The sequence below is a fragment of the Marinifilum sp. genome, from assembly GCF_965230805.1.
Taxonomy (GTDB): domain Bacteria; phylum Bacteroidota; class Bacteroidia; order Bacteroidales; family Marinifilaceae; genus Marinifilum.
In genome coordinates, this window is record NZ_OZ246019.1 from 1,095,758 (window position 1) to 1,211,100 (window position 115,343).

The window sequence follows — 115,343 nt, forward strand, 5'->3', positions numbered from 1 at the left end:
AAATATTTTATTTGAAGTTAATATTAAATCATATTAATATCAAATATATTATTTCGTATTAATATGATATCATATTTCTGTCAAATATTTTATTTGATACTAATATGATATTGGGGAAGCCTTCCTAAATATGAGGCAAGCTTTCCCAAGCTGGGGATGGCTCATTACAAATCGATTTTACTTTCCCCAATTTGGGAACGCAAGAATTGAACGAGAATTAACGAGATAATTGAATTTTTGGAGCTCAACGCAATCGCGTAAAGCGTAATATGGCATTTGGGAATGCCTCCTGGTGTAGCTGGAGTGTTTATTAAGTCGTATGCCAACATTTGCGACTTGCTTAGAGTCGGGGCATAATTGAAAGTCATACCCTGACATTTGCAGCTTGCTTAGAGTCAGAGCATGACATGTATTAAGTCGTACTCTGAAATTTGCGGCTTGCTTGGAGTCGGGGCATATTTGAAAGTCATACCCTGACATTTGCAGCTTGCTTAGAGTCAGAGCATGACATGTATCAAGTCGTACTCTGAAATTTGCGGCTTGCTTGGAGCCGGGGTATGACAAGTTCTTGTTTGAGCCTTTACAAGCTCTGCCCTCTTAAAATAACAGCATCAATCAGGTTGCTGCCGTAGGCATATGGCATAAACTCAAGCGATGGAATTTCTTTGGTGATAAATACATTGGCTATTTTACCGCGTGCAATACTTCCCAACTCTTCCTGAACGCCCATGGCGTAAGCCGAATTAATGGTTGTGGCATTAACCGCCTCTTGTGGCAACATTTTGTAGTTGATACATGCCAAGGACATGATAAATTTCATATTTCCTGATGGAGATGAACCCGGGTTAAAGTCAGATGCCAAAGCAACAGGTAATCCTGCATTCATCATATCGCGAACAGGCGAACAAACCATGTTTAAGAAGAAAGCTGCTCCAGGCAATACGGTTGGCATGGTTTCAGAACCCTTTAAACATTTAATTTCTTCCTCGCCCACAAACTCAAGATGATCAACCGAAAGTGCATTGTATTTTACACCCACCTGTATACCGCCCGAGTAATCCAGCTCATTGGCATGGATTTTAGGACGCATACCATACTTCATTCCCGCATTTAGGATCCGATCAGTCTCTTCAACGGTAAAGAATCCCTCATCGCAAAATACATCAATATAATCGGCTAAATCCTCAGCCGCAACCAAAGGAATCATTTCGTTAATTACCAAATCAACATACTCTCCCTGGCGCCCTTTGTATTCGGCAGGTACCGCATGAGCACCCAAAAAGCTCGATTTAATGGTAAGCGGGGTAGTATCTTTAATTCGCTTGATTACCCGAAGCATCTTCAACTCATCTTCAACTGTCAAACCATATCCACTTTTAATCTCAACTGCACCGGTTCCCATGCTGATAATTTCGTGAATGCGCTCCATGGCAGCTTCGTAAAGCTCATCTTCGGTGGCATTGTGCATGCGCTTTGCCGAATTTAAAATTCCCCCCCCGCGCTTGGCAATCTCTTCGTACGAAAGGCCTTTAATCTTGTCGGTATACTCAATTTCGCGACTACCTGCATATACCAAATGCGTATGCGAATCGCAAAAGGATGGAAACACCATGCGACCGGTAGCATCAATCTCTTCAACATGATCGAATCCTTCTATTTCATCGAAATTTGGCAGATCTTCCATCTTACCAAAATCAGATATCTTTTCACCCTCAATTAGCAGGTATGCATTATCAATGCAGTTCAAATTTGCCATATCGGTTCCAGCCACCCACTTTCGTGGATTTTCCTCAACCTGAACTAAAGTTTTTATGTTACTTATTAACAGTTTCATGCTAAATACAATTAGTAATAATCAACGAAAAATGAGCAATTAAATTGAAACACTTCATTCATCACTCATTCAATTTATCATGCAAATATTAGGTAAAAATGATCAATTTGCAAACCTTTTCAACTTGCTCTTTAAATTTAATATCCATCACATTTTCTTTACAGATTTTCCTATTTTTACGCTTCTATTTTTACAAGAAAACACAATCTAAATCAACTCATATGTTTAAAAAGATACCCCATACCTATGTAATTGTATTTGCAATCGTTGTATTATCTGCCATATTAACCTGGATTATTCCTGGGGGAGAATTCGAACGCACCACAGTAAATGTGAATGGTACCGACCGCGAGGTAATTATTCAGGGTTCATATCATCAAACCGAAAGTCAGGGACAAAGCTGGGAAATTTTCTCATCATTCTTTAAAGGTTTTGTTGACAAGGCCGATATTATCATGTTTATTTTGGTGATTGGAGGTGCCTTTTGGATTATGAATGCCAGTAAATCAATTGATGTAGGGATCTACTCATTTTTAAAGTTTACACAAAAACTCGAAAAGAATAGAACCATTCGGAAAATCGGGGTCAACAACATCATCCTCACCCTAATCATGTTGGTGTTTAGTGCCTTTGGTGCCACATTCGGGATGAGCGAGGAAACCATTGCATTCGTAATTATTTTTGTGCCAATGTCCATTAAAATGGGATACGATTCTATTGTAGGTGTTTGCATTTGCTTTGTGGCAGCCGGACTTGGTTTTGCAGGGGCTCTTCTAAATCCTTTTACCATTGGAATCGCTCAAGGATTATCGAACCTACCACTGTTCTCAGGAATTGAGTACCGTTTGTTTTGCTGGCTGGTAATTAATGCAATTGGTTTTGCATTTATATTACGATATGCGGCTAAAATTCGCAAAAACCCGCAAGCATCATTGGTTTATACCAATGACGAATACTGGAGAAAACAAAGCGATATAGATATGGAGGAATTGGAGTATTATACCCCTAAGGCAGCTTGGGCTACGTATTTTATTCTTCTGATTACAATGTTGGTATTTTCTTTTCATTATCCACAAAGCACCTTAAAAGTAGGTAATTCGGAAATGACAACTTATGTACTGCCTATTGTTACAGGATTATTCGCAGTTCTAGGTCTGATATCTCTTCGTAAGTCGGTTCACTTCTATATTCTTAACCTATTACTATTCACAATTATTTACCTGATTGTTGGTGTAATGGGCTATGGTTGGTACATCATGGAAATAGCAACGCTATTCTTTGCCATGGGTATTTTCTCGGGTATTGCCTTTAACAACACTGCCAACGAAATCACCAACTTGTTTCTTGAAGGATCGAGAGATATTCTTTCTGCTGCAATGATTGTTGGTTTAGCGGGCGGTATTCTAATTGTATTGGAAGAGGGTAATATTATCGATTCCATTTTGTACTACATCTCCCAATCGATGAATGATTTTGGTAAGATGGCATCGGTCTCTATCATGTACCTAATCCAAAATATTATTAATGTAATTATCCCATCAGGATCAGCGAAAGCTGCATTAACAATGCCAATGATGTCGCAGTTTTCTGATTTGATTGGAGTATCGCGCCAAGCTACTGTTATGGCTTTCCAATTTGGTGATGGATTTACCAATATGATCACACCAACATCAGGAGTTTTAATCGGTGTATTAGGTGTAGCCAAAATTCCTTACGACAAGTGGGTAAAATGGATTGGTGGATTTATGGTAATTCTGATACTGCTGGGATTATTACTCCTGATCCCAACTGTAACTATGGAGTTGAATGGGTTTTAAGCAATATTACTCGAAGAAATAGCAAAAATAAGGGCAAACTCTTTAGGAGAGCTTGCCCTTATTTTCATTTTATCTTATCTCGATTTATTTTAATTATTAGGTTCCATCTTAAACTTAACGGTCATACCAGCAAGACCACAACAACTTGCATCGGTCATAAATACATCAAAGTTCATTACACCTGTAGCTGGGTCTAACTCAACATCTCCAGCAAATAAAACTGCTGTTGGAAATGCCTCAGAACCTGCATTTAAGGCAAATTTGTTATCTCCAATATAAAATAAACGGTAATTCAAATCACCAATACCAAATGCAGCATTAAGAATTCCACAAGAAATATCCTGAACAAGGTATTGCGAACGTGCTGTCCCAGGAACTGTAGAAATAGTCTGATTTTCAAGCACTGAAGTTACCAAGTTAGGTACATTGGTTTCCAGAACAGTTTGCGTATAACTATCCGCAAATTCAAAGTCAAGTGGTGAAGCAAAAAATGATGTAAAATTAGGAAAACTATTAGCCGCTTCGTCAGCATAATTTCCATTTGTACCATCAGCAAATTCCACCAAAAATATCCAATCAATAAAGTCTCCACCCTTTACATTATCAATTGTAACTCCTTCAAATCCAGTAATTGCATCAGCAGCAGTTATACTTAATACAAAAGGAATATCAGCAGCTGCAATTTGATCATGCTGAATAGTATCGCCACCATTAAAGCTTTTATTGACAATAATACTCTTATACGTCAATCCTTCACCGACTGCTCCTACATTAAGCTCAAATTCCATTTTATAGTTACCTAAATCCGTAACATCGAAAATTTTAGGAGTCTGGAATTTAGTAAACGGAATGGCACTTCCTAAATCAGCTCCATCCATTACATCTGAAAACTTATCTTCGTTATCATCACAACTTGTAAACAAACAACTAAAAACAGTTGCCACAATTACAAATAAATAAATATATCTTTTCATAATCTCTAAATTAAATTATAAGCTAAACCATTTTTATTGCATCCAGAAAACCTTCACATTATTTTCAGGCTGCTCAGGTGCATTTGGATTAGAACTCAATTCAGTATCCGGATATGGGAATCTGTTTGGAAATACGTTATTAGTTTGAACCGGAGCCGGCAAGTCAGGATAACCTGTTCTGCGCAAATCGCTATAAGATTCCAAACCATTTCCAAACTGAGAAATCCATCTCTCCTCAATAACCAATTCTATTTTTTCCTCATTAGTTGTTGTAGCATCATATGTTGCCAAACGTGCAGCTACGTACGTGTCAATGTCAGCAGCAGCAATACTCGGTGCACTTAATGCATTAACTTCCGCAAACGAAAGACGAATCGCATTTTCAAACAGAGTTCTTGCATCAGAAGAGACTGTTGCGTTAATACTTAAAGCAGCTTCTGCTTGCATGAATAAGTTCATAAAACTGGTTAGCATACGAAATTCTCCGTCTCCATCAGCAGAAGAACCACTAACAGATCCTCCAGACCCATCATCATACTTACCACCACAAGGATAAATTCCTTGTACACTTCGTGTTCCGGCATCATTTCCTGTAGGTGCAGGATCTCCCTCAACACGTCCTTCAAAATCATCACCCTGCAAGAAAAAATAGTAAGGAACGCGTGGGTCATTATTGTCTGTCATAAATGTATAGAAGAAAGTGTTTACATAAGCTTCCCCTTTAGTTACATAATCTGCTTTAAATCCAGGATTTCTATTTTCAGGAGCAGTACTTGTTCCGTAATAAAAATTAAAATCCTGACTGGCAGAAGTAATTAATACTGTACCTGGAGCGCTTTGTTCTGCTGCAACCAATTGTTCAATACCTGCTTTGGCTCTAGCTGTATCAACATGGCGCAATTGAAGATACATCTTTAATTTTAAGGTATTTCCCATTCGAATCCAAGCTGCAACGTTACCTCCATAAATGAAATCAACTTCACTCAAACTTATTGTATTTGTCTTGCCTAAATCAAGAATAGCTTCATCAATCAAGGTAAAAAGATTGTCATAAATAGCAGCTCCATCATCAAAAACAGGAGATTCAATATCATCATTCAAAGCTTCAGTGTAAGGTATATCATCCCATAGATCAACCATATGATTAAAGCAATAAGCTTTCAAAAGCTTTGCAATACCAACAAAATGATAATCTTCCGATTCTGTACCTTTCTCAATTATAGTTTCTAAATCCTTTAATGCACCGGCATATAAGGTAAACCTCCAAGTATTACTTGCTGTAGCTGGAGTAACAGTCCAGGCATCATGACGTCCAACAAAGTATTGCACAACATCAGAACCTACTCGATTAAAATCTTGAGAAATTGCAAATGCTGATGAAGCTTGTGCAACAGGCATTATATCAAGAATGGTGGCCTCTTCAGGATTATCTGGATCCTGATTAATATCAAGATAATCACTACAGGAAATAACTCCTGCATATACAATAATAAAGGCAAATATTTTATATAATATCTTTTTCATTGTCATAAGTTTTAATAATTACAATGTCACTTTTAAACTAAGGGCAAACCTTCTGGCATTAGGCAAATAGTAATACTCTATACCTTGCCTGTTACCTGCTCCATAACCATTGGTTTCAGGATCAATATGAGGAATATTAGGAGCATAAAACCATAAGTTTCTACCCAATGCAGATACCGTAACCGAACCAAAAGGAGTGCCTTGTAAGAGTTTTTTCGGTAAGGTATAAGCAATTGTTAGTTCTCTTAGTCGGAAAGTAGTTGCATCGTATATTGATGCTTCTCCCGCAGGGAAGCCTCTAAAATAGTAATCGTTAGTTGTAATAATTCTGTCATTTACAACCTTATTACCATTAACTAATAATGGTTTTGAAGGATCTGTAGGATCAGCAACAACTCCTCTAATTATGCGACCTGCTTCGCGATTAACCGCAGTCTCTTCAGCCACACCTCTGGCTCGTAAGTCATTTACAGTATTAGAATAAAGATCGCCACCTTTTTTATATTCCAACAAGAAAGAAAGTGTTACTCCTTTGTAAGAAAACATATTAGAAAGGGATGCGACAAAATCAGGATTAGGGTCACCGATAACTCCTTGTTCTGTATCGGTCATAGCATAACCAGTATCTTGATTAATTAACAGGTTACCTTCGTCATCACGTCTGTGTTTGGTACCTTTGATTACACCATAAGCTTCTCCAACCTTTTGAACAAAGCCCAAGCTTGTAAAGCCGGTTCCTACACTAATTTCATCTATCTCACCAAACAATTCTTTTACTTCAGATTTGTTCTGACTGTAATTTAAATTGACATCCCAACGTAATCCATTTGGATTAAAAATAGGAACACCTCTTATCGCCAATTCGCCTCTACACCTTTATTTGTAATTTCCCCGGCATTTAGCACTTTAGAAATGTAACCTGTTGATGCAGGAACAGCCACGCTAAAAATCTGATCCGTAGTTACTTTATCATAGTATGTAAAATCAAATCCAATACGGTTGTCAAAAAACTGAACATCCGTTCCAATCTCATATTCAGTTGTGAATTCAGGTGAAAGATCATTATTCCCCAAACTGTTGCCAAAAGCTAATCCAGCCACACCATTAAAAGGAAACTGTAAGTTCGCAATGTTAGCTCCAAATTCAGGACTGGTGGTAAAAGTAGTTTGTGTTAAATAAGCTCCTGCGTCATTCCCAATTTTGGAAACACCTCCGTATACTTTCCAATAACTAAGCGTATTGGATCTGAAGTCAAGAGCATCGGTTAATACTACCGAACCTGTAGCTGAAGAATAAAAATAACTATTTTTGGATGTTGGCAATGTAGATGACCAGTCGTTACGGCCTGTTAGGTTTAAGAATGCATACCCTTTATAACCCAGAGTTACATCAGCAAAAGCTCCAACCAACCTTCTTTTAGACGAACCACTGTCATCAACAGGTACTACATTTTTCGTGTTGTTAATATTTCTTATACCATGCACAATGATATCATTACCAAATACAACCATACGATCAGTTTTTCTTTCATTAATACTTATACCGGCAATGGCTGTCAAGTTAAACGATTCGTTCAAATCTTTGTTGAAAGTCAGTAATCCTGTTTGCTCAATTTCAGTAAATCTGAAATTATCAAATAAAATAGCTCCTTTACCATCATTGAACTGAGTTGATCTTGCATAGGTTTGATCCCTATCATCGGTATACGTATTAAATCCGTACTTATACGATAAACTTAACCAGTCTGTAAAATCATATTGTGCATCAAAATACCCATTAACACGATTCACAACACTATTGTACGTATTCTGTTCTGCCAAATAGTACGGATTATCGAAATCTGTCCTATAATGAATGTTTTCTTGTGTTACAGGATCAATATATGGAAAGTCGGTTAAATTATAACTACGCGGTAATATCCATAACTGACCAAATACATTGGTATTGGTTACACCAAATCCACCAATAGGAACACCTTTTTGAGTTGTATTTGTATAAGATAAAGAGGCACCTACCCTAAACTTTTCATCAAACCTATGATTACCTTTCACCTTCAAAGAATACTTATCCAAACCGGTATGAGGAATAAATCCATCGTTATTACTACTGGTACCAGCAATTAAAAAGTCAGATGTTTTGTCTCCTCCTGATATGGTTACAGAGTTCTCAAATACTATTCCTGTCTCAAAAAAGTCTTTTACATTATCCTTAAAAGCTTTGTAAGGAACAACATCTCCAAGATGATTTACATAGGAAATCGTACCATTATTGTCAAACAGCAAACCACTTCCTCCAACACCATCACCATTACCATCTAAATCCGGAGCATCAAACCTTGGTCCCCAGGTTCCAAAGTATCCAGAGTTAAACTGGAAGTTTGCTCCTTGTCCATACTCATTTTGATAATCCGGTAATTTAGCCGCATTCTCAAAAGCAATAGTAGTAGTATAACTTACATTAACTTTTCCTTTAGTGTCTTTACCTGATTTGGTTGTTATAATGATTACACCATTAGAAGCTCGAGAGCCATACAAAGCAGCAGCTGCGCCTCCTTTTAGTACAGACATTGATTCAATGTCATTAGGATTTATATCCAATGCTCTGTTCGAATAGGTAGAACCATGAATAGTCAAATTCTGACTAGAATTGTTAGAGTTATCAAATGGCACTCCATCTACCACAAACAAAGGCTGATTATTTCCCAATGCCGATGAGTTCCCGCGGATCACAATATTCGTTGATGCCCCTGCTGCTCCACCAGAACCAGATACATTCACTCCTGCTACTCTTCCACTAAGCGCACGCACAACATCTGTTTCTATTTTGTTCTCCAAATCATCACCATCAACCTTTTGAACAGAATATGATAGACTTCTTGCATTTCTTTTTATACCAACCGCAGTTACTACAACCTCATCCACATTAAAAGATTCAGTCTTTAAAGTAACATTGATCATAGTTTGTTTCCCAACAGGTATTTCCTGCGTAATCATACCGACAAAACTAAATACTATTATATCGGAAGCTTGAACCTCAAGCGTATACTTTCCGTCCAAATCAGTACTGGTACCTGAAGTAGTTCCTTTAATTATTACCGAAACACCCGGCACACCCAGGCCATCGTCGGCACTTGTAACCGTACCTGAAATCTGTTTTGTTTGGGCATTTATCAGTTGAATAGATATGATAATAACACAAACAATAAATATCAGTCTTTTCATAAATTTAATTTTTAGCTAGAATTTCATTTGTGAAGTTCGGGAATTTCCCGAAAAAATATCCTCGATACATCCGTATTTGTATAGAGTCAACGAGAACAATACACACAGTTCTACACCTATCCTTATTACAGCTTAATTCAAATAAACTGTATTACTGTTTTACACATAAATGCACTGCCTTTGTATTAAGATAAATTTACTAGTGGATGATCTCAAGGCTAGAGAGATAAAGGTCAGTATTTTGAATCCTTATCGTCGATTAAATAAGGACTTTGTTAAAAATCAAATCAAAATTGATCAATTTGATTTAAACTCAATAATTTTGTGGATTTTAAAAATAGTAATTTCATTTAAAGGTTTTTTTAGTTAGTAGAATCAAAACAAACCAATATTCCCTATGAATTGGCTTAGTTTATAGTTATTATTTTAGGTCCCTAATAATTTGCTGATTAGAATATTAAATTCCGTATTCAATTTATCACTTTTTTTAATTAGGACAAAATAAAAGAGGAACCCCCTAAAGGTTCCTCCCAAATAATCAATCTATTAACTCATTCTAATCTCCCTCTGAAATTGCATCAACCGGACAAACATCTGCACATGCCGCACAGTCGATACAGGTATCAGCATCTATAACATAAATATCACCTTCTGATATTGCTTCTACCGGACACTCATTTATACATGAACCACAGGCGGTACAATCATCTGAAATAATATAAGCCATAACAAATTGTTTTAAAGTTTATAATTAACTTGTAATGAATTAAATTTACGACATGCTTTCAATCAAAACAAGATGTTAATATTCTTGTTTATAATTATTCCAACTAATTATTTATATTTACTCGAATCAAAAACTATAACCAGACTTAAAAATATTAGATGGAAATTGAATATTCTACTTCAACACTTATAATAGCTTTTGGAATGACTTTGTTTGCAGGCTTGGCAACTGGTATTGGAAGTGCAATTGCTTTCTTCGCAAAACGCACAAACACAAAATTTTTATCCTTATCGCTTGGTTTTTCTGCTGGTGTAATGATATATGTATCTCTTGTTGAAATTTTTCAGAAAGCCAAAGAGGCACTGGTGGCAGATCATGGAGAAGCAACAGGAACTTGGTACACTGTAATTTCGTTTTTTGGAGGAATACTATTTATTGCAATCATCGATAAGTTGATTCCATCCTTTGAAAATCCCCATGAGGTAAAAAAGATAGAAGATATTGACGAGGCAAAGATCAAAAACAAAAAGCTAATGAGAATGGGGATATTCTCTGCATTGGCCATTGCCATTCACAACTTTCCGGAAGGTTTAGCGACTTTTGCTGCTGCATTGGCCGATCCTACCATTGCAATTCCAATTGCGGTGGCCATTGCCATCCATAATGTTCCTGAGGGAATTGCAGTTTCTGTTCCGATTTATTACGCCACGGGAAGTAAAAAGAAAGCCTTCTTGCTTTCATTCCTTTCCGGATTAGCCGAGCCTATTGGTGCTCTAATCGGATTCATCCTAATCTATTCGGTGCTTGGACTAAGCAACACGATATTTGGGGTGTTATTTGGAGGTGTGGCTGGAATTATGGTCTTTATCTCACTGGATGAGCTCTTGCCTACAGCCGAGGAGTACGGTGAACACCACAATGCAATTTACGGTTTAATTGCCGGAATGGCAGTAATGGCAGTTAGCCTTCTCCTGTTCTTATAAAATATTAAAGCCTCAAAAACGAGGCTTTCTATTTCTTTTCTTTCTTCTTTTCTTCTCTTTGGAAGTATCTGCAATAATCTTTCAATCCACAAGCTTTACATTTGGGTTTCCGAGCCAGGCAAACATACCTGCCATGCAAAATCAACCAATGATGAGCTGTTGCAATCAATTCTTCGGGAAAATAACTTACCAAAACCTTTTCGGTCTCTAATGGAGTTTTTGAGTTGGTCGTTAATCCCAACCGTTCCGAAACTCTAAAAACATGAGTATCCACAGCCATGGCAGGTTTATCATATACCACCGAAGCAATAACATTTGCAGTTTTTCGTCCAACCCCTGGCAGTTTTTGCAATTCTTTTACATCATCAGGTACTACTTCTTTGAAATCTTCCACCAACATCTTAGCCATCCCTAATAAATGTTTGGCTTTATTGTTTGGATAAGAACATGATCGAATCAGATCGAAAATGTTTTCCTGACTTGCATGTGACAGATCAAAGGCTGTTGGATATTTATCAAACAATGGTGGTGTGATTTGATTCACTCTTTTATCGGTACACTGTGCTGATAAAATTACAGCTACCAATAATTCATATGGATTGGTATAATGCAATTCGGTTTCGGCAATTGGCATATTCTCCTGAAACCAGGCAATTACTTTTTCAAACCTTTCTTTCTTGCGCATATTAATTCTGTTTATTCTTTTGCGAACGAACGAAAATAATAAACTCTATCGAAAAATCTTATTTACATGCAGAAAAGTAAGTATTGAGATTCTTATTCTTAAATTTGCATTCTTAATTATAGCAAAGAACAATATGATATCATATTTACAGGTTGAAAACCTTAGCAAAAGTTACGGAGATCTTACCTTATTTGAAGGAATTGGATTTGGAGTTGGGCAAGGTCAAAAGATTGCTCTTATCGCAAAAAATGGCACTGGCAAAACTTCTCTTCTAAATATTATTGCCGGCTTAGATTCTCAGGATTCCGGTGATGTTATTTTTCGTAACGATATCAAATTGGCTTATTTACAACAAAATCCGGATCTGGACAAGGGCAATACAGTTCTTAACGAAGTTTTTAATTCTGATGATCCAGTTCTTTCTGTAATCCGTGAATACGAAAAAGTAATTGGAGAAAATGATCAAGAGAAAATGTCTGAGATCCTAGAAAAAATGGATCAATACAAGGCATGGGATTACGAAAACAAAGTCAAGCAAATTCTATCGAAATTGAAAATCACCAACTTCAATCAAGTAATTGGCCAGCTTTCGGGTGGACAAAAAAAGAGAGTTGGACTGGCCAAGGTATTGATTACCGACCCGGATTTTCTGATTCTTGATGAGCCAACCAACCATTTGGATCTGGAAATGATTGAGTGGTTAGAAGAGTACCTGAACAAATCGAAAGGAACTCTTCTTATGGTAACTCACGATAGATACTTCCTTGACAGAGTATGCAATGAAATCATCGAAATGGATACCAATTCCATTTATACTTATAAAGGGAATTATTCCTATTACCTTGATAAAAGAGCCGAAAGAATTGAAAACATGAATGCCGAGGTAGGCAAAGCACAAAAGCTTTTGAAAACCGAACAGGAGTGGATGCGCAGAATGCCACAAGCCAGAGGTACAAAGGCGAAATATCGTATTGATGCTTTTCATGAGCTGAAGAAAAAGGCAGCCTCTGGTTTTAAAGAGGAAAGTATGGATTTGGATATCAAATCAGCTCGACTGGGAAAGAAAATATTAGAACTGGAAGGTTTGTACAAAAGTTTTGGTGATTTAAAAATTCTGGAAGATTTCAGCTATAAGTTTCAACGTGGCGAGAAAATTGGTATTGTTGGTAAAAACGGGACAGGTAAATCAACATTCCTAAACATTATTACCCAAAATATTGAACCAGATGCCGGAACAATAGAAATAGGAGAAACGGTAATTTACGGTTATTACAAGCAGGATGGAATCACCATCAACGAAAATGAAAGAATTATTGATGTAATCAAGGACATTGCTGAATCCATCGATCTTGGTAATGGAAAGGTAATGTCGGCCTCACAATTCCTTGAATACTTCCTGTTCCCTCCAAAGACACAGTACAACTATGTATCGAAATTAAGTGGTGGGGAAAAGCGTCGTTTGTATTTAATGACAGTTTTGATGAAAAATCCAAATTTCCTGATCTTGGATGAGCCTACCAACGATTTGGACATCATGACCCTGAATGTACTGGAAGAGTACCTGATGAACTTTAAAGGTTGTTTAATCATTGTTTCTCATGACCGTTACTTTATGGATAAAGTAGTTGATCAGATGTTTGCATTCGAAGGAATGGGTAAAATCAGGAATTTCCCAGGCAACTACACAATATACCGAAATACAATTAGCGAGGAGGAAAAAGAGCTCAAGAAAATCGAGAAACCTGCTAAACCTAAGAAGGAAAAACCCAAATCGAACAATACCGCAAAAAAACTATCATTCAACGAAAAGCGAGAGTTTGAGAAGCTAGAAGTTGATTTGGAGGCATTAAGTTCGGAGAAAGAAGAATTGGAATCTGCAATGAGCTCAGGTTCTTTATCAACCGATGAGCTGATGCAAAAAGCAAGTAGAATTGAAGAGGTAATCAACTTGATTGATGAGAAAGAGTTAAGGTGGTTAGAATTAAGCGAGCGTGCTTAACGATAAACCTCTTTTAAATATTTGTTTTGAGAATGAATATAAAATTGAGAGCTTTATAGTTCTACAAAAAAGCTGAATGAAAGATTTTACAAGCGGAAATGTAAGCAAACTTATTTTCAATTTTACCTTACCCATGTTATTGGGTAATGTGTTTCAACAACTGTATAATGTTGTTGACAGCATTGTTGTTGGTAAAGTTTTGGGTAAGGAAGCTCTGGCATCGGTGGGTGCATCATTTCCCATTATTTTTACCCTAATTGCATTGTTAATTGGCATTGGCTCGGGATTCTCGATTGTAATTTCTCAGTTTTACGGAGCCAAAGATATTGGAAGCGTTAAGCGTTCGATTGATACCATGTACATCTTTCTGTTTTTTGCAGGATTGGTCGTTTCCATTCTTGGTATTTATTACAGCAAAGAGCTATTTCTTTTGTTGCAATTACCAATTGAATTAATACCACAAGCAACAACATATCTGAATGTATACATGGCAGGTATGATTTTGTTCTTTGGCTTTAGTGGTACAAGTTCGGTTCTTCGTGGATTGGGAGATTCTAAAACACCACTCTACTTTCTAATCATCGCATCAGTATTCAATATATTGTTCGATGTTCTTTTTGTAATGATATTTAAATGGGGAATTGCCGGGGCGGCTTGGGCTACGGTAATTGCACAAGGAGGTGCTTTTATTTCAGGAATCATTTATTTGAATCGCACCCATAAAATCATGAAGTTCTCGTTGATGAAATTGGTTTTCGACAAAGAGCTGTTCATAAAAAGTTTGAAAATTGGATTGCCATCCGGAGTTCAACATACATTTGTTGCATTGGGTATGATGGCTTTACTCGGAATTGTGAACACCTTTGGCACAGATGTAATTGCAGCCTATACAGCAGCCGGCCGAATTGATTCTTTGGCCATGATGCCTGCCATGAACTTTTCTCAGGCTGTTGCGGCTTTTGTAGGACAAAACCTTGGAGCAAATAAAATAGACAGGGTTCGAAAAGGATTCAAGGCTACATTTTTCATGTCAAATCTGTTTTGCCTGCTAATGACTGCAATTATTGTGATATTCGGTAGTCAACTCATGAAAATGTTTACAACAGATCCAAATGTTATTGCCATAGGTGAAAAATACTTGATCATTGTAAGTTCGTTTTATTTGCTGTTCTCTACCTTATTCACCACTAACGGAGTTTTACGTGGTGCCGGAGATACTCTCATTCCCATGTTTATTACCTTGTTTTCTTTATGGATAATTCGAATTCCCGGGGCATACTTTCTTTCTGCAGAAATTGGAGAAACCGGGATTTGGTGGTCGATTCCATTCGGATGGTCGATGGGAGCGCTTCTATCCTATTTGTATTATCTTACCGGAAAATGGAAAAGCAAATCAATCATTCAACATCCAACAAGCTAAAAGTACATAATCGAAGTAGCATGATCAAACTCTTCGGTTTGCAAATCCATTTCATTCTCTTACCTTTGCGGAAATAAATATTTCGAATATGTTAATATCGATGACTGGCTTTGGTAAAGCCACTTTAGAGTTGGAAAACAAAAAGGTTTCCATCGAAATTAAATCTCTAAACAGCAAACAACTGGATATAAATACCAGAATTCCGAATCTTTACAAAGAAAAAGATTTAGTTCTTCGAAACGAAATCAAGAATCAACTTGAACGTGGCAAAGTTGAACTTTCTATTTTTATTGAAAGTGTGGGTGCTGACAAAGAAACCAAAATCAACAAACCTATTGTTGAAGCCTACTACCAGCAACTTCAGGAACTTTCGACAGAACTGGACATTCCATTAAATCAGGAACCTATTCTCCAGACCATTGTAAAACTGCCTGATGCTTTAAAAACAGAACATCAAGAGTTAGACGAAGAAGAATGGAATCAGATTTTTACAGGATTTAAATCCGCAATTTCTGACCTGAATGCTTTCAGAAAACAAGAAGGTGAAGCCTTACAGGAAGATATTTTTGAGAGAATCGCCAATATCGAAAAACTATTGGAAGAAGTTCCTCAATACGAAGAAAATCGAATTGAAACTGTAAAAACAAGAATCAACGATAACTTAAATGATTTTATTGAAAAGCAAAATGTTGATAAGAATCGATTCGAACAGGAAATCATCTATTATCTTGAGAAATTAGATATTACCGAGGAAAAGGTTCGATTGGCAAATCATTGCAAGTACTTTATCGAAACTGCTAAAAATGGCAATTCTATCGGTAAAAAACTTGGTTTTATAGGTCAGGAAATTGGTCGAGAAATCAACACTTTGGGTTCTAAAGCCAACGATTCTGATATCCAGAAAATCGTAATTCAGATGAAAGACGAGCTAGAAAAAATCAAAGAACAACTTCTTAACGTCTTGTAAGATAAATCCAAAATTCAACAGTAGCGTAGGGTAATAAACTCTGCGCTTTTTTATAAATTTAAAAACAACACACAACTTAATATGTCGGGTAAATTATTCATCTTTTCTGCCCCAAGTGGTTCTGGTAAAACCACAATCGTTCGCCATTTGCTAAAACAAGATTTTAATCTTGAATTTTCTGTATCGGCTACAAGTCGTGCCAGCAGAGGATCTGAAATAAATGGTAAGGACTACTATTTCCTAAGCATTGAAGAGTTCAAACAAAAAATAGCAAATGAGGAGTTCCTTGAGTGGGAAGAAGTGTATGATGATTGTTACTATGGAACCCTAAAAAGTGAAATTGATCGCATCAGGAATCGAGGCAACAATGTTGTTTTTGATGTAGATGTTGTTGGTGGAGTAAACATCAAAAAATATTATAAGGATGATGCTTTGGCTGTATTCATACAACCTCCTTCAATCGAAGAACTTGAGAAGCGTTTGAGAGGTCGTAAAACAGATTCTGAAGAAGTAATTGCTGAAAGAATCAAAAAGTTTAAATTTGAATTGAGCTTTGCCGATCAGTTTGATAAAGTGATTATAAACGACAATCTTGAGAGTGCTTTGAAAGAAGCGGAGAATACTTTAAGTGAATTCATTAAGCAATAGGCATGAAGTTAAAAATTGGATTATACTTCGGATCATTCAATCCAATTCATATTGGACATTTGGCCATTGCAAATTATATGGCCGAATACTCCGATTTAGATCAGATCTGGTTTGTGGTAAGTCCTCAGAATCCTTTTAAGCAAAAAGGGAGTTTGCTAAACGATTATCATCGTCTGGAACTGGTAAATCGTTCTATAGAAAGATATCCCAAACTAAAAGTGTCAAATATAGAGTTTGGTTTGCCAAAACCATCCTATACAATAGATACATTAACCTACTTAAAAGAGAAACATAGCGATTACCATCTTTCCTTGATTATGGGTTCCGACAATCTAAAAAGCTTTGAAAAGTGGAAAAACTATGAACAAATTCTGAAAGAACATGATTTATACGTGTATCCGAGACCTGGCTTCAAAGATGATGATGTAACATTAAACGGCACAATTCATTTGATTAAAGCTCCTCTGATGGAGATCTCATCTAGCTTCATTCGTAAGGCAATCAAGGAAAAGAAAGAGATTCCTTTTTTCATGCCCGAAGCAGCTTACAAGTATCTAAAAGAGATGCATTTCTACGAAAAGTAATCATGTCAGTATCAACATAAAATTACAGTCTCATTCTTTTGTTCTTAGAGACACCCCAATTGGGTACCTCTACAAGGTTCGTATATAATTGGGGCTTTGCAACAGCCACCCTGCAATACTTTTAATAAAGGTCTTTACAGTGTTCTTAATCCTGCTAAAGATGCATCCTTCCTTATAAAAACTCGCCCAGACAAAGTCTATGGTTCTATTTTTTGACTTGACTAAACTCTAAATCCAATTTAGACTCATTATATACTAAAGCTGATAGAAAAACAAAAAGGCAGGTCCCCACCTGCCTTTTCCTAACCCAAAATGATTTCCAATACGAAACTTTTTTAACCCTAAAACCTTATACAATTCATATTGAAATGCCGATTCGATCAACGTGCCTAACCACTACACTCCCGAATCGGAGTGCAAAGGTAGATATTTTTTTTAAACCGCAAAGGAAATTGAAAAATATTTTGATTTTTTTTAATCTCAAATCACATATTATACCATTTCTAAGCCAAAAGTTTCTATTCGATCACCATCATATACCACTATTCCCATGAAATCAATCTCATGTTTTGTCTGTAGTGACACCCAAATTGGGCGTTTCTATATCTTTCTTATATAATTGGGGTAGTTTTGCAAGACCCCATCCGGCAATACCATTAATAAAGGTTTTCACAGTGTTCGAAACCCTGTTAGTGATGTGTTCTGTTATTCTATTAAAATTATCGCTGTAACTATGGCTATACCTGTGTTTTTTCCCCTTAATTAAAAATCACTCATCTGTTTATAATTTTCCCCATTAGCCAGATGGGAGCCACCAGATCCAAATAATTATTTTAATCATGCTCGTTTCATAATAGAACTGGCATAAAAAATAATTTGGCGAATACATCTACCGATAAATCATGTAAAAAACAAAAGAGACTATCCAAGTGGGACAATCTCTTTTCTATTGAAATAAATAGTTAGGTCTGTTTTAATTACAAACTTAATATGGTCTCAACACTATCAATTCCTTTTTGAATGGCTTCAATATTTAATGGAATTAATTTGTGATGACGTTCTGGTAATGATTTCTCCAAACCTTTCTTAACATTATCGATTTTAACAATAGGTTTCACATTTAAAAAACCTCCTAAAATAATCATGTTAAAAGTCTTAGGATTTCCCATTTCTGCAGCCAGTGCAGCTCCAGGGATCTTATAAATGTTTATATCTTCTCTTTCAGGATGACGGGTAATACCGTTTGGATCATATATCAATGTTCCTCCTGGTTTAATATCGTTTTCAAATTTATCCATTGACTGTTGATTCAGGATGATAGCGGTATCAAACTTTTTCAAAACAGGTGAACTAATTCTGTCATCACTCAAGATTACTGTTACATTAGCAGTACCTCCACGCATCTCAGGACCATACGATGGCATCCATGATACTTCCTGATCTTGCATAATCCCCGAGTAAGCTAAAATTTTACCCATTGAAAGTACACCCTGACCACCAAATCCTGCAATGATAATTTCTTCTGTCATTTTTTTACAGTTTTTATTGATTTAAAATGGAGTTCTATTCATCTTTTAATGTACCCAATGGATAATACGGGAACATATTTTCTTTCATCCACTCGTTAGATTGAGTTGGAGATAATTTCCAACCAGAACTACAAGTACCTACAATTTCGATGAAAGAAAGACCTTTTTTCTCTCTAGAATTTTCAAATCCTTTACGGATCGCTTTCTTCAACTTCCTAACCGCACCTGCAGTTTCGGCTGACTGACGAGTAACAAAACGTGTACCTGGAAGCAAGCTAACCATTTCACTAATCTTCATTGGGTGGCCAGTAGAAGCACAATCACGTCCGTATGGAGAAGTTGCCGTTACCTGATCCTCCAAAGTAGTTGGTGCCATCTGACCACCTGTCATACCGTAAATTGCATTGTTTACAAATACAACTACAATGTTTTCGCCACGGTTACAAGCATGAATAATTTCAGCACATCCAATTGATGCTAGATCGCCATCACCTTGATAGGTGAAAACATATTTATCAGGCATTAAACGAGCTGTAGCTGTAGCCAAAGCCGGAGCACGTCCGTGAGCTGCCTGTTGCCAGTCGATATCTATATAATTATAGGCTAATACAGAACAACCCACAGGCGAAACACCAATTGTTTTATCCTGAATATCCATTTCTTCGATAACTTCGGCAATTACCTTGTGGATTACACCATGTGTGCAACCAGGGCAATAGTGCATTTCGTTATCTAAAAGAACGTCAGTCTTCTTATAAACCAAGTTCTCTTCGCTAATAATATTATTGATTTCAGTTGTTGCTGTCATAACTTATTCTCCCAAAATTTTTTCTTCCAATGCTTCCACAACTTCTTCTGGTGTTGGAATAATTCCACCATAACGTCCAAAGTGTTCTACCGCAACTTTACCTTCAACTGCCAACCTTACATCTTCAACCATTTGACCAGCACTCATTTCCACCGATAGTATACCCTTAACTTGTCCCAACATTTCTTGAATTTGTTTAGTTGGATAAGGGAATAGAGTTATAGGACGAATCAAACCAACTTTAATGCCTTTTTCTCTTGCAAGCTCTACAGATTTTTGGCAGATTCTTGCACTTGAACCATAAGCAACAAATAAATATTCAGCATCGTCGCACTCAAACTTCTCATAACGAACTTCGTTCTCTTCCATAGCGCGATATTTCGCCTGAAGTTTGTGGTTAAACACCTCTTGTTTAGCCGAATCTAAATCAAGAGAAGTAGATATATTTCGTTCGCTTCCAGCTTTTTTACCATTGGTTGCCCACGACCCAGAAATTTTCTCAATCTCTTCGTCAGTCCAACGAGGCTTATAATCAGCCAATTCAACTTTTTCCATCATCTGACCAATAACACCATCAGATAATATCATTGCCGGATTTAAATATTTAAATGAAAGCTCAAACCCTAAGTCAACAAAATCATTCATTTCCTGAACAGAAGCTGGTGCTAATACGATTAGTTTGTAATCACCGTGGCCACCACCTTTTACAGCTTGGAAATAATCTGACTGAGCAGGCTGAATTGTTCCCAAACCTGGGCCTCCTCTTACAATATTAACAATTAATGCAGGAAGTTCAGCACCTGCCAAATAAGTAATACCTTCTGCTTTCAAACTGATACCAGGACTTGAAGATGATGTCATTACTTTCTTTCCGCAAGAAGCTCCTCCATACACCATATTAATAGCAGCAACTTCACTTTCAGCTTGCAGAACCACCATACCAGTTTCATCTTCTGGCTTGCGGATCATTAGGGTCTCCATAATTTCGGATTGAGGAGTAATTGGATATCCGAAGTATCCATCGCAACCACAGCGAACTGCTGCTTCTGCAATTACCTCATTTCCTTTCATTAAACGAACGTCTCCCATTACGAATATTTTTATATTTTTTTTTGATTTCAGTAATACGTACTCATTGTACTAGCTAGCCTTAGCTCTGTAAACTGTAATTACAGTATCAGGACAAACCAAACCACAGCTTGAACATCCAATACAAGCATCAGGATTGGCCATATGAGCATAATGATACCCCTTACCATTAACTCCTCTTGCCAGTTCGATAACCGCTGTTGGACAAGACACTACACAAAGACCGCATCCTTTACATTTTTCGGTATCAACAACAATAGCACCTTTAAATTTTGCCATATTATTTATAATTAATAATTAAATATTTTCACTCTTCAAAGGTAACAAATAAAAAGCGCTTAAATGCTTTCACTTACAATCTACCACCTCTTTAAGTCGACTGGATTTCAGCTATTTACAACCAAACACAGGAATTTACATCCAGTCTAAATAATATAATCTATTAAGGATTAAACCATTACACTCTTCGTTAGTTTAAGTTACCTTCTAACTGATGGTGTTTTTCAAATTCTTTCAACCTTAACTCAAGATCTTTGAGTTGACCCCGAGAAATTTGCGATACACATGCCCTCAATCCTTCCTTTAAGCTCCCTGTTTCATTTAAACAGATTGCTGAAATGCCATAATACAACAATTCTTTATTCAAATCAGCTCCCGACATTCCAGGGTAGGAAACCGTAAAATAGAATCCATCTGCCAATGGAACATTTACATCGGTATCGTAAACCAGTTCGAAACCATTCTCAAGGAACATCTTTTTCATGATTTGGGCTCTCTCGCCATACTCTTTCACATCATTGATAAAATCAAAGCTTCCTTCGTTGGCAGCTTTCAACATGGCGCAAAGCGCAAATTGTGCCGAATGAGCTGTTCCTGATGATAATGTATAGATGATTCTGTAGACAATGGTATATCCAAACTCACCAGTTCCTCCAAATCTTTTCTCCAGATTCTGGTATTTTTGCTGATACAGCCTATCCGAAATACAAAGCAAACCAATTCGTTGCCCTGCATAACTAAAAGCTTTTGAGCTCGAAATCATCAACACATAGTTATCGGTGTATTTTGCCACACTTGGTTGATAAGGTGCCACGCCTGGCTTACCCAAGTCGGAACGAAAATCCATAGCAAAATATGCCAGATCTTCCATTACTATGGTATCGTACTTATTAGCTAATTCACCAATAATTTTAAGCTCCTCTTCGTTAAAACAAATCCATGCCGGATTGTTTGGATTAGAATAAATCATTCCGGCTATATTTCCTTTGCTAAGAAATTCGTCTAATTTTTCTCTTAATTTCTCTCCTCGATAGTTGTACACATCAAACGATTCGTACTTCTGTCCCATCACTTCAAGTTGAGTTTTCTGAACAGGAAATCCTGGATCGATAAATAAAACAGTATCTTTTTTAGGATCACAATTTCCGATAGCCATAAATGCGGCATAACCACCTTGCATCGAACCAACTGTTGGAACCACACCCTCAGGCTTAAGGTCGATATTCATAAAGTTTTTTACGAAACGAGATCCTTCTTCCTTAAGTGCTTTCACACCTTCAAGCATTGGATAAGCAGAGGCAGCTCCTTCTTCCAAAGCTTTCTTTTCTGCCTCGATACCTACTTTTGCAGGTTTTAATCCAGGAACTCCCATTTCCATTCTAACAAACTTCTCTCCGCTTTCCTCCTGAATTAGATTAACAACTCGAACAATATCTCTAATGGTTGCATCAGCCAAATTACTTATTCCGCAAAACTCCAACTGCTTGTTAACAATTTCTTTATTTATAGGTGTGTTTTTCATCTGTTTATAATTTTTTCCCATTTGTTATATGGTAGTTGCAAGATCAAAATAATCATTACCATGGTACTTAATAATTATTTAAATCATGCTAGTTTCATCTTTTATTTTTTTCGGTACTAAGTTTAAAAGTTTACGATTTCCCCCTTTAACCACTGATTTTCTTTCAAATTTTAAGCATTTCTTATCACTTAGCTTACTAATTCTATGCAATTTTACGAATTTTAATAACAAATTAAAACACAAACACCTTATTTGATTGTAATCTAAACAAAGTAATCGTTTTAGAGATTTCAATTCATTACGTCATTTCCTATTTTGCTTACAAATTGATAAAGGCTGACCGGAAATCCGTCAGCCTTTATCTTATCAATTGAAATTTCATCTGTTTATAATATTTATCTCATTTGTCAGATGTAAGCCTCAAGATCAAAATAATCATTAGCGTGTGGGTTAATAATTATTTTAATCATGTTCGTTTCATTATTCAAATTCTGGAAGAATAATCTCCAACCAGTTTTCTACCCTTTCCTCGGTAAGATCTGACTCAAAATCTTCATCTAATGGTAAGCCAACAAATCTACCATCGATAAAAGCACGTGATTCATTAAATTCATATCCTTCATCGCTAATTTGTCCAATTAGTTCAGCACCTGTTGGTTTAATGGTTTCCGCTAAATCTCCCATCGAATCAACAAAGAAATCAGCGTAAGCGATATGATCTCCCAAACCAAAAAGAGCTACCTTCTTTCCTTTCAGGTCTAACTTATTTAACTTTGGCAAAAACTCATCCCAATCGTTTACCGTATTCTCTGATGACCATGTGTGTTTGCCCAAGGTTGAAATTCCCAAAATAATATTAGAGTACTCCTTTAACTTATCAGCGTCGGTTTCTTTTACTAAAAATACTTCAACCTTTTTTGATATTATCTTTTCGGCAATAGTTTTAGCCACTTTATCTACATTCCCACCTTCAGGTCCGTAAAACAATCCAATTTTACTCATAGGACAACATTTTATATTAGTGTGTTTTTTGTTTCGTCCTACAAAGTTAAAACTATTTGACACTTTTCAAACTCGCAATGGCAAGTAATACGCCTAATACAATGCCCAACACTGCGGCAAACAAAACCTGATAATCAGGAGGCAGTAAAAAAGTAATTGTATGTGCAGGAATCCAGAAAAATGGAATGGTTTTTTTAAAAACGAAGTTCCATTGAACATTCCAATTTAAATTCACAAAAATTTCTGTAAAATTTATAGGCCGTAAAAAACCTACCAGTGTTCCTCCATTGTTTATAATATGCGTATCAGTAATTTTATGGAAGGTCATCATAACTGGTGCATAAATCAAGTTCATAAAGGTACTAATACAGAATGCTACCAATAATTTATTTAACGTAAATGACTGTTTCATTGCTTCCGTAGCACTTTCGAGTCCAAGGTATGATAAGAAAACCGGTGTTCCTGTAGAGAAAACTATGAATGACAGTTTTATGGTAAGACCTAAAAAACCCCAAACAATGGCACGCGGAAGAATTCCAAATCCTTTTTGAATGTAATTTCCGGTTCTAATTCTTAAACCGATAATTTCTCCTATTGTTGCCAAAATTGCAAACTTAATAAAGCTGGTAATCATACCATGCTCTTTATTAAAATCGATATAAAAATCGAATACTGTTTGAGATACAAAAAATGGCAAGAACAACAATATGAAGCCCAGCCAAAAAATGAAATCTTGTTTTTTCATTGCTTGATAATAAAATGTTTTTGAATGCAAAGAGGCTGTCCAAAAGTCAAGTTTCAATGTAATTCTGAGAAAAATGAAGAATCTCTGCATTTGAGAATCAGATGTTTCACATTTTACAACATAACGTTGCATGATTTAAACTTGCTTTTTGGACAGCCTCTTTTATTTATTTTTCTGATTGCTCTGTATAGTTTTCGAGACCCTTAAAGAAACCTATTTTTACATCCTTCCATTTTATAACTATCCCAATTAAAAGGACAATCACAAAACTGATTAACATTTTCTCGTTCTTATTTAAATCTTTCCACTTCCTCACAATCAGTATTTTTAAATCGGCTACTAATTAAGGGTATACTCCTCAATCTACAGCCATCAATTACTAATGTATTATTCTTTTTCGATTCTGATACGAGCATCAACAGCTGTAACAGCATCCTTATTACCCAACAATGGGTTTAAGTCCATTTCGAAAATTTCAGGAGCAACTTTCATTAAAGCTGCCACACGAGTTACTGCTTCAGCGAAACGATCTTCGTTAACCGGTTCCTGACCTCTAACTCCCTTGATGATTCCGTAAGAATTCAATCCCCGAATCATTTCATGAGCTTCATGGTTTGCAATTGGAGCCAACGAAGCTTTTACATCCTTCAATACCTCGATAAAGATACCTCCTAAACCACACAATACCATGTGACCAAATTTGTCCTCGCGTTTCGCACCAATAAATACCTCTGTTCCACTAAGCATTTGTGCCAACATTACAGCATAAGTATCTTTAATCTGCATCATTCGTTTGAACTCAGAACGCACCGTTTCCTCATCTTTTACATTAAGAGTTACACCACCCACATCTGATTTGTGAACTGGCCCCACAACTTTCATTACCAAAGGGAAACCAATTTCCTTTGCCAAAGCTACGATCTCCTGTTCGGTGTCGGCAACGCCTTCTTTAGCGCGAGCAATACCAGCAGCATCTAACAAGTAGTGAATTTGCTCAGGACTTAAATATCCGTTATCAGCTTCGTCAACAATCTTACGAATTCCTGCAACATCAACATCAGGTAATGCAATTTCCTCTGGTTGTGGTTTTGGCGTATTATATACTTTTGCTAAAGCATCACCAAAAATTACTTCATCAGGGAAACTGGTTCTTCCTTTAGCCATGAAATGTGCAATTTCATCTTTCACATTCACCACTGACGGAAGAATAGGATAAATTGGCTTTTTGCATTCCTTCATTTTTTCGTGAAGAAGATCGTATACATCGTAAACTGGGAACAATCCCGGACTACCAAAAATTACAGCCATAGCATCGATATTATCAAAGTCATTTTCACAAGCATCAATGATATCGCCCAATTGCTGTGCTGTACCTGTTGCCAAAAAATCGATAGGATTTGAAACTGAAGAACCGGGATATAGTTTCTCTAACAAATCATCCGCTTTGGAACCATCAATATGAGGCACATCCAATCCATTATTCGATAACGCATCGGTCAACATTACAGCCGGGCCGCCAGCGTGAGTGATTACAGCAATATTTTTACCTTTCAATTCAGGGTGCATAAAAATCGAAGCAACAGTTGCCAACTCCTCGCGTCCGCTACAACGAACAATACCTGCTTTTTTAAATAATGCATCCACCGCAACATCAGAACTAGCCAAAGCACCAGTATGCGATGATGCGGCACGGCTACCTGCTTCGGAACTACCTGATTTTACCGCTGCAATTTTACATCCTTTGCGAATGAGTGATGAAGCATGCTTTAACAACATTTCAGGCTTATCGATATTCTCAATATATAGAAGTTTCACCTTAGAGCTTGTTTCAGAATCGAAACTTTCATCCATGTATTTTAATATCTCCTCAACACCCATTTGTGCAGAGTTACCTACGGAATAAACGCTAGAGAACGATAATCCCTTTGGAACGCCCGACTCCATAATAAATACGGCAGTAGCACCAGAACCAGAAATAAAATCACATCCTTTAGGATCTAAAGAAGGAATTGGAGTGGTAAAAACACCATTGTAATTAGGGTTTAATACGCCCACACAGTTGGGGCCAATTAGTGATCCTCCTACTGAATTTACTGTTTTTACAATTTCTTTTTCCAGTTTTGCTCCCTCCTCATTCTCTTCGCTAAATCCAGCAGAAAGAATAATAAAAGCACGAGTGTTTCTTTCTTCAGCTAAAAATTTAATTGTTGAAGGACAAAACTTAGCTGCAATGGCTAGAATTGCCAAGTCAACATTTGGTAGATCTTTAGGATCTTTAAACGACCTAATTCCTTGTACCTTATCCAATTTTGGATTTGCCACATAAAGTTCGCCTTTAAAATTTCCATCAATCAAATTCTTTAAAACCTTTCCACCAGGCTTTTGCACATCGTCGGAACCACCAACTACAACTATACTTTGGGGGTTAAGTAATTGTTCGTTTATCATTTTTTGTTGTTTATAATTTTGCGAATTTTCGACAAATATAGTAATAATCCGCTCCTATAATATTGATTTACCAAACAATCCATAAGTAAAAAACATTTTATTGCTTATTAATGATATTATTTAGCCTCTGTAGGAAAAGTACTGATTTTCAGAAGTGATTGATATGAAAGCTTCAAAGAACAGGGATTGGGATTTTTAATAATCCGGGAGTTGGCTTGCAAACACCAATTTAGAAATACAGCTGCCTTGATTTGCTTCAACCAATTTCGAGGATCATCCAAAACAGGTTAATATTTATTAAGGAAGAATAAACTCTTAAGGACAAATGAAGGAGATTGAATTAATGGCAATATCAGTATTAAGTGTGTTTTATCCCAAAATATACCGCATGGCACAAAAAGCTAGAATTTTATAAGTATTTTTGCCAGCGAAACAACAGATATAAAATGAAATGTCAAAAGGTACTCAAGAAATTCTGAAACAAGATTCTTTAACAAGAGATAATATAATTCAACTCTTAAAATCTACTGGCGAAGATGAAAAAGCTTTGTTTGCTAAATCTTCGGAAGTAAAACTTAAATACATTGGAAAAAATGTGTATTTCCGTGGATTGGTCGAATTCTCGAATATCTGTAAAAAAGATTGTTTATACTGTGGAATCAGAGCAAGCAACAAAAATGTTGATCGATACGATATTGCTGATAAAGAAATACTAAAAGCAGCCAAATTTGCCTACGAGAACAATTATGGATCACTGGTTCTGCAATCGGGAGAAAGACATGACAAGGAATTTGTTGACAGAATTGAAAACCTTTTGAAAGAAATTAAAAATCTCAGCAATAAGGAGTTGGGAATTACGATTTCACTTGGAGAACAAACAAAAGAAACCTATCAACGCTGGTTCGATGCAGGAGCGCACCGCTACTTGTTAAGAATTGAATCGAGCAATCGTGAATTGTACGAAAAAATACATCCAAATAATAATAAACACTCCCACGAAACAAGACTTAAATGCCTGAAAAGTCTTCAGGAAATAGGGTACCAAACCGGTACGGGTGTTATGATTGGTATTCCTTTTCAAAGCTATGAGGATTTGGCAAACGATCTATTGTTTATGAAGGAGTTTGACATCGATATGGTTGGTATGGGACCTTTTATAGAGCACGATGAAACACCAATGTATAAATATCGCGATCAACTGATGAGTTTAAATAATAGGTTCAGACTCACCCTAAAAATGATTGCTGTGCTAAGAATCATGATGAAGGATATTAACATTGCTTCAGCTACAGCTTTACAAGCAATCGATCCATTGGGAAGAGAGAAAGCATTGCGAATTGGTGCCAACATCATCATGCCAAATATTACACCTACAAAGGAAAGAGCCAATTATCTATTATACCAAAACAAACCTTGTATCGACGAAGGCGCAGATGACTGCACCAACTGCATGGAAGCCAGAATCAACATGGCAGATGGGGAGATTGGCTATGGTGAATGGGGAGATTCAAAGCATTATGTCAATAGAAGAAACAATTCTTAATCATCTTTATGCATGTCGACTGTCTTTGAATACAGGTGTACAAAGTTTCCAAGTATATTTTTCAAAAGCTAATGCCCTATTTACCTGATTTCGATTATAATTATTCTCCACAGAAAGTCAGATTTATTCAAGATTTGCATTAAAGAATATCGGGATATTTTGAAGAATTTCTAAAGTAAAGATTGGGCGAAAATGACTTTTCAACCGGACATGACCTATTTAACGTGAGTTCGACCTAAGCAATATTATTAAGTCCAATATCATAAACTATATCTATGTTAATATTGGGCTTTTTAGGTAAAAAATGATATGCTATTAGACCTGAGATTAAATTGGCAAGAAAATTTTCAAAGCTCCTGTATCGTGTATGTTCTATTTGACAGATTTTTTTAATTCATCGTTAACAGACTCAACCAAAGCTCTTTTTCGTAATAAGATTTTATCATTAATATGCATTAAAGAATTCTTCATATTCTTTCGAATTTTGGTAATCATGTGTATTCCATCGACGAAAAATTGCTCAAATAGCATTTTACTGATATAGCCTTTGTCAGCTATTAATTTACCAAATAGTTTGTCATGGAAATCTTTATTTTTTAGTGGTAACCTATCGTCTACATTTCCTTGTGTGAACAGAAAATCAATAATTTCTCCCTTGTCGTTTATTACAATATGAAGCTTAAAACCGAAAAACCATCCCATGGAGCATTGTCCCTTGGTTGCTATCCCTTGAAATACCTTATTCTTTTTTATTAATTCTATGGTTTCTTACATCGAACTCACGTTACATAATAAACAATTAATAATCTGTGGGTTTTAATCACCCACCAATGATAGAATAAGAATAAAAACCCAAAGTACATTTGGGGCATACACAACCAAGGGAATAAAAGAAACGACAAGTAAGTTTTCATTGACCATTAGTTAAAGAAACTGCCTACTGAATGTTTTAGTGCATACACTTTGAGTGTCAAAGTGTATGCAGTTGTCGTCTCAAAGTGTATGCAGTTGTCGTCTCAAAGTACTGGCAGCTATGAAAAGAAAGTAATTCCTCACTTTAATTGAAGTGGGGATTTTTGTATTTGTATGTTTCACTGGTATATAACGTGAGTTCGACGTAAAATTCTATCCACAGAAAGTTATATTTGCGATAGATTTGCATTAAAAATTTGGAAAGAATAGCGGGATATTTTGAAGAATTTCTAAAGTAAGGATTGGGCGAAAATGACTTTTCAACCGGACATGACCTATTTAAACTTACCGGAAGATTGCCTCTCGAACAATAGTTCTAAGAATTTTAAATCCACATTCTCACTCGAACAATCATTATAGAGATTTCAACTCAACATTGCCACTCGAAAAAAGTACGATTCTAATTTAAAAAAGCACGTTTCCTATCGAAAAACGTGGCTTATAAAATTGAACAGGGAATTAACTTTCGAAAAAAGGCTCTAGAAATTTCCAAAACTACATTGCCACTCAGTAAACGCATCTATTTGTATTTAAAACGACGTTTTCCTCTAGAGCAATGGATCTAATCCCAGTATTACTGTACGTTGCATTCTACCGAATAATTAGAAATACAAATCGCGTTCTCCTTTTTTGATTAATTCTAACCGTTCCTCCAGTTGATCAACTTTCTGAACATTTTCAAGCTCCCTCTTCTTTAATTCAATAAGTTTATATCCTTTTTCTTTAATTTCGGCCGTACCATAATCTTCAAGATATTCTGCCAGAGTTAAAATGGCATTTTGTGCACAATATCGTTTAATAAATCCAGGAACCGAAAATTCCATAAAGTGCTCCCCAGTCCTGCCTTTACGATAACATGCCGTACAAAATGAAGGTAGATATTCTTTATCCAACAACTCATCAATCACTTCGCCAAGGCTTCTTGTATCTCCAATCTCGAACTGTTCGTGATCCAACTTCTGTTGTTCACGGGATTTTTCGGTGTAACCTCCAAGTTGAATATTAGTTCCCGCATCTATTTGGGAAACTCCCAAACGAATAACCTCTTCTCTAATTTCCTGACTTTCGCGAGCAGTTAAAATCATACCTGTATAAGGCACTGCCAGTCTTAGAATCGCAACTAATCGTATAAATTCTTCATCCTTAACCTCGTATTTTGGATCTATTGTAGAATCGGAAGCCGCTTTAATTCTTGGAAATGAAATAGTATGTGGTCCCACATTGTAACATGCCTCAAAATGGTTTACATGACGAACCAAACCCATTACATCAAACTTCCAATCATACAATCCAAATAGTGCACCAATTCCCACATCATCAATTAATGCCTCCTGGGCTCTGTCCAAACCTGTTAATCGCCAATCGAAGTCGGCTTTTTTACCACTTAAATGATATTTTGAATAAGCTTCACGATGATAAGTTTCCTGAAAAATCTGATAAGTTCCAATTCCAGCTTCTTTCACCTTTTTATAGCCTTCAATATCTAGCGGTGCGGCATTAATATTTACACGACGAATCTCTCCGTGTCCGGATTTTACTTCATACACAGTTCTTACCGAGTCTGCAATAAAATCCGCATCGTACATTGGGTGTTCACCATATACCAATATCAATCTTTTCTGTCCATTATCCTCAAGAGCCTTAACATCACTCTTAATTTGTTTGTGAGTAAGTGTTGTTCTAATTTGCTTTTTATTAGATGCTCTAAACCCACAATAAGTACAATTATTGGTACACTTATTTCCAATATATAGTGGTGCAAAAATCACGATTCTATCACCATATACTTTTTCTTTTAACGTGCGCGCCCCTTCTTTAATTTCCTCAATTAATTCAGGATCCTCCGTCTGCAGCAATACAGCAGTTTCCGGTAAACTCAGTCTATTCTTATCTAATGACTTCTGAATAATTCGACGAACGTTTTCCTTTGACGTGTCTGCTTCGTTAAGCATATCCCAAATTTCATCTTCATCAATAAAAGGTTTCATCCTTTCATCTTTGATGCGATACTCTTGAGGTTTGTAAATCATTTTCATGTTATACGCTGTATATTTCGGGCCAAATTGTTACAACAACCATCCAGCTCAATTGTATTTTGTTAGTTTTCAGCACAAAATTAATCAATATTTACTAGCATATACCATCAATTGAAGTTTAATAGCGAATGATTGAAATAGAAAATTCATTTTTTCTTTATGAGCTAATATCATACAAAAAGCCCTTAGTCAAAAACTAAGGGCTTATGTGCAATTATATAATTCTTTTTAATGATACTTTCTCTTGAAAAACCAAGTCTCGAATAGGTTTACTTCCACACTAATTCTTCCAAAATCTTCTCGTACAATATTATTATCGGTCGTCCCCATCTGGCCAAACTCAAATGACAAATTAATCATCCCATTCCCTCGAGCCAATGGCAATCCTAGTCCAAAACTAATTCCCTTGGTTTTAATTCGTTCATCTCTTACCTCGATATACCCGGTATCGTAAAAAGCCCCAAATCGGTAAGATAGTTTCTTTAAGAATTTAGTAGCATAGCCATCATTTGCATTGTAAATGGTTGCAATTGAGAATTTGTTTCGATCCACCAGAAGATTATCTTTCTCAAATTTCTTGGTATCACTCCATTTTTCTAATAAATAGTCAGCCCCCATCCAAAACTGTTTCCCTTTATTAAAACCAAGCGAAACTCCATACAATTCAGGTACATCATAACGCCCTCTATCTGTATCTTCATATCTTAAAATCCCCAGGTTTGTAACTTCTGTAACTCTTTTTGCACTAACCCCAATTTTCGGTTGATATTTTAATCCCAGCATAATGGAGTTTTTTGGAAAATCAATCTTGTATTGTGCTCCCACATTAAAATGCAATCCTTGTGATATTAATTTATTACTGTTTTGGTAAGTTAGAGAAGCACCTCCTTGAGGAATAATAAATTCGTCTCTTGTGTTGTTTCCAAATACATATATTCCATTAAAGCCTAATGATAAATCATCTGTGACTTTAAATCCATTTGAAAGTACAAGTTGATTTAAGCCTCCGGTTCCAACTTGTGACCGAATGATATAATTTGTTCCTCCCTCAACAAGCTCCCTGCTTGTAATATCATACCCCAAACTGGTATAGGGAGATAAAGACACTGCAACACCGTATCTTGGTGATGCCTTAAATCCGAATCCTATTTTAGATAGATTTAAATCGTTGAAAGAATCGCTATCGTCACCTTGTGAAAGATTGGTAAATTTAGCAACCATCCCAATCTGGAAAATAAATTTAAGACTGTCTAATTCAGTTAATGCGGCTGGATTATTAACATTTAATGCACTTCCATCTCTATACGACAAACTGGCCATACCGGTGGAATTTAAAATATCTTGAGTCATCAACTCACCTAATCCATAATATGAATACGGAGAACTTGTATTATTTTGGGCGTTCAAATCCAAAGATATAGCTGAAAGACCAATTAAAGCTAATAAACAAATTCGAACAATAGATTTTAAGCTCTTCATTAAACTTACCATATATAGTATAACAATATTTTTCACACTCATTTTCTTAACGTTGAATCACGTAGGTAACTCTCAATCTGATTCTAAAATCAGAAGCCAAATCATTTTCCACTATCAATCGATCATACGTATAACCAATATTTTCAAAAGGAAAGCCAATTAAAAGAGCATCATCGTACTCTTTTCCATTTACTAGAATCGAGTTCACATATGAAGTTAGATCTGCAACGTAGACCGATTCATCTTCATTATTAAAGTTAGGAACAAATGTAAATGACAATCCAGCACTTTGTCCTCCAGCTAATTGTGAGCCGATAACATTATTCTCATTTGTATTGTATAGGTTGAGGCTTGACATTGGTAATGGAAAAACCTCATCATCATAGCTATTATCCGTTGGATATAACAACAGATCTGCTCTTATTACTCCACCAGTTAATCCGAGTGTTATTAAATTTTCTATGTGAGGAATTTTGATCTTTGTATACATTCCAAGACCTCCCTGAATAAAAGTCAAATCATCCGTTAGCTCAGAATCAAGTTCAACCTCCTGTTCAACCAAACGATCCAATTGTTGTGGTGTATTGCTTCTATCCGCAGAGTAATTTAGGAAACTATAGTTTTGATTACCCAAAGAAGACACAACAGGAAAATCATGAAATTTCACCCTTCCTTTATCGCTATAGTCAGTATCACTATAATACAATCTCAATTTTAACTTATTATCGGCCAGTGGTACATGAAAAAGGGTGCTATTCTCATCACCAGGTCTAATTACAATTCCTTTCATGAATTTGCGCCACTGTATACTTTCCGTTACCGAATCACTTTCTGCATTTACCTTTTCCACAATGTCTTCACCCAAGGCTAAGGCTTGCTCGTTATCAAGTTTTAAATAAATTCCTTCACCAAAATATTTACCATAATAGCTAACCGCACCACTTTGCGCATGTAAATCAATCGCCTCATCATACCTTGATTGCTTAATTGGATTTAGGTAAAACTCCCTATCTAAAAGAGGTAAATCATCATATTCAAAACTATTGTGTCCATAAAATGCAAATTCATTATCTGGCAATTCCATATCCTCTGCTACCCTATTGATAATTATTCTTTGAGCTTGTAGTGTATCTCCAAAATATCTTCCGTCAGGATAAGCTATAAAGACTAAGGAATCGAATTGGATTGGAACCTTCTCAACTGAACCATCAATTGAACTTCTTTGAAAAGATCCATTCAAGCTTAGCAAACCATAATATTCTGCTTTTATATCGCCAAGATACTCATCCTTATAACTTCCCAATATTGCAGTTCGAGAACCAGAAGTGATTAATGAGTCTAAAATAATTGTTGAACTTTCTATCGAAAAAGTATCTATCAAAACAACTTCCGTTGTTTGATCAATTAAATTATCACCTATTTCATGTTCCTCGTAGCTGTCTGAATTACAACTAACAAAAAAGCTTATTATAGAAAAAAATAAAAGTCGATTGATTGTTCTCATTCTCACCATTTAAAGTACTAATCATATTAAACACAGAGCAAAAACTCTATTATGATTACAATAGAAACCTTGTCAAAAATTCGTTTAACGCACAAATATAAATAAAATATCCAGACTAACTAATTAAATCTTTATTTGATAAAAATTGTTAAATGGAGCTTATTTTTACCATCTAAAAATGAACTTATGGATTTTTATTTTATATTTGTCGTCTACTTAAAATAGGATCGCTTAAACTGTTCTAAGAAAAATTTAAATTAATTGATAAAATCATAACAAATGAAACAACGATTATTAATAGTATTATTTGCATTATCTCTATTTGTTACCAGTTGTGGTAGCGATAATGATTTAGTAGGTAACTGGATTAAAAGTTCTTCTTTTGAAGGGCGCGCCAGAAGTGGTGCAGTTAGCTTTGTAGTTGGCGATTACGCATATGTTGGTACTGGTTATGATGGAAAAGATGCTTTAAAAACCTTTTATAAATACAGCCTTCAAGATGGTTGGAGTAAAATTGATAGTGAATTTCCAGGTGCTGAGAGAAGAGAAGCTGTTGCATTTGTAGCCAATAATAAAGTATATGTAGGTCTTGGAGTTGATGATGATGACGAGAGATTAGGAGATTTTTACGAATTTGATCCAACTAACGATACATGGAATCCAATCCCAGTTGATATGACTGATGGACCTTCTGCCAGACAAGGAGCAATTGCATTTACAATAAATGGAGTTGGTTATGTTGGAACTGGATATGGTTTTCAGGAAGATGAAGATAGAAACAATCTAAAAGATTTCTATAAATATGATGGTTCTTCTTGGGCTAAGATCGCCTTTGATGGCGAAAAATCAAGAAATTCAACTGTTTTTGTAATTGACAACAAAGCTTATGTTGTTTCAGGAGAAAACAGTTTAAAATATGTTTGGGAGTACGATCCTACTAAAGTTAGTGCAAATTCGAATGGATGGACTAGAAAAGAAGATCTTGATGATGATAATGACTGGGAAGAAGTACAACGCTCACAAGCCATTTCTTTTGTAATTAATGGTAGAGGGTATATTGCTACAGGTAGAAACGCAGGATTATCAAGAGAGGTATGGGAATATGATCCAAGCAGAGACCATTGGGATGAAAAAACTTCTTTAGAAGATGAAATTGCTTCAAGAGAAGACGCTGTAGCATTTTCTTTAAACAACAGAGGTTTTTTTACTACAGGTACTGTTGTGGGTTCAGGCGCATACTTTGATGACACCTGGGAGTTCAACCCAACTATGGAAGAAGATGATGATGACAATTAGAAATTAGTTGTAAATATATAAAGCACTGCCTCGTTAAGCAGTGCTTTTTTTAGCTATACAACCCCGTACACTTAATCCTTCAAACAGTCTACAATAAGGTTTAAGAATAATATCACATATTTTTAATTGACGATCTGGTATTAATAATACTGAGTTCAATTAAAATTTTTCGATAAATCTATTCACCAACAATTTTCTCTTTCACAGAAAGGTCATGTACGCTTCGTCTAAAGAAGATTTGCAATAAAAATTCTGAACGAATAGCTGACTATTTTGATTAATTCTTAAAGAGGCTCCAATATCAGTAAAGATCCAATGTTATTTTAACAAACTTTAACCTTTACTTGTTAATAAACGTTAATCAAAAAAACCTCCGACAAAACTGCCGGAGGTTTATTTTTATATCAATTCCATTAATTACGACTGATATTCTTTAATGATATCAGCTACATCACCAGCAGCAACACGTCCGTAAACACGCTCTCCAACGGTAACTACAGGTGCCAAACCACATGCTCCTACGCAACGCAAGCAGCTGATCGAGAATTTTCCATCCTCTGTAGTTTCCCCAACAGGAACATCTAACAAACGTTTGAATTCTTCCAATACTTTCTCAGCACCTCTTACATAGCAAGCAGTTCCCATACAGATAGAAATTGGGAATTCGCCCTTAGGTACCATAGAAAAGAATGAGTAGAAGGTTACAACACCGTAAACGTGAGCAACAGAAACGTTTAATTCACGAGCAATGATTTCCTGAACCTCTGCAGGCAGGTAACCAAATGTCTCTTGAGCCTTGTGAAGTACATTAATCAACTCAGCTCCATCATTATCAAATGACGTGCAAATCTCCACAAGTGTATCAACTTTGGATTTTGCTAATTTAATTTTTGCCATAATATTTTTAGATTTTAGATTTTAGATCTGAGATTTGAGACTTTAACCTATATCTCATTTCTCAAATCTTTAATCTCATTTCTATCAATTCATTTATTCAATCTCAATCTCGTTACTCTTATCGAAATAATGAGTATGCAACAACTTATGAGACAATTCGCTACATGGCTTACCCAAGAACTCTTCATACAGTTTAATGATATAAGGGTTCTCGTGCGACTTACGGATAGCCTTACCTTCATCTTCGCGATAAAGAGCAGCTGCACGTTTCTTCAGGATTGAAGAATCGCCATGGTGCAATGGCTGTCCACCACCACCAATACAACCACCTGGACAAGCCATAATTTCGATTGCATGATATTCCGATTTACCATCACGGATATCTTCCAGAAGTTTACGAGCATTACCAAGACCGTGAGCAATACCAATATTAATAGGAAGACCATCAAAATCTACAGTAGCACTACGGATGCCATCCATACCACGCAATGCTTCGAAATCAACTTTTTCAAGAGTCTTTCCAGTGTATACTTCATAAGCAGTACGAGCTGCAGCTTCGATTACACCGCCAGTAGCTCCAAAAATTACCCCAGCACCTGTTGACTCACCTAGAGGATTATCAAAATCTTCATCAGTCATAGTACTAAGATCCATATTCGCCTGCTTGATCAAGTTTGCCAGCTCACGAGTTGAGATAGAATAATTTACATCAGGATCTCCATCCACTTTAAACTCATCGCGCTGACACTCGTATTTTTTAGCCAAACAAGGCATGATAGAAACAACAATCATATCTTCACGCTTGATACCCATTTGTTCTGCCAAATAGTTTTTAGCGATAGGACCAAACATTTGCTGCGGAGAACGAGCTGTTGAAGGAATGTCTTTCATTTCTGGGAAATGGTGCTCGAAGAAATTCACCCAACCAGGACAACATGAAGTCAAGATAGGAAGTTTCACATCCTTATCACCATCCAAGTGTTTTTGCAAACGACCCAACAACTCTGTACCTTCCTCCATAATGGTAAGATCGGCAGCAAAATCAGTATCGAATACTTTATCGAAGCCCAATTGACGAAGAGCCGAAACCATTTTACCCGTTACCAAAGTACCGGCTTCCATTCCAAATTCTTCACCCAAAGCAGCACGAACTGCAGGAGCCGTTTGTACAACAACCGTTTTCTTAGAGTCAGCAAGATCTCTAATCAACTGATTGGTATGATCTTTCTCGGTTAAAGCTCCAGTAGGACATACAGCCACACACTGTCCGCAATATGTACAAGTTGATTTCTCCAAATCCATTTCGAATGCAGGAGCTACAACAGAATCAAAACCTCTGTTTACAGCAGAAAGTGCACCTACTGTTTGTACGTCGTTACACATGGTCTCACAACGACGACACATGATACATTTATCCATATCACGGATAATCGATGGAGAGTAGTCTACCTTATAAGTTGATTGTTCACCCTTGTAGTGCAATTCACGAACGCCAAACTGGTGCGCCATATCTTGTAAGTCACAGTTCCCTGATTTAGCACAAACCAAACAGTCGAATGGATGATCAGAAAGCATCAGCTCCATTACTGTTTTACGAGCATTTAATACTCTCATGTTGTGAGTATGAATCACCATTCCTTCCTCACATTTTGAGTTACAAGAAGGAGCTAAGTTACGACGTCCTTCCACCTCAACAACACAAATTCGACATCCGCCAGGCTTGTGTTCAATGCCCATATCTCCCAAGTGCATATAACAAAGCGTTGGAATTTCGATTCCTAACTGCTTTGCAGCTTCGTAAATAGTAGTTCCCTTAGGTACTTCTATTTGTTTATTATCAATGGTTAATTTGATCATTTTTTCCATTTTAAGATCCTCCTTACTGAATGCTAATCGCATTAAACTTACATTTCTCCATACAAGCACCACACTTGATACACTTAGCGGCATCAATAATATGAGCTTCTTTACGATCTCCGGCAATACAATCAACCGGGCAGTTGCGAGCACAAAGTGTACATCCAACGCAAAGTTCAGGATCGATTACATATTGCATTAATGCCTTACACTGACCTGCCGGACATTTGCGTTCTTCAACGTGAGCAATATACTCATCATAGAAATTTTCAATCGTAGAAAGAACAGGATTTGGCGAAGTCTGTCCCAAACCACAAAGAGAAGTATCTTTAATCACAGTACTTAAGTTTCTCAACAAGTCAAGATCCTCCTTAGTACCTTTTCCTTCAGTAATCTTATCCAACAATTCGTACAGGCGCTTGTTACCTACACGACATGGAGTACACTTACCACATGATTCTTCAACAGTAAAATCAAGGTAGAATTTAGCAACGGAAACCATACAGTCATCTTCATCCATAACAATCATACCGCCCGATCCCATCATAGAGCCAACAGCCAGAAGGTTATCAAAGTCGATTGGAGTATCAAGGTGTTTTTCTGTTAAACATCCACCTGATGGACCACCTGTTTGAACAGCTTTAAATTTCTTACCATCTTTGATACCTCCTCCAATTTCGTAAATTACTTCACGAAGAGTAGTACCCATTGGAACTTCGATTAATCCCACGTTATTAATCTTACCTGCCAAAGCAAATACTTTAGTACCTGTTGATTTTTCGGTACCAATTTTATTGAACCAACTTGCTCCTTTGTTAATGATAACAGGAACATTCGCAAATGTTTCAACATTATTTACGTTGGTTGGTTTTCCGTTGTAACCAGATTCAGCCGGGAATGGAGGCTTAACGGTTGGCTCACCACGAAGACCTTCCATTGAGTGGATCAAAGCAGTTTCCTCACCACACACAAAAGCTCCTGCACCATAACGCATTTCAACATCAAAGTTGAAACCTGATCCCATAATATCATTACCTAAAAGACCATATTCACGAGCTTGCTTAATGGCAACTTTCAAACGATCAATTGCAAGTGGATACTCAGCACGAATATAGATCAAACCTTTATCAGCACCCATTGTGTAACCACAAATGGCCATTGCTTCCAACACCGAATGTGGATCACCCTCAAGGATTGAACGATCCATAAATGCTCCTGGGTCTCCCTCATCAGCATTACAAACCACATATTTCTGATCCGCATCATTCTTAGAAGCAAATTCCCATTTCAAACCTGTTGGGAAACCTCCACCTCCTCGTCCACGAAGGCCGGATTCTTTAATTTCGTTGATTACCGACTGAGGGGTCATTTCCGACAAACACTTACCCAGGGCTGCATAACCATCGGTAGCAATATATTCATCGATATTTTCAGGATTGATAAAACCACAGTTACGCAAAGCAATACGAATCTGTTTTTTATAAAATCCCATATTTTTAGAGTCACTAACAACTTCCTTCTTATCCGGATCGGTATAAAGTAAACGCATTACTTTACGCCCCTTAATGATATGCTCTTCGATTATTTCTTCGGCATCTTCTGGCTTAACTTCTATATAGAAAGTATTATCAGGAAGAATCTTTACAATAGGCCCTTTTTCACAAAACCCAAAGCAACCTGTCATTACTACCTGAACTTCTTCATCAAGCCCTTTCGCTTTTAGAGCATCTTGTAGATTATTTTGAATAGACTCACTTGCAGATGCACGACATCCTGTACCTCCACAAATAAGAATATGCATTTTGTACTTTTCCATAATTGCAATTAGTTTTGTTAGTTGTCAATAGTTTTGTAGTTAACGGGAATAATGCCATCTACCAATTCGCCTTGTTTGATATATTTTTCAATCACTTCATCAGCTTTTTTAAGATCAACATCTCCGAAAACAACGGGCTCTTTACCTGGCATTGTAACTTCGATAGTAGGTTCTGCATAGCAGTATCCCATACAACCAGTTTGAGTTACAATAGAATTAATACCTCTTTTGGCTGTAGCTTCGATTAGAAACTCCATTACCTCTTTTGCTCCTGATGCAATACCACAAGTTGCCATACCAACTTTAATTTGCACTTGAGCGTCCGGATCGTTGCTCTTCTCCCTAAGATCCATCTTTGTATGCAGCTCTTCTTTTATCTTCTTCAGATCTGCAAGGGATTTAACTTTTGCCATAATCTCAATTTATTAAAGGTTAATTTAATTATCTATATTATAATGTATTCAGGTTCTCTTGAATCATTTCTTTTAAATAATGCATGATATTCGGATCTGAAACCGGCATACCATCCAAAACTTCTTTTATTTCTTTTGTATCAAAAACATACTCATCTTTATCAGTGATATGAATGTATATAAAATCCATTTTCGGGTTTGCACCAACCAACAAAACCATAGTTCCTGCAATATCGCCCATAGCTGGCCTGTCTAGATGCCGATGAGAAAAAACAGCCTCCAGTTCTGTTCCCACTCCCTCTTTCGAGGATATCTCCATCTTTCCTCCTGTCATTTCTGCATTTTGTTTTAACAAAGACAGACCCAATCCAACCTTTCTGGTTGTACGGGTGGTGAAAAATGGATCAATGGCTTTTGCCAACACCTCTTCGGACATCCCAAAACCATTATCCTTAATCGAAATTGAAAACAAGTCATCTTTTTCACTCTCCTTGATTTTCAACTCCACCAATGATGCTTTGGCTCTCACCGAATTCTGGATAATATCCATAATATGCATCGAAAGATCTTTCAATTTTATTAGCTTTTAGCTATTGGCCATTGGCTTTTAGCTTTGTTATGCAACTATTGATTATCCTCTTTTCTTTGTGAATCAAATCCATTATTTCTTTCGTTTCGCTCTCTTTTGCGATCTTGAGCTTTTAAACTACTCAACCCTTCTTCCCTCTTCTCCTTTTAATGCCTTTCTTACTTCTTCGAAACTTAATTCTTCCACAAAGAAGTTTGTCCAAGCGTTTCCGATATCCTCTATGTAATGAGCATCAGAACTTTTAATAAAATTATACTTACTCAAATACTTATTCTTTTTTAAGAACTCCTCTTTCGTAATGTGATGAGAAAGTTCTATTGCGTCTACATTCAAATCAGGCGGTAAAAAACCCAACTGACTGATAACACTATTGATTGTTTTATTGACATGCGCCGGAATAAATAATCCTTGCAATTCGTGAACCTTTCTTTCGATTTCTTCGATGCTTTGATCTAAACCTGAAATTAAAAGACACTCCACTTCATCAATAATCTCTTCCTCTTCGTTTACCACTACCTGATATCCGAACTTAGTTTCATCATTCGATATCTTTGGCAAATACCGATCGAGATATTTCTGAAATTCAGAAAGATTCTCCTCATCTTCAAAAAAGCACAAACAATGAGCTTCTTCTTTGGTAGTTACCTCTGCTCCCATCAGAACCATGATTCCTTCCTTTGCTGCTAATTCTTTAATCAGCGGTGCGTGCAAAGTTGAATTGTGATCCGTTATTCCCAATATGTCAATTCCACGCTCTTTGGCTTTTTGAACAATATTCACCGGACTCATCTCCAAGTCTCCACAGGGAGATAAAACAGTATGCGTGTGCAAATCTGCCCGGAATTTTTTCATTCTTCTATTTTGCCAGATTGATTAAATCGTACAATTTTCCTGTCATCTCAAAAGCTTCTTCCTCAGAAGAAAGAATTGGTATTCCCTCCTCATTACTTTGAGCAGCCGCATCAGCATCAGGCTCATATCCTTTTACCAAAACAATTGCTGCCAATTCTTTTAATGAAGCAATTGCCATGATATTCTTATGCGTTTGCAAAGTAACCCAAACATGGTTTTCATCAGCATTTCCCATCACATCACTTAACAAATCCGAAGTATAACCTCCTTCAACTTCACGATTTAACCCTTTTGCTCCTGAACAAACCTTCAAGCCTAATTTTTCAACGATATCTTGTACGATCATGATCTATTCGTTTAGTTTCTTTTTTTCAAACCTGCTCTTACCCCAGGTATCCTCCGAAATATCGAATGATTCCTGCGGAGATATCAGTCCTTCCTTTGTCAACATTTTTTGAAGAAAAACACACTGTGTCATTTTTGCACTTCCCTGAACTACGTCTTCGGCCAATGCCTGACATCTTGGTGCGCCACATGCACCGCAATCAATCCCGGGTAAAACCTTCATGATTCGGTTAATTTTCTTCATTTTTTTCATGGCAACCATCATATCTGAATCCAAACTTAGGATAGATCTTGGTTCCACTTTGCTTATTGCCATATTCTCCTGTAAAAAGACTTTATACAAATCAATTTCTCTTTCCTGCATAATTACCGGCTTATTGCGATGATACCACGCCGCTCTTTTTCTTAAGCGCTCAATTGCCAGAAATCGATTTTCCGTTGCCAACACTCCACCCGCACAGGAGTGATCACATGCTCGAAGTTCCAAAAAATCAACATCAGATATTTCTTCGTTCTCTAACTTTTCCAAAACTTCAATAACATTATGAATCTCGTCAATTGCCAAACAACGCCCTGCATATCTCGAAGCTTCGCCATTGGTTAAGGTCCAACCAATACTTCTTCGGGACATATGAATATTATCAGGATATTTTTTAGTCTCCTTTTTACTATTCTTAATACTTAGCAGCACCTTGTTGTAGATGAAGTCCATATTAATTACACCATCTATCATGGAAACCTCTTCACCTACAGGACTTTTAACCGCTGCAATTTTAGCTGCACAAGGAGTAACGTAAAAAATCCCGATTTCATCCTGAGTATATCCTTTGTCCTCAAGTTTTTTTCGATAAAACTGAGCCGAAATGTCGATTACTGGTTTTAGTTGAATAATATTGTCTACCAAAGCAGGAAACTTAACCTGTATCAATCGTACTATAGCAGGACAAAAGCTAGATATAAATGGTCTTTCCTGATAATGTTTGTGCATGTAGTTCTTGGTAGAATCAATCAATACATCCACAGCACCATCCACTTCAAAAACATGAGTAAAACCCAGTTTTTTGACTTCATTGTACACTTGTACCTCCGAAATACCGTCGGGAAATTGTCCCAACAACACTGTTGGTAAAAGTGCTACTCTTTGTTTGTAATTAAAGATTTGCGTAAAGTCATCCTGTTCAACTATAATTGCATTTACAGGACATGCCTTCAAGCACTCGCCACAATCAACACAAGCATTTTTATTAATATTAGCAGTTCCATTTTGCACGCGAATAGCAGAAGTTGGGCATACATTCATACAGTGCGTACAAGCTATGCAAACATCATCAACTACTTTTAAAGCATGATAAAAATGAACCTGCTCCATTACCCTATTTCAAATAATTAACGATTATAAGCTTTGTACCAACATCAACCTTACTGGTGATATTCATCTGATCAGAATTACGCTTTATATTCGGAAGCCCCATCCCTGCACCGAAACCCATTTCGCGTACTTTTGGTGTAGCAGTAGAGTATCCTTCTTGCATTGCTTGATTGATATCAGGAATTCCCGGCCCTTTATCTTCAATCTTTACCACAATCTTTTCCGGATCTATTTCAACAAACATATTGCCTTCGAATGCATGAGCCACAACATTAACCTCTGCCTCGTACAAAGAAACAACTGTTCTTTTTATAATTTTTGGATTTACATTTAACTGTTTAAGGATCTTTTTTACCTCGCTGGAAGCAGATCCCGCTCTAGAAAAATTACCACCTTCAATTTCAAACTTAAATTCCATTTCCCCCTATTAATATACAGGTTGTAAACCCAAATCATTCAACACAGAACATGCACTAAACATAGATAAGCCTGACTCCAAAAGAGTAATCTCATTCTCACATGCCAATTCCTTCATTTCCGGAGACACTTTTTTATCTCGAACAAATACAATGAAGGAAATATCTGACATCTCGGAAGTGCGAATCGTTTGCAGATTGTTTAAACCAGTAATTAAAAGAAGATTTTCTGTATCTATAGTAAGCACATCACTCATTAAATCTGATGCAAATCCAAATTGAACTTCCTTGCTTAAACTACATTCTCCACAAATAACACGTGCATTAAGTTTATCAACTACATCTGCCACTTTAACCATCACTGCAGTATAAGATTATGTTTATTTTTACGCTCATTATTGACGGCACTAAGATAAGAAATTGAGGTTTATTAATAAATGATATTTAAAGGAATAGCGACCTTTATCGCAAATACATAATTAGTCTAAATAACATGGCATTAAGGGTCAATCGAAATTAATAATGATATCTCGATTTTCTTGAGAATTAATTCATATACATTCTGCTAATTAAGACAAACCATAAATCCTATTTATACAAATTGAATAGTTTGATTTTTTAGTTATATTCGTCTTATACCAGAAAATAAACTGGATGATTTAGATAATTATTTCTTTAATTGATGGGGCATAACACACAACACATCCTTGTATTAATTCAAGATAACAATCACATTAGAAAGGCGATAGTGCATGCTTTTAAGCTGGCCAATATTTTTAAGGCTCATGTCGCATTCGCTCATCTTCCCCATAAAAATTCGAAAGCAGAACTTCCTTTAAAAACGATCGCTAAACTGAACACCAAAAACATCCCATTTAAAGCAGTTAAATTTGGAAGTTTAGACGCCGAACCAAATCATACCATTAAGCAACTGGATGCTATTTTCTTGCTTACAGAATTTGTTGAAAACAGATTGTCTGCATTTAGACAGAATGATGTATTTAAATACATCTACAAAGCACATATTCCTAGTATTCTGATTAGCGAAAAGACCGTAGAAAACTGCAATTACGAAAATGTAATTGTTCCTGTCGATTATAAACGAGAAACAAAGGAAAAGTTGATTTGGGCCAGCTATTTTGGCCGATTTAATAAAGCCATTATTCATTTGTTTGTTGCCCACCACCAATCTAAAAATGCGAAAAGAAAAATTAAGGCTACCTTAATCTTTACAAAAAGAATGTACGAGCAATTCTGTTTCGATTATAAAATCATCAAATCGTCAAGAAGTAGTTATTGGCTGCGAGAAGACGCATATTCCTTCTCAGAACAATTTGAACCAGATTTAATAGTTTTACTTTCGCAGAAAAATGATGGATTACTCAATCAGTATTTTGGCCCTTTGGAAATCAAAAAACACCTAAGAAAAAAGAAGAATCCTATCCTTTTCATCAATCCATTAAAAGATTATTACTTGCCTTGCAATTGATTGTTGGCATTTTAATCCAATCGTAGGTTATAAGTCTCTTTAGTAGAATTACACCCAAATATCCATTGAAGAGCTTCAACTTTCTGAACGCCGATAAAATTGCTTTTAGAATCTTGTATTTAGTCAAATACAAATCATAGAGACATAAGCTCAACAAGAACCCTAATTGTAAGGAACAATCGAACGCATCAAAATCAAGACCGGGAACACTCTTAAAACCTTTGCTAATGATATCGAAGAATAAGGAGTCTTGCAGAAGTGCCCCAATTCCACGTAAAGATTGCCAAATGCAAGCGGCAAGATCAAAACAATCATTGGCATGTACATTTAATAATAATTTTAATCATACTCACCACAGGCCTAATCCAAAAACCTCTATATCTGGAATCGGAGAACCTTTTTGGCGTCAAAAACCGACTTGGGAATGAGTCACCCAGCAGTAAAACCATAGATACACTTACTCCAGTGGGAGCATCAAACCTGCTTAATAGCATCAAACGCCTCTTTGTCATGAAGGACCGAGTCTGTTCAGATCAAAAAAAAAGGAATTTTAGTGAATCTGCAATTTCTTTAACAGGATCACTAAGGAGTTTGCATTCTTTTAAAATTTCCTCTTTAGTTAACGCAATTCCATTTTCATCCGCTTTAGTAAAGACTTCTACATAATCAGAAGCTTCATTTCTTAAGATTTAATTACTATTCCGCTTTATTTTTATTCCATTTTTCTGTAAAAGGTAAGCCCCTTGATATGTGTTGTAAAACACTTATTTTGCATTTGTTTTGTAAAGTACTGGAAGTGTATTGTAACTCTTATGAATTTCGGATGTTTGTGTTGCATATAATTATTCTAAATAAAAAATCAATTTGCATATCATTTTAATGTTTACTAGTTTCAGATGTTGATTTTATTAAAAGAACTAAAAATAATCTATTGGAGAGATTTAATTATTTTGAAATTATAATTTATGACTATTAAATCTTACACATGTATTGAGATTTTTAGACCGGGTGTGTTGTGCTTTTAATTTGCACATCATATGTAGTAATAATTTTTTAAATTTTATATTATGGAATACTCCTTGTATGATTGTATGTTAACCAAAGACAATCCCCATGATAAACTTGGGAAAGTGACAAACCAAAAGCCTAGAGGCTTTAAAAAATTATTGGATGACCTTACTGGTCCGGGTTCTATTTTAAAGGAAACGGAGTCGAAGGCTGTGATCGATAAGTATTGGGAAACCATTACCCAATATGTAAGCGAAGGGTATGCTTATCACGATGATTATATTAGTGTGAATTTGGATATCGCAGGTGTTTTCGAGGATGAAAACGATAGGTTCGATCCATTGCGTCATAGTATTAATGTGAGCATTGTGCCATGTAATAACCTAAAGGCAGCTACTCAAAACATTAAGCCAACTTATGTGGAACCTAACAACGAAATACCAGTTATTCAAAAAGTATATGATTGGGGTACTGAGAAAATCGATGAATTTCTTACACCGGGAGCTGCACTTGAAATAGAAGGCAAGGCACTTAAGATTTACGAGGATGTAGATGGACAAGGTGTATTTTTCATCAACAAAGCCGACGGAGTTGAAACCAAGGGTTCTATGCCAAAATTGAACGAACCTAAGAAACTATCGCTGAAAGTTCCTGCTCTAAATCCGGGAGAATACAGGATTGAAATTCGAAATACTACCAGAAATGGTAAATCTTTACGAATAGGAATTTCAACGGCATATTATACCGTGCAGTAGGCTGTACTTACTGAATTTACTTAAGATTGCCCGTATCTGTTTTAAAGGTACGGGCAATTTTATTTCTAATTTTCCTTGAGCAGGGGCATGCTCCTATCGAGAGCAGGGGCATGCTCCTATCGAGAGCAAGGGTGTGCTCCTATCGAGAGCAGAGATGTGCTTCTACTGAGAGCAAGGGTATGTTACTATCGAGAGCTAGTGTGAAGAGTGTTAATAAAACGAATTAAAGTTTTTGAAAAGATTTTTCTTTTTACAAGGCAAGGTTTACAGGCATAGCCGTAGCTACAGCGAAAAAGCTTAACGCTGTAGAAAGGAAAATAGGTCAAAAAATTAGTTCGGGGAATTAGCATTCTTTACACTAGGCTGTGCTCATAAACAAAACACGGTTTAAATAACGTGAGTTCGACGTAAAATTCATTCACAGTTTGCACTGATTTTGAGTAGAAATTTTATCAAATTTTCGAAGGAATATCGGGATATTTCAAGAAGATTTGAGGAAATTTATGCCGAAAGCAGGCTAACACATAATGGAAAGTTCTCTTTACGACATCTTCACATTAAAAATTCCTCAAAATAGCACGCTATTCTTTCCAAATTTTTAATGCAAATCTATCCCAAATAGAACTTTCTGTGGATAGAATTTTACGTCGAACTCACGTTATTTTACAATGTTCATTTCATCAAGCAAATAACCTGCACCAGCAAATTTGTCTACAATAAACAGAACATATCTAATATCCAGTGATACATTTCTACAAATCTCCGCATCGTACATCAAATCAGACATAACACCTTCCCAAGCACGGTCGAAATTCAATCCGATCAACTCACCATTTGCATTTAAAACCGGACTTCCTGAGTTGCCTCCCGTGGTGTGATTTGTAGCCGCAAAACACACCGGCACTTCTCCTTTATCATTGACATAATCCCCAAAGTCTTTTGCTTTATGCAAGTCTCGCAATTTTTGAGGGACATCATAATCAAAAATTTCAGGATTATCTTTTTCAATAATTCCTTCAAGTGTTGTATAATACTCAAATTGAACTGCATTTCTTGGCTTGTAACCCGATACTTTACCGTAATGAACCCGGAAAGTTGAATTTGCGTCAGGATAAAATACTTTTTGAGGCTGCATTTCCATCAAACCCGCCATGTAAGTGCGTTGTAGCTTATCAATTTGATGCATTATTTTATTGTAATGCGGAGCTATTTTCGAGGCATATAAAAACGAGATGCTATTTGATAATACAAACAAAGGATCCTTACTTAATTTCTTAGCCTTAGAAACTTTATAATTCTCGATAAACTGATCGAGCTTCGATTGACTGGCAAATATTGATTTTGAAAGTGCCTTTTCAGCGAACGCTTTAAAATCGCCTTTGTATTTTTTTCGGATATTCTTTATCTCTTCAGGTAAAAACTCATCAGATAAATTATCGCTATACATTTTCAAACTTGCTGCCAATAGATTCTTTTCTGTTGGTAAGTTAAAATTCTTGAAGAATTTTGCACTTTCCTTCTTCAATTTATCCAATTCAGCTTGAAGCTTGACAGCATCTTCTTTTTTAAGAGTGGATAAGTTTATGAATCCACTAGCTAAACCAACGGTTTCAGCTCCTCTAAATCCAGCTTCAATTGCATAATCTTTAGCTAAGCTAAGTGGAGTTACCTTTTGATAGTATGATTCCAATTCACTTAATATTCCTCCATATTTCTTCTTTAAATCAGCAGAAGAATTAGCCCATTTCAAGAATCTTCTCTCCAATTCAATCTTTTTATTAATCGCATCCAATCTGCGAAGGCCTTTTATTTCGCCCTGCCATCTTTTCCACGAGTTAGCAACTCCGGCATATTTCGCTGAATATTGAATTCGAACCAATGGCGACGCATCCATATCCGCTCGCATCAAATCCAATTTCTTGGTTCTGATTTTGATTTTGTGTGGATTATTCACCTCGGTCATCATTTTTAATGCATATGATGGAAGATATTCAGTAGTGGTTCCAGGATATCCGAATACCATTGTAAAATCGTCTTGATTTACACCTTTTAATGAGATCTTAAAGGATGTTTTGGCTTTAATGGCACATTATCTTTCGAATATGATGCCGGCTTATTGTCTTTCCCAGCGTAAATTCTAAACATTGAGAAATCTCCTGTATGCCGAGGCCACATCCAGTTGTCGGTATCGCCGCCAAACTTACCAATTGCTGAGGGAGGAGCACCTACCAAGCGCACATCTTTAAAGATTTCGTAAACAGACATGAAATATTGGTTGCCTTTGAAGTAAGCCTTTACACTCGCTCTATAATGAGTTCCTTTTTCTGCTTCCTGCTCAATTGTTTTGATGTGTTTTTTAATCAAGTTCTGACGATCCTCTTCTTTCATATCATCAGTAATACCATCTAAAACTTTTTTAGTAACATCTGCCATGCGAATTAAAAACGAAGCTGTAATGCCCTCATTTGCCAACTCTTCCTCACGACTCATTGCCCAAAAACCATCTTTCAAATAATCGTGCTCCAGACTTGAATGAGATTGGATTGCCCCATATCCACAGTGGTGGTTGGTAATCATCAAACCCTGATCGGAAACCAATTCACCCGTACAAAAGTGACGAAAAGGCCTTCCTTCTCTACCCAATCCAACCACAGCATCCTTTAAACATGCTTGGTTAATGTTGTAAATATCATCAGCAGTAAGCTTAAATCCTGCTTTCTGCATATCCTCAATATTATACTTCTTTAATAACATAGGAATCCACATTCCCTCATCTGCTTTAAGCTTGTTTCCAATTAACAGCAATACTGCCATTAGAAGCATACTAATATTTCTATTCATTGTTTTTGTTTGTGTTTAATTAGAATTTATACAGTTCTTCATACAATCTTTGAATTGGCAAACCAACAACATTAAAGTAAGACCCTTCAATGCCATCAATGCCAATAAAACCAATCCATTCCTGAATGCCATAAGCTCCGGCTTTATCGAAAGGTTTATAATTATCGATATAATAATCTATTTCCTGCCTTGACAATTTCTTAAAATGAACATTTGTAGTAGTGGCAAAACTCACTCTTTTATCCTTACTTTTTAAGCAAACTCCACTAATCACTTGGTGTGATCTTCCTGATAATGCACTCAACATCTTATATGCATCTTCTCTATCCTTTGGTTTACCAAGAATCCATTCATCAATACATACAATTGTATCGGCAGTAATTACCAATTCATTGTTTGTAAAATCAGATTCGAAAGCAGAGGCTTTTAATTCTGCCAAATAAACAGGAATCTCTTCTGCTAATAATCCTTCAGGATACACTTCATCCACCTCTTTTGTCCTGATTTCAAACTCTAATCCCAGATCCATTAGCATTTGATGCCTGCGCGGTGATTGAGAAGCTAATATTAAATGATAATCTTTAAGATTATTCAACATGACGATAGTAATTATGGAATTAGAAACGATAAGTTATGAGTTGCTTTCAACAAGTAATCGTTTGTATTGTTCTTGTATAAAATAATACACCAGGCTAAGGTTTTAGTATTTCCGTGGTATCATTTGCAAGGATAAAGATTCATTACGGTATAGAAAATCTGAAAACAATTCGTATGGTAAATTTAAATGACTTTGACATTACTATAATTTCATCTGTTTATACTTTTTTTATAATTTATCAACCATATACTTCACCACAAAGGCATAAGATATTCCTGCCAAAAATGCGAATTGAAGTAAAAAACCACCCAGTTTAAAAAGGTCGCCTTCTTTAAACTTAGTTACACAATAAGCCAATAAAAATAATGGTAATATAATTAGCATGCCAAAGTACCAAGGTGTAATTTTATCCATTGGGGCATTTAAGAATTGAAACCAAACACCGAAAACTGATACTGACAGGAATAATATCAATACCACTACAGTTACTTTTGTCCACTTTAAGCCAATAACAATAGGTAAACTCTGCCTGTGTATTTCCCTATCTCCTTTTAAGGAGAGCATATCTCGAATAAATCGAGCAATCAACATCCCAAAAAAAGCGAAGAATGAGAATGCACCAACCCAATACAGCAAATAATTAAAATTTGTTTTTGAAGCTAATAAAACATCGGCATAGGTTTTATTCAAAGGTGGAATTTCGTAAACCACTACCAGAAATGGAACTGCGGCAACAAGCATTGCCATAAGAAAACTCCCTAACAAAAAGTAATATTTGTAAGAAGTTGAATAAAACCAAAGCAAACCTCCAGCCATAAAAAAGATAAAAACAAACTGCCAGTGCCCTATTCTATAAGATACATATCCGCCCAATACAATTGAAATGCCAGTTAAAACCTGGTGCAGTACCAAAGTAATTCTCCTGCTTATCTTTCTACCTACAATTACATCCTTTTTGTTAAAACGATCGGCCTTTGTATCGAAATAATCATTAATAATATAACCAGCCGCTGCCATACAAACAGTAGCTAAAACCAAAATGGCAAAATTAATATCAGAAAACTGCAGTTTAATCTTGTTAATCCCCAAAATTGGTTTTATAATAAAATATCGCATTACGCACTGAACCAATGCAATAATCAGCAGGTTAGGAAAACGAATTAGCCTCAAAAAGTTGCTCATGATTTTAGCTTTTTATCAAATCAACATCTAATCTGTAATCTTTTTTCTATCAAAACCAGGTATAAATCATCACCCACTCTTAATTACTTTAAATACTTTGAATATTCGTATCAGATTCGTACCAATTGGAATGAGCTCTTAATACCTGCTCGATTACATCACGAACACATCCAAATCCTCCATCTTTATCGGATATGTAACTGGATATGGCTTTAATTTGTTCGACTGCATTTGCAGGACAAGTAGGAAGCCCAATTCTTTTCATCACCTCGTAATCAGGCAAATCATCACCCATATACATGATATGGTTGGGATCTAGCTTGTGCTTGGCTATAAAATCTTCAAAATCTTTAATCTTATTCTTCGAAGCCATATAAATATCGGTCATTCCCAAACCACGATAACGTTTTTCAACAGCAGCAGAAAAACCACCGGTAATAATGGCTACAGGATAACCTTTTTTTATTGCATACTGAATGGCATATCCATCCTTTGTGTTGGCAGTGCGCAACATTTCGCCATTCGAGTCAATCACAATCGATTCGGTTGAAAGTACTCCATCAACATCAAAAATGAAAGCCTTCACTTTCATTAAATCTTCCTTAAAAAAAGCCATATTATTTAGATCTATTTATAATTATTCGTGTTAAGATATTTGATCTTTTAGCCAATAGATGGATAAAACTGCGAGCACAATCATTTATTCTTCATCCGCTCGCTATTCATTTCATTATGCATCTTAAAAATGCTTTCACTGACAAATCTATATAATTTTTGAAAATCAGGTAAACCTTTTAACTCATTCTCATGACATGCCATAATTTCTTTATCGAATCGGATGGCAGGTCCCGTTTGTGCCTCCATTGGATCATGATCCTGCACTTTTGCTGCCGTTTCCTTGATTAGCGGTTTTAACAAATCGAAATCTACATCTTTTTCGGCCAACAAACTTTGCCCAATGCTGTACATATGATTGGCAAAATTGCAGGTAAATACAGCCGAAAGATGCAACTGTTTTCTTTGCTCGGAATTGATAAGATGTATGCTATTTGAAATCCTCTTTGCCAAGTCCATTAAATCCATTTGCAAACCTATATGATTGGATTCGATACAAATGGGAATATCTGAGAAATCGAGCTTTCGATTTTTAGTAAAGGTTTGTAATGGATAAAACACCCCATAACACTCCGCATAGTTATCAAATACATCCATAGGAATGCTCCCTGCGGTATGCACTACACTTGTAATTGGAATTGACATTTGATCCAGAACCAGTTGCAAAGCTTTATCGCTTAAAGCAAAAATATACAAGTCGGCATTCCCGGCCAAGTTCTTGACTTCGGTTAGCGGAGTAGAATTGACTTTATTGGCCAAAACAGAAGCCGACTGCACACTTCTGCTGTATACCTGCCGGATGTTTACTCCAGCATCATGTAATGCAATGGCCAAGTGTGTAGCCAAGTTTCCTGCTCCCAGAATAACAACACTATTAATCATACTCATAATTTTACTTTATGCCCAACTCCTGTGGCGATGCAGCAATTTTCTTTAAAGGAACTTTTCCTTTATCAATCATCCCAAACAATTTATGGCATCCTTTTACCAAATCATCATACATATCCTCGGCAACTAAAACCAATCTACCATCTAAAAAATCAAGATGATTTGCCTCGCCTGGCTGATTGGCTCTTGAGCAAAGCAGTAAAGAATTACTTGGCACAAAAGAATGAGTGAGTTGGTTTCTGAGTTTATCGTACAACCAATGGTCTTTATTTACCGCACGGTATTCGTTGCCCATCAGGATATTTAATGATTTTGAAAATCGTTTTGATGATTGGGCACGGGCTTTTAGTGGTTTGTTATCCATAAAACATCCGAGTGCTTCAATGGCTTGTCCCATAATGATAAACGAAAAAAAATAGAATCCCTCATTCTGAAGTCGTCCGATTTCATCAATAAAAATTCGTTTAATAAATTCCTTTTCTTGTTCGGCTTGCGATTTATCCATGCAACAAATATAATTATAATAAGGTGAGTTTGATGTTATACCAGTATTAGCATGAAAAGCAAGATTGAAAAGTTTGTTTTTTTGTGCTTAATCGACAGATTCCACTTCCGTTCGTTGACTTGATCGCAATTGATACTGCTATAAAACACCTAACCGCCTTTGCTGTCCATTCGGCGGTTAAGATGGTATTTTAAGTATTGATCAGCGAATCTGTTGTGATTAAATCAGGCGATTGGCCTTTGGGTAAGATTTTGAATCTTAAAACGAAAATTGCAAACGAGTTTGAATCATATTAAAATTCTCTTCACCGTTTAATGCATTCTCATCCAAATCGACATTTGTAAATTGGAATTTCACCAATACGTTGTGATTCGCATACCAAGTACCACCAAGGCTAATATCTTCTTGCTTACCCCCCAAAAGCAAAGCATTGCTATCGTTCAAGTCGGTTTGATTATAGCGCGCCATCAACTCCACCGAGCCAGGCTTCGGTTTCGACAAGCGAGCTGATTTCATTTTGTACTTGCAGTTTCCACCTTTCACAAGCCATCCTATTTGCGTGTAGAAACCATGAGCCGAATAATCCTTCCCAACATTTCTTGAAACATTTGCATTTACGAATTCCCCTTGCATTGAAACAGGTCCTAAAGCAGCTATCATTTCAAATGCAACTTTTATTTGCTTGTCTGCATCATCAATCTTGGCATCGATAAATCTTCTTTCTTCGATGTGAGTTGCAGCTCTGGAGCAATAACGAATTGACTTTGGTTTTTCCTGTCCAAGCTCATTAAAACCTGCAGCATCAGCTGTCCTAAAAATACCTGACGTCCCTACATGAAAAATTCCTTTATCGGTGTGGATAGGAGAAAATACGAATCTAGAGGTCATCCCAAATCCTTCATCCCCGGCAGTATCGTCATTCACATCACTCCCAAATAAGCCAGCTTCCCAAAATACTTTTTCGCTCCAACTTGCATAGGAAACTCCCAAATTCCTGCCCGGACGAAATGCCTCAACAGTACTTGCAAGATGCATAAATTTAGTTGTTTTTGAGCTTTCGGTTTGCTCGATGCCAAAAGGTTCCAAAAAATGTCCTGCCTTCACAAAACTATTGCCATTGATTCTATACAGTAAAAAAACATCCTTTAGGCACACGTTTCCATTACTAAAACCAATATTAAATTTTGCCTCCCATTTTTTCCATAGCGTAGCTTTCATTAAAAAACGAATGTCTCGAATCTCAGACCCTGCCCCCAAATCAGTTTTATCATCAAAGTAAGCTGCTGCATCCATCAACAATCGTCCACCCACTCCAAATGAAAACTGCCCATCATCAGTCGCCATTTGTACAGTGCCATTTTCGACATGCGATTTTAAAACATTAGATTTTTGTGAAAATAAGGTTCCCGATAAGAACAAAAAAAAAGACAATAAGTAATACTTTTTCATTAGTAGGTTGTTTAGAATGGTTTGTAAAAAACTGGCTTTTTACAAATTGTATGGTTAATTAAAGGCTGAACTGTCTGAAAATAATGCATAAAAAAAGGAATCGCCTAATGAGATACTACCCACAACAGCAAGGACATTTTCTTTACATTTTAAACTCTAGATTTACGTATAGCAATTGGTTGCCATTAAAAGTTTTTTGTTTATAGCTAAAAGCTTGTTGATTGACTAACTTTTTCAAATTTCCTTTGGGGATCTTAGCCTATTACAGGCTAATCACAGCAAAAATAAGCTCGCTTAATTTCAAAATTGCGTCTGCTCTTTTTCATCTGTTGCATTAAAGTGATAGCTGAAAAAGTCTTTTTCTTAGGGAGTAAATTCAGATTTTTCTATGCTAGTGCTGCAAAACCTATAAATAATGCAAGAGGTTTGATATTTTTTTACTTTCATTTGGTATGTTTTAGCAGTGTGTAATCTTGACGCAATTATAATGTCACATTTTCTTAATGGAACGGCGCAAAATTAATCTCTTCGCATAGAATAGTACTAATAGATATTTTAAGGAATTGTTAATTTTTAGTTGACGATTAATTAGTACATAAACAAAAAGAGGTTCCCGAAATGGAAACCTCTTTGAACCTTAAGCTTAAACTTAATTATTTCTTGAAAATACCTAAATCTTTCAATTCTGAAGACATGATGTACTCAAGGTGTGAAGCAACTTTTGCTTTACCCATTTTAATAAATACTTCAGCTGAAGTAAGGTATTTGACATTTCTTGCAGTATCGGTTAACAGCAAGTAACCCATGATAATGTAACCTGCCATTTCAACCAAACGACGAGCATGGAAATCAAGGAAATCGTTGTGATCAGCAGTAGCATTAATCTCATTTACTTTAGCTACAGCCTCTTCGTACTTGGCAGTCATGCCTTTTAAGGTAGTTCTTAAGTACTCGTACTGTGGATTTAAATCAGAAGCTTCGTACTCTTTGATTTGTCCTAAGTAAGCACCTGTGGTTACCCCACGAATTGCAGCAACAACTTGCAACTGAGAAGTTCCTTCGTAGATATTGGTAATACGAGCATCGCGAACCAAACGCTCAATTGGGTAATCTTTCATGTAACCCGAACCAGCATGAACCTGCAATGAATCGTATGCAATTTCGTTACAAAACTCCGAAGCAAATAACTTCAACAATGGAGTAAATACATCAGCCAATTTCTGATATTTTTTCATATCCATTCTCTCTTCTTTATCTAAAGAACGATCTTGAGAAATGTGAAAATATGCTTTGTAAACATCAACAAAACGAGATGTTTCATATAGAACTGAACGAGAAGCATTCAATTTAGCTTCCATATTGGTAAGCATTTCGTAAACTGCAGGAAATTCGATAATTGCTTTACCAAACTGACGACGTTCTTTCGCATAAGCCAAACCTTCGCGATAAGCAGCTTCAGCAATACCTACCGACTGAGCACCTACTCCTAAACGTGCACCATTCATCAATGACATCACATACTTGATCAATCCCATTTTACGTGAGCCAACCAATTCAGCAGGAGCATTGGTAAATACCAACTCACAAGTAGGCGAACCAATGATACCCATTTTATGCTCGATACGACGAACCTTAACAGCCATGTGTTTCTTATCGTAAATGAACATAGAAAGACCACGACCATCAGAAGTTCCTTCTTCAGAACGAGCAAGAACCAATGAAACATCACCATCACCGTTAGTAATGAAACGCTTCACACCGTTCAAATACCACTGATCTTCTTCTTTGTTGTAGGTAGCTTTTAACTGTACAGCCTGAAGATCTGAACCAGCATCCGGCTCAGTCAAATCCATAGCAGCAGTAGCACCTTTAGCAAAACGAGGAAGGTATTCAGCTTTTTGTTCTTTCGAAGCAAACTCGTGAATGGTTTCAGCACAATCCTGAAGTCCCCAGATGTTTGCAAAACCACCATCGGCACGAGATACCAACTCAGCAGCCATTACGTAAGGTACAATTGGGAAGTTCAAGCCATCATACTCGCGAGGAAGAGACATACCAATTAAACCAGCTTTGGTTAAAGCTTCGTGGTTTTCAGCAGTACCCTTAGCGTAGATAACACGGTCGTTTACAACCTGTGGACCTTCTTGATCGACACCTTCAGCATTTGGACCGATGATATCACCACAAATCTCACCTACAATCTCTAATGTACGATCGTAAGAATCCATTGCATCCTCAAAATCAAGAGGAGCATAATCATACTTGTCTTTATCTTCGAAGTTGCGCTCTTTAAGTGCAACAATTTTTTTCATTAAAGGATGTTCCAAATGGAACTTCATATCCTCGTTATCTCTATAGAAATTAGCCATTTCCTTTATTTTTAAATTCTTAATAAAGCCCTTAGCTTTTGGCTATTGGCCAATAGCTATTATTGGTTATTACCGCTAATAGCTAAGTGCTAACGGCTAACAACTATTATTTTGTATTTTCTTTGTATTGCTTAATCATTTTAGGTAACACCTCTGCAATATCACCAGTAATTACATAATCAGCGAAAGCGTTGATCGGTGCATTTTTATCGGTATTGATCGCAATTACCATTGCCGATTCTTCCATACCTGCAGTGTGCTGAATCTGACCCGAGATACCACATGCGATATACAACTTAGGACGCACTGTAACACCAGTCTGACCAATTTGACGCTCGTGAGAAGCAAATCCAGCATCAACAGCAGCACGTGAAGCTCCTACTTCACCACCAATTACTTCTGCCAATTCAGTTAATAGGTCGAAGTTCGCTTTTGAACCTACACCATAACCACCAGCTACAATAATACCTGCGTTTTTGATGTTTACTTTTGACTTCTCCATGTGACGCTCGATTACTTTAATTACAAAGTCTTCTGGCTTCACATACTTTTCTACATCGATATTTTTAACTTTTCCTTTGTATGCATCAGATACAATTTCCTTCTTCATTACACCCTCACGAACTGTAGCCATCTGTGGGCGACAATCAGGGTTGATAATGGTTGCAACAATGTTACCACCAAATGCAGGACGAATCTGATACAACAAGTCTTTGTATTCTTTCTTGTTTTTCTTGTCTTCGTGGTCACCAATTACAAGACTTGTACAGTCAGCAGTAAGACCAGAGTGAAGAGCTGAAGAAACACGAGGACCTAAATCACGACCGATACTTGTTGCACCCATCAAAGCAATTTGAGGTTTTTCTTCTTCGAATAATTTTACAAGGATTGAGGTATGAGGAAGAGTTGTGTATGGGTACAAGCGCTTATCATCAGCAATCCACAGCTTATCAACTCCGAAAGGCATAATTTGCTTCTCAACACCTTTTAGATTTTCTCCAATTACGATAGCTTCTAACTCACATTTTAAATCGTCAGCTAGTTTTCTACCTTTTGTAAGAAGTTCAAGACTTACATCTGCAATCTGTCCTTCTTCTATTTCGCAATATACAAATACGTTATTCACGGTATAATCTTTTTAAAATTCCACTTATCAGTGAACAGTGTACAGTAAACAGTGAGCAGTTAATTAATAACTGGTAACTGATAACCGACAACTGATTTGTTATCCAATAGTGTGGTTAGCAATTAATTCTTTCATTAACTCATCCATATCAGCATCGGTTGGCTCAAGAACTTTAGCTTCTTTGGCTTGGAAAACTACGTTTTCTATCGATTTTACTTTTGTAGGTGATCCCGATAAACCTAACTCTTCAGCATTGGTTTCAATATCATTTACACTCCATTCACCAATATTCAAATAAGGACGATTATCGTGCAAAGCAATATAATCTTCAGTTGCATTTTGCATTTCGGAAACCGCTCTTGCATGCTTGTATTTCATTACAAATTTTGCGTTACGCGGACGACATTCAGGAGCAGAAGCATTTACCGTAACAACCATTGGCATTTTCCCTTCAACAGTTTCAACACCACGTTCTAAACGACGTTTAACAACAATTTTTCCCTTTTCTGCAGACATGATATCTTCTGCATAAGTAATTTGTGGTAATCCTAGTTTTTCAGCAACCTGCGGACCGACTTGAGCAGTATCACCATCAATTGCCTGACGACCAGCAATAATAACATCAATTTTACCCATTTTCTTAAGGGTACATGACAAAGCGTATGAAGTAGCCAATGTGTCAGAACCAGCAAATGCGCGGTCAGACAAAAGGATACCATTGTCGGCTCCGCGGTATAAACCTTCGCGAATAATTTCTGCAGCTCTACCTGGCCCCATGGTTAAAAGAGTAACCTCTGTACCCACGTATTTATCTTTCAAACGTAATGCTTGTTCTAATGCATTTAAATCTTCGGGATTGAAGATTGCCGGCAAAGCCGCTCTGTTCACAGTTCCATCCGCTTTCATAGCATCTTTCCCAACATTTCTCGTGTCAGGAACCTGCTTCGCAAGAACAACAATTTTTAAACCTTTCATTCTATATGTGTTTTTACATCAGTTTTAGACGTTAATTTATTGAGATACCAAAAAACAATTTCCCATGATGTTTATTCTGTACCTAGGTTAAATTAACTAATCACTAATTATTATTTCTATATTCAGGTTTGCTCATTTTACCATTGAATTCGGAAAATTCTGAGCTTAGCAAATATAAAGATTCGAATACTTAAAACAAATCTTAATTGCAAAGGCAAAACAAGCCTATTCAGACTTATTTATCTTTAATTATTTAACTTGCTCACAAGCTCTTAGCGCATTGATTTTAAAACCGTAATTTTTGTTATAATTTAGATTCTCAGGCAAGATAATTCATAACAATTCAGATTCTTAATACAGAAATAAATCCATTATCACTTCTTGTTACGCTCCCGAATAATTTGAGTTCGATTAAAATCTGTATTTAAGAAATATCAGGTTCACCTAAAAATCGCTAATTTTGACAGCAAATTGAATTCTACTATGCTTACTTTTTTATCAGCAATTATCACATTGGTAATTGGATATTTTATTTACGGAAGATTTATTGAGCGTTTCTTTGGAGCAGATAATTCTATAAAAACACCTGCAGTGCGTTTAAAAGATGGAGTTGATTTTATTCCTATGCCTAGATGGAAAATGTTCACCATTCAGTTTCTTAACATTGCAGGTTTAGGACCTATTTTTGGAGCAATTCTTGGAGCCATGTACGGTCCCATTGCATACATATGGATTGTATTCGGATGCATCTTTATGGGCGCCGTTCATGATTACTTTTCAGGCATGTTATCCATTAGAAATGATGGTGCCAGTTTACCTGAGATAGTTGGAAAGTACCTGGGTCTTCCAGCTAAAGTAATACTAGCAATCATTACGTTCGTATTGTTAATTATGGTGGGCGTTGCTTTTGTTACTGGTCCCGCCGGATTACTTAAAGATCTTACAGGTGGTGGCCTACACTATTGGCTTTACGGTATTTTTGGATATTACTTAATCGCAACCTTACTTCCCATCAATAAAATTATAGGTAAGATTTATCCGATTTTTGGAGCTGCATTACTAATTATGGCCTTTAGCATTGCAGGTGTCATGGTATACAATGGGTTTAACGATAGTTTTCATCTGAGTGAATTATCCATTGGTCAGCTGAAAAACATGCATACCAATCCGACTCAAAACATTCTTTATCCTATGATGTTCATCGTAATATCCTGTGGGGCCATTTCCGGATTTCATTCCACACAATCGCCTATGATGGCACGATGCATGCGTAAAGAAAGCTATGGTCGTCCTGTGTTTTTTGGTGCCATGATTGCTGAAGGTATTGTAGCTATAATATGGGCAACTGCAGCAATGAACTATTTTGGGAATGCCACAGACTTAAATAATACAATTGTATCGGGTCATAATCCGGCATGGGTTGTGAACGAGATTTGTAATACCTGGCTTGGACAAGTGGGAGCTATTTTCGCCATTGTTGGTGTAATTGCCTGTCCAATTACCACCGGAGATACTGCATTTAGAAGTGCAAGATTAATGATAGCCGACTTCTTTAAACTGGAACAAAAATCATTAAAAAGTAGATTACTGGTATCAATTCCTCTTTTTGTATTGGGATTTACCCTTTCACAACTAAGCTTTGGTACCATTTGGAAATTTCTTGGGCTTTTTAATCAATTGCTATCTATGGTAATGCTCTGGACCGCCGCAATGTATTTGGTTGAGAAAAAGAAAAATCACTTCATCATTAGCTTACCTGCAACATTCATGACAGCCATTTGTGCAACTTTTATATTGGTTGCTCCTAATAAAAATGGAGGGTTCGAGTCTGACACCTTAATTGGATACTCTGTAGGTATTATTATAGCAGTGTTGGTATTGTTCTGGTTCCTGTTTGTGGCTAAGCGGGTTGTTAGAAATAGTAACAAAGAACTTACACCAACATATATAACAAAGTAAAAGTGTTGTTATTTAATTTTTGAAATAATTGGAGATAAAAACTTATCAAGCAATCGTTGCTCGCCAACAGTAATTTTAGCATTTCCTTTCAGATTTGGAAAGAAAGGAATGCTTTTATTTTGAGTACTTTTCATCCCATTAGTTAGTTTAGCTTGCACAACAAAATAGCTTTCACCATTTTCTTCTAATGGATATGGTACTATTTTAGTAATGTTTCCCTTCAACAAACCAAATTTATTAACTGGGTAACCTTCCAATTCAACATTCACATTTTGGCCTTCTGCTATTTTTCCAATACAACGATACGGAACATTAACTTTTGCAAAAAATAAACCTATTGAATCAATTTGCAAGTAGGCTTTTCCTTCTACTTTATCAGGATAGTGAAAGAAGTAACTACCTGTTAAAAGAAATATCACAACTACAAAAATTACTGTTATTCCACTTCGTATAATCCAGGATGGAATTTGTCCAATAATATTCCTTACTTTTTCACTTCGAAGTTCTATATTTTCTTTTTTTTCTGACATATCTTTTTCCTTAGTTTCCCAATTCTAATTGATTTTTCACTAATTCATAATAGTGCTCTTGTTTTTCTGTTAGCTCGTCATGAGTTCCTCTTTCAACGATTTTTCCTTTATCCAGAACAACAATTTGATCAGCATTTTTTACTGTACTTAGGCGATGAGCAACTACGACAACGGTTTTTCCTTTAAAAAACTGGTCTAAGTTTTTACTTATTTCTTTTTCATTTTTTGCATCTAAAGCATTCGTCGCTTCATCTAAAAATATGAAATCAGGATTTTTGTAAATGGCTCTGGCAATAAGGATACGTTGACGTTGTCCCTGACTAACTCCCTGTCCTTCCTGTCCAATAATGGTATTATACACTAGAGGAAGGTCCTTGATAAAACTGTGACAATTTGCAACTTTTGCAGCGTGTAATAACCTATCTCTATCAATTTCCTCATCAGATACGGCTATATTTTTAGCAATTGATTCAGAGAAGATAAAACCATCCTGCATTACTGCTCCACAGTGATTTCGCCACCACTGTAAATCATATTCCGAGAGTTGATTTTGATCTATTTTTATAGTCCCATTTGTAGGTTTATAATAACCCAATAATAGTTTTACTAATGTTGTTTTACCGCTTCCACTGGCTCCTACTATGGCTGTAACTTTACCTTTTGGGATATTTAAATTGATATTGTTGAGTACTTTAGGAGCATGAGGACCTTCGTACTGAAAGCAAAGATTATTGATCTCGATACTTCTATTGTCATGAGAGAAGTATCGAAACCTTGTTTTATTTTGTTCATCTTCATTTTCTTTTTGATGGATTTCAGACAATCGATCAAGACTAATTTTTACATCCTGCATGTTGTGAATAAAGCCAACCATTTGTTCAAGAGGGCTATTCAGTTGTCCAATAATGTACTGAATGGCAAGCATCATTCCCAGGGTGAGTGAACCATTTATTACAGCTGTAGCTGCAACAATTGTAATTAGTATATTTTTGAGTTCATTTATAAATACAGTTCCTCCTTCCTGATATTGTTGCAATGATAATGAGGCAACGTTGACTTGAAATAAATCGGCTTGCACATCTTCCCATTCCCAACGTTTCCGTTTCTCACAGTTTTGAAGTTTTATTTCCTGCATTCCAGTAATTAACTGGTAAGTTTTACTTTGGTTTAGAGCTTGTTGTTCAAAGAATTTGTAATCGAGTACACGACGTTTTTTCAGGAAAATAAAAATCCACAATGCATACAAAACACTGCCAGCCAAGAATATTGCAAATATTTTAAAACTATAAATTAAGAGAACTATACCAAATATTATAAAGTTGAACAGTGAAAAAAGAACTCCTAGCGATTGTGCAGTAAGAAATCGTTCAATTCGCCTATGGTCTTCGATACGTTGAAGCAGATCACCCACTAATTTTGAATCGAAAAAACTCATTGGGAGTTTCATCAACTTTATTAAGAAATCGGAAATTAAAGATACATTAATACGTGTACTAATATGTAGTAATATCCACCTGCGTATAAAATCAACAGACATACGACTGATAAAAAGCACCAATTGAGCTAGTAAAATTAAGTAAATAAATCCCAGATTTTGATCAGAAATACCTACATCGACAATAGCTTGTGTTAAAAAAGGAAAAATGAGTTGTAAAATACTACCTAACAGTAAGCCTAGTAGTAATTGGGTAAAATACTTTTTGTAACGTCCAAAATAGGAAAAAAGAAGAGCAAAACTACTTGCACCTTTCTTCTCTCCCTCATGTTCGTAAAACTTTGGTGTTGGTTCCAATAATAAGGCTACTCCTTTATCTTCACCTCCTGTTTTGGTACTAATCCAGTTTTCTAGAAACTCATCTTTATCATATGTAATAATTCCTTTACCTGGATCAGAAACAACAATTTGAATATTTGATTTTTTTAAAAATGTTTTTTTCTTTTTAATTGCATACACCACAACAAAATGTTCTTGTCGCCAATGTACAATGCATGGTAACGGAATTTGTTCTGCTAATTTATCGAATGTAAAACGTCCAGCCAATGTACGAAAACCTATATTTTCAGCACAATCACTAATACCTAACATCGAAACACCTTCACGGGTCACATAACTTTTTTCTCGAAGCTGTTCGAGCGAATAATGTCTACCGTAATGTTTTGCAATCATACGAACACATGTAGGACCACAATCCATGGCATCGAATTGTTTAAAAAAAGTATATTTCATGGTATACTAAAAAGATAGAAAAGTGATTTCTAAACACTATTTTATGATATTTCTTAAAATTACCTTATAACATATCATTAATATCACCGAAAATGCATTTGCCCTATCATTCATAAGCTAAATGATTAAAAATTAACGAAACTTTCTACCATCTTCTGAGTCCATCTTACTTTTGGGTATTCTTCTTCTAGATTTATTACTAATAAAACGATAAGAGAATGTTATTGCTAACATAGAAGGTCTGTCCGTTATTGTTCTTTGATAAGCTTCAGAATCTTCAAAAATATCTAAGTTATCTTCCATCTTCCAAGAATAAGCTAATTTTAACTTACCTTTGTTTTTTAAAATTATTTTGCTTAATTCAAAATAAGAATTACCTCCCCACTTACTTTTTCCTTGTGGTGTTATTGTATAATCATTCCATGTAAAATCATAACCAAATGTGTACGATTCGAAAAAATTATACTCCATCCAAAATCCATAGTCAAATTGCCAACCTTTAGAATCGTAAACCAATTGTTCGCTTTCTCCCTGAAATGTTACATATTGCATATCAACATTAGGACCTATTATTAAATCTCCACCTAATAATTCAAGTTCCGTTTCAAAAGTGAACAACCCAAATTTCTGATCTATGACATTATCATAGCTTGAAACCATTTGATTATGATTATTAGTATATCTTACTTTCGAAATAAAATCATCAGTATGTCCATAAACAAAATAAAACCTTGTCATAATAATGTCTTTTGAAAAATTATACTTTAAAGATAATAAGTCTGTATACGACGGTTTTAAATTGAAATTACCTGTACTTACGGTATTCTGATCAAGAATATAAATAAATGGGTTCAATTGAGATCTGGTCGGTCTAGTTATTTTCCTATTCAATTCAAAGGTCAGCCTATGTACTTCACCGAAACAGTATCCAACCGATACTTTTGGAAATAAACTCGTATAATTGTTTTTATCATTTTTATTTAGATCAATTCTGGAAGTTTCATAATTAAATCCTAACTGGTATGACAATTTCGATGTTTCATGCATATAACTCATATAAGCTGAAATTCTATTTTCCTTGTACAATAAATTATCATTTACATTATCAACGTTTGAATAGAACCGATTATCAATTTTTTGCCAATAATAGTTAATGCCTGTTTCTATTTCCGCATTATCCGATACTGGAATTCTGTAGGTTAATAATGATTTTAGTGATTCTCTAGTATCTTTCGTATTATCTTCTCTACTTGTTATTATATTGCTTAAACTATCATCATACATATATCTTATTCTTTGAGCATTTTCGAAATTAAAATAACCAATATCTAAAGATAATTCATGATTCTTTTTGTTAAACATATGCTTATAATAAGCAGAAAGATTGTATGCGTTAAAAGAAGGATAGTCTAAATTTGATTTTATCTTTACTGCATCAATTAAAGTACCAGTTTGATGAATAGTCTTCAAAGAGTTTTTATCATACTTTATATCACTTGTTTGATACCTTGCAGTCACATTCATCAGATTTTTATCATCTATGAAATAATTACTCCCAAAAAGTAAAGAGTGTCTATTATATTCGTATCGATTTTCTGGGGCACTCTGATCTCTATAAATTTCCGTTTGGTTTTTGGTTTCCCTAGTAGTATTTTCAATTACATCTTCAGATACTCCAATGTAGTTATAATTTGTAAATAGATGAACTTTTCCCAGCCAGGCTCCTAAACTAAGGTGGTTAAATGATGAAAAATCATCACTTAAAACCGGAGGTTCAATCTGAGTAGAGCCTTCAAATCCTTTACTTTCATTTTTCAGAACAATATTTACTACTTTAGTGATGCCCTCTGCTGCATATTTTACAGATGGAGATTTTATCACTTCTATACGTTTTATTTTTTCTGGAGATGGCAATTGTAATAAAGGATAATCTCCAACTATTCTTTGTCCATTTATAAGTACAATAGCTTCTTCACCTTCAACACTTAATTTTTTTTCTTTCGGCGATACTCGAACAAATGGAATTTCTTTAAATAAATCTTCGCTTACAACTACTTTCTTTAATAATTCTTTATTTATAGTTAAAGTTGTTTTATTAAAACCTGTTTTGAGAGAAGAACCTTTCACAATTATCTCACCTAATGCATTATTATCAACATTAAGATGTATTGGCGCAAGATTAAAATTTTTGGCATTCACCTTAATTGTTTCTTTATATGTATCATATCCTATATAACTTACAACAATGCTATAAGCCCCACTATCTATTGAAAGTTCAAACTTTCCTTTAAGGTTAGTAATAGTTCCTGCACATAAACTATCTGCTAAATATAGAGATACATTAGCATACTCTAAGGGACTTTTTTGATCAGATAAAATTGTTCCTCTTATTAAAACCTGACCTGTAATAGGTGAAGAGATTAAAAAAAACAATTGTAATAATAAAAAATACTTTATTAATTTTCCCTTGTTGTCCATATTCATTTACTTTAACACATCATTACAATTTTCAATAACTATACTCGTATACTTCTGTCATTCACTATACAAATCATAAAAATATGGCAATAATTTCTCTAACTCTGTTTTATGAAAAGAACAATCTTTCTCACCCTTTTCCACAGTATCAATTGGACATCCTCCACCACAGACAGGAAATACGTTGCAATTTTTACATTGCAAATCTTCAAATGGATCTTTCTCAAGTATCGAAAATGCCATTTTTTGCAATGAGATAAAACCTTCAACAATATTTCCTATTTTTTTATCAGGCTTTCCTAAATGTTCAATACATTTGAATACATCCCCTTTATCATCTATAGCAAAACAACTTGTACTTCTGTACATACATGGAAGTATTCTACTAGGTAATGCTGGCAACATCTTATTCTTAATATCTAAATGGAATAAATCAATTATAGTGTGATATTGATCATTTGAAGTATTGCATAGTGACTTTTTATCAAATCCTGTTCTATCTTGCACGATATTGTAACCTACCCTAATTCTTCTATTTTTCATGTATAGAGGAAATTTATTATTCAACATCTCTAAAAGCGCAGCATAAGCAAAATTATTCGTCTTATCAATAGCCACTTGTATAGTTATTGGAATTGAAGTAGAACTGAGAACATCTTCTATATTGGACAATATTATCTCAAATGTCCCTTTTTTAGAATGCTTAAAAAATCGTCTTTCGTCATGTATCTCCTTTGGTCCATCTAAAGATATCTGAATATTAGTTAAATTTAATTCTTCCAAACAACGTATTTTCGACTTTGTCAATAAGCTGCCATTTGTTATCATAGAAGATTCAAATGCAATATTTCTTTTTCTAAGTTTTTTAACAATAGACATGATATTCTTAAAGCCTAATAATGGTTCGCCTCCAAACCAAATAATTGATATTTTTCTTTCTTTATTTTTTTCTAGAAACTTAACAATTGAATCTTCAACTTTCTGGGACATCATGCCTCTAGTTTTTATTTCACCTTCAAAACAATAAAAACAAGAAAAATTACATGTCATAGTTGGTGTAATATACAAAGCCAACTCTTTATCATTATAAATAGCGTTATTTGATTGGTATCGATATTTATATATCTCATTTTCATCATTCGTTACAATTCCTTGCTCTAAAAGACTCTCTCTCTCCTTCGAATATCTTTCATCCCAAATATTGTTAAAAATTTTTGTTGATATTTTTACAAATGCACCTGACAATGTATTATAAACGAAACTATATTCACATCCTTTATTTACAACATTAAACTTTGAAAATTGGTTCATTTAAAAATGTTTTAAAACTACCAACCTGAATTAAAATAACATTACACATGTTAAATATTTATTCAAGTTAGTAGTTATAATTAAAATTTATTATAAACAGGGCTATTCTTCTGACAATGACATAGAGTCACCTTTATAACCACATCTACATCTTAATGCTGAATAACCTCTTCTACAAGAAACTTCAGCATCTTCCATTGCAACTCCACCTTTAATTTCGCTTAATGACTTCCCATAAAGAACATCAAGAGTATCAGCACATGATTTTTTAATTACTTCTATTTTCATAATTGTAAAATTTATTATTTTTAAAAGAGCACTATTTCGACGGATCTCATCGTCATTTAAAATTCAGCGGGCATATCCTTAAAATGCTTCCAGGAATTGCGCGACACTTTATGCATGCTCCCACCTTTAAGACTTATTATTCTTCCAGACCTTTTGCCTGTATAGAATTTTGAATTTATTAGCGTGTATTCGTTTATCTTTAAAAAACCGGGAAAATCAATATTCCTCTTAACACCTTCTATTGAGCATTGTAGCATTGAAACTTTCTCCTCAATATCGAAAGCAAAACAACCTTGTGCGTTTCCAATTATAAAAACGATGGTAGTAAAATCTATTTGTTCCAATGCTTTGTTCTGGTTTTCCATTTGCCAGTTTTAGGTTCCGAAATATTCTCTTTTGGTTCGTTAATGTTCTCTTTAGGTTAGAAATTGATAATTTGTGCTTACCTAAAGATCAGTTAAAGTTCGCAATACAAAATTTAAAGTTTCCTAAATATCCGTTTGGGTTCGGAACTGTATTTTTTTACTTCCCTATCCAAACACTTCTATTGGTTATTCATCTGCTTTTATACGGAACCTAAACGCTTCTATAAATAAGTGAAATACTTTTGTTCGCAATCTAAAATCTTCGATAAATAAGATTACTACTTCTATTGCAAACCTTAACACTTCAATCTAAAGCCTTATATCTTCTATTAAAAACCTGGTTGAATCAATTATTTGCAATACATAACTATTCCTGCTCATTTGTATCCTCTTTATTTACCTTCCTGGTGCGGCTAAAGAATTGTTTCAACTCTTTTTGTTTTGCCTCATAGTTCGGATCAGATGTTCCAGTTTTATAGTTGGTATAAGCATAATCGTCTAATGCTGCCTGGTAGTTGTCGTGATCGTGTAAGATTTTAGCATTCTGCACACCGGTAAGCAGTTTTTCCAGGCGAGCAATAACACCTTCCAAAACAGTACGGCTGTTAAAATCATTTGTAAACTCATCCCAATCTACATCAGGACTTTTTAAAGTCGGTTGATTTACTGCATAATCGTTCACTTTATTTACAAACAATTTATTTTGCTCGCTTACACTACCATACTTACGGCGCTCTTCACTACTAAGGTTACTCACCGTATCTATCAATGCTGTCTCTAAGCTTCCCAAACTTGTGTTTACAGTTTCTATTTGCTCTGCACTTAAATGAGTGCTATTTAGATTTTTTAAGGTACTCATAATTTTGTCCTTTAAGATTTAATTAATATATATTTTAACCCTTTTTCCATCAATTATTACATAGTAATAATCTCTTTCATCCCCACCTTTTATCTTTGATAATTCGCATTGATTTAACTTTTCGAATACTTCCATACTATTGATCTTTTTCATGACTTAAAATTTTTTGAAGTGACTAAAACTGTGATCTTTTCTCTTTGAATATAGGACATGAATTCCCAATAAACGATTAGCTTTCTAATGATGCCTGATGAGATTTCTCAATACTTTTCTCATCGAGAAACAGCTCTTTTAATGAGAAGAGTTTGAAAAAAGGAAGAAGATTTATGAAGAAAGATCAACAAGAGTAAAAACAGGGAACTTTTTCACAACTCTCATTTTACAATGAGGATTAATATCTAATATGATGAGAAAAAGGAGTGTCTTTTTTTTAGAAATTATGTATTTAGATTGATTTTACATTAAAGCCTTATTTTTTTTTCATAAAATGACTACATTTACGTTATGAAAAGTAAATTATTCCAACGGCTGTTTGCACTAATGTTGCTGGTACTTACAGTACTTATTTTCTCGCAGTTTATGTGGTTGCAACAACAAATGAAACAAGAAAAACGAGCGTTCCAATCGGAACTGGAAAGAAGCCTGCAAAGCATGCTAAATTTTCATGCCCTGCAAGGTTATTCTACCCATGATTCAGAAAAACCAAATACAGCTAAAATTACACTTGAAGAAACTAAAGAAGATTCAAAACCGAACTCTCCCAAACAATTGGGTAGTACAGAAATCAAAACAAACAAGTACATTCCCAATTTCTCACTTCACAAAGCTGTTGAGGCTGCATTTACTGATATTAGTCTGGAAAGAAAAAAAATACAGCTTAGCATCGTAGATTCTTTGTTTCGACACAATTTTACATCACTGAACTTTATTGAAAGCTACAAAATGCAGCTTTTAAAAAATGGAGAACAGATTGATAGCATATACTCAGGTGAGAGTATCGGATTAAAACCATCGCAAAAAATTATTTCTCTAACAATTCCATTGGGGACAAAAGAAATTTATGTTTGTACTGCCAATTTCAAGCTAAGAACTTTACCCTTCTTACGCATGATGTTCTACTCGCTAAGTATATCAGGCATTGCAGTTATTCTGGTTATCCTTCTTATGTTATGGATGCTGGTTAAATTGCAGCAAAAAATAAACCAACTGCAATGGCGTGAACAGGCCGTAAGCGGTATTGTACACGATTTAAAATCGCCTGTATCATTCACCTATACTTTTTTAGATTACCTGGCTAGTAAAGAGCAGTCGTCATCAATGCAAAAGCAATTGAAAAATGCAAGCTTAAGTATCTCCAAATTAAATAGCAAAATAGAACTGATTTTGAACTTATTTCGTGGCAAAAAGACGGAAATTGTTATGGCTCCCAAAGCTTTTCCTCTTGCAAAAAAATGTGATGAGATATTGTCAGAATTGAATGTGATCTATCCAGAAAAACAAGCAAAATGTAATCTAAGCATTCCCGAAAATCTCAACTTACTGGTAGATCCTTTGTATTTTGAAATGGCATTGCGAAATCTAATGGATAATGCCTTTAAATATTCTACTCCTCCTGCTAAAATAGATATCAAAGCTAAAACAAGTAAAAATAAATTATACATTTATATTAGTGATTCGGGAGAGGGTGTTCCATCCAAAGAGCAGAAAAAAATTTTTCGTGAATTTTATCGTTCAAATGATAATACCAAAGGACATGGAATTGGTTTAGCTTTTAGCAAACAAGTGATAAAAGTCCACAAAGGACGAATTGAATTGAATAGTCAAATTAGCAATGGCAGCACTTTTTGTATTAGTTTACCAATAAAAGTGGTGAACAATGAACAATATTACGAGAATTCAATGCGCAACTGATAACTGATAACTGATAACTGACCATAGTATGGAACAATTGAAAGTAATATTTGTAGATGATGATACCAATTTAGGTAACTTTGTAAGTAATATACTTGAAACAGATTACAACTATAAAGTCCACTTCCAAAATACAATACTTGGAATCAATCATATCATCGATGATTTTATTCCTGATATAATTATTTTAGATGTTGAAATTGGAAATGATGATGGCATTGCATTGGCAAAAGATATCATCGCCAATAACCCAAATATTCAAATTATATTTGTATCCTCACATACCGAAGAAGAAATGATTACCAAAGGGATAGACGTTGGTGGTAATGCGTACATCGCTAAGCCGTTTTCAATTCCCATTCTTGTTTCCTATATTCGACGCTTTACCACAAATAAACCAATTGAACAATCGTTAAAAATATCTGATTACAGACTAGACCTTGAAACAAACAATTTCTATTTTGAAAATAGACTTCTAAAAAAACTAAGCCCTTTTGAGAAAAATGCATTGGAGATATTAATACAAAACTCGAATCAAGTAGTTAGTAAGGAACTACTAGCTGAAAAACTTTGGAGCCATTCCTTAGAAAAAAGGAACATAGCTAGCATACAAAATACCCTATCTAAACTAAGAAATTTACTGCAGGAAAATCCATCTGTAAGAATTAATACGATAAGAGGTGTTGGATATCTACTTGTTGTTTAGCTACAGTGTTTTTAATTGAACACGAATAACACAAATCAAACTGATTTCCTCGAATCAATTCTTTATTCGTGTTTATTCGTTGCATCCGTTATATCTGCGTTCTTTTTTAATTGAACACGAATAACACTGACCTTACGGATGATCACGAATCTTTTTTCATCTGTGTCTGTTCGTTAAATCTGTGTTCTAGTATACACAAATATTTGTTTAGCATTAGTCATACCCTGACATTTACAGCTTCGAAATAGTCAGAGCATGACGAAAAACATCTTTAAATCTATGCTTGCCCTGTTGGTCCAAAGTTCATTGGAATAACCGGTCCTTGAGGGCCATTGTTTTCATCAACATTTTTAATTGGACCGTTCATGTTCTCAAATTTATGAATGTTGTCCTGCAAAGCTAACAGTAGTCTCTTGGCATGTTCCGGAGTTAAAATAATTCGTGATTTAACATCCGCCTTGGGTACTCCAGGCATTACTCTCACAAAATCCACAACAAATTCCGAGCTTGAATGTGTAATTACAGCCAAATTGGAATATGTCCCCTGTGCAACATCTTCCTTTAATTGAATATCTATTTGTCCTGGAGGTTTTTTATCACTCATAATGTATCTGTTTATATTAATTTTTTATCTACTCTGGTAAAATTAGGAAATATAATGGAAGTGAAAGTGTGAATGAGTGAAAAAGTATCCCAATAAAGATCTGGACGGTAATGTGGGATGAACTTTCAGATTACAAATCCAAAACTCCAAAGCCCTGATTGCAAATCAGGACTAGCAGAACAAGAACTTTACTTTATTCAAAAAAAGGGTGTTCCCAATGGAAACACCCTCTTCATATTTAGAGTTCTGTAATTAAAATTCTGATTTATTGTCAAGAAGCTTTTCGTACTCTTCCTTCGCTCCTACTACAACATCTTTGTATTCTCTTAAACCTGTACCTGCCGGAATCAAGTGGCCACAAATAACGTTCTCTTTCAGACCTTCAAGCTTGTCCATCTTACCGCTAATCGCAGCTTCGTTCAACACTTTTGTAGTCTCCTGGAACGATGCAGCAGAGATGAAACTCTTCGTTTGAAGAGCTGCACGAGTAATACCTTGCAAGATCTGAGTAGAAGTTGCAGAGATCGCTTCACGCGACTCAACCAATTTCATATCTCTACGCTTCAAGATTGAATTAATATCTCTTAGTCTTCTTGCTGTAACAATCTGTCCAGCTTTTAATTCTTCAGAATCACCTGCATCAACAATCACTTTCTTACCGAAAATCTCATCATTTTCGCGCATGAATTCCATCTTGTCGATTACTTGTTTTTCCAAGAATTTAGTATCTCCCGGATCATCGATAACTACTTTACGCATCATCTGACGAACGATAATCTCGAAGTGCTTATCGTTAATCTTCACACCCTGCATACGGTAAACATCCTGCACTTCGTTCACAATATATTCCTGAACTTTTGTAGGACCTTTAATCGATAGGATATCAGCTGGTGTTGTAGCACCTTCTGACAATGGAGTACCAGCTCTTACGTAGTCGTTCTCCTGAACAAGGATTTGTTTTGAAAGAGGTACCAAGTACTTCTTCACATCTCCTGTTTTGGTTGTAACAACAATCTCGCGGTTACCACGCTTGATTTTGCCAAAAGTAACCTCTCCATCAATCTCAGAAACAACTGCTGGATTAGATGGGTTACGAGCCTCGAACAACTCCGTAACACGTGGAAGACCCCCTGTGATATCACCTGCTTTACCAAGAGCTCTAGGAATTTTAACAACCGACTGACCAGCAACAACCATTTCACCTTCGTTTACAGAAATATGTGCACCTACCGGTAAGTTGTAAGATTTTAATACCTCACCGCTTGAGTTCAAAATCTTAACACTTGGGTTTTTGGTCTTATCCTTAGATTCAACAACTACTTTTTCAGCAAATCCGGTTGCCTCATCCGATTCCTCTTTAAATGTAACACCTTCAATTAAGTTTTCGAAAGTAACCTTACCCGAGAATTCAGTAATGATCATTGCATTATATGGATCCCATTCACAAATCAGGTCGCCTTTCTTCACATCCTCACCATCCTTAATATACAACTTCGATCCGTAAGGAATTGTATGGGTAGTCAGAGTAATATTAGTGTTTTTATCGATAATGCGTAACTCTGCCAAACGGCCAATTACAACATCATGTTTGTTTCCTCCTTCAGGAGTATGCTCAACGGTTCTTAGTTCTTCGAACTCAGCATAACCATTGTATTTCGATTCTACAGAGTTTTCAGCAGAAACATTACCTGCAGTACCCCCTACGTGGAAAGTACGAAGAGTAAGCTGTGTACCCGGCTCACCAATCGACTGAGCTGCAATAACACCTACTGCTTCACCTTTCTGAACTGCCTTACCAGTTGCAAGGTTACGTCCGTAACATTTAGCACAAACCCCTTGTTTCGACTCACAAGTAAGTACAGAACGAATCTCAACACGTTCAATTGGAGAATTTTCAATTGTCTGGGCAATCTCTTCGGTAATTTCAACTCCTGATTTCACAATCAGCTCACCTGAAATTGGGTGATAGACATCATGCACAGTAGTTCTACCTAGGATTCTCTCTTTTAAAGATGCCACAATTTCCTCCTGATTTTTAATTGCTGTAGCTGTAAGACCTCTTAATGTACCACAATCTTGTTCAGTGATAATAACATCTTGAGCTACATCAACCAAACGACGAGTCAGATAACCCGCATCGGCTGTTTTCAATGCCGTATCCGCAAGACCTTTACGAGCACCGTGAGTAGAAATAAAGTACTCCAATACCGAAAGACCTTCCTTAAAGTTCGAAAGAATCGGGTTCTCAATAATCTGACCTCCGGTAGCACCTGATTTCTGAGGTTTAGCCATCAGACCACGCATACCACCCAACTGACGAATTTGCTCTCTGGAACCACGAGCTCCTGAATCAAGCATCATGTAAACCGAGTTAAAACCTTGGTTATCGGCAATCAACTGGTTCATCAGTGTTTGAGTCAAATTAGCATTAACATGCGTCCAAATATCAATAATCTGGTTGTAACGTTCATTATTGGTAATGAAACCCATGTTATAGTTATTCAATACATCTTCCACTTGAGCATACCCTTCGGCTACAAGATCCTCTTTCTCAGCAGGAACAATAACATCCGCCAAATTAAAAGAAAGGCCACCTTCAAATGCTTTACGGTATCCTAAGTCCTTGATATCATCCAAGAATTTGGCACAGGCATCAACCCCACATTTCTTAAATACATATCCAATAATATCGCGAAGCGCTTTTTTAGTAATCAATTGGTTAATAAAACCAGCTCCTTCAGGAGTAAATTGGTTCAGAATGATACGACCGATAGTAGTTTCAACAATGGTATCTACCATTTCATCATTTTCATTCAAATCCTTAACTTTTACTTTAATCACAGAGTGAAGATCTACAGCTTTCTCATTAAAAGCAATCATAGCTTCTTCCGGTGAGTAGAAAGTTAATCCTTCACCCTTACTTCCTTTTCTAGGCTTGGTAATATAGTAAAGACCTAACACCATATCCTGAGAAGGAACTGTAACCGGGGCACCGTTAGCTGGATTCAAAATATTGTGAGAACACAACATCAGCATTTGAGCTTCCAATACTGCTTCGTTACCCAATGGCAAGTGAACCGCCATCTGGTCACCATCAAAGTCGGCGTTAAAACCCGTACAGGCAAGTGGGTGTAGTCGAATTGCTTTACCCTCTATCAGTTTAGGTTGGAAAGCCTGAATACCCAGACGGTGAAGAGTAGGAGCACGGTTAAGAAGAACCGGATGCCCTTTCAGCACATTCTCCAAAATATCCCAAACTACAGGATCTTTTCTATCTACAATTTTCTTTGCTGATTTTACAGTCTTTACAATCCCTCTCTCAATCAATTTACGGATTACAAAAGGCTTGTACAATTCTGCTGCCATATCTTTTGGAAGACCGCATTCATGCATTTGCAAGTCTGGTCCAACAACAATTACCGAACGAGCAGAATAGTCAACACGCTTACCCAACAAATTTTGACGGAAACGGCCTTGCTTCCCTTTCAATGAGTCGGAAAGTGATTTTAAAGGACGATTATTTTCAGTCTTAACTGCATTAGATTTACGTGAGTTATCGAATAATGAATCAACAGCCTCCTGAAGCATACGTTTTTCGTTACGCAGAATTACTTCTGGAGCTTTGATTTCAATCAATCTTTTTAAACGGTTGTTACGAATAATTACTCTTCGATACAAATCATTCAAATCTGAAGTTGCAAAACGTCCTCCATCCAATGGTACCAAAGGACGAAGTTCTGGTGGAATTACAGGAACAACTTTAACAATCATCCATTCCGGATTATTTATTCCTTGTGATTCACGGAAAGCTTCAACAACCTGTAAACGCTTTAAAGCTTCATTTTTACGCTGCTGAGATGTTTCTGTACTTGCTTTATGACGCAAATCATACGATAATGCGTCAAGATCAAGGCGACCTAGTAGGCTATACAGTGCCTCCGCACCCATTTGTGCAATAAATTTGTTTGGATCATCATCATCCAAATATTGATTCTCTGCAGGAAGTTCATCAAGAATATCCAAATATTCTTCCTCAGTTAGAAAATCTAAGTATTTAATCCCATCAGCTGATTTAATCCCTGGATTAATTACTACATATCTTTCGTAATAAATAATGGAATCAAGCTTTTTGGTAGGTAATCCCAAAAGGTAACCAATCTTGTTTGGTAAAGATTTGAAGTACCAGATGTGAGCTACAGGAACAACCAACTGAATGTGCCCCATTCTTTCACGTCTAACCTTTTTCTCTGTTACTTCTACCCCACAACGGTCACAAACAATACCACGGTAACGGATACGCTTGTACTTACCACAATGACACTCATAATCTTTAACAGGACCGAAAATTCTTTCACAGAATAATCCGTCACGCTCCGGCTTATAAGTACGATAGTTGATGGTTTCAGGCTTTAAAACCTCTCCACTTGATCTTTCAAGAATTTCTTCTGGAGAAGCAAGACTGATAGAGATTTTTGTAAAATTACTCTTTACTTGTTTATCTCTTCTGAATGCCATATGTTGAAAATTAGGAAATTAACAATATTATTCTATGAAAGTGAATGCACGGAAATCCACACATTCACTTTACAATATAAGGCTTAAATTAATTTTACGCTCAAGCCAAGACCTCTTAACTCGTGTAATAACACATTTAGAGATTCCGGTATACCCGGATTTGGCATTGGATCACCTTTAACGATAGATTCGTAAGCTTTAGCACGACCTACAACGTCATCCGATTTCACGGTTAGGATTTCCTGAAGAATATGAGCAGCACCGAATGCCTCAAGAGCCCACACCTCCATCTCTCCAAAACGCTGACCTCCAAACTGAGCTTTACCACCAAGTGGTTGCTGGGTAATCAATGAGTATGGTCCTATAGAACGCGCATGCATCTTATCATCAACCATGTGACCAAGTTTCAGCATATAGATCACACCAACAGTTGCTGGTTGGTCGAAACGTTCACCTGTTCCTCCATCGTGAAGATATGCTTTACCGAATGCAGGCACACCCGCTTTATCAGTATAACTTGTAATTTCATTCAAAGAAGCACCATCGAAAATTGGAGTAGCAAACTTCAATCCGAGTTCTATACCAGCCCAACCAAGTACCGTTTCAAAAACCTGTCCCAAGTTCATACGAGATGGTACACCAAGTGGATTCAAACAGATGTCTACAGTTGTTCCATCTTCCAGAAATGGCATATCTTCGTCTCTCACCACACGTGAAACAATACCCTTGTTTCCATGACGACCAGCCATCTTATCACCAATCTGAAGTTTACGCTTTTTCGCAACATATACTTTCGCCATTTGAATGATACCTGCCGGCATTTCATCACCAATGGTTACATTGTATTTTTTACGCTTATTGATACTTTCAAGCTCTTTAAACTTGATAATATAATTGTGTAAAAGCTTTTTGATTGTTTCGTTCTTATCCTTATCTGTTGTCCACTTGTTTGGATTAATTTCCAAATAGTTGATATCTGATAACAATTTCTGAGTGAACTTAACTCCTTTAGGAATAACATCAACACTTAAGTAATCTTTAACCCCCTGAGAAGTTTTACCATTTACAAGGATAAATAGTTTTTCAACTAATCTAGCTTGTAAAGCTGTTACTTGTGATGCCAACTCTTCATCCAATTTCTGAATTAAAGGCTTATCAGACTGCTTCGATTTACGATCACGAACCGAACGAGAGAATAATTTTTTATCGATAATTACACCACGTAATGATGGAGAAGCTTTTAACGAGGCATCTTTTACATCACCTGCTTTATCACCAAAAATTGCTCTTAATAATTTTTCCTCTGGAGATGGATCCGATTCCCCTTTTGGAGTAATCTTACCAATTAAGATATCGCCAGGTTCAACATTCGCACCAATTCTAATCAATCCGTTTTCATCAAGATTACGGGTTGCTTCTTCGCTTACGTTAGGAATATCAGAGGTCAATTCCTCCATACCACGTTTCGTGTCACGAACTTCAAGAGTGTACTCGTCAACATGAACCGATGTAAATACATCATCCTTTACAATACGCTCCGAAATAACAATCGCATCCTCGTAATTGTAACCTTTCCAAGGCATAAATGCCACTTTTAAGTTACGCCCAAGAGCCAACTCTCCATCCTGAGTTGCATAACCATGAGTTAAAATCTGACCTTGTGTTACCTCTTGACCTTTGGTTACAATTGGTTTAAGGTCGATGGTTGTACCCTGGTTGGTTTTACCGTATTTTGGAATATCGTAAGTCTTTGTATCACCTTCGAAACTAACGAATGCTTCTTCTTCTGTTTGTTCATATTTGATAACAATCTTAGTGGCATCAACAAACTCAACAATCCCATCACCTTCTGCGGTTATTTGAGTTCTAGAATCACGAACAAGAGCTCCCTCCAAACCAGTACCAACAATTGGAGATTCAGGTTTGATTACAGGAACAGCCTGACGCATCATGTTAGATCCCATCAAGGCACGGTTTGCATCATCATGTTCCAGGAATGGAATCAAGGATGCAGCGATAGAAGCGATCTGGTTAGGAGCAACGTCCATCAAATCGATATTTTCAACTTCCTCAAATGGGAAGTCTCCGTCTTTACGAGACTTTGCTTTTGCATTCACAAAACTACCATCATCGTTCAAAGGAGCATTTGCCTGTGCAATGGTCAAGCCTTCTTCCTCTTCAGCTGATAAGTATTCAACACCTGCCGAAGACAAATCAACACCACCTTCAGCTACCTTACGATATGGGGTTTCTATAAATCCTAAGTTATTGATCTTAGCAAACACACAAAGAGAAGAAATCAAACCAATGTTTGGCCCCTCAGGAGTTTCAATAGGACATAATCGTCCATAGTGAGTATAGTGAACATCTCGAACCTCGAAACCTGCTCTTTCGCGTGAAAGACCACCAGGACCTAAGGCCGACATTCTACGTTTGTGTGTAATCTCAGCCAATGGGTTGGTTTGATCCATGAACTGAGACAATGCATTCGTTCCAAAAAATGAGTTGATTACAGAAGAGAGTGTCTTCGAGTTAATCAAATCAATTGGAGTAAACACCTCATTATCCCGAACGTTCATTCTCTCACGAATGGTTCTGGCCATACGTGCCAAACCTACACCGAACTGAGTATACAGTTGTTCACCAACTGTACGAACACGACGGTTACTCAAGTGGTCAATATCATCCACATCAGTACGTGCATTCAACAGCTTGATTAGGTACTTAATAATTTCAATAATGTCTTCTTTGGTCAACACTTTTGTATCACCATCCGTGTTTAAACCTAATTTTTTATTTAGGCGATAGCGACCAACATCACCTAAATCATATCTCTTATCAGAGAAAAATAGTTTATCGATTACGTCGCGTGCTGTAGCCTCATCTGGCGGTTCAGAATTACGCAACTGACGATAAATGTGAAGAACAGCTTCTTTCTCGGAGTTACAAGGGTCTTTCTGAAGCGTATTGTAAATAATCGCATAATCAGCAAGATTTTGTTCCTCTTTGTGCAATAAGATAGTTTTTGCACCCGATTCAAGAATTTCTTCAATATGTTCCGGTTCGATTATTGTCTCACGATCAATAACCACCTCATTACGCTCAATAGATACTACCTCACCTGTATCCTCGTCTACGAAGTCTTCAATCCACGACTTAAGAACACGAGCAGCAAGTTTTCTTCCTACGATTTTCTTCAAACCAGTCTTAGAAACCTTGATTTCATCAGCAAGGTTAAAAATCTCTAGGATTTCTTTATCGCTTTCGTAACCAATTGCACGAAGCAAAGTTGTTACAGGAAGCTTTTTCTTTCGGTCGATATATGCATACATCACATTGTTGATGTCTGTAGCAAATTCGATCCAGGAACCTTTGAAAGGAATAATTCTGGCAGAATATAACTTGGTTCCATTTGCGTGTACACTTTGACCAAAGAATACACCCGGTGAACGGTGAAGCTGTGATACAACCACACGTTCAGCTCCGTTAACTACGAACGTACCTTTTTCTGTCATGTAAGGAACAGTTCCCAGGTATACATCCTGAATCACTGTATCGAAATCCTCATGTTCAGGATCGGTACAGTAAAGTTTCAGCTTAGCTTTTAGCGGTACGCTATAAGTTAAGCCTCTTTCGATACATTCATCAATGGTGTAACGGGGCGGATCAACAAAATAGTCGAGAAATTCCAATACGAAATTATTTCTGGTATCGGTAATTGGGAAATTCTCACTAAATACCTTAAATAATCCTTCATTCGTTCTTTTCTCCGGAGTCGTTTCCAGCTGAAAAAAGTCTTGAAAAGATTTTAATTGTACTTCTAGAAAATCAGGATATGAAAGCTGATTTTTATTAGAAGCAAAACTAATTCTTTGACTAATAGTATTTGAAGACATTTACTTAAAATTAATTGAACCTAAACGATAATAAACAACAAAAAGGCTTAGAGTTCCACTTAGGAACTCTAAACCAAATAACCTTATATATAGGTTAGTGCTTCTATTTAAGCTCAACTTCAGCTCCTGCTTCTTCTAATTGTGCTTTAAGTGCTTCAGCTTCTTCTTTAGAAACTTTTTCTTTCAATGCAGCTGGAGCAGCATCAACTGCAGCCTTAGCTTCTTTAAGACCTAAACCAGTTAATTCTTTAACCAATTTTACAACCGCTAATTTAGAACCACCAGCAGCAGTTAGAACTACGTCAAACTCAGTTTGCTCAGCAGCAGCACCTTCAGCTCCTGCTGCAGGTCCAGCAACAACTGCAGCAGCTGCAGCAGGCTCAATTCCGTATTCTTCTTTTAAGATTTCAGCTAATTCATTTACTTCCTTAACAGTCAAATTAACTAATTCTTCTGCAAACTTTTTTAAATCTGCCATTTTCCTTCAGTTTTTAAAATTTAATTACTCTAAATATATTACTCTTTTTCTGAAAGTGTTTTCACAACACCAGCTAGGATATTCTTTCCTGATTCCAAAGAAGACACAACATTCTTGATTGGTGATTGAAGCAATGCAATGATATCTCCAATCAGTTCTTCTTTAGATTTAATGGTAGTAAGAGCTTCAAGCTCATTATCACCAATATAAAGCGATTCTTCAACGTAAGCCGCTTTCAGGATAGGTTTATCATGTTCCTTACGGAACTCTTTGATAAGCTTCGCAGGAAGGTTACCAGTTTCTGTAAGCATAAGGGAAGTAGCTCCCTTAAGTACATTACCCAGTCCTTCAAACTCACCTTCTGCCTTTTCTAAAGCGATTCTAAGAAGGCTGTTTTTTACAACAACCAACTTAATCTCCTTTTCAAAACATGCTCTACGAAGTGCTGAAGTATCTTCAGCATTCATTTCTGAGATGTCAGTAAGATAGAAGTGGTTTGACGCATTAATCTCTTCCGTCAAGCTATCAATAATCTGAATTTTTTGTTCCTTTTTCATGATTACTAAGATCTTGATTAAATTTTTAATTAGTCAAGTGTTCTTGGATCAATTTGGATTCCAAGACTCATTGTGCTTGACAGGTAAACACTCTTGATATAAGTTCCTTTTGCTGCAGATGGCTTCAATTTATTGATAATGCCAACAAATTCTTTAGCGTTATCCATGATTTTATCTGCCTCGAAAGACACTTTACCAATTGATGAGTGAATGATACCGTACTTATCGACCTTAAAATCAATCTTACCAGCTTTCACTTCAGCAACTGCTTTAGCGATATCCATTGTTACTGTACCAGACTTAGGGTTTGGCATTAAACCACGTGGCCCTAAAACTCGTCCAAGTGCACCAACTTTCGCCATTACAGTAGGCATGGTGATGATTACGTCAACGTCAGTCCAACCTCCTTTGATTTTGGCAACATAGTCGTCAAGGCCAACGAAGTCAGCACCTGCAGCTTTTGCCTCTTCTTCCTTATCGGGAGTACAAAGAACCAAAACACGAACTTGTTTACCAGTACCGTGAGGAAGTGTAACAACACCACGTACCATTTGATTAGCTTTTCTCGGGTCAACTCCTAAGCGAACATCCATATCCACTGAGGCATCAAATTTGGTTGATGTAATCTCCTTAACCAATTTAGCTGCTTCGTCGATAGAATATAGCTTATCAGTATCCACTTTTTCTGAAGCTAACTTTCTATTTTTCGTTAGTTTACCCATTTTAATTGCAGTGTTTAAAATTATTGATTAAGAGGATTATCACCAGTAATTGTGACACCCATACTTCTTGCCGTACCAGCTACCATACTCATGGCACTTTCTACTTTAAAAGCATTCAAATCTTTCATTTTCCCCTCTGCGATCTCACGAACTTGATCCCAAGTAATTGAACCCACCTTCTTACGGTTAGATTCAGGAGAACCTGATTTTAATTTTGCAGCCTCTAAAATTTGTACAGCAACAGGAGGAGTTTTTGTAATAAATTCAAAAGAACTATCAGAATAAACGGTAATCACAACCGGAATTACTTTTCCGGCCTGATCTTGAGTTCTTGCATTGAATTGCTTACAAAAATCCATGATATTAACCCCTTTAGCACCCAACGCAGGTCCTACCGGGGGTGAAGGATTTGCAGCACCACCTTTGATCTGCAATTTGATTAATCCTGCAACTTCTTTAGCCATAGCTTTATTTTTCTAAAGGATTTAATTATTCTTTTTCTACCTGCATGAAACTTAATTCAAGAGGGGTCTTACGTCCGAAGATTTTAACCATTACTTTCAGTTTTTTCTTCTCAGCATTTACCTCTTCAATCACACCGGTAAAACCATTAAATGGTCCATCAGTCACTTTAACCATTTCGCCAACATAGTAAGGAATATTAATTTCCTCATCTTTGCCAGCCAGTTCATCGACTTTACCCAATATGCGGTTTACTTCTGACATACGCATAGGAGTAGGATCGCCGCCCTTGGTATCCCCCAGGAAGCCAATCACATTCGTAATATTACGAAGGATGTGAGGAATTTCTCCAACGAGTGCTGCTTCGATCAGAACATAGCCAGGCAAAAAAATTCTTTCCTTGCTAATCTTCTTCCCGTTTCGCACCTGAAACACTTTTTCGGTAGGAATGAGAACCTGTGACACATATTCCGTTAGACCTAGATTGGAAATTTCGCTATCAATATATTCTTTGACTTTCTTTTCTTTTCCTCCTACAGTCCTCAGAACATACCATTTTCTTTCAATTTCAGCCATCTTTTTCTAAAAGGAATTATTAGTGTAACATATCATATATAAAATCCATCAAATTCTTAAACCCCATATCCATAACGAATATCACAATCGCAATAATAGTGGAAGCAATCATAACTACAATTGCACTGCTTTGGAGTTCAGACCATGATGGCCAAGATACTTTTTGAACTAGTTCTTTATAAACTTCTTCAATATAGATTTTTAGTTTCATAAGGCAAATTGTCTTTGCACGGGAGGAGAGACTCGAACTCCCGACACCTGGTTTTGGAGACCAGTGCTCTACCAACTGAGCTACACCCGTCTAAATAAAGATTGATCCGAATTCACGGATCAATCTTAATATTTTGCACTAATTAGTCGATAATTTCAGTAATCTGACCAGCACCTACAGTTCTACCACCTTCACGGATAGCGAAACGCAGACCTAAATCACATGCTACTGGAGTGATCAACTCAACATTAATCGTTACGTTATCACCAGGCATTACCATTTCAACTCCTTCCGGAAGAGTAATCTCACCGGTTACATCAAGAGTTCTGATATAAAATTGAGGACGGTATTTATTATGGAATGGAGTGTGACGTCCACCTTCTTCTTTTTTCAATACGTAAACCTCAGCTTTAATCTTAGTGTGAGGAGTAATTGTATTAGGGTGACAAATAACCATACCACGTTTAATAGCAGCTTTGTCAATACCTCTCAACAATAAACCTACGTTATCACCAGCCTGACCTTCGTCCAAAATCTTACGAAACATCTCAACACCAGTAATTACAGACTTCATTCCTTCAGCACCTAGACCAATAATCTGTACTTCTTCACCAGTTTTTACAATACCAGTTTCGATACGACCAGTAGCAACAGTACCACGACCAGTAATTGAGAATACATCCTCAACTGGCATCAAGAAAGCCTTATCTACATCACGTGGAGGAAGTGGAATCCAAGTATCAACCGCTTCCATCAACTCCATAATTTTATCTTCCCACTCAGCTTCACCGTTTAATCCTCCTAGAGCAGAACCAGCGATAATAGGAGTATTGTCACCGTCGAATTCATAGAAATCCAACAATTCACGAACTTCCATCTCCACCAACTCAAGCATCTCTGCATCATCAACCATGTCAACTTTATTCAAGAAAACAACGATCTTAGGTACATTTACCTGACGAGCCAATAGGATGTGCTCACGAGTTTGAGGCATAGGACCATCAGTTGCAGCACAAACCAAAATAGCACCATCCATCTGAGCAGCACCAGTTACCATGTTCTTCACGTAATCCGCGTGACCTGGACAGTCAACGTGAGCGTAGTGACGGTTAGCAGTTTGGTATTCTACGTGAGCAGTATTAATCGTAATACCTCTCTCCTTCTCTTCAGGAGCGTTATCGATAGAATCGAATGATTTCACTTCGGACAAACCTTTTTTTGCTAATACAGTTGTAATAGCGGCAGTCAAAGTAGTTTTACCGTGGTCTACGTGACCAATGGTACCAATATTTACGTGTGGTTTTGACCTGTCAAAATGTTCTTTAGCCATAACTCCAAATATTAATTAATATTAGACAACAATTAAAAACAATATTTTAAATTTCTTGAGCCATTGACGAGATTTGAACTCGTGACCTCTTCCTTACCAAGGAAGCGCTCTACCCCTGAGCTACAACGGCAAACGTATTTGAGCGGGAAACGGGACTCAAACCCGCGACCCTCAGCTTGGAAGGCTGATGCTCTATCAACTGAGCTATTCCCGCAAAAAAAGAAACAAAAATGTTTCTTTTCGTTTACCAGTGGGGAGAGCAGGATTCGAACCTACGAAGACGAAAGTCAGCGGAGTTACAGTCCGCCCCAGTTGGCCACTTTGGTATCTCCCCAATATGTAATAATTTAGAGCCGATGGAGGGACTCGAACCCACGACCTGCTGATTACAAATCAGCTGCTCTAGCCAGCTGAGCTACATCGGCAAAAAATGCAAACCATCTATTTAACAGGCATATTTTCCCTGAAAATGGTTTGCAAATGTAAAAATATTTTAAATTTATCACAAAATAATCAAGTGTTTTTTACAATTATTTTGCCCTTAGTTTTTCTTTGCGTTTTACCACCTGCTTTCTCAATGCATCAGCAGCTATATCCGCAGCCTCTTCAAATGTCTTACTTTGCTTTTTAGCAAAGACATTCGCTCCTTTAATATCAAGGCTGATTTCCACTACCTTATTTTCAGTAATATCCGACTTTTCAACCCGGAGAAAAACTTCAGCCCCTGCAATATCGCCATTGAGCTTCATTATTTTTCCAAGCTTATTCTCAATGAAATTTTCCAATTTCACATCAGCAACAAAACCAATTGATTGAATGTTAATCATGCTTTAATCCTCCCAAATTTATGCTCGCGGATGAGCTTGTTTATATATATTATTTAAACGCTCAAAAGTAGTATGAGTATAAATCTGTGTTGCCGATAAATTCGAATGCCCTAACAATTCCTTCACTGCATTCAACTCTGCTCCGTTATTCAAAAGATGAGTTGCAAATGTGTGTCTTAGAATATGCGGGCTTCGCTTGCTCATTGTTGTGATCTTCGACAAATGTTTAGTGACGATTCGATACAACAACTTTTCGTAAACAGGCACCCCCTTTTTGGTTACAAAAAGAAAACCATCCAATTTACCAAAAGTTTTGTCCCTAACCACCAGATACAAATCCAGAAGCTTCAACAAACTTTCACTTAAAGGAATGATTCTTTCTTTATTTCTTTTTCCTAAAACTTTAACTAAAGATGCAGATCGATCAACATTTGCTTCTTTTAGATTCATCAACTCCGACAATCTCATGCCAGTTTGATAGAACATCTCAACCACTAATTGATCGCGAACACCTTCAAATCCCTCTCCAAAATCAAGCTCTCTTAAAACCTGCATTGCGTGCTCCGCAACAAAACCAGGTAATTTTTTCCCTTGCTTAGGCCCAACGACTCTATCCATCGGATTCGAATCAATCACTGATTCTCTAAGTAAGTATTTAAAAAATGATTTTAAAGTGGATAATTTCCTATTTACGGTTCGTGAAGTCTTACCTTCATTCATTAAAAAAACGATCCATCTTCGCACATCTTTAAAAGTTATATCTTCTATTTGAATATCTTCAGAACCTGAATAAAATTCAAAAAATTGCGTTAAATCGCAATCGTAAGACAAAACTGTATGTGCAGAATATCGTTTTTCGTATTGTAAATAAGACAGAAAAGATTCCTTAAAACTCATACATCCGGGATATTTATCCAACAGGATTTCCCAAGATACAAAAAATTAAGACATCAAGGAATTAATCCCAAAAAATCAATCTTCAGCTTGCTGTAATTGCTGAACGTAGATCGCGTGTAATTTTTCTTCCCTTCTCTTTACAGATGGTTTTTTATAAACCTGTCTTCCTCTAAGCTCTTTAATTACACCAGTCTTTTCAAATTTTCTTTTGAATTTTTTTAAGGCTCTTTCAATGTTTTCGCCTTCTTTCATAGGAATAACAATCATAATTTTCTCCTTTAATATTTATGTTTTTCTAAGTGAGCCGCAAATTTATTAATTCAATCAGTATAATTCAAATTTATTTTGAAAAAAGTATCCAAAATATCTACATTCTAATATTTTAGACCCATTTTCAGAAATATGAAATTAAGGACAAATAGTCAAGCTTCTCCATAGAATTCAAAGTTCGAAACTATTAAATACTTAAATAAGCTTCGACTTTTTGAAATACACTATCAACTAAAAGATGCTTTGCCTTTAAATCTTGAACAGATTGAAATCTCCCGAGTCTTTCACGATATTTTACGATATCCGAGGACACTCTATTATTAATATATGGGTGCTTGCTTAGCGTTTTTGCATCACACTTGTTAATTGAAATTTTCCGCAATGATTCTATTGATGTATAAATAAGATTCTCTATTCCCAGATAAGTTTCGTTTGACAAACCATACACCTCTAGCAATTGACGCTTATTACTATAGCCACCTAGCAATTTTCTATATTTTACAATTCTGTGAGATAAAGTTTCTCCAATTCCTGGTAGTGATTTTAAGGTGATTGCATCAGCCAGATTTAAATCAATTAATTCCTCCCTTTTATCCTTATCCTCCCCTTTTATCCTTACATATGGTTTTAGTATCATCAACAACACCGTATCGAATCCATAAATCTTACCCAGATCATCAACAGTTTTAAATTTTGCTCCAGTAGACAAATAATTACGAATGCGATTTGCAATCACATCATCAACACCTAATTTCTTCCATTTTGATTTGGATATTGTATTTGGGTCAAAGCAGAAAAGATCATTCGCTGCTTTCTTTCTTGCAGCCTTATTACTCTTCTTTGCTTGTAATGCAATTGGGATATTGATATGCTCTTTCAATCTGTTGTAATCATTATCATCAATACCATATATTTTTTTAAAATCTGACTTTGACTTAAACACCCCTCCATTTTTTCTATATTTAATAATGTTATTAATTTGAAACTTTGTCAATCCCAATCTAGTTAAAATAGCAAGTGAAGCTGTGTTTGGATCGAATGAGAATAGAACCACCTCCTTCTTTCCATCCTTCTTATTCAAAACCGTAAGCAGACTATCAATGCGTTTATTTTTATTTGCAACAGTTAATTCTTCCGTTTTAGGCGAATAAACTTTAGGCAATATCAATACAATCATTAGTATGATTACCAACAATAACAATCCTTTTCTTTCCGAAGCCGAATAGGAAAAATACTCTCTTATGACTTTTTTTAATGACATATAAGAAAGTGCCAATTAACAACAACGCCTACCAATACTAACAAAAAGATTAATCTTATCCAAGTCTTATGAATCCAATTCCATTTAAGAATACGGCTGCAATAGCAAATGGAGCTAGCCACTTAATTATAAAAAAGAATATTTTAAAGTATGTCACTTTTAAGGAATTTTGATTTGACAACTCTTCGCGTACTTTTAATTTCTTTAATTTCCATGCAACAAAAATAACAATTAACAATGCACCCAAAGGCAACAAAACGTTGGCTGCCGTATATTCCATAATCTCAAAAACAGACTGTCCTAAAATACTAATTTTGGATAATTTACCAAATGACAGTGTTGCAAAAACTCCTAATACAGAAATAGAAAAAGCACCAATTACTGTTGCCTTTTTTCTTGATATTTTTAGTTCTTCGGAAAAGTAAGCTACTACAACCTCCAAAACCGAAATGGTTGAAGTTAAAGCTGCAACAGCTAACAAAAAGAAGAATAAAATTGAGAAAAAGTATCCTCCGGGCATTTCGAGGAATAATTTTGGCAATACTTCAAAAACCAAGCCTGCCCCCGAATCGGGCTGAAAACCCAATGCAAATACAGCAGGGAATATCATCACCCCTGATAGCATTGCTATCAAAGTATCGGCTATAGTAACCTGTACAGATGTTTTTCCAAGGTTATTTTGCTTTCCTATATATGAACCATAGGTAATTAATGCACCCATACCAATACTTAGTGAAAAGGCAGCTTGTCCTAATGCTTCAAGTACTACTCCTACAGATATTTTTGAGAAATCAGGTTTAAATAAAAAATCAAGTCCTTCAGAAGCTCCTGGCAAAGATAAAGAACGTCCACACATGGCTAGTATAAGAAAAAACAACAAGGGCATCAGAATTTTAGCATATTTTTCAATCCCATTTTTAACTCCTGAGAACACTATCCATGCCGTAAGCAGCATAAAAATCATTTGCCACATTAAAGGACGGAAAGTTCCTTGCTTAAAGGTGTCGAACATGGCTTTAGTATCCCCGTGTGAAAAACCATTACTGATGGCTTGGTACAAATATTCTAATGTCCAACCTGAAATGGTAGAATAAAATGCCAAAATTAAGAATGCTGCCACAACTCCCATAAGTCCTACTACCGACCACATAGATCCTGGTGCAAGTTTACGAAACGATCCAAATGCATTTCTTTGCGCCTTTCGACCAATCAACAACTCTGATAACATTACAGGCAATCCGATAGCAATAATAAAAGCCAAATATATTAAAAGGAATGCTCCGCCACCATTTTCTCCTGCTACATAGGGAAAACGCCAAATGTTACCAAGACCCACTGCTGAACCAGCTGCTGCTGCAATTACACCAAACTTGCTCGAAAAAGTATCGCGTCCGGAAGGATTACTAATAGACATGTTTTAAGTTTTTAGATTAATTATTTACAAATAGGGCAAGTTCAAATTTGCAAAATATTAGTTCTAATTCCTAAGTGTCGGCAATTTTTATAATCACATCAAACAACAAAAGCCCGGATGAAACATCCAGGCTTCTGAAAAATATATTTTTTTTAAGAACTAGTTACGTCCTACAGCATTAAGATCCTCAAAAGCCATAACTAAACGATCTTTCATCGAAACCTCAGCTTCGCGTAACCATTTTCTTGGATCGTAGTATTTCTTATTTGGTTTGTCCTCACCATCAGGATTTCCTATTTGAGCTTGCAGGTAATCATGATTGGATACGTCGAATTCACGAATACCATTCCAGAATGCCCATTGCGTATCTGTATCGATATTCATTTTGATTACACCATAAGAAATTGCTTCACGAATTTCTTCTAAAGAAGAACCTGATCCACCATGGAAAACAAAATCAACAGTGTTATCAGCCAAAGCATATTTCTCCGAAATAAATTTCTGTGAGTTATCAAGAATTTTTGGAGTTAACACAACATTACCAGGTTTGTAAACACCGTGTACATTACCAAATGAAGCAGCAATTGTAAAATGTGAAGAAACTTTAGAAAGTGCTTCGTAAGCCATGGCTACATCTTCTGGCTGAGTATACAATAGTGCATTGTCCATATCTGTATTGTCAACACCATCTTCTTCACCACCAGTACAACCCAATTCAATTTCGATGGTCATACCAATTTGGTTCATTCTTTCGAAATATTTCACACAAGTTCCGATGTTTTCTTCAAGAGTTTCTTCTGACAAATCCAACATGTGTGAACTAAATAAAGGCTTGCCTTTTTGAGCAAAATATTCTTCACCAGCAGTCAACAAACCGTCGATCCAAGGCAATAATTTCTTTGCTGCATGATCTGTATGCAATATTACAGGAATACCATAGTGCTCAGCTACAGTATGAACATATTTAGCTCCAGCTATAGCTCCAATAATTGCAGCGCTTTGTCCTTCTGCCTTAATACCTTTACCTGCAAAAAAAGATGCTCCACCATTCGAGAACTGAATGATAATCGGAGAATTTACCTGAGCAGCAGCTTCTAATGCAGCATTAATTGAGTTAGTTCCAACTACGTTTACAGCTGGGATTGCAAAACCCTCTTCCTTAGCAACCTGAAATAATTTTTGCACATTATCACCGGTTACCACTCCCGGTTTAACAACATCTAATACTCGTTTCATAATAATATAATTTATCGGATAGTTCTTATAAAATTGTCTGGAAAGTAAATTTTACCACGAAGTTAAAAAGAAATAATATATTTTGCACCGTTTTAGAGATAAGAAAACTGTGCAAACGAATGCAATTGAATATTTTGAAAGAATGTAAATAAAGGATCTTTTCTGTTTATAATTTCGTTGCATTTGTTAGGTGTAAGTCACAAGATCAAAACAACCATTACAGTATATGTTTAATTCACGCTCTTTCCCTCACAATAAATCAGTTTAAAATGGATATCCAATACCAATATTGAAAGTTAACTGATTGAATTTAAAAGGACGCTTGGTAATGATCCAGCGTTCACTGCCAGTTCTAGCAGGATCTCTTAGCTTTAAACCCAAATCGATACGAAAAAGAATAAAGTTTAAATCAACCCGAGTACCAAAGCCTGTGCCAATAGCAAGTTCTCTGTAAAAATCCTTAAACTGAAACTCAGCTCCTTCACGATCATCTTTTCCAGAGATTGCCCAAATGTTTCCTGTATCCAAAAACAAAGCACCTTCCAAAGCCCAGAATAGCTTAAAACGATATTCCAGATTGGCTTCAATCTTAAGGTCGGCCGTATTGTTTGGATAGGTGGCTCCCTCGTCGACATATGAACCCGGACCTAAAGAACGTACCTGCCATGCCCTGATACCATTTGCTCCTCCCGAAAAGTAACTCTTTTCGAAAGGCAGTACCTTTAGATTTCCGTATGGATATCCTATGCCAAAGAAAACACGATACACCATATTGTTCGCACGGTTAATGTAATGATTAAACCTGTATTCAATATCTCCTTTTACATACTGAGCATATCTAATCCCCAGAAAATCGTGATAAGTACCTTCAAGCTTACCATTTGAATCATAATCGTTTCTTTTTGATCTTCCAATAATATTGTCGATGGTTTTTAAGGTGTTTCCTGCAACTTCAGCACTCAATCTTAGGTAATTGTAGCTGCGGGGAATGTTAATATTCTGATCGTTATAGGTGACCGAATATCTGGTTGTTGCAATAACGTGATCGGTAAATGAGTTTTGTATGTATAAATTATCAATAGCACCCAAAAAATCATCACTTAAATCTCGTACATCAACAAAATTTAGCTCAATCAAATTGAATGTATGGCGCAAATATTTAGACGACTTCCAGAAGTAACCAAAACTTGCATCAGCAATTGTTCGGGTATAATCAGGACGTTTTTGAAAATTATAAGAAAGCGAGAAAACCGTTCTGGGATTGTATGACTTTCTAAATTTTTCCGCATCAAAAAACGGCAATAGAAACTTTGGAATACTCAATTTTGAAACCACACCATATTCGGTAGAACTAAAATTGGTTTGTTCATCTGATTTTACATTTTCGCGAGCTGTAGACAATTGCACATCAAGAACCTCGGCTCCTCCAAATAGATTTTTGTGTTGATAATTTAAATTCCCTGCAAATCCGATATTACCAGATGAGTTGGTTCCTTCCAGTTCGAAAGAATAATACTGCAAATTATGGGGGCTAAGCTGGATAATACAGTTTAAACTCCCGAATTCACCACTTGCACTTTCCAGATCCTCATCGAATCTTATATTCAGAAATTTAAACTGATTTAACTGCTGCAGCCTGCTATATGACTGCTCAACGGAAGTAAGCTTGTATAGAGCTCCTTTTTTAATCAATATGGATGACAAGATTACATCCGGCTTTATCTTAAGTTTTTTTTGATATATAAACTCAACATTTTTATGCACCAAGGTATCCAAGTCAGCAAGATAAGTTGAGTCGTTCATCAACATTAATTTGGGATCGTATTCTGTAAAGACTTTCACTTTATTGATACGATATTTTTTGACAGCCTTCTTATTTTGCGGAGCTTTGAGTCCAACAAAAATATCCATTTGATGGTTCTTTTTCGTACTATCCATCATGAAATGAATGTACTCTCGCGAAAAATTGTAGTAACCTTTATTCTTCAACATTTTAAAGATTCTCATTCTCTCTTCGCTTAAAACATCAGAATCAACTTTATTGCCTGTTTTTATCTTCGAATCTATCCTGTCTTCGTTCAAATAGCTACGAATAAGGCTTGAATCAGACATCTCTCCATCTTTCTGCAATGGCGATAAAAAGGCATATGGCAAATCATCAAGTTGATGATACAAATCGCTATATCGATAAGGTTCGTTGGCCGTGATGTTGTAGTAAACCTTGGCTTTCTTCTTTTTATAGATTACCGAATCCTTTATCACCGCATTGTAGTAACCCTTTTTTTTCATGTAGAGTTGCAACTGTTTAACCGAACGCCTGGTCTGAAAATCTTCATAGATTATTGGCTCCTCACCAATTCTCCTAAGCCATTTATTGAATCCTTTCGACTCATTCCTTCCCGACAAATTATACAATCCGAGATGAAAACGCCACATCCCCAAAATCTTAAGATTTGATTTTTGCTTGATGTTCTTTTTTAAATCACTTACAGGAACAGATCTATCATCCGTTTTTACATTTACACGGTTTAAAAGATATTCGTTATCCCCAACATACTTGGTAGTTGAGCAAGATGAAATGCCAAGTAAGAGGATTAGAAAGAAAAGTGAAATCGGAAAATAATAACTACTTTTGTATTTTTGAAAAGCTTTCAAGAACAAATTGAATATTTATCGGTTTAAATTAAAGCAAAGATACTTATATCAATTAATAATTTGTAATGCATCTTAAAAATAAGCCGTATTGCATTTATTCTTGCACATCGCCTATCAAGACATATTGATTTGCTAATCTTTAAATCACCAGTTGTGCTGTCCAAAAATCAAATCAAACTCATCACCAGTCTGCAAAGAAAAAAATTTAGAGACACCCACCAGCTTTTTATTGCCGAAGGCGATAAATTGGTAATGGATTTGTTAGGCTCAGGAATAAAGGCTGCCTACCTGATTTATTCCAAAGATTGGCAAAATCAGTACACTATAGATGATCGGAACAGTATAGAAAGTAGGATTGAGACCGAGATTAGCCAAATCAAAAAAATCAGTAACCTTAAAACCCCAAGCCAGGTTGTAGGGGTTTTTAAAATTCCTAAACTTGATCTCAACAAAAAAGAAATAGCAAATTCCCTTTCGATTGTACTAGATGACATTCAAGATCCAGGAAACTTAGGAACCATTATTCGTATTGCCGACTGGTTCGGCATCAGTCACATATTTTGTTCGCCCAACACTGTTGACTTGTACAATCCGAAAGTAATTCAGGCAAGCATGGGGGCAATTGCACGCATTAAATTAAGCTACATCCCTTTAGATTCTTTGCTTTCGGAATATCAAAATCCTGATTTTCCGATCTACGGCACTTTTTTGGAAGGTGAAACCATTTACAATAGCAAATTGTCGGATAAAGGATTTATTGTAATGGGAAACGAAGGCAAAGGAATTTCGGATGTATTAAAAGAAATGGTATCACACAAATTGTTTATTCCCAATTTTCCTGAAAATCAGGAAACATCCGAGTCGTTAAACGTATCGGTAGCCGCAGCAATAATTTGCTCTGAGTTTAGAAGGCTGGAATTTTAGTTCTGATTGATTTGATGGCAGCCATTGGTAATATAACGTGAGTCCGACGTAAAATTCTATCCACAGAAAGTTATATTTGGGATAGATTTGCATTAAAAATTTGGAAAGAATAGCGGGCTATTTTGAGGAATTTTTAATGTGAAGATGTCGTAAAGAGAACTTTCCATTATGTGTTTGCCTGCTTTCGGCATAAATTTCCTCAAATCTTCTTGAAATATCCCGATATTCCTTCGAAAATTTGAGAAAATTTCTACTCAAAATCAGATCAAACTGTGAACGAATTTTACATCGAACTCACGTTAATATATCGATCAAAAGCTTCGGCACACTGTTCGCCATCCATAGCAGCTGAAACAATTCCACCAGCGTAGCCCGCACCTTCGCCACAGGGAAATAAGCCTTCTATTTTAGTATGCTGAAAAGATTCACGATTTCGTGGAATTCTAACGGGAGAAGATGTGCGCGATTCTACACCCAAAATCACAGCTTTATTGGTTAAGAATCCTTTCGATTTTCTGCCAAATGCCTTAAAGCCTTCCTGCAATCTAAATGCGATATGCTTTGGCAACCATTTGTGCATTTCGGAAGAAAGCACTCCCGGATGATAGGATGTTTTGGGTAAGGATTCACTCTTTCTCCCTTCCACAAAATCCAGCATTCGTTGAGCTGGTGCTGTCAGGTTTTCGCCTCCTTCTGCAAAAGATTGTGCCTCCAAGTCTTCTTGAAAATGCAATCCCGCCAAGGCACCAAATTGCTTGTATTCCAATAAATCTTCGGTTCGAACCTCCACAGCCATTCCCGAATTGGCAAATGCTGTATTTCTTCCCGAGGATGACATTCCGTTAACCACTTGCTGATTTTCGCCTGTAGCCGCAGGAACGATAACACCTCCCGGACACATGCAAAATGAGTATACCCCACGGTCTTTTACCTGTTGCACGAAACTGTAACTCGCCGCTGGCAGATACTTGCCCCTGCCATTGGGATTGTGATATTGAATCTGATCGATCAGCTCTTGCGGATGCTCAATTCTAACGCCCATAGCAAACGACTTGGCCTCGATATCGATATTCGAATCATTCAATTTACGATATACATCTCGTGCCGAATGACCTGTTGCCAAAATCACTGCCTCGGCATTCAGTACTCCCTTACTATCGGTTTTTACACCGGTAATCTTATGATTCTCAATAATAAAATCGGTAAGCTTACACGAGAAATGAACCTCGCCACCCGCTGCAATAATACTTTTTCGAATGTTCACAATTACTTTTGGCAGTACATCGGTTCCTATGTGAGGATGAGCTTCGTACAAGATTTCGTCCTGTGCTCCATGAAAATGAAGTACATTTAAAATTTTTTTAAGATTTCCCCGTTTCTTGGAACGGGTATACAATTTGCCATCAGAAAAAGTTCCTGCTCCACCTTCTCCAAACGAGTAATTCGAATCGGGATCAACACTCCTTGTTCTATGCAATTTCCCCAAATCTTTCTTACGGTCTTCAACACTTTTGCCTCTCTCCAAAACAATCGGACAATAACCCAACTCTATTAATCGAAGTGCTGCAAACAAGCCTGCAGGTCCTGCTCCCACCACAATTACTTTTTTCTGACCAGCAACTTTTGGATAATTGAAAATACGATCGCTTGCTATTGGCAATTTCTCATCTACTGCAATTCTGAATTTCATATTGATTTTGACATCTCTTCTTCGAGCATCAACCGACTTTCTTAAAATCAGCATTCCATTGATTCTACCCACTTTAATTTTTAGCCTTTGAGCCAAAATGGGCTTGTAAAAAGATTCATCAGAAGCTTGTTTGGGATTCAGAACAATATCAATATCAGTAATCATGAGTTTACTTAAAAGGTGAATGAACAAAGGTAAAAGGAAATCAAGAATCAATACCTTATTAAAAGGTAAAAAAATACAATCAGATTCTTATAATACGAGCATGATTAAAATAACGTGAGTTCGACGTAAAATTCTATCCACAGAAAGTTACATTTGCGATAGATTTGCATTATAAATTTGGAAAGAATAGCGGGCTATTTTGAGGAATTTTTAATGTGAAGATCTCGTAAAGAGAACTTTCCATTATGTGTTTGCCTGCTTTCGGCATAAATTTCCTCAAATCTTCTTGAAATATCCCGATATTCCTTCGAAAATTTGATAAAATTTCTACTCAAAATCAGTTCAAACTGTGAACGAATTTTACCTCGAACTCACGTTAAAATAATTCTTAAACATACACGGGAATGATGATTTCGATCTTGTGGTTTCCATCTGTCAAATGGAAAAAAAAAGATAAGCAGATAAATCCTAATCTGAAATTGATCCTATTCAAAATGGAATGAAAGGGTAATGATTTTGGAATTCATTCCACGAATGGCATCTGTGTATGCCTCGTATCCGGGGTTGTCGATATCATACTGATGATTTAAGATATCTCGCAAGCCAATGGCGAATTTCAGTTCGGTAGCCAGCTTAAAGTAGGGCAAATAAAAATCAACCCCTGCTCCTAATTCCAAATATACATCGGTAGTATTCAAACGAATGAGCATGTTATTCTCAGGATCGAGCGCATCTTGCGATTGCACATCAATCTTATAACTTGCACCACCAATTAAATATGGCCTGTAGTTATTCAAGCGCTTGGCGCGATACTTAAGCATTAAGGGCAAGTTCACCAGAACTGATTCTACGGTAACCTCATCTTGTGGTAAATTGGAGTACTTAATCGTTCTCTCGCCGAACTCCAATCCCGGTAAAAATCGCAATGACCAATTTTCGTGCAGGCGCAAATCAGATACAATTCCAACCGAAAAACCTGGCGAAAAAACAACTTGTTCTGCCCTGGCTTCGGTTCTACCTGCATTAAATATGGCAAAATCCATGCTGTTTACTGCCAAGCTAAATCCAAAGTGCAATCTTTTCTGATCCACTTTTTGATAATTCAGTATGCTTTCAGGTTTATATCCTCGTTGTGCAAAAACTGAGGAAAAAAAGGAAAGGCAGAGTAGTATTAAGAGCGTCCGTTTCAAATCCTATCGTTTATTTTTTAGTAATAACCATTAAAATATAAAATTATTGCATCGCCTTGCTTCCAATGTAAATGGAAGCAATACCAAAGCTCAATTTTATTTGTTTTGTATCAGTAAAACCACAGTTCTCATAAATTTTTAGAAAGTCGTTCCCGTCCGGAAAAGCATCAACCGATTCAGGCAGGTAAGTATATGCCGAAGCATCTTTAGAAAACATTCTTCCCCAGAATGGCAGAATTCTAAAAAAGTAAAAGTTGTAGATCTGTTTTACAGGAAACTTTCTGGGTTTCGAAAACTCAAGAACCAGCACCTTTCCTCCCGGTCTTACCACACGATTCATTTCTGACAATCCCTTTTCTAGATTTTCGAAGTTACGAACCCCAAAGGCCACTGTAATGGCATCGAAAGAATTGTCGTCGAACTGTATATCTTCAGAATCACCCTCGAAGAGTTCAATTTTGTGTTTCAAATTCTTTTTGGCAATTTTTTTTCTTCCCACTGCCAACATTTCAGTCGAAATATCAATCCCTATAACCTTATCGGGATTTAACTTTAGATTTGCCAAAGCAAAATCACCTGTGCCGGTAGCAATGTCCAAAATCTTTTTAGGCTTTAAAGGTTTCAATAATTTAATCGCCTTTTTTCTCCAAAGCCGATCAATCCCCATTGACAAAGTATGATTCAGAAAATCATATTTTTTAGCGATATTATTGAACATCAGCTCTACCTGCGCCTTTTTTCCTTTGTCTAAATCTTTATATGGATTTACCACGAACTTTTATTTCTAGTTAATAGCACGAAACCTATTCCCATTTTTTATACATGATCGTATAGATTTCAAAAACAATGCAATCGTAATACCAGTATTAGCATCAATTCTTCATACAATTTAAATCTCATTTATAATAAAACTGGTACAACACCTTACGACCGCACAAATATAATGAATGAAAAACAAAGAACCATTACCTGATTCTTTGTTATCTGTTTCCTTATGATACCAGTATTAGCATGAAATAAGTCTCATTCTTTTGTCCTTATGAGTTTATTCTTCCTTAAAAAATATCGGCACAACTATGGCTAAGCCTCTATTTTTTGCCTTGTCCAAACTCAAAATCCTCCAAACAATTTAATACTCATTTCATAATAAAACCGGTATTGTTTCAAAAATTCGCTAAGCTAAAATGTTATTTCTTTCGTAGATTTTCTTGTACTCATCAATAAAACCATACGAAATATCATCAATTCGAAGTTCTCCTTTGGTGATGTGTCCTAAGGTTGAGAATGGTAGGCCACTTTCCATCATCAAATCAATAAATTCGTTTTCATTTTCCATGGAAACCGATACCACAACCCTTCCCTGTGCTTCGCCAAATAAAAATGCGTCCATTCGAACCTCGGCAGGTGAAGTGATATCAAAGCCCAATCCCAAAGGCATAGCCGACTCAATCAAGTTAAAAAACAATCCACCTCGCTCTACACTATGTGCCGAACCGATTAATTTCGACTCGATTAGTTTTGCTGTAACAGTATTAATTTTCTTTTCCTCTTCAATATCGAAGTAAGGGATTCCGGCCTTGCATTTTTGATGATAAGAGCATAAATACTCTGAGCCGGAAATATCATTACGCGACTTACCAATTAGGAAAATCATTTCTCCTTTATTTCTAAAAATATAAGACATATGATTTTCTTTATTCGGAAGCATTCCCATCATGGCAATAACAGGAGTAGGATTAATAGCTTTTCTTTTTCCCAGCACCGAACTTTCGTTGTAAAAACTAACATTCCCTCCGGCCACAGGAGTTTCGAAGTGGGAACTGGCTTTGGCAATCCCTTTTATGGTTGCAACAAACTGCGAATACACACTCTCCTCGAGCGGACTGCCAAAATTTAAACAGTCGTTAATTGCCAATGGCTTTCCACCAGAACATACAATACGTCGCGCAGCTCTTGCAATATTAATTTGTGCACCTATATATGGATTGTTTAAGGAATACACCGAATTACCGGAAACCGTAAAGCATATGGCTTTTTTATCTTTTCCTAATAAAGCTATCTGGGCATCCGATGGTGAGTTAACTCTGGCCTCTTCCATATTCCGTTGCAAATGTTCCTTAATTACCAGGTTTGGATTGTTTACCATTTTACTAATAACCTTCCAGTAATTATCGGGTTCTGAAATGGTTTCAAGAAAGTCGATGTTATTATTACTTTCAAGCTCTTGAAACTTTCTCTCGGTTTTTGGAGCACCAAAACCCATCACCAAATCCTGTGCATTTACTTCGGCAACCACTTCTGAATTCTCAAAAAATTGAATGGTTTTATTTGAGCTTAAAACACCTACTTCTTCACAAGTTACATTCCGATCATCAAAAGCCTTTTTAAGCATGCTTGATTTTTCCTCATCCACAACAATCATATATCTTTCCTGAGTTCTAGAGAGAAGAACCTCCTCAATTGTCATTCCTTCCTCACCCAGTGGAATTTTATTCAAATTCAGTTCCAAGCCGGTTTTTGCGTGTGCGCTAATCACCGAACATGCATTTAATATTCCGGCCATATCCATATTTTCAACCCGGATTAAAGCATCTTGTTCATTCAATTGTAATATTACATCCGTTAATGTATTGCCCAAATCAGGATCTCCTTTTGGAATGGTAAAACTCTCATTTTTTCCAAACACTCCTTCCGAACCAGTAGGATTACCAACGATAAACAAAACCTGTCCTACTTTCAGTTTTCGGTTGCTGAGTAACTTATCCTTAGGAACAAGCCCAGCTATCATTACATTTACTAATGGATTTGTATCATACGAAGAATTGTAGAAGATTTCACTTCCCATATCTTCTATGTAAAGAACATTAGAATAATCATTAATCCCCTTAATGATTTCTTCCATTAACCATTTTGTTCTGTCGAGAGTTGAATCTCCAAAACGCAATGAATTCAATATAATTTGTGGTTTTGCTCCAAGCGAAACAATGTCTCTGCAAACATCGCCCACACATGTAGCTGCTCCTTGGTAAGGATCAATTCCCGACGGGTGATTATGAGTTCCCATTTTAAACACACAACATTCGCCATTTCCCAAATCAATAACTCCTGCATTAGCTTCCTGTGCTCCTGATACTATGTTATCACCCTTATTGGGTAAGGATGAAATCCAGGAAGCTGAACTCCTATATGATAAGTTCTCTGACCACATTACAGAATAAATTTGCAATTCCAATAAATTTGGATCTCTGCCTAAACTCTGAACAATTTGATCATACGATTCTTTATTTATTCCTAGATTTTCTGCTATTTGAACTGAAACGTTTTGTCTTTCCATAAAGCAATTTTATTGGTGGTGAACATTTTAAAATTAAAAAAAATAAGATAGGAACACGAATTATGACTGTTGTTTTTACCTTTACCGTTCAATAAAACATTAAATGCAAAACAGGATACAAAATCATTAACAAAATAAATCAGAAATACAAACAAAAATGAAAAAAATTGCTTTTATAACAGGTGCAACTGCCGGTATTGGAGAAGCTTGTGCTAAAAGAATGGCAAAAGCAGGATACGATCTAATCATATCGGGTCGAAGAGAAGAAAACCTAAACCAGCTCGAAAAGGAAATTATAAAAGAATCAAACTGTAAGATTTGCAAACTGGTTGTAGATGTTCGCAAACAGGAGGATGTGTTCGACAAAATAACCCAGCTTCCCAAAGAGTGGCAAAATATCGACTTATTGATAAACAATGCCGGTTTGGCTGTTGGGATTTCTGCTATTCAGGATGGTGTGATTGATGATTGGGAAAGAATGATTGACACCAATATTAAAGGCTTACTTTACATTACCAGAGCGGTTAGCCCATTAATGATTGAAAGAAAGAAAGGCCATATTATTAATGTTACATCAATTGCGGGCAAGGAAGTTTACCCGGGAGGAAATGTATATTGCGCTACCAAACATGCAGTAGATGCATTAACCAAAGGAATGAGAATTGACATGCTTCCTCACAATATTAAGGTATCATCTGTAGCCCCGGGAATGGTAGAAACAGAATTTTCTGTCGTTCGCTTCAAGGGAGATAAATCAAAGGCCGATCAGGTTTACAATGGTTTTACTCCCTTATACGCCGAAGATATTGCCGATACGGTAGAATTTATTGCTAGTCGTCCGGCACATGTCAACATCAACGACGTATTGATTATGCCTACAGCCCAAGCTTCGGCAAGAGACCTTGTTCGAAATTAAATGAATACCAACATCAGCATGAAAAGAGTCACGTTTGCTTTTCATTTTGAGTTTGTTCTTCATTAAAAAAACATAGCCGTAGCTGCGGCTATGTCTGCATCTTTTGACCTGTATACACTCAAAATTCTAAAAACAATTTAATCCTGATTGCATGATAAAACCTGCATTATTTTTGGTAAAATCTTATTTAAAATCAGAGAAAAATGTAAGGTGTATGTGAATTGATACGCATAAAAAGTTGAGCTTTTAACGTAAAAAACTGAACCTTTAACGTTTTTAGCTGAACTTTTCACATTAAAACCTGAGCTTTACACGTTAAACAGTGAACCCGTAACGTAAAAAGGTGAGGTTTTAATGTTACGAGCTTAAGTTTTGATGTTTTTTGCTGTCCTTTGAGGGTAGAAAAGCATGGTTTTTCATTAAAAGTTGAGCTTTTCACGTTAAAAGCTCAGGTTTTAACGTGAAAACTTGAGCCAGGAACGTTCACGGCTCAAGTTTTAACGTTCATAGCTCAGCTAAAAACGTTCATAGCTCAAGTTTTAATGTGAAAAGTTCAGCCATTAACATTAAAAGCACAAGAAATACCATAGAAAACTCGGTTGGTAATGTTAAAAGCTTAAATAACGTGAGTTAGACGTAAAATTCGTTCACAGTTTGATCTGATTTTGAGTAGAAATTTTCTCAAATTTTCGAAGGAATATCGGGATATTTCAAGAAGATTTGAGGAAATTTATGCCGAAAGCAGGCAAACACATAATGGAAAGTTCCCTTTACAACATCTTCACATTAAAAATTCCTCAAAATAGCCCGCTATTCTTTCCAAATTTTTAATGCAAATCTATCGCAAATATAACTTTCTGTGGATAGAATTTTACGTCGAACTCACGTTAAATAATAATGTTGAAAGGTGAATGAATAGCAGAAATGAGTCTTAAGCTATTTTTATAAAATCTTTTAACTTATCGAGTAACAATTCCTTTTTTATTGGTTTTGAAATGTAATCGTCACAACCAATTTCAAGAGCCCTGTCTTTATCGCCATTCATTGCATAAGCTGTTTGTGCAATAATGATCATTTCCGGATAGAACTTTTTAATCTCGAGTGTTGCCTCCATTCCATCAATTTCCGGCATTCTCATATCCATTAAAATCAGGTCAATTTCAGATCCTCTTTCTTTACAAATTCGAATAGCCTCTCCTCCATTCTCTGCATGAATCACCTTGTACTTGCTTCGTTTTAAGATTGCTTCAATTAATTTGAAATTCGAAAGCTCATCCTCAGCCACCAATATGGTAGGTTTATCATCTATTTCTGTTGCAGTTTTATCGCTCATTTTATGCTTTGGTTTTTCAGTTGACAAAATACAATCCAGAAACACACTAAATGTTGATCCTTTGTTTAGCTCCGATTCCACTTCGATTCTGCCTCCCAACATATCCATAATTTTCTTTGAGATGGACAAACCCATTCCTGTTCCTCCGAATGTTCTTGTTATTGAATCGTCAACTTGTCTAAAACGGTCGAATATAATTTCCTTCTTATCTTGTTCTATCCCAACTCCGGTATCCTTCACATACAGATTTATTGTTTTACCACTAATCTTATATCCAAATTCAACATATCCTTCATTGGTAAACTTCAAGCCATTTTTAAACAAATTCATCACAACATTCAACAATCGCTGAAAATCTGTTTTTATCAGAACTTTATTAAAATTCGTATCAGGAACAAACTTAATTTCCAATCGCTCTTTATTCTCCAATTTGCGTTTTTCAATGGCTTGGCTTTTTACCTCTTCAAAAAAGTTATCCAATAAAAATTCGTCATCTCTTCTTTCCATTCCTCCCGATTCTATCATGGTAAATTTTAAGATGTCCTCGATAATTTCGTGAAGCTGATTTCCGCTCTTATTAATAAGTTGAACAAATTCAAGAATTTCGTCAACACTCATCTTATTGTTACAAAGATTTGAAAATCCTATTACAGAGTTTAAAGGTGTTCTTAGTTCGTGAGAAACATTGGCAAGAAAAGCTGATTTCATTCGGTCTGATTCTTCAGCTTGAATTTTTGCCTCCATTAAATCCTTTTCAAATTGCTTGCGATCTGTAATGTCTTCTTTTGTAGCCATGTAGTGGGTAATCTTTCCAAAATCATCTTTAATGGCCGAAAAACTTGCCCTTTCCCAATAGAGTTCTTTGTTCTTTTTAACGTTCAGAAATTCGCAATTCCATTCTTGTCCTCGCACCAAATTCCTCCACATTTGCTCATAAACTTTCTTAGGGGTAAATCCAGATTTTAATATCCGAGGATTCTTTCCGATTACTTCTTCTTCTGTATACCCTGTAACCTGGCAAAATTTGGGATTCACATATTCTATATCACCGTATCGGTTGGTAATTACAATTGAAGCAGGACTTTGTTCCATAGATCGATACAAGGTCTTTAACTCCAATTCCTTATTTCTTCTGCTTACTCCAGTGGCAATCTGCAAGGATACAAGTTCTAATAACTTTAATGTGTCTGCATCCGGGTTAATAGGACTTCCAAACGAAGAAATTCCATAAACACCCAGCACTACATCATTATCAATTAAAGGGAAGCCAATCCATCGTTTAGGTATTTCTGAAAGCGATAACTCATTCTTCCCAGCCAGATCTTTTATCTGACTTTCGTCCAGATTTAGCATTTTCTTCTCTTTTAATACCAAAGAACTGACTGATTCAGAGAAAGCGAGATTTCTATATTCACCAGAGCTTTGACTAAAAAGTCGTAAGTATTTTTTCATAGGCGAAATCAATTCCAAAAACATTTCTCCTGTTCCAATAACTGGTCGTAACAGTTTACCAATGCCTTGAACCAAATCTATTTGACTTGGAGCAGAATTTAACAGATCAGTAGTCTCATAAATAATCTTCTCCTGTATCTGATTCCAAACCTTTTCGTTAATATTCCGATAAGTAGCATATACGGCGATTTTCTCGTTATCCAGAAAAATGGGTTTTCCGGTTACTTGAACATGTATCTGTTTTCCATATTTGGTTTGCCTAATCGTAGTAACATCCAAAAACTTACCTTGTGAAGTCTGCTTTGTATATGAGATTGCTTCTTCCTTAAAGTTTTCAGGTACAATAATATCGTTAATTAACTTCGATAAAACCTCTTCTTTTGAATATTCAAAAAGTTTTTCAAACTCCTTGTTCACTCTAATCACCCTATCTTGATTATCAAGAATTACAATGGCCTCTGGTGAATTTTCAAATAGATTTTCAAAAAAGACTTTCTGCATACGCAACTCTTCTGAGTATTCCAGATTTTGCTTCATCTGCAAATTCAATTCGTAAGCCACGGTTATTTGGTTGGACAAAATACTTACAAATTTTAATGCCCTCTGTAAATTAAGATCTGCCCTTCTCTTTGAAACAATTCTATCTAAATCAAGTTTCTTTCCTTTAAGCTCTTCTTTGATCACAAATCCAGCATAAACAACAAATCCAAAAACTTTACCTCTCAGCATAATGGGTATGGAAACCGCTTTAGTATATTCAAGATAAGTAAACTCATAATAATCTCTTGATTCTGCACAGTTCGAATTGAACTCTTCTAAAATTTGGTCGAACCCTTTATTTATCCGACCAGTGATCCCATCCAATCCAATAGCAGATGGCTTGGGAGTGATATTACCTGTATAGTCTGTAAGATAACACGGGCAGTTGGATAAATAGCTAAAATCACGTAGCATCTCGACAGCACCAAATAGCAGCTTTCGAACATCCACTCCGTTTTCATTAAATTTCTGTAAATTCTTTTCGACTTTAGGGTTTATATTGTTCATCATAAGTAGTAGCAATAGATTTCGAGAATCAGGCTTCGATATCTGTATACTGAAAATAGCTTATTTTGATACATTTTTCTATTAAAACTTAAATTATTGTAAAAGCTCAAAGGTGATACATAACAAACATTTATGAATTATTCTCAATAAAATACAGCTTGTAAATATTGATAAGTTATTAACTTAACCCAATTCAATTCCACTATCCTTAAAATTCATCAACAAAAACAATTTTGTGGTCAGAACATTTTTTTAATAAATTTGACGATATCCCTAACCAATCATGCAAAAGTTAATCGGCTTTAACATCAAAAGAAACAAAAAGTTATTGGTTTCCGACATCATAAAATTTTACGAAGTAAGAGGTTATGAGCTAAAGGATGCTAATGCAACAGGTATGGTATTTATGCGTGGTAGCATCTGGGGAAATATGACATCATTGAACCCAACCAAATGGAAAACTAAAGTTGATATAGAAATAATTAAAAAAGAAAGACTTGATTACAACATCTATGCAAATTATAAATTTACAACTTCAGGTTTTTACCGATCCCAAACGGAAGAGAATTATTACAATGAGGAACTAAATGCCTTTTCGAAAGCGATTAAAGATTTTGAAATCCATCCTGAATCTACTGAAGCTCTTGTTGAGATGGCAAACAAATCAAATTTTCAGTTAATCACAAAGTCATTATTGTTTGGGATTCCTATTGCAACTGTGCTAATCTTAATCACAAACAGTTTATTAACCAACAGATTACCGGTAAGCATTGCCTGCCTAATTACTGCGATTTCCATTCTTACTTTTTACTTATTACTTATTGGTTTGCGCAAGAAAGCCTAGAAATACCATTGCTTTAAAAAGATAGAATCCGAAAACAAATAAAAACCAGGCAGTTTTCGTTTTAATTTAGTTCGCCTATATTTTTTTTAAAACGTTTGCAACATGTTGTAAAACTTATTTCAAACGTATGCGGAATTTAAACTTTATTAATAGTTTTGACCAAACGATTATAAAATCAAAGTACTGATAAGAATCGCGGCTAATAATTTGAAGTTTGATGTTTGCAAAGACCGTGAGAGCAATTTTCCGGTCTTTTGCTTTTTCTATTACTATCAGTATGAAACAAACAGGATTAAAATAATTAAACCCTCCCGATAATGATTATTTTGAACTAGCGGCTTCCATCTGGCAAATAGATAAAAATATAAACCCATGAAACTGGTCTAAAATTGACATCAGAATCTGCTAACAAATCCGAAATGAACTTTTGCGCTTCGAAAGTTAAAATTCTGGTTCTCCTGCTTACCCAGTGCGTAACTCAAACTAAATATTCCCGCCTTGCTTGCAAAGTTTAAGCCAAAACCCAGCCCAAGCGGATAATCACTCGTACTCGAAGCCTGTATTTTACTTTCGTAGAATGCAAAATCAGTGAATAAATAAAAACTTGTATTCCTTTCGGGAATAAAACGCAACTCATTGCTTAACGAAGTGTATTTCGAAACCCTAAACGAATTCTCATCAAATCCACGCAGGCTTTTTAGTCCTCCGAGTCTAAACAAATCATTCTCAAACAAGTTTGTTGCATTTAGTATTCCAATCTTATTACTAATTCTATAACTTATTTTATTGCAGATTGGCAGATTAAATTGCGCATTGGATTCAAAACTAAACAAAGTGCCATTTAATTCGATGTCGTTGTATAAATGCTCCGGAATTTTACTATTCTTTTTGACTTTATGAATGCCAACACCTAAAGAGCAATCAAGTTGCCAACCCTTCTTCGGATTAAAAGGATAGTCCAGATTGGAATAAGTAAAACCAAGACCACCAACATTTGTTTTTACATCAGCGTAATCGGGTAAAACGTTAATGCTTAACAAATGAGACGTAGAAATTAAGGAGGATGATCGGAGTTTATAGTATAGTTTCACATGTCGGTTTCCTTTCTGAAACACTCTTAATCCAATTTGTAAATGTGTTGTAAGGAAAGTAGTATCCTGCTTGTACAGTTCAAAATTAAAATCCACACCTGTATTTCCAACAAAATATGGATGCATAAAACCCACAGATAAGTCCTGACTTTTGGAATCAAATTTTTTCCAATTCAAATAAATCTCTTCTCCAAACCTGAATGAATTCTGAAGCTTCAGATTGATTTCACCAGTTACCGATACATTTTCCTCTTCACCTTGACCTGACTGCAAGCCAAGTATTCCGTCAAAGCGATTTGACAATTCCTTTTCCAAATAAGTATAAAGTATCGCCTTGTTTTTGATAAACTCCACTTCGGCCGGTTTAATCTCCTCACAAAAGCCTAAGACATCTAATTTGCTCGAAACCTTTCTAAAGTTGCTTTCATGGTAGGGTTTATTAGGTTCGATATTTAAATGTCTGATTAGAAACTTTTTATTCACCTTAAAATTCCCTTTCATTATTAAACTATCCCATTCAACATATTGACCTTTTTCAATCTTCCATTTGCCGGAAATGCACGATCTGTCTATTTGAATGTCATCCTTGCTTATCCTTGCAAATGGAAATCCCTCATCATTATATTTCCGGATAGTTCTTTCTTGAAAATCCCTGACTTCATCAAAGTGTATCTGCCTTGACTTTCTTATACTCATCGATAAAGCCATCGAATCATTCGGATTGATTCCCTTGTGAGAAACTCTTTTAAATGTGTACTTGTTTCCAATATGAACATAGGCAATCAAACTGTCAAGAAATGTTTGCAATGAGTCCACATTTGCTTCCAAAAAGCCTGCTCTTCTTAACTTATCAATCTTATGGCTCAGTTTGTTTACAGCATCCGGTATCCCCGAATACTTGCCTTGAATTCTTTGCAGCGACTTGTGCTTGAATTCCATTTCATCATCTGCCACCACCTTTAAGTGCACTGTATTTTGTGATAAAACCGGAATCATACCCCAAAAAATATAAATAGCAAGAATGAAAACTTTCTTCATACGCAATATTAAATATACCAGAATCTTTAGAATAAATCATTGAAGTGTTCAACTGTGTTTTTGCAAAAATTTATAAACAAACTCATGTTATTAAATTCTTAATTCAACGAAAATACAAGCATAAGATTGTAATAAACGGCAATTAGAACTTTTTTTTATATCTTTTGCAAAATTTTAAACTTAATCTCGATCATAAACTTATTACCGATGAAAAAAACACTTTATGCTATAGCCGTTATATTTCTTCTAGGATTATTTGCGAGTTCTTGTGCTGTTGACAAAAAATGCCCCGCATATACAAAAGCAGATACAAGCACAACTGTTAAAAAAGCTTAATCACAATTAAAATCTCAATTTATTGAGATTTTTTTTGCTTATAAACTACAATTGCAATCGTTTTAACCAGCTGTATTTATCTGATTAAATGATTATTAAACAACACACTCCCTTAAAAATATCTTGTTTTTTTTTTATTATTTCTATACAAAATATTTTTAAAATACATACTTTTGCCTTTGAGAAACAAAGGGTTTATAAATTAAAATTTATACACAATGTCAAAGATTAAAATTGGTATCAATGGATTTGGCCGTATCGGACGTTTCGTATTCCGTCAGGCTGTTGCAAAAGGTAACATCGAAGTAGTAGCTATTAACGACCTTATCGATGTAGATTACATGGCTTACATGTTAAAATATGATTCTACTCACGGTAAATTCGAAGGAGAAGTTGAAGTTAAAGATGGTCAGTTAGTTGTAAATGGAAACGTAGTTCGCGTTACTGCTGAAAGAAATCCTGCTGATATTAACTGGGGTGCCGTAAAAGCTGAGTATGTAGTAGAATCTACTGGTCTTTTCTTAACAAAAGAAACTGCTCAAGGTCATATTGATGCTGGTGCTAGTAAAGTAGTAATGTCTGCTCCATCAAAAGATGATACTCCAATGTTCGTTATGGGTGTTAACAACACAGAATACTCTAACGACATGACTTTCGTTTCTAATGCTTCTTGTACTACTAACTGTTTAGCTCCTGTTGCAAAAGTATTGAACGACAAATTCGGTATTGTTGAAGGCTTAATGACTACTGTACACGCAACCACTGCTACTCAAAAAACTGTTGATGGTCCTTCTTTGAAAGACTGGAGAGGTGGACGTGGTGCTGGCCAAAACATCATTCCTTCTTCTACTGGTGCTGCTAAAGCTGTAGGTAAAGTAATCCCTGCTTTGAACGGTAAATTAACGGGTATGTCTTTCCGTGTTCCAACACCAGATGTATCTGTAGTTGACTTAACCGTTCGCTTAGAAAAAGAAACTAACTACGAAGCAATCTGTGCTGCTATGAAAGAAGCATCAGAAGGTGAATTAGCTGGTGTACTTGGATATACTGAAGATGCTGTTGTATCTAACGACTTCGTTGGAGATCCTAGAACTTCTATCTTCGATGCAGGTGCTGGTATCCAGTTATCTCCAACTTTCGTTAAAGTTGTATCATGGTACGATAACGAAATGGGTTACTCTACTAAAGTATGCGAATTAATCGAATACATGGAAACTGTAAAATAATCCATACAAAATACATGCTTAAAGCTCTCTTTTAAAAGGGAGCTTTTTTTTATGCCCTAAAACATAAAATAAAGCTTATTTCTAAAAGTATCACATAATCAGAAAAACCATATGTTTGCTTCGCAATTAGAGAAATAATTCTCCATTATTAAACGTAAATTACCTAAACAACAATTTCAGAAAGAAAATGTTAGAACAATACCTAAAACATGAAGCGGCTAGGAATGCCAAAGGTATTCCAGCCCTAGCCTTGAGTGCCGGGCAAACAACTGATCTATGTGATTTATTGCAAAATCCTATTCAAGGAAAAGAAGACTTTTTACTTCACCTGTTTACCGAAAGAATTGCTCCTGGTGTTGATGATTCAACAAAGGTCAAAGCTGATTTCTTAGGTAAGATTCTTAAAAACAAAGTAACATCGCCACTGCTTAGCAAGAAAAAAGCAATTGAAATTCTTGGAACTATGATGGGCGGTTACAATGTGCAGGTATTGGTTGAAGCATTAAAAGACGAAGAGCTAGCAGGTGACGCAGCTGTAGCTCTAAAGGGAATCATACTTGTATATGATGCTTTTAAAACAGTAGCTGAACTCTCCAAAAGCAATTCAGCAGCCAAAAGTGTGATTGAATCCTGGGCTAAGGCAGAGTGGTTTACTTCTCGGGAAGAACTACCAGAAGAAATCAAACTAAAAGTCTACAAAGTAGAAGGTGAAATCAACACTGATGATTTCTCACCTGCATCACAAGCATTTACTCGCCCTGATATTCCTTTGCATGCTTTGTCAATGGGTACTGGTCGTTTCGAGGATGGAATCGAAACCATTGCCCGATGGAGAAAAGAAGGACACAAAGTTGCTTTTGTTGGCGACGTAGTTGGCACTGGTTCTTCGCGTAAGTCTGCTGCCAATTCTTTGTTTTGGCACATTGGTGAGGACATTCCATTTGTTCCAAACAAACGTACTGCAGGTGTAGTAATTGGAGGAGCAATTGCTCCAATTTTCTACAATACGACTCAAGATTCAGGGGGATTACCAATCACTACAAATGTTTCCTTATTAAACACAGGTGATGAAATCATTATCAACAATGTAAAAGGTGAGATTACTCGCAATGGTGAAGTAGTTTCAACTTATACTTTAGCTCCTGATACTTTATCTGATGAGTATCGTGCCGGAGGCCGCATTCCTTTAATAATTGGTAAAGCTTTAACCGAGAAATCGAGAGCTTTATTAGGGTTGCCTTCTTGTGATATTTTTGCTGTTGCAAATAATCCTGAACCAAGACCAAACCAGGGGTACACAATGGCCCAAAAAATTGTTGGAAAAGCTTGTGGTGTTGAGGGTGTGTTACCTGGAACATCATGTGCTCCAAAAATGACAACCGTTGGATCTCAAGACACAACTGGCCCAATGACTCGTGATGAGATTAAAGAGTTGGCATGTTTGAAGTTCGAAGCGCCAATGTTCATGCAGTCTTTCTGTCACACTGCTGCTTATCCTAAAGCAACTGATGTGGCAATGCACAAAAGTATGCCTAAGTTCATTTCGGAACGTAAAGGTGTGCCATTGAAGCAAGGTGATGGTGTAATTCACTCATGGCTGAACCGTTTATTGATTCCTGATACAGTAGGTACAGGAGGTGATTCTCACACTCGTTTCCCATTGGGTATTTCTTTCCCTGCTGGTTCTGGTTTGGTTGCCTTTGCTGGTGCTTTAGGATTCATGCCATTGGATATGCCAGAATCGGTATTAATTAAATTCAAAGGCAAGTTGAACCCAGGTGTTACTTTACGCGATGTGGTAAACGCCATTCCATATTTTGCCATTCAAAACGGACAATTGACTGTTCCTAAGAAAAATAAAATCAATATTTTCAATGGTAAGATTATCGAAATGGAAGGTCTTGAAAACATTACTGTTGAGCAAGCATTCGAGTTGACAGATGCGACGGCTGAACGCTCGGCTGCGGCTGGGTGTATCAAGTTATCAAAAGAGCGCGTTTTTGAATATGTAAAGTCAAATGTTGCCTTGATGGAATCAATGATCAAGATGGGTTACCAGGATGCACAAACTATACAAAATCGTATTGATGCTTGCAACAAATGGTTAGCAAATCCAGAGCTAATAGAAAGAGATGAAAATGCTGAATATGCTGCAACAATCGAGATTGATCTTGCTGAAATTACTGAGCCAATTCTATGTTGTCCTAACGATCCGGATGATGTAAAATTACTTTCTGAAGTAGCAAATACCGAAATTCAGGATGTATTCATAGGTTCGTGCATGACGAACATTGGACACTTCCGTGCTTGTGAACAAGTATGGAAAGGGTTAACACCATCAGATAAAGTAAGAACCTATATGGCTCCTCCAACACGCATGGATGCTGCTGTGTTGAAAGAAGAAGCAACATTTTCAAGTTTCTCTCAGTTAGGAGTTCGTATTGAAACTCCTGGTTGTTCATTGTGTATGGGTAACCAATTGAGAGTTCCGGATAATGCAACCGTATTCTCTACATCAACTCGTAACTTTAACAATCGCATGGGTACAGGTGCTCAGGTTTACTTGGGTTCTGCTGAACTTGGAGCTATTGTTTCCGTAATGGGTAAATTACCAAGTTGCAAAGAGTATATGGAAATGTACCAAGAAAAGATTGAACCTCACGAAGAGGAAATCTACAAATACATGCAATTCGACGAAATGGATATGGAAGATACTTTATACCAGAAAAGAGATCTGTAATCCTATCAAATATGAGTTTAGCCGATGCAACATGCATCGGTTTTTTTTTATTCTTGATTTAATTAAATTACAATCAAAAGTTTAAGCATGTGGCAAAAACTCATTAATTGGTTGGAACAAATACAATTCCAATGTACCTTCAAAAAATACTTTGGGATTTCTTGTCCGGGTTGCGGTTTTCAATCTGCACTTGTCGAATTACTTCGAGGCAATATCTGGGAATCCGTTAAAATATATCCTGCACTTCTACCAATCTTAATTACACTCGTATCATTCTTTATTCAGCTAAAAGTACAGTCTAAGTCTTTGGTAACAATAATGAAATTATCATTCTACCTGAGTCTGATTCTGATATTCGGAAATTACTTTTTAAAACAGATATTAAGCTAGTTATTTGTTAGATACACTTTTAATCGAACTCAGGTTATTAATACCATACAATTCTTATCTTTGCATCGATCAAAAATAATCATTTGGTGCAATCCAGATAAGCAAGCATGAATATAAGTGAAAGAATTAAAGCTTTTGTTGAGCTAGGCGAATTCTTAGAGCAATTTTCAGAGGCAGAATCCCTTAAAAAAGAAAATTGTTTGAACGATTTGTTTTATGAAGATTTTAACGTTTTACTAGCAAAAGTGTCAGTTGAAAACCTTTGGTTTACCCCCAAACATGTTAGAGCATCAATAAGCGGTATTTGTCATTTTTTAAACCAATCAAATATTGAAGAATGGCTTAAATCATACGATACCGCAGGAGAAAGTACAGGCATTAAGGTTGCGGTTATCATGGCTGGAAATATCCCAATGGTTGGTTTTCATGATATGATGTGCGTGTTACTATGTGGGCATACATTTATTGGTAAATTATCGTCAAAAGACAATCAGTTGCTTGATTTCATTGCAAAACTTCTGATTCATATAAATCCTGAATTTGAAATATTAATCCAGTTTAACATCGGACAATTAAACAACTCAATTGGCTTTGATGCATTAATTGCAACCGGAAGTAACAATTCTGCAAGATATTTTGATGCATATTTTTCAAGATATCCGAATATAATCAGAAAAAACAGAAATGCGGTTGCTGTAATTTCGGGGAAAGAAAGCAGTGAAGAAATTCACGCTTTAGGAGATGATATTTTCATGTATTTTGGCCTGGGTTGCAGGAATGTTTCTAAACTTTATTTGCCTGAGGGATACGATGTCAAACAACTTTTTGAGCATTGGACAGGTTTTGCTTTTGCTATTGACCACTCTAAGTATGCCAACAATTATGAGTACCAACGCTCCTTGCTATTAATGAATAAGATCAATCATTTTGACAATGGCTTTTTGTTACTTACAGAGAATAAAGATATTGCTTCGCCGGTAGGAGTTGTGTACTACGAATTTTATTCCGAACTTAACGATATAGAGCTCAAGTTAAAACAAGATTCCGATAAAATACAATGCATTGTAGGAACGGTTTTGAGTAAAGCAATCCC

At 36.1% G+C, this 115,343-nt stretch carries 89 protein-coding genes, 5 tRNA genes and 2 pseudogenes (1 of these 96 cut by a window edge); 21 read left to right on the forward strand and 75 right to left on the reverse strand.

The window, feature by feature from the left end; genetic code table 11:
- Positions 1 to 580: 580 nt before the first annotated feature.
- On the reverse strand, positions 581 to 1,834 hold the full coding sequence (hutI, locus tag ACO05S_RS04200; RefSeq protein WP_421920289.1) for an imidazolonepropionase: 1,254 nt from the start codon (positions 1,832 to 1,834) through the stop codon (positions 581 to 583).
- A gap of 221 nt (positions 1,835 to 2,055) precedes the next feature.
- On the opposite strand from hutI, the gene ACO05S_RS04205 reads away from it, so the two are divergent.
- A complete protein-coding gene (locus ACO05S_RS04205) occupies positions 2,056 to 3,651 on the forward strand; it encodes a YfcC family protein (RefSeq protein ID WP_421920290.1) in 1,596 nt (531 codons plus the stop codon).
- Between the two features lie 89 nt (positions 3,652 to 3,740).
- On the opposite strand, the gene ACO05S_RS04210 is transcribed toward ACO05S_RS04205, so the two are convergent.
- From ACO05S_RS04210 to ACO05S_RS04230, 5 genes are all read right to left on the reverse strand, one after another.
- Positions 3,741 to 4,625, reverse strand: coding sequence for a hypothetical protein (locus ACO05S_RS04210; RefSeq protein WP_421920291.1), 885 nt, complete (start codon positions 4,623 to 4,625; stop codon positions 3,741 to 3,743).
- A gap of 33 nt (positions 4,626 to 4,658) precedes the next feature.
- Positions 4,659 to 6,149 (reverse strand): SusD/RagB family nutrient-binding outer membrane lipoprotein, encoded by a 1,491-nt coding sequence (locus ACO05S_RS04215; RefSeq protein ID WP_421920292.1) that lies wholly within the window; start codon positions 6,147 to 6,149, stop codon positions 4,659 to 4,661.
- An 18-nt stretch (positions 6,150 to 6,167) separates the two neighbouring features.
- The gene (locus ACO05S_RS04220) at positions 6,168 to 7,010 is read right to left on the reverse strand and encodes a hypothetical protein (protein ID WP_421920293.1); all 843 of its coding nucleotides are present in this window, start codon (positions 7,008 to 7,010) and stop codon (positions 6,168 to 6,170) included.
- Complete coding sequence (locus ACO05S_RS04225; RefSeq protein ID WP_421920294.1) at positions 7,001 to 9,370, reverse strand: SusC/RagA family TonB-linked outer membrane protein; 2,370 nt, start codon at positions 9,368 to 9,370, stop codon at positions 7,001 to 7,003. The genes ACO05S_RS04220 and ACO05S_RS04225 overlap by 10 nt, the downstream gene beginning before the upstream one ends.
- 556 nt (positions 9,371 to 9,926) lie before the next feature.
- Positions 9,927 to 10,097, reverse strand: coding sequence for a DUF362 domain-containing protein (locus tag ACO05S_RS04230; RefSeq protein WP_421920295.1), 171 nt, complete (start codon positions 10,095 to 10,097; stop codon positions 9,927 to 9,929).
- Positions 10,098 to 10,255: 158 nt separating this feature from the next.
- Between ACO05S_RS04230 and zupT the strand changes: the two genes are divergently transcribed.
- On the forward strand, positions 10,256 to 11,080 hold the full coding sequence (gene zupT / locus ACO05S_RS04235; RefSeq protein WP_421920296.1) for a zinc transporter ZupT: 825 nt from the start codon (positions 10,256 to 10,258) through the stop codon (positions 11,078 to 11,080).
- A gap of 28 nt (positions 11,081 to 11,108) precedes the next feature.
- Here zupT and nth read toward each other — a convergent pair whose 3' ends face one another.
- Positions 11,109 to 11,765 carry an endonuclease III gene (nth, locus tag ACO05S_RS04240; RefSeq protein ID WP_421920297.1) on the reverse strand — a complete coding sequence of 219 codons (657 nt, stop codon included), beginning with the start codon at positions 11,763 to 11,765 and terminating at the stop codon, positions 11,109 to 11,111.
- 133 nt (positions 11,766 to 11,898) lie between these two features.
- Here nth and ACO05S_RS04245 point away from each other — a divergent pair, with 133 nt between their 5' ends.
- The 5 genes from ACO05S_RS04245 (at position 11,899) to nadD (ending at position 17,383) form a co-directional block, all read left to right on the forward strand.
- A complete protein-coding gene (locus tag ACO05S_RS04245; protein ID WP_421920298.1) occupies positions 11,899 to 13,764 on the forward strand; it encodes an ABC-F family ATP-binding cassette domain-containing protein in 1,866 nt (621 codons plus the stop codon).
- Between the two features lie 76 nt (positions 13,765 to 13,840).
- A complete protein-coding gene (locus ACO05S_RS04250; RefSeq protein WP_421920299.1) occupies positions 13,841 to 15,184 on the forward strand; it encodes an MATE family efflux transporter in 1,344 nt (447 codons plus the stop codon).
- A gap of 88 nt (positions 15,185 to 15,272) precedes the next feature.
- Entirely contained in the window at positions 15,273 to 16,151 is an 879-nt protein-coding gene (locus ACO05S_RS04255; protein ID WP_421920300.1) for a YicC/YloC family endoribonuclease, read from the forward strand.
- Between the two features lie 81 nt (positions 16,152 to 16,232).
- Entirely contained in the window at positions 16,233 to 16,799 is a 567-nt protein-coding gene (gmk, locus tag ACO05S_RS04260; protein WP_421920301.1) for a guanylate kinase, read from the forward strand.
- 2 nt (positions 16,800 to 16,801) lie between these two features.
- Positions 16,802 to 17,383: a nicotinate (nicotinamide) nucleotide adenylyltransferase gene (nadD, locus tag ACO05S_RS04265; RefSeq protein ID WP_421920302.1), complete on the forward strand. Its 582-nt coding sequence runs from the start codon at positions 16,802 to 16,804 to the stop codon at positions 17,381 to 17,383.
- A gap of 977 nt (positions 17,384 to 18,360) precedes the next feature.
- Here nadD and ACO05S_RS04270 read toward each other — a convergent pair.
- The 8 genes from ACO05S_RS04270 to ACO05S_RS04305 all read right to left on the reverse strand — a co-directional run bounded on the left by ACO05S_RS04270 (position 18,361) and on the right by ACO05S_RS04305 (position 26,805).
- On the reverse strand, positions 18,361 to 18,912 hold the full coding sequence (locus tag ACO05S_RS04270; RefSeq protein ID WP_421920303.1) for a 2-oxoacid:acceptor oxidoreductase family protein: 552 nt from the start codon (positions 18,910 to 18,912) through the stop codon (positions 18,361 to 18,363).
- A 34-nt stretch (positions 18,913 to 18,946) separates the two neighbouring features.
- The gene (locus tag ACO05S_RS04275; protein WP_421920304.1) at positions 18,947 to 19,720 is read right to left on the reverse strand and encodes a thiamine pyrophosphate-dependent enzyme; all 774 of its coding nucleotides are present in this window, start codon (positions 19,718 to 19,720) and stop codon (positions 18,947 to 18,949) included.
- Positions 19,721 to 19,723: 3 nt separating this feature from the next.
- Positions 19,724 to 20,809, reverse strand: a complete 1,086-nt coding sequence (locus tag ACO05S_RS04280; RefSeq protein ID WP_421920305.1) for a 3-methyl-2-oxobutanoate dehydrogenase subunit VorB — start codon at positions 20,807 to 20,809, stop codon at positions 19,724 to 19,726.
- 51 nt (positions 20,810 to 20,860) lie between these two features.
- A complete protein-coding gene (locus ACO05S_RS04285) occupies positions 20,861 to 21,088 on the reverse strand; it encodes a 4Fe-4S dicluster domain-containing protein (RefSeq protein WP_054716272.1) in 228 nt (75 codons plus the stop codon).
- 190 nt (positions 21,089 to 21,278) lie between these two features.
- A complete protein-coding gene (locus ACO05S_RS04290; protein WP_421920306.1) occupies positions 21,279 to 22,610 on the reverse strand; it encodes an aminotransferase class I/II-fold pyridoxal phosphate-dependent enzyme in 1,332 nt (443 codons plus the stop codon).
- Between the two features lie 480 nt (positions 22,611 to 23,090).
- Complete coding sequence (locus tag ACO05S_RS04295) at positions 23,091 to 23,612, reverse strand: flavodoxin (RefSeq protein ID WP_421920307.1); 522 nt, start codon at positions 23,610 to 23,612, stop codon at positions 23,091 to 23,093.
- Positions 23,613 to 23,664: 52 nt separating this feature from the next.
- Positions 23,665 to 24,357, reverse strand: coding sequence for an Mpv17/PMP22 family protein (locus tag ACO05S_RS04300; RefSeq protein WP_421920308.1), 693 nt, complete (start codon positions 24,355 to 24,357; stop codon positions 23,665 to 23,667).
- A gap of 387 nt (positions 24,358 to 24,744) precedes the next feature.
- On the reverse strand, positions 24,745 to 26,805 hold the full coding sequence (locus tag ACO05S_RS04305; protein WP_421920309.1) for an acetate--CoA ligase family protein: 2,061 nt from the start codon (positions 26,803 to 26,805) through the stop codon (positions 24,745 to 24,747).
- 451 nt (positions 26,806 to 27,256) lie between these two features.
- On the opposite strand from ACO05S_RS04305, the gene hydE reads away from it, so the two are divergent.
- Positions 27,257 to 28,348: a [FeFe] hydrogenase H-cluster radical SAM maturase HydE gene (hydE, locus tag ACO05S_RS04310; protein ID WP_421920310.1), complete on the forward strand. Its 1,092-nt coding sequence runs from the start codon at positions 27,257 to 27,259 to the stop codon at positions 28,346 to 28,348.
- Positions 28,349 to 28,583: 235 nt separating this feature from the next.
- Here the strand turns inward: hydE and ACO05S_RS04315 are convergent.
- The 4 genes and pseudogenes from ACO05S_RS04315 to ACO05S_RS04330 form a co-directional block, all read right to left on the reverse strand.
- Positions 28,584 to 29,092, reverse strand: a pseudogene (locus tag ACO05S_RS04315) (IS982 family transposase); the annotation flags it as partial.
- Between the two features lie 830 nt (positions 29,093 to 29,922).
- Positions 29,923 to 31,356 carry a [FeFe] hydrogenase H-cluster radical SAM maturase HydG gene (hydG, locus tag ACO05S_RS04320; RefSeq protein WP_421920311.1) on the reverse strand — a complete coding sequence of 478 codons (1,434 nt, stop codon included), beginning with the start codon at positions 31,354 to 31,356 and terminating at the stop codon, positions 29,923 to 29,925.
- 228 nt (positions 31,357 to 31,584) lie between these two features.
- Positions 31,585 to 32,877 (reverse strand): hypothetical protein, encoded by a 1,293-nt coding sequence (locus ACO05S_RS04325; RefSeq protein ID WP_421920312.1) that lies wholly within the window; start codon positions 32,875 to 32,877, stop codon positions 31,585 to 31,587.
- Between the two features lie 4 nt (positions 32,878 to 32,881).
- Positions 32,882 to 34,339, reverse strand: a complete 1,458-nt coding sequence (locus ACO05S_RS04330; protein ID WP_421920313.1) for a DUF4270 family protein — start codon at positions 34,337 to 34,339, stop codon at positions 32,882 to 32,884.
- 279 nt (positions 34,340 to 34,618) lie between these two features.
- Here ACO05S_RS04330 and ACO05S_RS04335 point away from each other — a divergent pair, with 279 nt between their 5' ends.
- Complete coding sequence (locus tag ACO05S_RS04335; RefSeq protein ID WP_421920314.1) at positions 34,619 to 35,635, forward strand: Kelch repeat-containing protein; 1,017 nt, start codon at positions 34,619 to 34,621, stop codon at positions 35,633 to 35,635.
- 417 nt (positions 35,636 to 36,052) lie between these two features.
- Here the strand turns inward: ACO05S_RS04335 and ACO05S_RS04340 are convergent, their stop codons facing one another.
- From ACO05S_RS04340 to ACO05S_RS04385, 10 genes are all read right to left on the reverse strand, one after another.
- Positions 36,053 to 36,532, reverse strand: coding sequence for an NAD(P)H-dependent oxidoreductase subunit E (locus ACO05S_RS04340; protein WP_421920315.1), 480 nt, complete (start codon positions 36,530 to 36,532; stop codon positions 36,053 to 36,055).
- 93 nt (positions 36,533 to 36,625) lie between these two features.
- The gene (locus ACO05S_RS04345) at positions 36,626 to 38,398 is read right to left on the reverse strand and encodes an NADH-dependent [FeFe] hydrogenase, group A6 (protein ID WP_421921276.1); all 1,773 of its coding nucleotides are present in this window, start codon (positions 38,396 to 38,398) and stop codon (positions 36,626 to 36,628) included.
- 13 nt (positions 38,399 to 38,411) lie between these two features.
- Positions 38,412 to 40,205, reverse strand: a complete 1,794-nt coding sequence (locus ACO05S_RS04350; protein WP_421920316.1) for an NADH-ubiquinone oxidoreductase-F iron-sulfur binding region domain-containing protein — start codon at positions 40,203 to 40,205, stop codon at positions 38,412 to 38,414.
- Positions 40,206 to 40,222: 17 nt separating this feature from the next.
- Positions 40,223 to 40,618 (reverse strand): (2Fe-2S) ferredoxin domain-containing protein, encoded by a 396-nt coding sequence (locus ACO05S_RS04355; RefSeq protein WP_421920317.1) that lies wholly within the window; start codon positions 40,616 to 40,618, stop codon positions 40,223 to 40,225.
- 37 nt (positions 40,619 to 40,655) lie between these two features.
- Positions 40,656 to 41,192, reverse strand: coding sequence for an ATP-binding protein (locus ACO05S_RS04360; protein WP_421920318.1), 537 nt, complete (start codon positions 41,190 to 41,192; stop codon positions 40,656 to 40,658).
- 132 nt (positions 41,193 to 41,324) lie between these two features.
- The gene (locus ACO05S_RS04365) at positions 41,325 to 42,059 is read right to left on the reverse strand and encodes a PHP domain-containing protein (protein WP_421920319.1); all 735 of its coding nucleotides are present in this window, start codon (positions 42,057 to 42,059) and stop codon (positions 41,325 to 41,327) included.
- Positions 42,060 to 42,063: 4 nt separating this feature from the next.
- The gene (locus ACO05S_RS04370) at positions 42,064 to 42,405 is read right to left on the reverse strand and encodes a DRTGG domain-containing protein (RefSeq protein WP_421920320.1); all 342 of its coding nucleotides are present in this window, start codon (positions 42,403 to 42,405) and stop codon (positions 42,064 to 42,066) included.
- Positions 42,406 to 42,408: 3 nt separating this feature from the next.
- Positions 42,409 to 43,773 (reverse strand): [Fe-Fe] hydrogenase large subunit C-terminal domain-containing protein, encoded by a 1,365-nt coding sequence (locus tag ACO05S_RS04375; RefSeq protein ID WP_421920321.1) that lies wholly within the window; start codon positions 43,771 to 43,773, stop codon positions 42,409 to 42,411.
- A gap of 4 nt (positions 43,774 to 43,777) precedes the next feature.
- Positions 43,778 to 44,191 (reverse strand): ATP-binding protein, encoded by a 414-nt coding sequence (locus ACO05S_RS04380; RefSeq protein WP_421920322.1) that lies wholly within the window; start codon positions 44,189 to 44,191, stop codon positions 43,778 to 43,780.
- 9 nt (positions 44,192 to 44,200) lie between these two features.
- Complete coding sequence (locus ACO05S_RS04385) at positions 44,201 to 44,548, reverse strand: DRTGG domain-containing protein (RefSeq protein ID WP_421920323.1); 348 nt, start codon at positions 44,546 to 44,548, stop codon at positions 44,201 to 44,203.
- 323 nt (positions 44,549 to 44,871) lie between these two features.
- Between ACO05S_RS04385 and ACO05S_RS04390 the strand changes: the two genes are divergently transcribed.
- Positions 44,872 to 45,678 (forward strand): hypothetical protein, encoded by an 807-nt coding sequence (locus tag ACO05S_RS04390; protein ID WP_421920324.1) that lies wholly within the window; start codon positions 44,872 to 44,874, stop codon positions 45,676 to 45,678.
- Between the two features lie 1,067 nt (positions 45,679 to 46,745).
- Positions 46,746 to 47,441, forward strand: coding sequence for a DNA-binding domain-containing protein (locus ACO05S_RS04395; RefSeq protein ID WP_421920325.1), 696 nt, complete (start codon positions 46,746 to 46,748; stop codon positions 47,439 to 47,441).
- Positions 47,442 to 48,099: 658 nt separating this feature from the next.
- Here the strand turns inward: ACO05S_RS04395 and ACO05S_RS04400 are convergent.
- The 10 genes and pseudogenes from ACO05S_RS04400 to ACO05S_RS04445 form a co-directional block, all read right to left on the reverse strand.
- Positions 48,100 to 50,282, reverse strand: a pseudogene (locus tag ACO05S_RS04400) (S46 family peptidase).
- A 19-nt stretch (positions 50,283 to 50,301) separates the two neighbouring features.
- Positions 50,302 to 50,880, reverse strand: coding sequence for a Maf-like protein (locus ACO05S_RS04405; RefSeq protein WP_421920326.1), 579 nt, complete (start codon positions 50,878 to 50,880; stop codon positions 50,302 to 50,304).
- A 228-nt stretch (positions 50,881 to 51,108) separates the two neighbouring features.
- Entirely contained in the window at positions 51,109 to 52,062 is a 954-nt protein-coding gene (locus tag ACO05S_RS04410; protein ID WP_421920327.1) for a UbiA family prenyltransferase, read from the reverse strand.
- 88 nt (positions 52,063 to 52,150) lie between these two features.
- Positions 52,151 to 52,678, reverse strand: coding sequence for a KdsC family phosphatase (locus ACO05S_RS04415; RefSeq protein WP_421920328.1), 528 nt, complete (start codon positions 52,676 to 52,678; stop codon positions 52,151 to 52,153).
- A gap of 80 nt (positions 52,679 to 52,758) precedes the next feature.
- Complete coding sequence (locus ACO05S_RS04420) at positions 52,759 to 53,565, reverse strand: Rossmann-like and DUF2520 domain-containing protein (protein WP_421920329.1); 807 nt, start codon at positions 53,563 to 53,565, stop codon at positions 52,759 to 52,761.
- Positions 53,566 to 53,569: 4 nt separating this feature from the next.
- Positions 53,570 to 54,070 (reverse strand): hypothetical protein, encoded by a 501-nt coding sequence (locus tag ACO05S_RS04425; RefSeq protein WP_421920330.1) that lies wholly within the window; start codon positions 54,068 to 54,070, stop codon positions 53,570 to 53,572.
- 258 nt (positions 54,071 to 54,328) lie between these two features.
- Positions 54,329 to 55,519 (reverse strand): OprO/OprP family phosphate-selective porin, encoded by a 1,191-nt coding sequence (locus ACO05S_RS04430; RefSeq protein ID WP_421920331.1) that lies wholly within the window; start codon positions 55,517 to 55,519, stop codon positions 54,329 to 54,331.
- Positions 55,520 to 56,172: 653 nt separating this feature from the next.
- Positions 56,173 to 57,888, reverse strand: coding sequence for an acyl-CoA dehydrogenase family protein (locus ACO05S_RS04435; RefSeq protein WP_421920332.1), 1,716 nt, complete (start codon positions 57,886 to 57,888; stop codon positions 56,173 to 56,175).
- A 106-nt stretch (positions 57,889 to 57,994) separates the two neighbouring features.
- A complete protein-coding gene (locus tag ACO05S_RS04440; RefSeq protein ID WP_421920333.1) occupies positions 57,995 to 59,014 on the reverse strand; it encodes an electron transfer flavoprotein subunit alpha/FixB family protein in 1,020 nt (339 codons plus the stop codon).
- 99 nt (positions 59,015 to 59,113) lie between these two features.
- Positions 59,114 to 59,989: an electron transfer flavoprotein subunit beta/FixA family protein gene (locus ACO05S_RS04445; RefSeq protein WP_421920334.1), complete on the reverse strand. Its 876-nt coding sequence runs from the start codon at positions 59,987 to 59,989 to the stop codon at positions 59,114 to 59,116.
- Positions 59,990 to 60,472: 483 nt separating this feature from the next.
- Here ACO05S_RS04445 and ACO05S_RS04450 point away from each other — a divergent pair, with 483 nt between their 5' ends.
- Positions 60,473 to 61,948, forward strand: a complete 1,476-nt coding sequence (locus tag ACO05S_RS04450; RefSeq protein WP_421920335.1) for a carbon starvation protein A — start codon at positions 60,473 to 60,475, stop codon at positions 61,946 to 61,948.
- Positions 61,949 to 61,956: 8 nt separating this feature from the next.
- Here ACO05S_RS04450 and ACO05S_RS04455 read toward each other — a convergent pair whose 3' ends face one another.
- From ACO05S_RS04455 to ACO05S_RS04490, 8 genes are all read right to left on the reverse strand, one after another.
- A complete protein-coding gene (locus tag ACO05S_RS04455) occupies positions 61,957 to 62,478 on the reverse strand; it encodes an HlyD family efflux transporter periplasmic adaptor subunit (RefSeq protein WP_421920336.1) in 522 nt (173 codons plus the stop codon).
- A 10-nt stretch (positions 62,479 to 62,488) separates the two neighbouring features.
- The gene (locus ACO05S_RS04460; RefSeq protein WP_421920337.1) at positions 62,489 to 64,705 is read right to left on the reverse strand and encodes a peptidase domain-containing ABC transporter; all 2,217 of its coding nucleotides are present in this window, start codon (positions 64,703 to 64,705) and stop codon (positions 62,489 to 62,491) included.
- A gap of 132 nt (positions 64,706 to 64,837) precedes the next feature.
- Positions 64,838 to 67,183, reverse strand: coding sequence for an outer membrane beta-barrel protein (locus tag ACO05S_RS04465; protein WP_421920338.1), 2,346 nt, complete (start codon positions 67,181 to 67,183; stop codon positions 64,838 to 64,840).
- Between the two features lie 57 nt (positions 67,184 to 67,240).
- Complete coding sequence (locus ACO05S_RS04470) at positions 67,241 to 68,494, reverse strand: radical SAM protein (protein WP_421920339.1); 1,254 nt, start codon at positions 68,492 to 68,494, stop codon at positions 67,241 to 67,243.
- A gap of 102 nt (positions 68,495 to 68,596) precedes the next feature.
- Positions 68,597 to 68,782 (reverse strand): hypothetical protein, encoded by a 186-nt coding sequence (locus ACO05S_RS04475; protein WP_421920340.1) that lies wholly within the window; start codon positions 68,780 to 68,782, stop codon positions 68,597 to 68,599.
- A 56-nt stretch (positions 68,783 to 68,838) separates the two neighbouring features.
- Positions 68,839 to 69,147: a hypothetical protein gene (locus ACO05S_RS04480; protein WP_421920341.1), complete on the reverse strand. Its 309-nt coding sequence runs from the start codon at positions 69,145 to 69,147 to the stop codon at positions 68,839 to 68,841.
- A 367-nt stretch (positions 69,148 to 69,514) separates the two neighbouring features.
- Positions 69,515 to 70,006 carry a hypothetical protein gene (locus tag ACO05S_RS04485; protein WP_421920342.1) on the reverse strand — a complete coding sequence of 164 codons (492 nt, stop codon included), beginning with the start codon at positions 70,004 to 70,006 and terminating at the stop codon, positions 69,515 to 69,517.
- An 18-nt stretch (positions 70,007 to 70,024) separates the two neighbouring features.
- Positions 70,025 to 70,159, reverse strand: coding sequence for a bacteriocin (locus ACO05S_RS04490; protein ID WP_421920343.1), 135 nt, complete (start codon positions 70,157 to 70,159; stop codon positions 70,025 to 70,027).
- Positions 70,160 to 70,510: 351 nt separating this feature from the next.
- On the opposite strand from ACO05S_RS04490, the gene ACO05S_RS04495 reads away from it, so the two are divergent.
- Positions 70,511 to 71,917, forward strand: a complete 1,407-nt coding sequence (locus tag ACO05S_RS04495; RefSeq protein ID WP_421920344.1) for a sensor histidine kinase — start codon at positions 70,511 to 70,513, stop codon at positions 71,915 to 71,917.
- A gap of 28 nt (positions 71,918 to 71,945) precedes the next feature.
- Positions 71,946 to 72,623, forward strand: a complete 678-nt coding sequence (locus ACO05S_RS04500; protein ID WP_421920345.1) for a response regulator transcription factor — start codon at positions 71,946 to 71,948, stop codon at positions 72,621 to 72,623.
- A 277-nt stretch (positions 72,624 to 72,900) separates the two neighbouring features.
- On the opposite strand, the gene ACO05S_RS04505 is transcribed toward ACO05S_RS04500, so the two are convergent.
- From ACO05S_RS04505 to ACO05S_RS04610, 22 genes are all read right to left on the reverse strand, one after another.
- Positions 72,901 to 73,227, reverse strand: a complete 327-nt coding sequence (locus ACO05S_RS04505) for a DUF3467 domain-containing protein (protein WP_421920346.1) — start codon at positions 73,225 to 73,227, stop codon at positions 72,901 to 72,903.
- A gap of 252 nt (positions 73,228 to 73,479) precedes the next feature.
- Entirely contained in the window at positions 73,480 to 77,742 is a 4,263-nt protein-coding gene (rpoC, locus tag ACO05S_RS04510) for a DNA-directed RNA polymerase subunit beta' (protein WP_421920347.1), read from the reverse strand.
- Positions 77,743 to 77,825: 83 nt separating this feature from the next.
- Positions 77,826 to 81,638, reverse strand: coding sequence for a DNA-directed RNA polymerase subunit beta (gene rpoB / locus ACO05S_RS04515; RefSeq protein ID WP_421920348.1), 3,813 nt, complete (start codon positions 81,636 to 81,638; stop codon positions 77,826 to 77,828).
- A gap of 103 nt (positions 81,639 to 81,741) precedes the next feature.
- Positions 81,742 to 82,116, reverse strand: a complete 375-nt coding sequence (gene rplL / locus ACO05S_RS04520) for a 50S ribosomal protein L7/L12 (RefSeq protein ID WP_421920349.1) — start codon at positions 82,114 to 82,116, stop codon at positions 81,742 to 81,744.
- A 38-nt stretch (positions 82,117 to 82,154) separates the two neighbouring features.
- Positions 82,155 to 82,673 carry a 50S ribosomal protein L10 gene (gene rplJ / locus ACO05S_RS04525; RefSeq protein WP_421920350.1) on the reverse strand — a complete coding sequence of 173 codons (519 nt, stop codon included), beginning with the start codon at positions 82,671 to 82,673 and terminating at the stop codon, positions 82,155 to 82,157.
- Positions 82,674 to 82,702: 29 nt separating this feature from the next.
- Positions 82,703 to 83,395 (reverse strand): 50S ribosomal protein L1, encoded by a 693-nt coding sequence (gene rplA, locus ACO05S_RS04530; RefSeq protein ID WP_421920351.1) that lies wholly within the window; start codon positions 83,393 to 83,395, stop codon positions 82,703 to 82,705.
- Positions 83,396 to 83,415: 20 nt separating this feature from the next.
- Entirely contained in the window at positions 83,416 to 83,859 is a 444-nt protein-coding gene (rplK, locus tag ACO05S_RS04535) for a 50S ribosomal protein L11 (RefSeq protein ID WP_421920352.1), read from the reverse strand.
- A gap of 25 nt (positions 83,860 to 83,884) precedes the next feature.
- Positions 83,885 to 84,433, reverse strand: a complete 549-nt coding sequence (nusG, locus tag ACO05S_RS04540; protein ID WP_171596482.1) for a transcription termination/antitermination protein NusG — start codon at positions 84,431 to 84,433, stop codon at positions 83,885 to 83,887.
- A gap of 19 nt (positions 84,434 to 84,452) precedes the next feature.
- Positions 84,453 to 84,644: a preprotein translocase subunit SecE gene (gene secE / locus ACO05S_RS04545; protein WP_421920353.1), complete on the reverse strand. Its 192-nt coding sequence runs from the start codon at positions 84,642 to 84,644 to the stop codon at positions 84,453 to 84,455.
- Positions 84,645 to 84,661: 17 nt separating this feature from the next.
- Positions 84,662 to 84,734, reverse strand: a tRNA-Trp gene (locus ACO05S_RS04550).
- Positions 84,735 to 84,786: 52 nt separating this feature from the next.
- A complete protein-coding gene (gene tuf / locus ACO05S_RS04555) occupies positions 84,787 to 85,974 on the reverse strand; it encodes an elongation factor Tu (protein WP_421920354.1) in 1,188 nt (395 codons plus the stop codon).
- 58 nt (positions 85,975 to 86,032) lie between these two features.
- Positions 86,033 to 86,104, reverse strand: a tRNA-Thr gene (locus ACO05S_RS04560).
- 11 nt (positions 86,105 to 86,115) lie between these two features.
- Positions 86,116 to 86,188 (reverse strand) — tRNA-Gly (locus ACO05S_RS04565).
- 37 nt (positions 86,189 to 86,225) lie between these two features.
- Positions 86,226 to 86,308 (reverse strand) — tRNA-Tyr (locus tag ACO05S_RS04570).
- A gap of 17 nt (positions 86,309 to 86,325) precedes the next feature.
- Positions 86,326 to 86,399 (reverse strand) — tRNA-Thr (locus ACO05S_RS04575).
- A gap of 105 nt (positions 86,400 to 86,504) precedes the next feature.
- On the reverse strand, positions 86,505 to 86,801 hold the full coding sequence (locus tag ACO05S_RS04580) for an HPF/RaiA family ribosome-associated protein (RefSeq protein ID WP_421920355.1): 297 nt from the start codon (positions 86,799 to 86,801) through the stop codon (positions 86,505 to 86,507).
- Positions 86,802 to 86,819: 18 nt separating this feature from the next.
- Positions 86,820 to 87,698 (reverse strand): tyrosine-type recombinase/integrase, encoded by an 879-nt coding sequence (locus tag ACO05S_RS04585; protein ID WP_421920356.1) that lies wholly within the window; start codon positions 87,696 to 87,698, stop codon positions 86,820 to 86,822.
- 75 nt (positions 87,699 to 87,773) lie between these two features.
- Positions 87,774 to 87,965 (reverse strand): 30S ribosomal protein S21, encoded by a 192-nt coding sequence (rpsU, locus tag ACO05S_RS04590; RefSeq protein ID WP_421920357.1) that lies wholly within the window; start codon positions 87,963 to 87,965, stop codon positions 87,774 to 87,776.
- A 190-nt stretch (positions 87,966 to 88,155) separates the two neighbouring features.
- Positions 88,156 to 89,229 carry a helix-hairpin-helix domain-containing protein gene (locus ACO05S_RS04595; RefSeq protein WP_421920358.1) on the reverse strand — a complete coding sequence of 358 codons (1,074 nt, stop codon included), beginning with the start codon at positions 89,227 to 89,229 and terminating at the stop codon, positions 88,156 to 88,158.
- A gap of 55 nt (positions 89,230 to 89,284) precedes the next feature.
- Positions 89,285 to 90,643 (reverse strand): sodium-dependent transporter, encoded by a 1,359-nt coding sequence (locus ACO05S_RS04600; protein ID WP_421920359.1) that lies wholly within the window; start codon positions 90,641 to 90,643, stop codon positions 89,285 to 89,287.
- Between the two features lie 159 nt (positions 90,644 to 90,802).
- Positions 90,803 to 91,879 (reverse strand): class II fructose-bisphosphate aldolase, encoded by a 1,077-nt coding sequence (gene fbaA, locus ACO05S_RS04605; protein WP_421920360.1) that lies wholly within the window; start codon positions 91,877 to 91,879, stop codon positions 90,803 to 90,805.
- Positions 91,880 to 92,143: 264 nt separating this feature from the next.
- The gene (locus ACO05S_RS04610; protein WP_421920361.1) at positions 92,144 to 94,534 is read right to left on the reverse strand and encodes a BamA/TamA family outer membrane protein; all 2,391 of its coding nucleotides are present in this window, start codon (positions 94,532 to 94,534) and stop codon (positions 92,144 to 92,146) included.
- A 153-nt stretch (positions 94,535 to 94,687) separates the two neighbouring features.
- Between ACO05S_RS04610 and ACO05S_RS04615 the strand changes: the two genes are divergently transcribed.
- The gene (locus tag ACO05S_RS04615) at positions 94,688 to 95,458 is read left to right on the forward strand and encodes a TrmH family RNA methyltransferase (RefSeq protein ID WP_421920362.1); all 771 of its coding nucleotides are present in this window, start codon (positions 94,688 to 94,690) and stop codon (positions 95,456 to 95,458) included.
- Positions 95,459 to 95,741: 283 nt separating this feature from the next.
- Here ACO05S_RS04615 and ACO05S_RS04620 read toward each other — a convergent pair whose 3' ends face one another.
- From ACO05S_RS04620 to purL, 4 genes are all read right to left on the reverse strand, one after another.
- Positions 95,742 to 97,313: an NAD(P)/FAD-dependent oxidoreductase gene (locus ACO05S_RS04620; RefSeq protein WP_421920363.1), complete on the reverse strand. Its 1,572-nt coding sequence runs from the start codon at positions 97,311 to 97,313 to the stop codon at positions 95,742 to 95,744.
- Between the two features lie 485 nt (positions 97,314 to 97,798).
- Positions 97,799 to 98,404 carry a porin family protein gene (locus ACO05S_RS04625; protein ID WP_421920364.1) on the reverse strand — a complete coding sequence of 202 codons (606 nt, stop codon included), beginning with the start codon at positions 98,402 to 98,404 and terminating at the stop codon, positions 97,799 to 97,801.
- 142 nt (positions 98,405 to 98,546) lie between these two features.
- Positions 98,547 to 99,275 (reverse strand): bifunctional demethylmenaquinone methyltransferase/2-methoxy-6-polyprenyl-1,4-benzoquinol methylase UbiE, encoded by a 729-nt coding sequence (gene ubiE, locus ACO05S_RS04630; RefSeq protein WP_421920365.1) that lies wholly within the window; start codon positions 99,273 to 99,275, stop codon positions 98,547 to 98,549.
- Between the two features lie 402 nt (positions 99,276 to 99,677).
- Positions 99,678 to 101,837 (reverse strand): phosphoribosylformylglycinamidine synthase subunit PurL, encoded by a 2,160-nt coding sequence (gene purL / locus ACO05S_RS04635; RefSeq protein ID WP_421920366.1) that lies wholly within the window; start codon positions 101,835 to 101,837, stop codon positions 99,678 to 99,680.
- Positions 101,838 to 101,994: 157 nt separating this feature from the next.
- Here purL and ACO05S_RS04640 point away from each other — a divergent pair, with 157 nt between their 5' ends.
- Complete coding sequence (locus ACO05S_RS04640) at positions 101,995 to 102,753, forward strand: SDR family NAD(P)-dependent oxidoreductase (RefSeq protein WP_421920367.1); 759 nt, start codon at positions 101,995 to 101,997, stop codon at positions 102,751 to 102,753.
- Between the two features lie 931 nt (positions 102,754 to 103,684).
- Here the strand turns inward: ACO05S_RS04640 and ACO05S_RS04645 are convergent.
- The gene (locus tag ACO05S_RS04645) at positions 103,685 to 106,588 is read right to left on the reverse strand and encodes a PAS domain S-box protein (RefSeq protein WP_421920368.1); all 2,904 of its coding nucleotides are present in this window, start codon (positions 106,586 to 106,588) and stop codon (positions 103,685 to 103,687) included.
- Between the two features lie 280 nt (positions 106,589 to 106,868).
- Here ACO05S_RS04645 and ACO05S_RS04650 point away from each other — a divergent pair, with 280 nt between their 5' ends.
- Entirely contained in the window at positions 106,869 to 107,429 is a 561-nt protein-coding gene (locus ACO05S_RS04650) for a hypothetical protein (RefSeq protein ID WP_421920369.1), read from the forward strand.
- Positions 107,430 to 107,824: 395 nt separating this feature from the next.
- Here the strand turns inward: ACO05S_RS04650 and ACO05S_RS04655 are convergent, their stop codons facing one another.
- On the reverse strand, positions 107,825 to 109,558 hold the full coding sequence (locus tag ACO05S_RS04655; protein ID WP_421920370.1) for a BamA/TamA family outer membrane protein: 1,734 nt from the start codon (positions 109,556 to 109,558) through the stop codon (positions 107,825 to 107,827).
- A 554-nt stretch (positions 109,559 to 110,112) separates the two neighbouring features.
- On the opposite strand from ACO05S_RS04655, the gene gap reads away from it, so the two are divergent.
- The 4 genes from gap to ACO05S_RS04675 form a co-directional block, all read left to right on the forward strand.
- Positions 110,113 to 111,120, forward strand: a complete 1,008-nt coding sequence (gap, locus tag ACO05S_RS04660; RefSeq protein WP_421920371.1) for a type I glyceraldehyde-3-phosphate dehydrogenase — start codon at positions 110,113 to 110,115, stop codon at positions 111,118 to 111,120.
- 187 nt (positions 111,121 to 111,307) lie between these two features.
- Positions 111,308 to 113,860: a bifunctional aconitate hydratase 2/2-methylisocitrate dehydratase gene (locus tag ACO05S_RS04665; RefSeq protein ID WP_421920372.1), complete on the forward strand. Its 2,553-nt coding sequence runs from the start codon at positions 111,308 to 111,310 to the stop codon at positions 113,858 to 113,860.
- Positions 113,861 to 113,947: 87 nt separating this feature from the next.
- Entirely contained in the window at positions 113,948 to 114,250 is a 303-nt protein-coding gene (locus ACO05S_RS04670) for a DUF2752 domain-containing protein (protein ID WP_421920373.1), read from the forward strand.
- A gap of 107 nt (positions 114,251 to 114,357) precedes the next feature.
- Positions 114,358 to 115,343: the 5' portion of an acyl-CoA reductase gene (locus ACO05S_RS04675; protein ID WP_421920374.1), read on the forward strand. It continues 97 nt past the right edge of the window; the window shows 986 of its 1,083 coding nt (coding positions 1–986); its start codon is at positions 114,358 to 114,360; the stop codon falls past the right edge of the window.

Coding starts and splice junctions, on each gene's coding strand:
- ACO05S_RS04470 (WP_421920339.1), bottom strand. CDS start 68,494: ATGAACCAATTTTCAAAGTTTAATGTTGTAAATAAAGGATGTGAATAT.
- ACO05S_RS04425 (WP_421920330.1), bottom strand. CDS start 54,070: ATGGATAAATCGCAAGCCGAACAAGAAAAGGAATTTATTAAACGAATT.
- ACO05S_RS04285 (WP_054716272.1), bottom strand. CDS start 21,088: ATGGCAAAATTTAAAGGTGCTATTGTTGTTGATACCGAAAAATGTAAA.
- ACO05S_RS04585 (WP_421920356.1), bottom strand. CDS start 87,698: ATGAGTTTTAAGGAATCTTTTCTGTCTTATTTACAATACGAAAAACGA.
- ACO05S_RS04415 (WP_421920328.1), bottom strand. CDS start 52,678: ATGGCTTTTTTTAAGGAAGATTTAATGAAAGTGAAGGCTTTCATTTTT.
- ACO05S_RS04465 (WP_421920338.1), bottom strand. CDS start 67,183: ATGGACAACAAGGGAAAATTAATAAAGTATTTTTTATTATTACAATTG.
- fbaA (WP_421920360.1), bottom strand. CDS start 91,879: ATGAAACGAGTATTAGATGTTGTTAAACCGGGAGTGGTAACCGGTGAT.
- nadD (WP_421920302.1), top strand. CDS start 16,802: ATGAAGTTAAAAATTGGATTATACTTCGGATCATTCAATCCAATTCAT.
- ACO05S_RS04210 (WP_421920291.1), bottom strand. CDS start 4,625: ATGAAAAGATATATTTATTTATTTGTAATTGTGGCAACTGTTTTTAGT.
- ACO05S_RS04250 (WP_421920299.1), top strand. CDS start 13,841: ATGAAAGATTTTACAAGCGGAAATGTAAGCAAACTTATTTTCAATTTT.
- ACO05S_RS04215 (WP_421920292.1), bottom strand. CDS start 6,149: ATGAAAAAGATATTATATAAAATATTTGCCTTTATTATTGTATATGCA.
- ACO05S_RS04455 (WP_421920336.1), bottom strand. CDS start 62,478: ATGTCAGAAAAAAAAGAAAATATAGAACTTCGAAGTGAAAAAGTAAGG.
- ACO05S_RS04330 (WP_421920313.1), bottom strand. CDS start 34,339: ATGAGAACAATCAATCGACTTTTATTTTTTTCTATAATAAGCTTTTTT.
- rpsU (WP_421920357.1), bottom strand. CDS start 87,965: ATGATTGTTATTCCTATGAAAGAAGGCGAAAACATTGAAAGAGCCTTA.
- ACO05S_RS04325 (WP_421920312.1), bottom strand. CDS start 32,877: ATGAGTGTGAAAAATATTGTTATACTATATATGGTAAGTTTAATGAAG.
- tuf (WP_421920354.1), bottom strand. CDS start 85,974: ATGGCTAAAGAACATTTTGACAGGTCAAAACCACACGTAAATATTGGT.
- ACO05S_RS04225 (WP_421920294.1), bottom strand. CDS start 9,370: ATGAAAAGACTGATATTTATTGTTTGTGTTATTATCATATCTATTCAA.
- ACO05S_RS04490 (WP_421920343.1), bottom strand. CDS start 70,159: ATGAAAAAGATCAATAGTATGGAAGTATTCGAAAAGTTAAATCAATGC.
- ACO05S_RS04620 (WP_421920363.1), bottom strand. CDS start 97,313: ATGATTACTGATATTGATATTGTTCTGAATCCCAAACAAGCTTCTGAT.
- ACO05S_RS04655 (WP_421920370.1), bottom strand. CDS start 109,558: ATGAAGAAAGTTTTCATTCTTGCTATTTATATTTTTTGGGGTATGATT.
- ACO05S_RS04275 (WP_421920304.1), bottom strand. CDS start 19,720: ATGACAGCAACAACTGAAATCAATAATATTATTAGCGAAGAGAACTTG.
- ACO05S_RS04335 (WP_421920314.1), top strand. CDS start 34,619: ATGAAACAACGATTATTAATAGTATTATTTGCATTATCTCTATTTGTT.
- ACO05S_RS04580 (WP_421920355.1), bottom strand. CDS start 86,801: ATGATTAACATTCAATCAATTGGTTTTGTTGCTGATGTGAAATTGGAA.
- ACO05S_RS04245 (WP_421920298.1), top strand. CDS start 11,899: ATGATATCATATTTACAGGTTGAAAACCTTAGCAAAAGTTACGGAGAT.
- secE (WP_421920353.1), bottom strand. CDS start 84,644: ATGAAACTAAAAATCTATATTGAAGAAGTTTATAAAGAACTAGTTCAA.
- ACO05S_RS04205 (WP_421920290.1), top strand. CDS start 2,056: ATGTTTAAAAAGATACCCCATACCTATGTAATTGTATTTGCAATCGTT.
- ACO05S_RS04505 (WP_421920346.1), bottom strand. CDS start 73,227: ATGAGTGATAAAAAACCTCCAGGACAAATAGATATTCAATTAAAGGAA.
- ACO05S_RS04280 (WP_421920305.1), bottom strand. CDS start 20,809: ATGGGAGACGTTCGTTTAATGAAAGGAAATGAGGTAATTGCAGAAGCA.
- ACO05S_RS04640 (WP_421920367.1), top strand. CDS start 101,995: ATGAAAAAAATTGCTTTTATAACAGGTGCAACTGCCGGTATTGGAGAA.
- gmk (WP_421920301.1), top strand. CDS start 16,233: ATGTCGGGTAAATTATTCATCTTTTCTGCCCCAAGTGGTTCTGGTAAA.
- ACO05S_RS04375 (WP_421920321.1), bottom strand. CDS start 43,773: ATGGAGCAGGTTCATTTTTATCATGCTTTAAAAGTAGTTGATGATGTT.
- nusG (WP_171596482.1), bottom strand. CDS start 84,433: ATGGCTGAAATTGAAAGAAAATGGTATGTTCTGAGGACTGTAGGAGGA.
- rpoB (WP_421920348.1), bottom strand. CDS start 81,638: ATGTCTTCAAATACTATTAGTCAAAGAATTAGTTTTGCTTCTAATAAA.
- ACO05S_RS04345 (WP_421921276.1), bottom strand. CDS start 38,398: ATGGAAAAAATGATCAAATTAACCATTGATAATAAACAAATAGAAGTA.
- ACO05S_RS04670 (WP_421920373.1), top strand. CDS start 113,948: ATGTGGCAAAAACTCATTAATTGGTTGGAACAAATACAATTCCAATGT.
- ACO05S_RS04370 (WP_421920320.1), bottom strand. CDS start 42,405: ATGATCGTACAAGATATCGTTGAAAAATTAGGCTTGAAGGTTTGTTCA.
- ACO05S_RS04300 (WP_421920308.1), bottom strand. CDS start 24,357: ATGAAAAAACAAGATTTCATTTTTTGGCTGGGCTTCATATTGTTGTTC.
- ACO05S_RS04395 (WP_421920325.1), top strand. CDS start 46,746: ATGGAATACTCCTTGTATGATTGTATGTTAACCAAAGACAATCCCCAT.
- rplK (WP_421920352.1), bottom strand. CDS start 83,859: ATGGCTAAAGAAGTTGCAGGATTAATCAAATTGCAGATCAAAGGTGGT.
- ACO05S_RS04600 (WP_421920359.1), bottom strand. CDS start 90,643: ATGTCTATTAGTAATCCTTCCGGACGCGATACTTTTTCGAGCAAGTTT.
- rplL (WP_421920349.1), bottom strand. CDS start 82,116: ATGGCAGATTTAAAAAAGTTTGCAGAAGAATTAGTTAATTTGACTGTT.
- ACO05S_RS04480 (WP_421920341.1), bottom strand. CDS start 69,147: ATGGAAAACCAGAACAAAGCATTGGAACAAATAGATTTTACTACCATC.
- ACO05S_RS04390 (WP_421920324.1), top strand. CDS start 44,872: ATGGGGCATAACACACAACACATCCTTGTATTAATTCAAGATAACAAT.
- hydG (WP_421920311.1), bottom strand. CDS start 31,356: ATGAAAATGATTTACAAACCTCAAGAGTATCGCATCAAAGATGAAAGG.
- ACO05S_RS04305 (WP_421920309.1), bottom strand. CDS start 26,805: ATGATAAACGAACAATTACTTAACCCCCAAAGTATAGTTGTAGTTGGT.
- ACO05S_RS04485 (WP_421920342.1), bottom strand. CDS start 70,006: ATGAGTACCTTAAAAAATCTAAATAGCACTCATTTAAGTGCAGAGCAA.
- ACO05S_RS04340 (WP_421920315.1), bottom strand. CDS start 36,532: ATGGCAAAAATTAAATTAGCAAAATCCAAAGTTGATACACTTGTGGAG.
- hutI (WP_421920289.1), bottom strand. CDS start 1,834: ATGAAACTGTTAATAAGTAACATAAAAACTTTAGTTCAGGTTGAGGAA.
- ACO05S_RS04355 (WP_421920317.1), bottom strand. CDS start 40,618: ATGGCAAAAGTTAAATCCCTTGCAGATCTGAAGAAGATAAAAGAAGAG.
- ACO05S_RS04475 (WP_421920340.1), bottom strand. CDS start 68,782: ATGAAAATAGAAGTAATTAAAAAATCATGTGCTGATACTCTTGATGTT.
- ACO05S_RS04430 (WP_421920331.1), bottom strand. CDS start 55,519: ATGAAAAAGTATTACTTATTGTCTTTTTTTTTGTTCTTATCGGGAACC.
- rplA (WP_421920351.1), bottom strand. CDS start 83,395: ATGGGTAAACTAACGAAAAATAGAAAGTTAGCTTCAGAAAAAGTGGAT.
- ACO05S_RS04595 (WP_421920358.1), bottom strand. CDS start 89,229: ATGTCATTAAAAAAAGTCATAAGAGAGTATTTTTCCTATTCGGCTTCG.
- ACO05S_RS04460 (WP_421920337.1), bottom strand. CDS start 64,705: ATGAAATATACTTTTTTTAAACAATTCGATGCCATGGATTGTGGTCCT.
- ACO05S_RS04435 (WP_421920332.1), bottom strand. CDS start 57,888: ATGGCTAATTTCTATAGAGATAACGAGGATATGAAGTTCCATTTGGAA.
- ACO05S_RS04410 (WP_421920327.1), bottom strand. CDS start 52,062: ATGAGCAACTTTTTGAGGCTAATTCGTTTTCCTAACCTGCTGATTATT.
- ACO05S_RS04405 (WP_421920326.1), bottom strand. CDS start 50,880: ATGTTGAATAATCTTAAAGATTATCATTTAATATTAGCTTCTCAATCA.
- ACO05S_RS04445 (WP_421920334.1), bottom strand. CDS start 59,989: ATGAAAGGTTTAAAAATTGTTGTTCTTGCGAAGCAGGTTCCTGACACG.
- ACO05S_RS04495 (WP_421920344.1), top strand. CDS start 70,511: ATGAAAAGTAAATTATTCCAACGGCTGTTTGCACTAATGTTGCTGGTA.
- purL (WP_421920366.1), bottom strand. CDS start 101,837: ATGGAAAGACAAAACGTTTCAGTTCAAATAGCAGAAAATCTAGGAATA.
- rpoC (WP_421920347.1), bottom strand. CDS start 77,742: ATGGCATTCAGAAGAGATAAACAAGTAAAGAGTAATTTTACAAAAATC.
- ACO05S_RS04350 (WP_421920316.1), bottom strand. CDS start 40,205: ATGGAAAAGTACAAAATGCATATTCTTATTTGTGGAGGTACAGGATGT.
- ACO05S_RS04665 (WP_421920372.1), top strand. CDS start 111,308: ATGTTAGAACAATACCTAAAACATGAAGCGGCTAGGAATGCCAAAGGT.
- rplJ (WP_421920350.1), bottom strand. CDS start 82,673: ATGAAAAAGGAACAAAAAATTCAGATTATTGATAGCTTGACGGAAGAG.
- ACO05S_RS04255 (WP_421920300.1), top strand. CDS start 15,273: ATGTTAATATCGATGACTGGCTTTGGTAAAGCCACTTTAGAGTTGGAA.
- ACO05S_RS04380 (WP_421920322.1), bottom strand. CDS start 44,191: ATGGAATTTAAGTTTGAAATTGAAGGTGGTAATTTTTCTAGAGCGGGA.
- ACO05S_RS04270 (WP_421920303.1), bottom strand. CDS start 18,912: ATGACAGAAGAAATTATCATTGCAGGATTTGGTGGTCAGGGTGTACTT.
- ACO05S_RS04230 (WP_421920295.1), bottom strand. CDS start 10,097: ATGGCTTATATTATTTCAGATGATTGTACCGCCTGTGGTTCATGTATA.
- ACO05S_RS04365 (WP_421920319.1), bottom strand. CDS start 42,059: ATGAAAAAATTCCGGGCAGATTTGCACACGCATACTGTTTTATCTCCC.
- ACO05S_RS04650 (WP_421920369.1), top strand. CDS start 106,869: ATGCAAAAGTTAATCGGCTTTAACATCAAAAGAAACAAAAAGTTATTG.
- ACO05S_RS04420 (WP_421920329.1), bottom strand. CDS start 53,565: ATGAGTATGATTAATAGTGTTGTTATTCTGGGAGCAGGAAACTTGGCT.
- zupT (WP_421920296.1), top strand. CDS start 10,256: ATGGAAATTGAATATTCTACTTCAACACTTATAATAGCTTTTGGAATG.
- hydE (WP_421920310.1), top strand. CDS start 27,257: ATGTCAAAAGGTACTCAAGAAATTCTGAAACAAGATTCTTTAACAAGA.
- gap (WP_421920371.1), top strand. CDS start 110,113: ATGTCAAAGATTAAAATTGGTATCAATGGATTTGGCCGTATCGGACGT.
- ACO05S_RS04385 (WP_421920323.1), bottom strand. CDS start 44,548: ATGGTTAAAGTGGCAGATGTAGTTGATAAACTTAATGCACGTGTTATT.
- ACO05S_RS04645 (WP_421920368.1), bottom strand. CDS start 106,588: ATGATGAACAATATAAACCCTAAAGTCGAAAAGAATTTACAGAAATTT.
- ACO05S_RS04450 (WP_421920335.1), top strand. CDS start 60,473: ATGCTTACTTTTTTATCAGCAATTATCACATTGGTAATTGGATATTTT.
- ACO05S_RS04500 (WP_421920345.1), top strand. CDS start 71,946: ATGGAACAATTGAAAGTAATATTTGTAGATGATGATACCAATTTAGGT.
- ACO05S_RS04290 (WP_421920306.1), bottom strand. CDS start 22,610: ATGAAAAACACACCTATAAATAAAGAAATTGTTAACAAGCAGTTGGAG.
- nth (WP_421920297.1), bottom strand. CDS start 11,765: ATGCGCAAGAAAGAAAGGTTTGAAAAAGTAATTGCCTGGTTTCAGGAG.
- ACO05S_RS04295 (WP_421920307.1), bottom strand. CDS start 23,612: ATGAGTAAAATTGGATTGTTTTACGGACCTGAAGGTGGGAATGTAGAT.